This is a genomic window from Eubacteriaceae bacterium Marseille-Q4139, from assembly GCA_018223415.1.
Classification (GTDB): Bacteria; Bacillota; Clostridia; order Lachnospirales; family Lachnospiraceae; genus CABSIM01.
In genome coordinates this window covers 2839365-2954707 of the sequence record JAGTTQ010000001.1, presented here as the reverse complement: position 1 = coordinate 2954707, position 115343 = coordinate 2839365, and the positions used below count along the sequence as shown (strand labels likewise).

The window sequence follows — 115343 nt, the reverse complement described above, 5'->3', positions numbered from 1 at the left end:
CTTCTGCTTTTTCTCAACGGCAGCCTGTGCGGTGCCCAGCGCCTGTTCTGTCTGAGCGATTTGGGCGGTCACATCTTCCAGCCGCTGCTGCTCCTGTGCCACCTTGAACTGGGTCACAGTCAGATGTTCTTCAGTGCTGCCACGCTCTCCACGCTCCACATCGGTATATCCGGCAGCTTTCATATAGTTGAAGAAATCGTCTTGCAGGACACTGTATGATGTCCGCAGGACTTTCTTGCCCTTGGCGGTCAGAAGCGGATTGCCCTGCTCATCCAGAGCTACCTTGGATTCCCACTTTTTGCTTCGGCTGACCTGCATGATCGTTTCCTTGACTGTCCCCACAAGTGACTTATCCTTGCACCGCTTCGACCAGAGAATCTGTTTTTCCACCACCGGGACATAGACCACATGAAGGTGGTAGTGATACACATCCTGCCCCAGAGCTTCCGACATGGCTCGGTTGCGCTCATCGGCGTGCATGACGGCAGAGAGGATATACTGCTCACCGCCCACGATCTCTGCGGCAGCTTTGTATGCGTCGGTGTAGAATTGCTTGGCATATTCATATCCGCCGTGATTGTGAAAGTAAGCGGAGTTCACATCAAAAATCAGTTCCCCGTATTTTACCGCATCGGCTTTCAGACCACGGGTGGAGATGACACCATCGGCAATCATCTGATCGAACATAGCGGCATAGCTGTCGGTGGGAGCCTTGAAGTGGACATTCCGGTAGGTTTGGGTGGTATCAATATCCTGGTTGGAGTAGCTGTCCTTTTCCCGTTCGTTATGCTCCTGCACCTTCGCCACATCATCAAGGGTGGGCAAGTCCTGGTTACGGGCAAAGGTGCGGTCGATTCCGTCGTTTCTGGCCATACAAATCAGCTCCTTTCTGTTGTGCGGCAGACGGCTGGGGGACGGGGATGCACTTCCTGCGGGAAGTGTAATAACCCACTATGACACTTTCATCCCGAAGGGCTGCAAAGTGCCGTGGGCTCTCCGAGGGGGAATTGCGGTCATTGCGATGACCGCTGCTGAACTGCCCGGAAACCGTCTGCATCGCTTCCTGTTGTTCAGCCCGGACAGCCGATGTTTTGCGAAACATCAGCCATCCGGCGGCAGCGAAAAATCGAATGTTTTCGCCACCTGTCCACAGCAATACTGCGGTATTGCCATGGGGACGGGAGATACGGATAACAGGAACGGCGGACATCATTTGTCCCTCTGCTTCTGCCATACGAGGTCATAGCCAAGGGCATCGGCAAGCTGTACCGCCTCTACATACCGCAGAGACTCCCGCTGGAGCTTGTTGGACAGGTTTGAAACGCTGTCGCTCCAGCCGTAATCCTCGGAAAGCCGGTCAACGACTTCCTGCATCGTGTAGCCGGAACGCACAATATACGACTTGATTTCATTTCTCAAATTAGATTTCATAGAAAATACCTCATTCTTTCGTAAAGTTGGTTTGCCGTGGAGCACACACGCTGCACGGTACAGTTAATCTTAATTACTTCTCAAAAATCGTTCAGAACTGCGTTTGTGAAGAACTGTCCGCAACAGCACCCCATCGACTTTGCCATTAGGTGGGCTTGTAAGCGAAACCGTGAAAACAGCCACCTTCCCGCATACCAGCGTCACTGTTTCGCAAATCACCGAATGATGATTTGCATTCTGTTTACAGTAGTGTTTTTCACTGTTTGCACAACCATTGATCGGGAAGTGCGGATTTTAGAGCGCCCTCTGAGCCGAACAATAAAAAATGAACTTCGATTTTTTGCGTTCGTGCGTTCCTTCGTTCCACAGGCTGTACCCGGTCAGGAACGCATGAACGCACGAACAGAAGGTTTTGAAGTTTCATCACAATTCCACAGGTGAGAGCAGAACATAAATGCCCATATATCCTCGGCATCGCTTCCCACCGCCGATGTGCAGGTTATTGACTGGCTCCAAATGGTAGCGTTCTGCGTTCTGGCTGAGCTGGTTTGCGAAGCTCTTTGGGGACAGTGGGTTTTCTGCGTTGTCCTCACACCACCGCTTATAGGCTGCATACAGATTTTTGGTGCTGGCTTCATAATCGGCCTTGAATTCCACATAACCCTCAGAATCGAGAAAATCCAGAATGTTATTGGCCTCCCGAACAGCGGAAGTGATATTGTCCTTGGCTCTCTGGCTGATGGTAAAGTGATAGTGATTGGCGATCAGCCGCCGCAGTCCCTCCAGCATCCAGAGGAAGATTCCCTCTTTTTCGGCAATCAGTTTCTCAGCAAGAAACGGGTCATCGAACCGATCCGCAGGCTTGTCTTTAGTGGTCAGAATGATCTGTCGGCGAAAGAAACCGTCGCTGCGGTCGTGAAGCGCAGTTAATGCCCCGTTGCCGAAGCAGAGAAAACGCACATACAGCTGCCCCTGATAGCTCTGTTCTTTCTTCCGTTCCAAATCCATTCGCAGTTCTGCTGTCACAATGGATTTTACATAGTTGGTTTTGGTTAAGGCGTTCATGTCAAGATCATCGTCCACCATCAGCAGCTTGCCCTCTAAATCGGCTCTGGCGAAACGATTGTTTTCTACCTTCTGGATGGAAGTGGTATTCATGTTGAGCCCGAAAATGGCGTTCATCACCACACCGATGCGGCTTTTGCCTTCGCCGCCCTTGCCGATCAGCATAAGCATTTTCTGTCCTTTGGTGGAGGGAATCAGGCAGTAGCCCAGATACTCCTGCAAGGCAGGAATATCCTCCGGCTCCAGCAGTTCCGAAAGGAAGCACAGCCAGTGTTCCGGTGCAGGAGCATCTGCCCGATAAGACACCGACAGGCGGTTGCTGCAATACTCTTTTTTCTCTGTGAATGTACCGTCCAGAAAACAAGTGCCGTTCGCCACATGGATGCGGTCACATTGCAGGGGCAACGGGTCTGTGTATGCCGCCAGCTTCAACGCTTTGATTATCTGCTCCACTGTCTGTGCGACCTTGTCGTGGAGCCAGGGTGAGATTTCCTCATAAATCGTTCGTTTCAATTTGTTCTCGTCCGGCAGCGGTCCATCCACAGTATAAAAGCGGTCGTTGATACAGCGCATGGGATGCTGGGACAGGAAATCCCGGCAGTATTCCGGTTCGACGATTTTCCCCTTATCATCAATCCAAACAGGGTTATTCATGGTATCGCTCCTCTCTCAGGCGGGTCTGTAATTTGCAGATGTATCCGTTTGCCGTTAGTTCACTCACGACTTCGCCTCGTTCATAGGAATCGCCTTGCAGCAGAATGTCCAGCTGATACTCTGCCCAGGGCAGACGGTGGCAGGCTTCCACAAACCGCTCGTCCAACACATCTTCCGGCGCTTGCGGTGCATATTGCCTTTCCCAATCCAGGAGCAACCGCCGATACTGGTTCAAAACAGAAAAGCACAGCTGCTCGTTCTCACGAAGCTGCTGTGCTTTGGTTTTGTGCTTTAATTTTTGGCGAATTGCTTCCGGCAAGGGCTTGTCCGGCGCAAGGTGAAAGTCCGACGCCAGTTTTCGGGCCGCATCATACAGCCGAAGGTCAAACAGTTTGGCGGTCAGGTCGATCACATCCCCATGCTCCCCACAGGCGAAACAGTGGTAGTGGTCATCCGATACATACAGGCTCGGATGACGGTCATTGTGGAACGGACACAGGGCCATGCCATGGCGGTTAACGTCAATTCCATACGCCTGCGCTGCTTCCCTTGTGTTGATACTGGCTTTCACCACTTCAAACAGATTCATACAGGTTCCCTCCATTTCTTTTTTGATTGGGCAGTTTTCTCACCCCTCTGTATAGGTTATGGGGAAAATCGAAAAAAACAGGCTGATGGCATGACAAGCCGTTTTCAAAAAACATGACAAGAATTTAATTGTGTGCTATTATTAAAATAAAAAAACATGACAGGAGGGAGAAGATGGATCAGATCATCAACCATGCGGTTTTGTCGCTGGATTTCTGGCAGGACACTGTGACCTATGAGGGGTGTACCATGCCAACAGGAACCATTGGCTGCGAGGTGCTGAACATCCCGGACAGTACTATCGAAAAGCTGGATGCCCCCTGCAATGTGTTGAACCAGCTGCTTCAGGGGATGAACACCGGTTCCGTGGATATGGAGCTTCTGCCGCAGGTGCAGCAGGCTGCTGGCGAGATCATCTCCTTTTTACAGGCTACGCCACCGTTCTCCCGCCTGAATCGAAGCTATTTTGAGCAAGAACTTGCAGCCATCTTTTCCGAAGAATATATGGAGGACGCCAAAGCCTATTTGCAGCTTACCCAGCAGGAACAGCTGATTTGTGCTTTAACTGGTCAGCACAGCAAGGCAACCATGCTCGTCCGAATAGCGCAGGTGCTGGGGCATTTGAGTTATTCTCTTGGGCAATACAAGGAGGCCCTGACGAAATTTGCAGAGCGGTTGAATGAGCCAGGCTATGACCGTACCCCGGACGGTTATGCGGCAATGTTCGGACAGTTCTTCAAAGGTGAGCCAACTCTGTCACTGGATAACCCAGCCTGGATGACCCTGACCAATGCTTCGGTGCAGTATGTAGCCGCCACTCGGACCGGAAAGACAGAGCCGCAGCTGGTCAAACGGATGCACTATGTCTCCTTTGTGGGGATGTTCCGATCTGATTTGTTTGAGGGGCTTTGTGTGGGCCATGCGCCCAAGAAATGTCCCATCTGCGGCAGGTGGTTTCTCACCATTGACGCACGGCACACCAAATACTGCGGCGGGCTGGCCCCCGGCGATCAGCGGGGACGGACGTGCCGACAAATCGGCAATCTGAGAGGTCGGGAGCAGCGGGAGCTTGCCGACGATCATCCCATTAAGGCAATTTATACCCGCCGTATGAACACCATCCTACAAAATACCCGCCGGGGAAAGCTGGATGAAGGAACGGCAGCAGCTATGAAAAAGATGGCAAAAGATAAGATGCTTCGTGCGCTTTCAGATCAGCGTTATGCCAGCACTGTCTATGAGCAGGAAATGACCCAAGATGCACTTTTGAAGGCCGTACAAAAGAAATAAGCAGAGAAACATCCGAAAGGTGGTGAGGGAAAATGGATACAGCGTGGACATGGGAGCTATCCGGCTACTGTGCCAAATACAGCTTTCTGACGGAACCCAAGGGCTTGAACATGCGGGAAGTGGAACGCATCTTTCAGCTTGACCCCGAACCGCCTGTCCATGAAAATCTGAATGATTATATCATTAAGGCTGTGCAGAGCCGTGAATTGCGCTGGTTCTCCTTTTTTCTGCACTGCTATGAAAATCGGCTTAATGGTCGTGTTCGCCGGTTCCTGCTGCGGGAGGGGCTGGATCGCTATGACCCGGAACGCTTTTTGGACTACAAAATGGGCTGTGTACTTGCCATGCTGGACTGTCTCTGGGGATACGATCTCGCACAAGGGGCAGATTTTCTGACCTATGCCCACCATTTTATCGGGAACGCCCTTTTGACCTGCCGGATGCAGGAGGAGGCCGGTTCCTTTGAGAATGTGGATGAGTACAAAGCTGTGCGTGGGATTGCTTGGCTCTATAATCAATCCGGTCAGTCTGAACAGGCGGCGATCCAGAAATATGCCCAGAAACATAACTGCTCAAGTGAAACCGCAGCGAAGTTTTTGGCGTTGGCCAAGCAAAACCGAAGCCGTGTTCCGTTTTACCAAACCGTACAGGACGAGGACAGCGAAGAAACCGGCGAGGATGTCAGCCGGGATGATCACTGGGACTATGCGGAGATTCTGTGGAACGGCATCCAGGCTAAAGCTGTCCGAGAAGCGTTTGAAAAGCTGAATTACCGGGATCAGACCCTTTTGGAGAAGCGAAACGCCATCTGTATGACTTGTGGGCGGGTCAGTCCCATCAGCACCCGATTGACCTTTGAAGAACTGGCAATCCTCTTTGAGGGCAGCACAGCCAGCGGCGCAGAACGGGCCTATCGCAAAGCTGTGGAACATTTGGCTTGTCTGCTGACAGAAACCGGGGTGCTTCACATGATTCAGCTGAAACGCAAATCCCAGATCAAACGCAAAAAGAAAGTCGCCGCCGCTGTCTACCTCTACCAGGTGGACAACGACGGCGAGTGGGGCGAGATTTCGTTTGATTTTGAGGCCGGTACAGCAGAAATTGTCCAGTTGGCAGAGTGGGATACTATGGCGAGCGAAAAATTTGCACGAAAAGTTATCCAATACTTTTTGAATAGTTTTTCGAGGGAATATTTGAAAAGTGTACGTCTCTTTGAGACAGATACGCTTGTGCTTACAATATAAGTCAAAATGATTACGAATATGGTTTTTTTGAAAGGAAAGCCAAGATGTCATGATACAATTGTCGCTTTCCTGTTTCATTGAGCAGTTCATGGCGCATACCTTTATAAAGTTTTGCGGAAACATTCTGGTATCCAACCTGCTTGAGGAATGTTTCCAGCTGGAAAAATTTTTTCTCTCCTCGGATCACCGGATCGTCCTCCCCGGCAATCAAAAAGATTGGAAGTTCCGAATTTCTGATAATCCATCCATTGGCATCAAACGCATCTTTTTGAAGTTCAAACAGATTGAGAAAACCGTTGTTGGTGAAAATATAACCACAAAGAGGATCGTATATATACCGTTCAACTTCAGCAGCGTCGCTGGACAGCCAAGCATTTACTGCCCCAAATTTCTTGTTTGCCGGACCAAATACTAATTGATTTAAAAAATGGTTTCTATATAGTTCACCATGTATTTTGCTGGATATTTGAGCCAGTAGAATTGCGAGATGAATGGTTTCATTTTTTGTCGGGGGGCCACACAGAATCACTTTAGACAATTCATGATCGTATCTCTTAAGATAATTTCTTGCCACAAGGGTACCCATACTATGGCTAAACATATAAATCGGGTAACCTGGGTATCGTTTTTGAAGAAATGCAGTTACATCATGCAAATCTTCCACAATGACTTGGGCATTATCCGTATAGAAATAGCCCAAATCGGATACGTCTCGTACACTGCCGCCATGTCCTCTATGGTCATGAATAGCAACCACATAACCGTGTGCGGAAAGGAATTGCATGAAGTCTCTGTATCGTTCTTTATGTTCTGCCATGCCATGTGAAATTTGTATAACACCGTAAATTGGACCAATAGGTTCGATAACTTCTATCGCCAGCGGCAACCCATCCACAATGGATGTTAGTCTTAATTTTTCAAATTCTGTATGAGTATTTCCTTCCATATCATTACCTCATTTAGTTGTTGCGAGCTTTCCCCCAAAAGAACAATGCTACCGTTCCTGGGCCAGTATGCGCTCCAATAATTGTACCGATCTGATAAATCCGAACCCCGCCGGGAATTTTTGGGAAGTTTTGGTTTAGAAGTTCCGCTGCTTGCATAGCAAGCTCTGCACAGCCGGAATGCGCTATAAAACAAGATTCATTATAATTTGGGCCATTGTCGGCCAGTAGGCACATTTTATCGTTCAAAGCAGCAATCGCCCGCTTCGTCCCTCTGATTTTTTCCCGTGGGATTAACCTTCCCTTCACATCCACATCCAGCAAAGGGCAAATTCCCAACATCGTCCCTGCTATTCCAGCCGTTTTGGAAATTCTGCCGCCTCGAATATAGTATTTAAGATCACTGGAAAAGAACCAATGATTAACCCGTAGCTTATTTTCTTGAACCCATTGCCATAATTGCTCTATATCCATTCCTTCGTCTCGCAAGTCAGCTAATTTTTCTACAAGAAGCCCACTGCCAGCCGAGGCGGCTAAAGAGTCTACAAGATAAATTGATCGATCTGGATATTTATCTTCCAACTCGTTTTTTGCCATCTGTGCAGCATTCAATACACCAGTAATCCCGGATGATAAACAGATATGTAACACATCTTTCCCTTGTGAAAGAAAAGTTTCAAAATATTGAGTGAATTCATAAGCGTTAATTTGGGCAGTTTTCGTACTGGCACCTTGTTCCATTTCTCGGTAAAAGTTCTCCAAAGAGAGTGTTTCCCCAAAATCATCTTGGTAAAAACGGCCATTCAATTCATAAGGATAACCGATATAGGCGATGTGTCTTTGCTGAAGGTATGACTTTGTTAAATCTACTGTTGACTCACAGCTAAGTACATATTTGCTCATTTTCCTCACATCTTTCTCTTATCTTTGATTTCCCCAATACACCAGGGCCAGTAGTCCAGGTCCTGTGTGAGCCCCAATAACCGGGCCGACTGATGCGGTATAGCATATTGCATCTGGAAATTGGGAAATAACTGTATCACAGAGTGATTGTACCTGCTCAGGAGCCCCGCTGTATACGATGGCCACAGACTTGGAAATCCGAGGATTCCACTGCTCCCTCATCTTAGTAATTAGCTCCAGCAATGCACGCTTATTCCCACGTGGCTTTCCGGCCACTTCCAATTTCCCCTCATTATTTAATCGTAACAAGGGTTTGATCTGCAAAGCGGTACCAGCGACTACTGACGCCGTGGATACTCGTCCCCCTTGATGCAGATAAGATAGTCCGTCCACCGTAAACCAATGACAGACCTGAAGACGATGTAGTTCAACCCAATCTGCCAGGTCGTCCAGCGAGAATCCCTCTCGTTTCTTTTTGGCTGCCTCCAGAACCAAGAATCCTTCACCCGGTGCAGCGCACAGAGTGTCCACACAGCGTATTTTTCGATGCGGATATTGCTCAGAAAGTATTTCAGCTGTCATTTTGGCATTTTGATACATTCCAGATAAGCCGGATGAAAATCCAAGATATAAAATATCGTAGCCAAGTTCAAGAATTTTTGTAAATTCTATCAGATAGCATGAAGGATTAATTTGAGAGGTGGATGGTTTGTTTCCTTGCTTCAGCAACCTATAGAATTCCTGGCTGCTTAGATTCCCACCGGGCCCATAATTGTAAGAGACTCCTCCAACCATAACTTCCATGGGAAGAACCTGGACTTCAGGATAATCTGCCACCAGGGAATCGGTTAAATCAGATGCGGCATCAGTAAGAATCTTATATTGCAATGAGCAGTTTTCAGACATAACATTATTTCTCCTTGTTTGTATATTCTCGTATCTGCAGCATTCGTTTATCTGTATCTGCAATTATATCGGCACAGTCTCGAAGCGTGTCAACTATTTCCACTTCCTTGGTAGATTTACTCTTGTACTTTATTTGGTGCTCCAGAGTTGCCCAAAAATTCATAGCCACCGTACGAAGCTGAACTTCAACTCGCATATATTCTTTTTTTTGCAGAAAAAATACAGGAACTTCCACTATCATGTGATAACTGCGATATCCGTTCGATTTCGGTTGAGAGATATAGTCTTTTATGGAAACCACTTTGATGTCATCCTGTTGGGCAAGTGACTGAGCAACTATATTTATATCATCTAAAAAAGGACAAATTATTCTTACACCAGCAATATCATTTAACTGCGTGCGTAGTGCCTCAATGCTGGGAGTGATTCCTTTTCGATTCAGTTTATTGATAATGCTGGATGGTGCTTTTAATCGGCAGGTAATAGCCTCAATGCAGGTACGTCCATTTTGAGCCACAAAATCTTCCTGGAGTATCTCCAGTTTTGTAGTAATCTCTTTTGTTGCTGCCTGATATTTTCGCATCAGTTCGTTAAACTGAACAATGTGTGTGAGCAGATCATCTTGATGTGTAGAGAGATACTCCTGTAATTCTGCCGATTCCTGCTTTGTCAAATTAGGATATTCCATGATTCTCCTCCTGATTCGATGTGTGCATTGAGGTATTGGACCTTTCTTTTGTATACAAGCGCAGTCCGATTCTTTCTGTTGCAAACGCACTAAGCAAAAATGGAACAAAATATGTGGAGAGCCGATAGAGAACAAGTACAGAAGATACATCTGCCGCATCCATGTAACAGGAAAACAACAGCAGAAAAGCTGCTTCTACTGAGCCCATTCCAGCAATATTAGGCAGAGCATTGGAAATAACATGTGCCAAAGCAGATAATGTCTGTATTTGAATAAGAGAAAAATAATCAATGCCAATCGCTCTCATGCACAGGTATGGAATTGAATAGAGCCCCATCAACTTGATTGCGTTGATTCCTACCCCAACCAAGATTATATTTGGGGTGTGAAGCAAATCCTTTGCTCCTATATGTAGCGCATCTACTTGTTGTTTCCATTGAATCGCACGATCTGCCCACTTTGAAAGACTTTCTAATCGACAAATTCCTTTGCAGATGAACCGATAGAAATTTTCCAGAGTACATATCAGAATGAGCAATATAATGATAATAATACATATCAGATACCCGAACACGACATATCTGAGCAAATTTCGATGTTGCCTAAAAAGCTTCTGCCCCTCAAGCAGAAGTAGTACGCTACTACACAGCAAAATGGTTGATTTATGGAGCACATATTCCATACTCATGATTCCCGCAGCTTCTCCAGGCTCCATTCCCTTACGATGTAAATAAGCGCTTTGCATGGGGATTGATCCCACAGAAAGGGTAACAACATTTCCAAACACACCCAATAGTGTGACCTCTACCGCCTGTTTGAAAGAAAAAAAGCGAATCGTCCTTCTTACGAATATGAGACAGAGCAAACTATCTAAGAGTTGATAGACAAATCCCATGCAAAGGATCCAAAGCAAGCCTCTTATACTGGCTGTTTGAATGTTTTGAAATATTTCTTTATAGTGGTTTCGGAAAACAAACCAAAGCAAGGTAAACAATGTAAGAAAACTGAGTGTTGCGGAACATACTATTTTTTTCTTTGGGGACAGACTTTTTCTCATAGGGCACCTCGAAAAGTTTATAATGACTATCTCATCCGATTTCATCGCCTTTCGGGGAAGATGGCGTTTAGCAACAGTGTCGCCCCCAAAATAGCAATATGTGGTGTGAATTTTCCATACGGGTCAAATAACAAAAGGAGAGATAAAATCAGACGAATAAGTAGTTCTGCGAGAGCAGATAGGACACCCTGTTTTGCCTGATATGCTTCCCAGAAGTCAACGAAAGCATCTGTCGTCTTCCAAAGCCCCAAGACGGCCCAGATAATTCCTATTGGCACCAGCGCGGTTTTACCTTGAACCAGAAAAGAAAGTCCCAAGATCAATAGAACCAATTTACGAGCAAATATGTCAGGAGCCTGCCGGAATTTTTCCCCAACTGGTTGGATACCAATCAGGCCAATTAGGATCATCATAATGCCCATCAAATATGGTAAAAGAGAGGTGATTTGCTTTGGAAACAAGATACAAACTATTCCAATAAGCCCAAGTGCAATTTGTGTAGCACTTATCATAAAATCTCCCCATAATTTACAAGCCGTCGAAATCTCTGCCGCAAACAGAGATTCCGACGGCTTGCTCTGTCAGAGACAGCCCATTGGCTCAATTCTTATTTCTTTCGTTCCATAAAATGTCCGCTTCCGGGGCCCAACAAGCAGCATAGTTACGGCACTTGTCACACAGATGGTCAGCACTCTCCGGAGACTGAAGATCCGTAGAATGGGCTCCGGACTGATGTACCATCATTTTTAACATGTCAGGATTCTCCAACATGGGGCAGGGACGCAGGTGGTTGCAATTGAAGGGCTGGTGGTTGTGATAGGCCATAAACAGAGGAGATTGGAAAGCTTCCAGCAAGGTTTTTTCTCTGATATTGGAGTCAGAGTAGTGGATAAACGCACAGGGTTCCACATCGCCATTGGCGTTAATATGGAGATAGTTACGGCCTCCTGCGATGCAGCCGCCTACATACTCGCCGTCATTCTGAAAATCAATCGTGAAGATGGGCTTGGTGGAACGGTACTCCCGCACTTTTCGGTACATGAGCTTACGCTGCTCCGGATTGGGCAGCAGGTCGGTCACTGCTTCGTTCCCCACCGGCATGTAGTGGAAGAACCAGGCAAACTTGGCCCCACACTCCACCAGATGATCGATAAAAGCCTCGGAGCTGATGGAGTCCACATTTTTCGAGGTGTAGCAACAGGATGCACCAAAGGGCAATTTGTATTGTTTCAGAATAGCCATAGCCTTCATGATTGCCTGATAGGTGCCCGCCCCCCGTCGAAAATCGGTAGCGTCTTCAAACCCTTCTACACTGATGGCGGGAATAAAGTTTTTCACCCGCAGCATTTCCTTCGCAAACGCATCATCAATCAGAGTAGCATTGGTAAAAGCCAGGAACTGGCAGTCGCTGTGTTCGGTGCACAGCCGGAGGATGTCCTTTTTCCGAACCAGAGGTTCACCGCCAGAGAAGATGTACATATAAGTTCCAAACTCTTTGCCTTGGCGGACAATGTCGCTGAGTTCCTCGTATGTCAGGTTCAGCTTGTTGCCGTATTCAGCAGCCCAGCAGCCAGTACAGTGAAGATTACAGGCAGAGGTAGGATCCATGAGAATCGCCCAAGGAATATTGCAGTTCAACTCCTTACGATAGTGTTCCTGCTTGGGCCAGCCGATTAGACTGGCATTCAGGAAGAAGTTCTCAAAAACCACCTTCAACACATCATTGTCAATGTCCCGGAAAACGCTCATAATGAGCTGGTACATGCTACATTCCGGATCGTTTAAAACATTTCGAAACGCTTTGCGCTGCGCGGGGAAGCTGTTCGGTCCATCTCCTGCCAGCTTATCCACCCAGTCCATCAGTTTGAGCACATTTTCCTCGGGATTTTTTTCAATATATCCCAGCGCTGTGCGCAGGGCTGTTTTTTTAATCTGCATAGAAACGTCCATCTTCTATTTCTCCTTTGTAGTATCTTTCCATTGAGCACTGTTTGCCGCACGGCTATGCACTGCACAGTTTGCAAATATTCTGACTGGAAGAATTGATAAAATACGATATCGCTCTATTCGGTGGAAAAGGTATAAGAAAAGTCAGATGACATGATATTCCTTTAGCAGCTTCTCCACATCCGTACCAGAGATTTTTTTCAGCACTTCCTTCAATGCCATACGCTCTTTTAAGCCCAAATGCATATCTGTGATCTTCCGGCCGTCCCTCAACTGTACCGTTGCATTGAGCAGGTCTCGAACATCGAAGGTACTGCCCCAGACCTCTGGCACTCCCCGGTCGATGTCCAGCAGGGTATATACCGCCTCCATGCCGGTGCGCATGGAGTATTCCGTAGTGAAGATGGTATCTCGGGGGGTCTCGGCGAACTGGCCGATAAAGGCAAAATTGACGGCCCCTTCGGGCACTACAGCCGGCCGGTCTCCCGCCGCCCGGGGCATGAAAAAGGCAGTGATATAGGGCATCATGCAGGGGACGGTGTTGGCGCTGTGCTCGGCCAGATTCTCGATCTCCTCCTCAGGTACGCCCAAGTGGTAGAGCCACTCCATGCAGATCTCTTTACCGGTGCAGTCCCGCATGGGCTTTTTCACATAGTTGCCAGGTTTATCGCTGAACAGGCCGTAGATCCAGCCCACCAGCTGGCCCTTGGGCTGGCTGCGGAACTGTGGCTGGCGGTTGAAGGTCCAGCTCAAAAGCCAGTTGGAATCCTTCACGGTGACGATGCCGCCGGTAACTACCTTGCCGCTGAAAGGGTCCCGCTGACAGATTTTTTGGATATAGGGCGGGATCTTGTCATCCAAGGTGGTGACGGTGGCGCTCATCCAGTTGCTCTTCTCCGGATCTCCGCAGAACTTATCGGGATGGCCGAAGGAAGGATCTTGGGCCGCGATACGCCGCCACATATCCCATCCGCCGCCCTCTTTCAGCTCCGGCTTGTAAGGAGCGGGAGTGTTCTGAGAACCCAGAGCAGAGTTCTCCACGCAGCCACCCGGTGTGATAAAGACCAGATCCTGCTCCATGAGATCGACCTGCTCCTCTCCGCTTTCAAACTGCAAGGTGAGGCGGCGGGCAAGTTTTTGGCCAGCGCGAATGTCAAAGTCCACATCAATGACCTTGGTATTGTAGTGGAACTGTACGCCTGCCTTCTCCAGATAGGCCACCATGGGCAGAATCATAGATTCGTACTGATTGTAACGGGTAAAGCGGAGAGCCTTGAAGTCGGGTAAACCGCCAATGTGATGGATGAAGCGACGGAGGTAGAGCTTCATCTCTAGGGCACTGTGCCAATTTTCGAAAGCGAACATGGTGCGCCAGTAGAGCCAGAAGTTGGAGTTCAGCACCTCGTCACTAAAGTAGTCTGTGATGGGCTTGTCGTAGAGTTCCTCGTCGGGAGTGAAGAACAGCTTCATAATCTCCATGGCCCCGGCGTCGGAAAGGCCGAATTTTCCGTCGGTACGACCGTCCTCCCCGCGGTTCTGGGTGGCCCGCATGAGGGAGTAGTTGGGGTCCCGTTTGTTGAGATAGTAGTACTCGTCCAGCACGCTCAGTTCCGGGTTCTCAATGGAGGGAATGGATCGAAACAGATCCCACATCACCTCGAAGTGGTTGTCCATCTCACGACCGCCCCGCATCACATACCCCAAGCCCGGGTACTCCCAGCCGTCGCAGGCCCCGCCGGGGATAGGATCCTTCTCAAAGATATGGATGCGTTTTCCCGGCATCTGCCCATCTCTCACCAAATAGCAGGCAGCAGTCAAAGCTGCCAGACCGGTTCCAACAATATAGGCAGATTTTCGTTCCACACCCTCCGGTTTGAGTGGCCGAACAAAAGCTTCATAGTTTCCACTGGAATAATACACTCAAATGACCTCCTTCGTCATTTCTTTACCTATATTGTATCTTTACTCCAATATCCAAACAATAAACAAAGCACCCCGGATGATGAAAATTACATCATCCAAGGTGCTTTGTAAAGAGTTTTATCATTCCAGCTCTTTTGATAAAATTGGTGTCTCTGCCATATTCTTAATAGCTAAAAGAAGTTGGCCATGTATCATCTGACTCACCCGACTGACAAATATTTTCGGATCTTCTTTCATTCCACACTTGACCCACTCTAATATGATACCCACAAATCCATGTTTGTAAAAATTGGCGATATACTGCTTATTTTCGAGAGAAATGTAATAGTCCTTGGATAGTTCACATACAACATCAAACAGTAAATCATATACAACTCGGCAAAGATAATTCTCGATTTTTTCTCGCTGGATGGAGTGATACACACCTTCCACAAATGACCTGTTCTCCCTTGTTGCACAGCATAAAGCGAGAAACCCTTCCTGCCAGGTTTTGTAATTTTTTCGCCCTTGTATGGCTTTAGCACCTTCTTCTTGGCATATCCAATCAATGAGATCAAAGATATCTTGGAAATGATAATAAAAAGTCATCCGGTTGATACCGCAATCCTCCGTAATATCTGCGATGGTTATTTTGGACAGCGGTTTTTTTGCCATGATGTGTTTCAGCGACATGGCCAGTGCCCTTTTGGTGGTTTGTGACATGGTTTCCCTCCTTTTTTCGATCTGACTGTAAAGAGAAAGGCCTCCGGGGCCTCTGCTGGCAGCTGATGTCTCGGAGACCTGATTATTATGATATCCCGCCTTCTCAAATCAAACGGTTTTCCGTTAGCAGGTCGTAAATGGTGGTTCCCTCTATTTTTTTCAAAGCCTGTTTCAACGCAAAGCGCTGCGCCATCGGCAGAGACATATCGGTGATCTTTCTACCATCCAGCATATGATGGGTCACACGTAGCAGAATGCGGAGGTCATACTGAGAGGCAAACACCTCCGGAACACCACGATCCAGCTTCAGAAGGGTATAGACGGCCTCCATGCCAGTGCGCACTGCATACTCTGTTGTGAAAACCGTGTCATTCGGTGTTTCCACATGCTCACCGATAAAAGCGAAGTTTTCTGCTCCGTTGACCACCACCAAAGGTCGATCACCGGTACGGCGGGCCATAAAGTAAGAGGTCACATAGGGCATCATGCAGGGAATCGTCACCGCATGGTTCCGCGCCAATTCAGGGATCTCGTCCACAGGGACACCCATGTGATACAGCCATTCCATGCAGATTTCCTCACCAGTACACTCTGCCATCGTCTTTTTTACATAATCGCCCGGCTGATCGGAAAACAGACCATATACCCAGGCTACGATCTCATTGGGCTTTTGAATCGCAAAATGGGGCTGCCTGCTCACTGTCCAGCTCATCAACCAGGAAGAATCCCGGGCTGTAATAGGGCCACCCGTTACAATTCTTCCATTGTAAGGGTCCCGACCGGTAAGCTTTGCGATGTAAGCAGGAATTTTTTCATCAAAGCAAGTGATGGTAGCAGATTCCCAGTTGGAACCCCTTATATCTCCGCAGAATTTCTCCGGATTTCCGAACTCGCTGCTCTGTGCGGCGATATTTTTCCATAGCACCCAGCTTACCCCCAGCCCTTCGGGGACGCTGGCTGGGTGGGTCTGATCGCCAAAGCCACTCTGATCGGTGTTAGAACCCAGAGTAACAAAGACCAAATCTTCCGGCTTTATGGGAATAACACGGTGATCTTCTCCGGTTTTGTACAGGATGCGAACCGCCCGCTTTTTCCCGCCCGCAAAATCAAACTCCACATTGGTCACAGCTGTGTTATATTCAAATCGAACACCGTGCTCTTGCAGATAATGTACCAGGGGAAGAATCAAAGATTCATACTGGTTGTAGGTAGTAAATTTCAGGCAGGAGAGGTCGGTGATGTTGTGCGCATGATGGATGAAGCGTGTCAGGTAGCGGCGCATCTCAATAGCACTGTGCCAGTCTTCGAAGGCAAACATAGTGCGCCAGAACAGCCAGAAATTAGACTCGAAGAAGTCCTTGGTGAATACATCGGTGATTTTTTTATCATCCAGTTCCTTCTCTGGGGTAAGAACCAATCGAGCCAGTTCCATGATAGCCTGATCGGTCAGTCCAAACTTATGCAGTGTGTGGGCATCCTGACCCTGCTTTTCGGTCACACGGATCGGAGAGCTGCTGGGGTCATCCACATTTAGATAATAAAATTCATCAAGCACTGTCTGTCCTGGATTTTTCAGAGAAGGGATGGAGCGATACAGATCCCACAGACATTCAAAATGATCTTCCATCTCTCGCCCGCCACGGATTACATATCCCAGTTTTGCATCCTTAATTCCATCACATCCGCCGCCCGGCAGGTGCAATTCCTCCAGCACAGTGATGTTTTCTCCCGGCATCTGACCGTCCCGGATCAGGAATGCGGCAGCCGACAAGCCCGCCAGACCACCGCCCACAATATAGGCGTGGCGGTTTTCAATATTTTCCGGCTTCCGGGGTTTGCAAAAAGCGGCATAATTTCCATTGGTATAAAACATAAAGAGACCTCCTTTTTTTGATGGCGAATCAAGTTTCTTTAATTATAATTATGCCGTTCTACACGCAAAAACACAATTTACACAGGGGGCGGGCTGTCAAAGCTTGTTTGACAGTCCGCCCCCTGTGTAAAAATTACTGCCTATTCTGCCGGTCAAACCGAATCAGTGCTTTCTGAAAGTCTCCTTCAATCAAAAAGTTTACATTCTCTGCGATTTCCTCCGGCGGCTCCTTCATGCCGTTTCGAATCCATTCCAGCGAAACGGCGTTGATGGCCAGGGTGTAGAAATCTGCGATAAATTCACACTGCTTGGTCGTTACTTGATATGGCCGAGCCTCCTTCTGAACGACTTGTATAATGTATTGATATAGGACACGGTACATGAAAAACTCGATATATTCCCTTTGGATGGAACGATAGGTATTCATCACAAGAGATTTGTTGGCAAGAGTCCACCGCATCATGCGGATATAGCCGATCTGCCAGCTGTCAATATCAGAGTATTCATTCAACGCCCGTTCTGTCTGCTCCAGGAAGATAGACTCCACAACATCGTAAATGTCGTTGAAATAATAGTAGAATGCCTGCCGTGAGATACCGCAGTCCGTTGCGATATCTGTGACTGTAATGCTGTCCAGGGAGGATGATTGCAGTTTAGAGACCAGAGCATTTCTGATGGTGTCTTTCATATTTGTCATATTGCATCACCTCCATCCTCGGATTTTCTCCGTCTATCTTTCGCCGATGCCAAATAGAGCGGAATGGCGGCCAACTGAGCAACCACCGAAACAGCAATCATGGCTGGGATGCTCACGTCATACAGTGTTCCCAGCAGCCAGCTGCCTAAAAACCAGAAAACGCCAAAGGAACATTCAAAGATACCGTAGCCTGTGGCACGGCTGTTTTTCGGCACCATCGTGGTAACAGCGGCCTTCAGGATGGACTCCTGCGCTCCCATGCCCACACCCCAGAGTGCAATGCCTGCCAGCACCACTGGGATGCTTTTTCCCGCAAAGATAAGAATCGGAAACGGAGCAGAAAAGACCGTAGACAACACCAGCACTTTAACCCCCTTTTTATCATAAAGATAGCCGAACACCAAGGCAGCAACTGCATCCACCAGCATAGCACCGGCATATAGCAGGGGCAAAGTGCCTTCCGTTACCAGCGAACCTGTTTCTGCCAACCCAGCAGAAAGGCTAGTGAATGTGCTGGAAATGTGCATCAGCACCAGAGAATAATCAATAAAGCCAAATGCAAACAGACTGATCCCAGCAATATAGAGTAGAAATTCTCGCTTCATACGAAAGGGGATGTACTCCTTGGGCTCTGGCTCAAACTGCTCCGGGTTTGGAAATTTATGTTTGGTCACAAGCAGTAAAATAAGGGTGATTGCGCCGGGGATAGCCAACACAGCAAAGCACAGGGCGTATGCATCAAAGGTGTTGCCCTGTTGACGCAGCAGCATGACCAGATACAGCAGCACCGGGCCAAGAAATGCACCGATCTGATCCAGCAGTTCCTGCAATCCAAAACTTTTTCCCGTCCCCTCTTGAGAGGAAGCGAAAGACATAAGTGTGTCCTTTGCAGGTTTTTTGATTGCTTTTCCCATTCGCTGCACAATGAGCAGGGCGCAGGCAGCCACCCAGCCGTGTTCGCCCACCAAAGCCAAAGCCGGAACAGCAATGATATCCAGCACATAGCCCGCAATGGTCATGGGCCAATATAGTTTCGTCCGGTCTGTCAATCGTCCAAAAACATACCGCATGGAATAACCCACCAGTTCTCCCAGCCCAGAGGCGAAGCCGATGACCCCGGCAGATGCCCCCAGAAGAGAGAGATAGGCACCCCGGATACTGGAAGCGCCTTCATGGGTCATGTCCGAGAAAAGGCTGACAATGCCAAAAAGGACAATGAATGTCATTGCCTGCGACATATGTTTTTTCGCTTTACCCGATTTCATACCCATCACACGCCTCTATTCGCTTTGTTATATTCGAAAAATTGGCTTTACTCTCCGCCTTGCATCGCTGATAGAGGACATCCAGCAAACGAGAAAATTCCGTTAGTTCCTCTTTGCTGAGGGTCTCGGTCAGCCAGGCGTAAAACGCTGTTTCAATCTGCGCTTTGGAATTTTTCAGATTGTTGGCCTTCTCGGTGGGAAAAATCAACTGGCTGCGTTTATCCGTTGGATTTTCCTCGCGGTTCAGGTAGCCCTTGGCCTCCAGATTGGCTATTTGTTTTGCAACAGCGCCCTTATCTGCACCGAGAATGCGACATATTCCCGACTGCGTGATGCCTGGATTTTTTCGGATCAGGTGAATCAAATCAAATTCTGCTGTTCCAACCCCGTCTATCTTTAAAGTACGGGCAGTAAACTTTCCGATTTCTCTTGCAATTTTTGTGATTTTCCGATGTGTTGCATCCAAAGTGTTCCATCACCTCTGCAAAAATAGATGTATCGTCAACCAATCAGATGATAGTACATCTATTTGCAATTGTCAAGAACATACCAAGAAGATCTCATAACTGTGCACAACAAATATTGACTCAAACGAAATAGGCAGATGGGAGGCAATCGTAGCTTGATTAGATGAAATCTGGTGGCGGAAACACTGTCACAGTTCGCAAGTATTCTTCTGGGTCACCATTCAAAATCAATTCCGCATAGGACAGCGGATCGTTGTAGATAAGCCAGTCCAGTTCAGAACGCTGGAAACGGCTATTCGCAACTTCGTTCTCTACAGCGGTGCAGTTAATGCAAATCATGCGACCGTCAGAATATCTTAGTTCAATGTAGCCAGTGTCCATGTTAAATTCACAGGAAAGTAATGGTTTCATAATGCTATCCTCCAATATAGGCGCTGTTAACAAGAAAAACCCCCGCCTAATTCCTGTTAGGAATCAGACGGGGAGTTCGTATGCACCCAAAAACCGTCAGCTAACAGTTGATAAGTAATTTACTTCCTTATCACTGTTAACCCAACGGTTTGCAGGCCGTTGGCAAGAGGCTTTTATCCTAAAAACTGAAAATTTTGATTGCAACGCCGCCCTATTGAGACTATGGGCGGCGTTCTTATATAGAAACTGTAAAGAGGAGGTTTACAATGGCAGACGAAACGAAAATTCCTGGCACCGTGGAAGAACCCGCGCCGCCGGGCGGCCCTCCCGCGCCGGAACAGCCGGAGATCCCGGATGTAGGCAAGGACACCCCCGACCCTGCCGGTGGCAAGGTGATCGACCTGTCCGACGTGCGGGCTGCTGGGTCTGAAAAAAGTGATGCCCGCCAGGAATGGGAAATTCCGATTGCTGAACTGGAGGCGAAGAAGCAAAAGCCCAAGCGTGGCTGCGCTCCCAAGGCCAAAACCGAGGACAAGGCGGAGCTGTCCGGCAAGGCGGACAAGGTCCCCGGCAAAGACAAACGGGCCGCCCCCGGCAGGGGTGCGCCCTCCAGTCCTGCCAAGGCGGGCCGCGTGAAAAAGACCCCGGAGAAGCCTGTCCCGGCCAAGGAAGAAGCTCCGCCGCTTGAACCGCCCCAGCCCCGCGATGCCACCCGCGCCGAGAAAGAGGAGATCGTATATCTTGACCTCTCTGAACTCCACCCGTTCAAGGATCACCCGTTTGGGGTGCGTGACGATGCGGAGATGCGGGGGCTGGTGGAGTCCGTCCGCTCCGGCGGTGTGAACCAGCCCGCCCTGGTGCGTCCCCGTGAGGGTGGGGGCTATGAGATCATCGCGGGGCACCGCCGCCAGCGGGCCAGTGAGCTGGCTGGCTATCGGAATATGCCGTGTATCGTCCGCAACATGACGGATGACGAGGCGATCCTGGCGATGACGGATGACAATCTCCGCCACCGTGAAAAGCTCCTGCCCAGTGAAAAGGCGGCGGCCCTGAAACAGCAGTATGAGGCCATCAAGCACCAGGGGGCGCGTGGCAACGATGAAGAGGCGGGCAAGCTGTCCCTGGAAAGCGTGGGCCAGCGCAACGGCATGAGCGTGAAAACGACTCAGCGGTATCTCTGGCTGAATGATCTGGTGCCGGAATTGAAACAGGCGATGGACGATGGCAAGCTGTCATTCACCCCCGCAGTGGAGATTTCCCGCATCCGGCCCAAGCTCCAGAAGTATATCGCCGTTTCGATTGACGGCCTGGGTTCTCCCTCCCAGGGTCAGGCGAAGCGGATGCGGGAGCTGGATAAGAAAAAGGAATTGAACCCCGATGTGATCGACAGCATCATGGGTGAGGAAAAGAAGAAGGAGGATCGCAACGTGATTATTACTGGCGCTGAGCTGGAGAAGTATTTTGGCCCGGAGGCCACGCCCCGGCAGATGAAGGAGCAGATCGTGGCCCTGCTGGACGAGTGGAAGGAGAAACAGCCCCCGGAGCTGGGCAAGGGGGCCAAAAAGGTGGATATGGAAAAGGCGTGACCTCTGGCCAGTGTGGCCAGAGGCGTTTTTCTGCCCCGCGTCCCCTGATTTGAAAGGCCATGGCGGTTTATATCCCCCGTCGCCGCCTGTTTTCGGGCGCGGGCGGGAGCTGGCGGTCAAGGGGGCGGAACGCCCCGCCGCTTGCGGCGGCCTGCCCTTGACGGCCCGCCCCGGCTGTGCCATTCCTCGCGGCGCGGCGGGGGTATATCCTCCAGAACCGCCCCCTTTCCCTGGAGAGGGAAAGGGCGGGGGGGATAGGGTTGACCTGACACCCGGAGATTTGATTAGAATTGGAGGTTTTGACTATGAAACGACCCCTTGCGTATATTACCGCCGCATGGCGCGGTGACGAAAGCGAGATCACGGAACAGGCGGCCAAGTATTGCCGTGCTGTCTATGAGGCGGGCTTTTCCCCCATCTGCCCCACGCTCTATCTCCCCTTGATCCTGAATGACGCGGTGCCCCAGGAGCACAAGGACGGCACCGACATGGGGCGCGACCTGCTCCGCCGCTCCCGTGTGCTGGTGGTATGCGGGAGTCCCGTCACGGAGGAAATGAAAAACGACATCGCCGTGGCCCAGCGTCTGGGGATCACGGCCACCACTCTGGAGGGCATCCTGACGGTCAAGGGCCAGGGCCGGAGGCGGCGCTGATATGCCCTCCCTGTTTGAAGCCTACGTCACGAACCTGGGCAAATACAACGAGGGGGAGATGGTGGGTGAAAGGCTGAAATTCCCTACCACCGCCGAGGAGGTGCAAGCCCTCTTGAAGCGGATCGGCGTGGACGGGGTGCGGTATGGGGAAATCTTCATTACCAGCTTCGACGGGGATGTGCTGGGGCTGTATGACTATTTGGGCGAGTATGAAAATCTGGACGAGTTGAACCATCTGGCCTGTCTGCTCTCCGAGCTGGATCAGGGGGAGCGGGAAAAGTTTGAAGCGGTCATTGACAGCGGCGAGTACACGTCCAGCGTGGCCGAACTGATCAATCTGGCGCAAAACCTGGACTGCTTTGAGTTTTATCCCGGTGTAAGGGACGATGAAGCCCTGGGCCGCATCTATGTGGAAGAGATGGAGGCCATTGATGTGCCGGAGCACCTGCTGGACTATTTTGACTATGAGGCATACGGGCGGGACATCCGGCTTAACGACAACGGCCATTTCGCGCCCGGAGGCTATGTCCAGAACAACCGCAGTCAGTTTGTGGAGCATTACCACGGGCACGAGGACATCCCGGACGAGCACAAGGTCTTTTCCTTTCCCAAGCTGACGATCCGGGAGCAGATGGCCGCCTATCAGGAAATCATAGACCGCTCATCCCTTGCGGCGGAGCGCCGCCACCCCCAAAGGGGGCATGAGGAGCGATAACAGCCGCTTCTGGCCAGCGTGGCCAGAGGTGCGGCCTGAAAGGAGGCGGTTTGCCTGATCGATGAAGAAGTGTCCCGCAGCACCATCGCCATCACCGTCCGGGCCGGAAAGCTGACGGCGCGGGGCCTCGCCTATGTGCTGGGTGCGGCGGCCCGGAAAATCCGCAAGGCCCAGCGGGCTGGGCAAGCGCCCCAGGGAAAGCAGAGCGCGAGAAAGCTCCTGCGCCACGGCGGGGACACCAGCGGCATGGAACTCCCCGGCGATCCCCGGCAGTTTGACCGGGTGGCCCGGAAGTGGGGCGTTGACTACGCCATCTGCCCTGTGGAAAAAGGAAAATATCTGTTGCTGTTCAAGGCAAAACAGGCGGACGCCATCACAGGCTGTTTTGCGGAATACTCCCGGCGTACGCTGAACCGCTCCAAAGAGCGGTGCGTCCCTGTCCGGGAACAGCTCAAACATGCCCAGGCGCTGGTGCGGCAACAGCCCCAGCGCCACCGGGAACGGGAAAAGGAGGTAACGGCTGAGGACAGATAACGTCCGCAAGTACATTCTTCCCAACGTGCCTTACCTGTTCATTCTGTGGGCGTGTCTGAAAGTGGGCACAGCCTACCGTCTGGCGGCGGGCGCGGACTTCGCCCACAAGCTCATGGGTCTGGGGCAGACCATCGGCCCGGCCTTTGCCGACCTTGCGCCGGGACTTCATCCCTTTGACTGGCTCATTGGCATTGTGGGCGCGGCGGGCTTCCGCCTGCTGATCTACTGCAAAAGCAAAAAGGCAAAGAAATACCGCCACGATGAAGAATATGGATCGGCCCGGTTTGGAACGGAAAAGGACATCAAGCCCTTTATCGATCCCAGGTTTGAGAACAACGTCATTCTCACCGGGACGGAATTTCTCACCATGAACACCCGGCCCAAGAACCCGGCCAACGCCCGGAACCTGAATTGCTGTGTGATCGGCTCGTCCGGCTCCGGCAAAACGCGGTTTTGGCTCACGCCCCAGCTTCTCCAGGCCCATTCTTCCTATGTGGTGGTAGACCCCAAGGGCGGCGTATTATCCCAGGTGGGCTGGTTTCTCCAAAAGAAAAAGGGGTACAGGATCAAGGTTTTCAACAGCATCGACTTTTCCAAGAGTATGCACTATAACCCGCTGGCCTATATCCGCAACGAGGCGGACATCCTGAAATTCGTCAATGCCCTGATCTCCAACACCAAAGGCGAGGGCAAGGAGGGCGATCCATTCTGGACGAAATCGGAAACGCTCTTATACTGCGCCCTGATCGCCTATATCATCTTCGAGGCCCCCGCCGAGGACAGGAATATGAATACCCTGGTTGACCTGATCAGCGGCATGGAGGTCAGAGAGGATGACGATGATTTTATGAACGCGGTGGATTATATGTTCGCCGGACTGGAGAAGCGCAAGCCGGACTGTTTTGCGGTGAAGCAATACCGTAAATACAAATTAGCCAGCGGCAAAACCGCCCGCTCGATCCTGATTTCCTGCGGTGCGCGGCTGGCTCCCTTTGACATCCCCCAGCTCCGGGAGATCATGAGCTATGACGAAATGGAGCTTGACCGCATGGGGGATCGGCGGACAGCCACGTTTTTCGTGATCAGCGACACGGACAGCACTTACAATTTCCTGGTGGCGCTGGCCTTTTCGCAGATGTTCAATCTCCTGTGTGAACGGGCAGACAATATTCACGGGGGCCGTCTGCCCCATCATGTGCGGGTGCTGTGGGACGAGGCGGCCAACACGGGGCAGGTGCCAGACCTGCAAAAGCTGGTGGCTGTGATCCGCTCCCGCGAGGTTTCCCTGGTGCTCCTGTACCAGCAGATGGCCCAATGCAAGGCCATCTATGACAAGCACGCGGAAACGATCTTGGGCAACATGGACAGCGTGATCTTCCTGGGAGGCCGGGAGGCAAGCACCATCAAGGAAATCTCGGAAAACTGGCTGGGCAAGGCCACCATCTCCATGCAGACGGAAAGCCGCTCCCGTGGGCAGTCTGAGAGTTTCAGCCAAAACACCCAGCGGCTGGGCCGGGAGCTGATGACCCCCGCCGAGCTTGCCACCATGCCGGGGGACAAATGCATCTTACAGCTCCGGGGCCTGCCCCCGTTCTACTCCCCCAAGTACGATTTGAAAAAGCACCCCAACTACAAATACACATCCGAGGCGGACAAGCGGCACACCTTTGACCTGGGCCGCCTGATCTGCCGCCGCATGGACAAAATCAATCCCAACGAGGAATACACCGTGTACGAGGTGGACGTGCCGGACGAGCACATGGAAGAGGACGAGGACATCCTCAACTATGATGATCTTGACGACCCGGACACCTTTGTATAACTTCTGGCCATCGTGACCAGAGGATGTAACCTGCCGCCAGAAATGGCGGCTTTTTTCATGGCCGGGGAACACCCGGAGAAATGGAGGCTATATGGCGTTTTTCACTTCTGCTATTGATACGTTGCAGATCCTGGTGGTGGCCCTGGGCGCTGGCCTGGGCGTGTGGGGCGTTGTCAATCTGCTGGAGGGCTACGGTTCGGACAACGCGGCGGCAAAAAGCCAGGGGATCAAACAGCTCATGGCGGGCGGCGGCATCATCCTGCTGGGCACGACGCTGATCCCCCTGCTGTCCACCCTGTTTTAAGGGCGGCGCATGGGTATTCTCACCGACTGGATCACGGAATGGCTCAAAGAGCTGTTAGTTGACGGGATCATGGGGAACCTGAGCGGCCTGTTTGATAACGTCAATGCCCAGGTCGGGGAGATCGCGGTACAGGTGGGGACACCCCCGGCGGCATGGAACGCCGGGGTGTTCTCCCTGATCCGCACACTTTCCGAAACGGTGATCCTGCCCATCGCGGGGCTGGTGCTCACCTTTGTGGCGACCTATGAGCTGATCCAGATGATCCTGGAAAAGAACAATATGCACGAGTTTGATGTGGCGAATATCTACAAGTGGGTATTCAAAACCGCTTGTGCCATCCTGATTCTCTCCAACACATTCAACATCGTTATGGCGGTGTTTGATGTGTCGCAGTCCGCCATCACCCAGGCAGCGGGGCTGATCCAAGACTCCACCGATGTCACCCCGGATATGCTGGCCGAGCTGGAGGCCACCCTGGAGGGGATGGGCCTGGGTGCTCTGCTGGGGCTGTTCATGCAGTCCATTCTGATCAAAGTTACCATGCTGGCCCTGAACATCATTATTTTTGTTCTGGTGTATGGCCGCATGATTGAAATATACCTGCTCACCAGTTTAGCGCCCCTTCCTGTGGCAACCCTCTCCAACCGGGAGCTGGGCGGGACAGGGCAGAACTACCTGAAATCCCTGTTTGCTGTGGCGTTCCAGGGGATGCTCATTCTGGTATGCGTGGCCATCTATGCGGTGCTGATCCGAGGGATCGCCACAAGCGGCGACCCTATCGGGGCCGTTTGGGGAACTATTGGCTACACAGTTTTACTCTGCTTCATGCTGTTCAAAACGGGCGGCATCGCCCAGCGCATCTTCGGCGCTCACTAAAATTCAACTTTGAATAAGATGATTTTTGACTGTTGTTCCTCAATATAAAGCCCATTGTCTGTTCCAATCAGCTTAAAATTCAATTTGCGACCAACAGGTTTCCCGGCACCTTTTTCAATCTTTATTACAAGCGAGGTGACATTATCTCTGATATATAGCTCATAGCGTCTTAGCGTATTGTGAACTCTTTGGCAGTAACGCACAATTTCTTGGCTATGGCCAGTCGACATATAGCCACCACCAGGGGAAAGGTAAGCAATACCTTTGTCAACGAAGATAGCCGTACTAATTCCGCTTTTTCGTAAAGATGCATACTGAGCATCTGTTGGAGGTGTAATACTTTCTGGATATAGTTTTATTCCATCTGGTAATTTCCACTTTGCTATTGTTTGTGGCCAATTATTATGTATGATTTTCAGTAAATCCTGTTTAGTCCAAGGTTGCTGAACATTTTTCCCGTGGCAATATATATTGATGCAATAGACATTCTCATCGTCAATTTTAGCAAATAGAACTGGGCCAGTACGCTTAATACGTCCTGTCTGATTATCAATCGTTTCCCCAAGATGGAAATGGTAAATTCCCCAATCATAAAGTAATCCATCAAATTCGGCCGGTGATGTTGCGCCTTTGCTCAAATGCGGGGAAACATCCTCGCCATTTTCAAACTTTTGCACGAGTAGTTTTAACCCCATGTTTACTTCTGGTGGACAAGTAAATTCTTTTGAGTAAAGAACTGTACGCTTTTGGGGCCTGACAGATTTTTTCTGTAAATTGAAAAAATCATACCATAAATCCTCGCTATCCTTATCAGACTGGATACCTCGACATTTCATCCAGCTTTTTACTAATTCACTGTAATCCATACATAAATCCATATCAATTTCGTACTCCATCAAAATCACCTCTTACTTTAATTTTATCATCAAAAGCTGCAAAAGTACATTAAAAGGAAAGTGATCTATGACAGAGAATCCTACTTCTGGCCAGTGTGACCAGAACTTCGCCCCGGACGGGCGGCCCCTGGCCCCGGACGGTCTGTTTCTCATGGACGGGATCGAGGGGCTTCGCTCTCTGCCCCGTCATTCGGTGGATATGCTCTTGACCGATCCGCCCTATGGCACCACGCGGAACTATTGGGATGTGCCCCTGCCCCTCCCGGAGCTGTGGGAGGCGGTGCGGTGGGCGGTGAAGCCGGATGGCGCGGTGCTCCTGTTCGCGCAGTGTCCCTATGACAAGGTGCTGGGGGCCTCTAACCTCCCCATGCTCCGCTATGAATGGGTATGGTGCAAAAGCCGCTGTACCGGATTTCTCAACGCCCGCCGCGCCCCGTTGAAAAAGACGGAGAACATCCTGGTGTTTTACCGCAAGCTCCCGCTCTACAATCCGCAGTTTGAGCAGGGCAAGCCTTACAAGAAAGTCATGGCGCAGAGCGGAGAAAGTCCCAACTACGGGAAATTCGTCCGTTCCGGCAGTGGCTCGGAGGATGGACTTCGGTTTCCTGGGAACGTGCTGACGTTTCCGGGCGTACAGCGCACCATCCACCCCACGCAGAAGCCGGTGGACTTGTGCGAGTATCTGATCCGCACCTATACCAACGAGGGACAGGTGGTGGCGGACATCTGCGCGGGGAGCGGCACGACAGCGGTGGCCGCCCTGAACACGGGCCGCCGCTTCATCTGCTTTGAAAACGCCCCGGCCTTTTACGGCCCGGCCACCGAGCGCCTGGAACGGGCGCGGGAGGCTGTCTGCCAGGGCGGGAAAGGGGTGTAACCATCGGGAAGTATTCTGTGATCTACGCCGACCCGCCCTGGCGGTATTCCCAAAAGGGTTTGCAGGGGGCGGCGGAACACCATTACCCCACAATGGGGATCGAGGAATTGTGCGCCCTGCCCGTGGCCGATCTGGCGGCCCCGGACTGTGCGCTTTTTTTGTGGGCCACCTTCCCCCAGCTCCCGGAGGCCCTGCGGCTGATCCGGGCCTGGGGCTTCACCTATAAATCCGTGGCTTTCGTCTGGCTGAAAAAGAACAAAAAGGCGGATAGCTGGTTTTATGGCCTGGGCTTCTGGACGCGGGGAAATGCGGAGGTGTGTCTGCTGGCGACCAGGGGACATCCGAAACGACGGGCGGCCAACGTCCATCAGTTCATTATCTCCCCCATCCAGGAGCACAGCCGCAAGCCGGACGAGGCGCGGGACAAGATCGCGGCCCTTATGGGCGACGTGCCCCGCGTGGAGCTGTTCGCCCGCCAGACCCCTCCCAGCTGGGATGTGTGGGGCAACGAGGTGGAGTCCACCCCGGACTTATGGCCATCGTGGCCAGAAGCGGTCAAGGCCGGAAAGGAGGGTGGGGCATGGCCTATGTGAGCATCCCCAACGATCTGTCCAAGATCAAAACCAAAGTTGCGTTCAATCTGACGGGCCGCCAGCTTGTGTGCTTTGGCGGCGCGGCGGCGGTGGGCATCCCCGCCTTTCTGCTGGCCCGGTCTGCCATCGGCAACACCGGGGCCATGTTCCTGATGCTGGTCATCATGCTCCCCGCCTTTTTCATGGCGATGTATGAGCGGGACGGCCTGCCGTTTGAAAAAGTGTTGCGGAACATCGTCCGGGCGCGTTTTCTGCGCCCCGGCGTGAGGCCCTACCGCACCGAGAATATGTACGCCCCCTTTACCGGGCAGGGCGGTTTGGAAAAGGAGGAACCGATTGCAGGGAAAGCAAAAACCAAGATCCGGCCCCGCAAGGGGTAAAGGGCGGGCGGCCCTCTCCGCCCAGCAGACCGTCCCCTATGTGGAAATGCTCAAAGACGGCGTTTGCCGGGTACGGGACGGCTACTACACCAAGACCATCGCCTATGAGGACATCAATTACTCGGTGGCAAGCACCGAGGATCAGACGGCCATCTTCAACGGCTGGTGCTCGTTCCTGAATTATTTTGACAGCGCCCTGCCGTTCCAGCTCTCGTTCGTCAATCACCGCTCCCGTGGCGGGAGCCGCTACAAGGTCAATATCCCTATGGCCCACGATGCCTTTGACAGCATCCGGGCGGAGTATGTGGATATGCTCAAACGGCAGATCGCCCGGAGCAATAACGGGATCGTCCGCTCCAAGTACATCACCTTTGGCGTACCCTGCGCCACGCTGGCCGAGGCCCGGCCCCGGCTGGAGCGCGTGGAGGCGGACATCATGGGCAACTTCAAGAAGCTGGGGGTACAGTCCCACACGCTCAACGGCTGGGAGCGGCTGGAGGCCATCCACGGCCAGCTCCACCCCGGAGGCCGGGAGGCGTTCCGCTTCTCCTGGGCGGATATTCCCCGGACGGGCATGGGGACAAAGGATTTCATCGTCCCGGACAGCTTCGACTTCCGCCCCTCCCGCACGTTCCGGGTGGGCCAATACTGGGGTGCGGCCTTCTACTTGCAGATCATGGCGTCCGAGCTGTCCGACAAGCTCCTTTTGGAACTGCTGGAGCTGGATGCGGAAATGATCGTCACCCTCCACGTCCAGACCGTAGACCAGACCAAGGCCATCAAGACGGTCAAGGGCAAGATCAGCGACATTGACAAAATGAAGGTGGAGGAACAGCGCAAGGCCACCCGGAGCGGCTATGACCCGGATATTCTGCCGCCCGATCTTGTCACCTACTCCAAGGACGCGGCGGCCCTCCTGGCCGATCTCCAGTCCCGCAACGAGCGGATGTTCCTGCTCACGTTCCTGGTGGTGAACATGGCCCCCACGCGGGAGAAGCTGGAAAACGAGGTGTTCACCGTTTCCGGCATCGCCCAAAAGCACAACTGCGCCCTGCGGCGGCTGGACTGGCAACAGGAGCAGGGCTATATGTCCTCCCTCCCCCTGGGGTACAACGGCATCGAGATACAGCGGGGGATGACCACCAGCTCCACGGCCATTTTCATTCCCTTTATGACAAAGGAGCTTCGGATGGACGGTCAAGCCCTCTACTACGGCATGAACGCCCTTTCCGGGAACATCATCATGGCAGACCGCAAGCGGCTGAAAAATCCCAACGGCCTGTTCCTGGGCACCCCCGGAAGCGGCAAGAGCTTTGCCGCCAAGCGTGAGATCGTCAACGTATTTCTGACGTGGCCGGAGGATGATATTGTCATAGCAGACCCGGAGGGGGAATATTACCCCCTTGTCAACCGCCTGGGGGGACAGGTGGTGAAGCTCACCCCCTCGGCCACCTCCGGCACCTACATCAATCCGATGGACATCAACCCGGACTACGCCGACGACGAAGATCCTCTTTCCCTGAAAAGCGACTTTATTTTGTCCCTGTGTGAGCTGATCGTGGGAGGCCGGGGCGGGCTGGCCCCGGTGGAGAAAACCGTCATTGACCGGGCGGTGCGGAACGTCTACCGCCCCTATCTGGCAGACCCGGCCCCGGAGCGGATGCCCATTCTCCAGGACTTGTATGAGGAGCTTTTGCGCCAGCCGGAGCCGGAGGCCCAGCGTGTGGCCTCCGCCCTGGAACTGTACTGCACGGGATCGCTCAACCTCTTTAACCACCGCACCAATGTGGAGGTAAACAGCCGTCTGCTGTGCTACGACATCAAGGCCCTGGGGAAGATGCTGAAAAAGATCGGGCTTCTCATCCTCACGGATCAGGTGTGGGGCCGGGTGACGGCCAACCGGGACAGGCATCGGGCGACCTGGGTGTACCAGGATGAATTTCATGTGCTGTTGTCCGATCCGCAGACGGCGGCATACAGCGTGGAGATATTCCGCCGCTTCCGCAAGTGGGGGGCGATCCCCAGCGGGATCACGCAAAATGTGAAAAGCCTTTTGGAGAGCAGTGAGATCGAGTCCATTTTCGGCAACTGTGATTTTCTCTATCTGCTGTCTCAGGCCGCCGGGGATCGGGAGGTGCTGGCCAGCCACCTGGGAATCAGCCCCCATCAGCTCTCCTACGTCACCCATTCCGGTTCCGGCGAGGGCCTGCTGTTTTACGGCGATACCGCCATCCCCTTTGTGGATCGCTTCCCTAAGGATACCGAGCTATATACCCTGCTGACCACCAAACCGGAGGACAATGCCCATGAGCGGAAAGACGAATGACCCAGCCGGGGACGCTTCTGGCCACACTGGCCAGAGGTCTGAAAAGTCAAAATTCCGGCAGGAGAGCAACCAGGAGCGGGTGAACCGCTCCAAGCTCCGCATGGAAAAGCGGTGGGACAAGCTGGAGGCAGCCCGCGGCAAGCTGGCGAACCAGGAGCCGCCCAAGCGCCCCGGCCCCGTCAAGCGCGTGGGCCGGGTCGCTGGCCAGGGTGTTCACGGCTTTGTGCATGGCAAGCTCTACGAGGTGGAGCAGGAAAACGTAGGCACCGAGGGCGCTCACCGCTCCGAGCTGGCGGGTGAGGTGGTGGGCGGAAAGACTGTCCGCTTTGTCAAGAAGCGCGTCCGCACCCATCCGGCCAGGGCCGCCGCCCGCGCCGAGTCCCGCTACATCAAGGCCCAGGCCGACTATCAGAGCCGCAAGCTGGCCCAGGAGCACCCGGAGGCCATGAAAAACGCCCTCTCCCGCCAATGGCACAAGCACAAGCTGAAACGGCAGTACCAGAAACAGGCGCGGGAGGCCGCCAAGCAGAGTGCCAAGTCCGCCGGGAAAACGGCGGCCAGCGGCGGCAGGGCTGTGTCCGGCTTTGTCCGGCGGCATCCCGTGGGGGTCTTGTTCCTGACCGCCAGTGTCCTGCTCCTGGTGGTGATGCAGTCCTGTATGTCCTCCCTGGTGACGGTGGGCAACGGGACTGTGGGCGGCGTGGCGGCCAGCACCTATCCATGTGAGGACGCGGATATGCTGGGGGCTGAGGCCGACTACTGCGCCCTGGAGGCGGAGCTTCAGGACTACCTGGACAGCTATGAAAGCACCCACGACTATGACGAGTACCACTTTGACCTTGCGGACATCGGGCATGACCCCTATGTGCTGATCTCCACCCTCTGCGCGATCCATGAGGGGGCGTGGACGGTGGACGAGGTGCAGGGCACCCTGCAAATGCTCTTTGACCGCCAGTACATTCTCACCGAGGATGTGGTGGTGGAGGTGCGGTATCGCACGGAGCACCGCACCGACAGCGAGGGCAACTCCTACACGGTGCAGGTGCCCTACAATTACTATATCTGCTATGTCACCCTGAAAGATGAGAACCTGTCCCATTTGCCCGTCTACATCATGGGCGGGGATCAGCTCTCCCGGTACGCCCTCTTTATGGCTACCCTGGGGAACAGGCCCGACCTTTTCCCCGCGTCCGGCTATATCGGCAAGTACATCACCAACCGGCCCGCCGGCCATGAGGTGCCGGAGGCGTATCTGGAAGATGAAGCCTTTGCGGCCCTGCTGGCCGAGGCGGAGAAATACATCGGCTACCCCTATGTGTGGGGCGGTTCCAGTCCGTCCACCTCCTTTGACTGCTCCGGCTACCTTTCCTGGGTGCTCAATCAATGCGGCTGGGACGTGGGGCGGCTGGGAGCGCAGGGCCTTTACAACTACTGCACCCCCACCAGCTCACCCCGGCCCGGCGATCTGGTATTCTTTGTGGGCACTTACGATACGCCGGGGGTCAGCCATTGTGGGCTGTATGTGGGGGATGGCTGGATGCTCCACTGTGGAGATCCCGTCCAATATTCCAACCTGAACAGCAACTACTGGCAATCCCACCTTTACGCCTACGGGCGTTTACCATGACATGAATGGAGGTTATCAATGGCAACGAGCAAAAGCGCAAAAATCCAGGCGGAGATCGACAAGGTCAAGGCCAAGATCAGCGAACAGCAGGCCCGGTTGAAGGAACTGGAACAGAAGCACCGGGAGGCGGAGAATGAGGAGATCGTGGACATCGTGCGGGGCATGAGCGTCCCCCTGGCCGATCTGCCCCTCCTGCTCCAGAAGCTCCGGGGCGCTTCTGGCCAGGGTGGCCAGAAGTCCGGGCCGGAGGAAAGCGGGGTGGCGGAATGAAAAAGGGGCGTGTGCTGGCGGCGGCCCTGTGCGCCGCCGTTCTGATGTGCGGCTTTGCCGTACCCGCCTATGCCTATGCGGACGGCGGGGAAACCACCGGGGGCTATGATCCGGCGGAGCCGGAACCCTCCCCGGAGCCGAACTCCCTGACCCCGGACGGCCAGGGGACGGTGCTGGACAACGCCACCGATGACGAGGGCAAGGAGTTTTTCACCATTACCACGGCGGACGAGGCTGTGTTCTATCTGGTGATCGACAGGCAGAAAAGCACGGAAAATGTGTACTTTCTGAACGCCGTCACCGTGGCCGACCTGATGGCCCTGGCGGAGAATACCGAGGGGGCCGCCACAGTGACCCCTGCCCCGGAGCCGGAGCCTGACCCGGAACCCACACCGGAACCCGACCCGGAGCCGGAGAAAAAGGCCGGGGCCGGGCCGCTTCTGCTGGTGCTGGCCGTGATGGCCGTCGGCGGCGGGGCTGGCTGGTATTTCAAAATTTACCGCCCCAAGCGCCAACAGGCCGCCGCCCCGGAGGAGGACTATGACGAGGCCGCCTATGACGGCCCGGAGGACTATGAGGACAATCCTCCCTGGGACGAGGACGGCGAGGAGCTGGAGGAATGAACCGGGAGCTGACCCGTGAGGAGCGGGCCGCCATCCGCTCCCTGGTGGTGCGGTGGTGCGCCAACTATGACCGGGACTATGGCTGTCTGCCCTTGGACTGTGCGTGTTATATGCTGGGCAAGTGCTACACCGGGGCGCTGTGCCGCTACTTCCGGGAGGCCGTCCTGCCCCTTGATCCGGCGCTGGAGGCGGCCCTTTTGACCGAGGGGCCGCCCCCTTGCTTCAAGAGCTGTCCCGTCTGCGGCAGGCCCGTTCCCCCGGACGGGCGGCTGACCTACTGCTCGGCGGCCTGTTCTAAGGCCGCCCACCGCCGCCAACAGCGGGAGCACATGAGGAGAAAACGGGGCTGGGGCGTTGACAATTAGGCCCCGGAAAACCCGCTTACTGCAAGGCTCTCCGGGGCCGCTTCCGGGGTGGGCCGTATGTTTCTACGGCCCGCCCCGGTTTGCCCTGGATGCTGTCAACATTTTGGAAAGGAGATCGCCTGTGGAGATCAATGCGGATTATGTGATCCGCCGCACGATTTTGTTTGACAACAAATGCGGCTTTGCCCTGGGGGAAAACCCCAAGGCCCCCAACCCCTATGTGACATGGCAATTCAATGAGCAGGATGGACACCGGGACTACTTTTGGGGCCACTACCACAACGAGCCGGATATGGCGGAGCGCGACTTGCACAACCGGGCCGAGGACTACCAGCGGCGCTACCATGTGCGGGAGGTGGAGCAAACCCCGGATCAGGAAGCCTACCAATACTACTCCACCCAGCGGCCCATCGACATCGGCACCTATCCCAAGAGCTACTTCAACCGGCCCATTCACATGGACATCTATGCTGGCCGCCAGCAGGTGCCGGGTGAGGCGTTCCAGGCGTGGGGCGCTATCACCTATGCCCAGCCGCTGACGGAGCAGGAATTGCGGGATTATGAGTTGCGGCCCTCCCGCAGCAATCTGGACATTCGGCGGCAGATGGATGCCCAGGCCCAGGTGGTGGGCAAATGGGAGGATGCTCACCGTGTCCCGGAACAGAAGCGGCTGACGTGGTTTTATTCTGACTTCGGCAGTTATGCGGTGAAAGAGTATGTCACCCCGGAACAACTGGCCGCATCCGCCCGTGGGGTAGAGCTTCAGGTGGCCGCCCGCGCCCGCAGGCAAAAAGGAAAACAGCCGATTGCCGAACAGCTCCAGGCCGCCCAGCGGGAAGCCCAGGAGCACCGGGGGCCGGAGGCCCCAAACAAGAAAGCCCCTGACCGGGGCGAGCGTTAGGAGGTATCAGCATGGAAAAACAGCGCGAGCGTGAGCTTGCCGATCTGGAGGTGCGGCGGCTGTGCGGCGTGTTCGGCGCTCCCCAGCCCCCGGAGGAGGAAAAGCCGCTGGACAAGGTAAAGGAGCCGCCCCGCGCCTGTCGGAGCCGGGAACGGGAGGAGCGGTGAGCAGGAAGCGCGTCCGGGATGTGCCCATCTGTGTGTGGGTGCGCCCCGATGAACTGGCGGCTATCCGGGAGCGCATGGACGAGGCGGGCATCCGCAACATGAGCGCCTATGTCCGCAAGATGGCCTTGAATGGCTATGTGCTCCATGTAGACCTCGCCCCCGTCCGGGAGCTGGTGTCCCTCCAGCGGCGGTGCGCCAACAATCTGAACCAGGTGGCCATCCACGCCAACACCTACGGCGTGTACCCGGAAGAGATCAAGGCCCTGCAAAAAGACTATGCCGAACTGTGGGGGCCGCTCTCCGATCTGTTGAAAAAGCTGGCGCAATTGATAGTGTTATAAAAAGGCGCGGTGAAAATATCTAATGACTTTCACCGCGCTTTATTTCTGAAATATTAAAGGTGCGTGACAATTATAATAATGGCCGACAGTAAAGCCAAAGGAAAATAGAACCACAATTCAGTAACAGATAATATACAATTTCGATAAGTTGTTTTTTCGTCTACAGTATCATCTGCGGAAATATTCATTGAAAAATCAATGTGTTCATTGTCTTTAGAACGAACAAGGTCATATAATTTCCTGTATCGCCGCTCTTGACACAGATAATATGAGTCAAGCCCCCAAAAGATTAGTATAGGGATGTAAGCGACCAAAAAATACCGTTGATCTGTATCATTACTTGATAAAGCAAAAATTCCTGCAATAAGAGTCACAGCCCACCCCTTTAACAAAAAGGAGTTGCCAGCCATTCTACTTATTATGCCTTGTATCATCTGAAGATGTTGTATTTTAGCGTCCACGGAGTCTACTCCCTCCAAATATCTATCTTCCATGCTTTAGGGCGGCCATTTCAATCCATATGCCTAAATTATTATACCCGTTTTGCATAGTATAGTCATAAATTCCATCGCAGACTTCATCAAAATATGCAGGGTGCCCATCAGAATATCGTCCAATAATTGTATGAGTGACGCCTTTAGTGCAAGTTCTTGATGTTAGCATATCCCGGATGTTGTGAATATGCACACCTATTATTCCATTGTTGCGTTGCAAGCTTTGACAAATTTCATACTGGACAAAGGGCCTATTTAATGTATCAGATCCGATTAACACAACAGTTACAGATGTGCCCTCAAGCTGTTTATCAATCCAATTGCGTATAGCCTGATCCCCTTGCCTCTTGACTTTTTCAAATTCAGCCTTATCAATAAAACCCGCCGCTTCTTTCCCTTGAGTAACCCAACTATTTCGAACTGTCATAGAGCGGTTGATGTCGTTATCATAATGGAAACTAAAAAACACTCGCCTTGCCATTTGAAGTCCACCTTTCGGTAATTTTTCAGAAAAACTGTCTACTAAAAATTATATATCCAGGTATAAAAATTGTCCAGCAGAAACGACATTATCTCCACTAAATAAAATTTCTTTCCAATGTACTTACCTCTGGCCAGTGTGGCCAGAAGCGGGCGGCGGCTGTTTGGGCCGCCGCCTTTCTTACAGAAAGGGGGGACACCCACGGCCACAACATGCCTGATTACCCACCACATCAGCAAGGGGGAAACCATCGCGCAGTCCCTCAAAGGCCGCTTTGACTACGGGCAGAACCCGGACAAGACCCAGGGCGGCGAGCTGATCTCCTGCTATGAGTGCGACTACCGCACAGCCGACGCCGAGTTTCTTCTGACAAAGGCCAAGTACAAGGCTGTCACGGGCCGGGAGCAGAAGCGGGATGCGGATGTGCTCTGCTATCAGATCCGCCAGTCCTTTAAGCCGGGGGAGATCACCCCGGAGGAGGCAAACCGGGTGGGCTATGAAACGGCCCTGCGCTGGACAAAGGGCAGACACGCCTTTTTCGTTGCCACCCACACAGACCGCCAGCACATCCACAACCATATTTACTACAATTCCACGGCCCTGGACTGTACCGGGAAATTCCGGGATTTTTTCAGATCGGCGGCGGCCCTGCGGCGGCTCTCCGACCGGGTATGCCTGGAACACGCCCTGTCCGTGATCGAGCATCCCAAGCTCCACAGCAAGGGCCGCTTTCTCCATTATGGCCAGTGGCTGGGCGGGGATCGCCCGCCCTCGCAAAAGGAGCAAGTGCGGCAAGCCATCGATGCGGCCCTCTCGGAGCGGCCCGCCGATCTGGATGATTTTCTCTGCCGCATGGAGGCGGCGGGCGTTCAGGTGGTGCGTGGGCGGGGCGGCGTGATCTCGTTTCGCATCCCCGGCCATGACCGGGCGGCCCGGTTCCGGGCCTCCACCCTGGGGGACGGTTACGGCCCGGAGGACGTGCGGGCCGTCATTGACGGCAAGGCCCCTGTTCGCGCCGCTGATCCTGTGCGGCCCCGTCCGGCCCTCCGCCGTGTCAATCTGCTGATTGACATTCAAGAGAAAATGCGCCAGGGAAAAGGCCCAGCCTATGAGCGGTGGGCCAAGGTCTACAACCTCAAGCAGATGGCCGCCGCCCTCCAATATCTCATGGAGCATGGACTGACCGACTATGACGAGCTGGCCGCGCAGACCGCTGGGGCGGTGGAGCGGTTCCACACGCTGGCCGGGGAAATCCAGGCCACCGAGGCCCAGCTCTCCAGAACCACCGATCTCATGGCCGCCGTGGTGGACTACGCCAGGACGCGGCCCGTGTTTGACGGCTACAAGGCGGCCCGGTACAGCGGGAAGTATCTGGTCGAGCATGAGGCCGAGCTTGTCACCTACCGGGCGGCCAAGGCTTCCATGAGCGACATCCTGGGCGGGGCGAAGCTCCCCAAAATGGACGTGCTCAAAAAATCCCGCCGGGAGCTGGCCGGGAGGAAGAAAGCCCTTTATGCCGAGTACCGGGAAGCCCAGCGGCAGATGCGGGAGCTGGTGGCCGTCAAGGGCAACGTGGATCACCTACTCGGCCTGACGGACGGGCGGGAAAATAAGGCCCAGGAGCGGTAGCGCCGGGGCCGCTGACAAGGGTATCTTCTGGCCAGTGTGGCCAGAAGCGCCAGCGGGTTTGGGGGCACCCCAACAAGCATTTTTGCAACGCAAAAATAGCAAGTGTCAATACACTTGCCCTGCTTGCCGTTTGTGCGCTTCCCCAAAACTCTGCAAAAAAACGGAGGCCGCGCTTTCTTTACGCATCCTCCGTTTCTTTGGCCACTTTCATCGCCTGGATGGTGGCCTCCACGATTTTCAATTCTTTTTCGTCCAGGGAACCCAGCATGGCGTCAATCCGCTTTCTGCACTCACTCCCGTTATTTTTGGACGGATAAAAATACTGATCCACCGATATGTCAAACATTGTCACCATCTGATAAAAGGTGTTGAGGCTGGGGTGCTGGCCGTCATTCTCATTATACATGATAGTGCGTGGAGAACGGTCAACAATATAAGCCAGTTGCTCCTGCGTCATCCCGCTGGCCTCCCGCGCCCGCTTGATGGCGAGCCCTATATCGTGAAAATCAAATCGTCGTTCGTCTCGTTCAAACTTCATAACATCACCCAATGTCATTTTACATTTCGGGTATTAGTATTTGAACGATTGCATATTTCATTCAACTGACTGTTTAACTTCATGTCATCCTTGCGTGAATTTTTATGCCCTGATATAATATAACCCTATACTTTAACACCAGACTTTTTGTTAGAGGTATAGTTAATAATAGGAGGTGATTGGCTTGGAAACATATAGAACAACTGAGATCGCTACTGCTATCGGTATTCACCCCAATACAGTACGTCTTTATGAGAAACTGGGGCTTATTCCAAAACCAGAGCGACAAACAAATGGTTATCGGATTTTTACTACGTTTCATATTCAGCAGTTTATACTTGCCCGAACAGCATTTCAAATTGAAGTGCTCCAAAGCGGGTTGAGAAAGAAAATTGTATCCGTGGTTAAACTCTCTGCAAGCAAAAATTTTGAGCAGGCTATTGCGCTTACGCAGGAATATCTGGATGGGCTTTCGGTCGAGCGCCACAATGCGGAAGAGGCAATCCAAATTGTTCAAGATATTCTTTCCGGGGAAACGGATGTACATCGGTTTTCTATGAAACGGAAAGAAGTATCAGAATATCTGGATATTTCAATGGACACCTTGAGAAATTGGGAAATGAATGGATTGCTCACGGTTAAGCGCAAAGAAAATGGCTACCGTGTTTATACAGATGAAGATATAAAACGATTGAAAATTATCCGTTCTCTCCGCTGTGCCAAATATTCTTTGGAGGCCATTTTGAGGATGCTCCGCCAGCTATCTAAAAATCCAGATGTGGATATTAAAGCCGCATTGAATACACCCCAACAGTCAGAGGATATTATTTCGGTTTGTGACCGGCTAATCATATCTTTGGCGGCGGCGGAATATAACGCAAAGAAAATCATGGGAATGTTACAAGAAATGAAGGAAAATTATTAAAACCCTCCACTTTACCACCAGTCTTTGGGCTGGTGGTATTCTTTTGCTATCAAAATGAAGGAGGTATCGCTATGGAAACAATTATCCAAGTGCGGGGGCTGACAAAAGCCTATGGTCAACTCCCAGCGGTAGATCATGTGAGTCTATCGGTAAAGGCAGGTACGGTGTTCGGCCTGCTGGGGGCAAATGGAGCAGGAAAAAGCACAACGATTGAGTGCATTTTAGGAACAAAGAAAGCTGACAGCGGTGAAATGACTATTCTCTCTCTTGACCCCCAAAAGGACAGACGCCGTCTGTTCCAAAAGGTTGGTGTTCAATTTCAAGAGTGTGATTATCAGCCGGAGATTAAAGTGTCGGAGCTATGCGAAGAAACCGCTTGTCTATATAAGACCCCAGCCGACTGGAAAAAGCTGTGTACGCAGTTCGGACTTGTGAACAAAACAAATTCAGCAGTCAAAAGTCTATCGGGTGGAGAACGCCAGCGGCTTTTTATTGTACTTGCTTTAATCCCCAATCCGCAGGTTGTTTTTCTGGATGAATTGACCACCGGTCTTGACACAAAGGCCCGGCGTGATGTTTGGAAAATCCTCGAAGGACTAAAAAAGCAAGGAATGACAATTTTTCTAACTTCGCACTTTATGGACGAAGTTGAGGCTCTGTGTGACGAGATTTGTATTCTCAAAAAGGGACAAATTGCGTTCTATGGGACGATTATGCAGGCCATAAAAAAGAGCGGTTGCGAAAAATTTGAGGATGCATATTTAGCACTTGCTGGTGAGGAGGTCGATGCGGAATGAGGTCTTTTGCTGTGCTCTTAAAAAATGAGCTGAAGTTGAATATCCGAAACATGAACATGGTAATCTTTGCCGTGATATTACCTTTAATAGTGCTGATTATTCTTGGCTTTCTGTATGGAACAAGACCAGCGACTGAAGGAGCTGAATTTACGTTTTTGGAGCAATCCATCGGTGCGCTCTGTACCATTTCCATCTGCGCTGGCGGGCTGATGGGCCTGCCTTTGGTGGTATCAGAATATCGTGAAAGAAAAATACTGAAACGGTTCAAGGTAACACCAATCAGTCCGGTTATGTTGTTAATTGTGGAATTTTTGATTTATGTTATTTACTCCGTTATTTCCCTCGCCACGATAATTCCTGTGGCTATGCTTTTTTGGAAAGTTGAAGTACATGGATCGTGGCTTACATTTATCGGGAGTTGGTCCTTGACTATGGTTTCCACTTTAAGTATCGGAATGATGGTCGGGGGAATTGCTAAAAATGCCAAAACCGCAAGTGTAATTGCCTGTATCCTATATTTCCCTATGCTTATATTCTCCGGAGCTACCCTGCCTTTTGAAGTAATGCCAAAGGGGATGCAAACTGTTGTGCAGTTTTTCCCGATGACACAGGGTATCCAACTTATGAAAGCTGCCTTTTTAGGAACACCGCTTTCAAATGTGTGGCTCCCTGTTCTCGTTATGCTGGCCGTCACTATCATCTGTTCTGGTGTTGCAATTAAGTGTTTCAAATGGGAGTGAGGTAACGATTAGCGCAATCACAGCGAAACCGTTGTAAAAACGGCAATATCGAGGCCGAAAACGGCGGTTTGAAATAAATAATTCAAGCCGCCGTTTTCTTTTCAAAAAATGAGAATACGGGGGGTGTGATAAAGTCGCCCTTTTTTAAGGATACGGCGGTGTCCGGGAGGTATCGCCGTGTCCTTATTCATTTTCCATCCCCCTAACCTGTCAAAAAAAGCCCGTCCGCTCAAAGGGAACATTCTGGCGGCGCACATGAAATTTGGCAGTATCTAAGTGAATATGTCGTTTCATGCGCTTGTTCGGCTCTGTGCCGCGCAAGCGCATTTTGTTTATCTGGCTTCTGGCCATCGTGGCCAGAGGTGCGGGGCGGCTCCCCTGGGTGCCGATCTCCGCCACTCTCCATTTCGATCCATTCAACCCGTCAACCGTTGAACATCGAAATGGAGGATTTCTCAATGGCGATCATCAATCTGCGGGACGTGTACCCGTTTTATCATTCCGATCTGCTGGTGGAAGTTTCCGAGGACGTGGTGGAGGCTATGAGTGCCGCCGCCCGCCGGGAGGCCAGCGCCCGCCGCCGTATGTACCGCTACAAAGCGCAGTATTCCCTGGATCGGGGGGATTGCATTGAGCACAGCGCGGTGCGCGTTGCTCCGTCCCCCGCTGAACTCTACGAGGAAAAGGAGGAGATCGAGGCCCTGTATGCCGCCCTGGCCTCTCTCCCGGAAAAACAGGGCCGCCGGGTGTATGCCCATTACATACTCGGTATCAGCAAGGCGGAGCTTGCGCGGGCCGAGGGTGTGGCCGAGAGTGCTATCCGGGACAGCATCTGCCGGGGGCTGAATGTGCTCCGGGAAATTTTGAAAAACAGCTTATAAACACCTGCGGTTTACTCCGGAAAAAGTCACGGTTATTAGAAAGAGGTACAAGCCCTTTCTTCTGAACTGTGACAACTGAATAGACAGTATTTCAGGCACAAAACCCGCGTGAATAGCGACGTAAGGTGCGCCGCCAGGACAGCCAGCTTCAGGAGGTGATGGACAAGCTGGCCGAGCGATCAACGCTGACTTTAACCCGGCCCCGGCAAGCTGGGCGCGATGACAGCGCGGGGGATAATGAAACTTGCTCACGCCCTCCCGCAGACTTGAGGGGGAGTCCCTGCCGTATGCGCCGCCCTGATGGGGTGTAACGGTATAGCGGGGCTATGCAGCCGAAGCCATCGGCGGCCTGGAATACTCCCCGCGCCGGGGATGCGTGGCAAATACGGCGCACACGAACACAAAACGCGGGGGACCGCTTGCACCGGGGCCTTTCTGTCTTGCGACAGCTCAAATTAGCCCGGTGGGGCGGCTCCCTGTGTTTGCAGATCGAAATGGAATAGCACCGCCTCCACTTCTGGCCATCCAGGCCAGAGGTGGGGGAAGGTCAAAGGGCGGCGGTCATTCGCCGTCCTTTGACGTTTCCCCACGGGACAGCGGGGACACATGATCGAGTAAGCAATCACGGAAAAGGAGGGTGCCGTGGCAGATACCAAGAAAAGAGAGGAATATATCTATCAGGTGGATAAAATCAAATTTATTGTCACACCTGTTTATAAAGAAAACGGCGAGTCGATGCGGGATATTCTCTTAAAACTCATGCTGGCCGATCTGGAGTCAGCCTAACCGTTCCGAGGCATCCTTAACATGGGCCGTTGGCAGAGGTATAATATAAATAGGATAAAACCTCTTGCTTGACGGCTGGAAAGGAGGACGTTTTGAAACAGTCAAGCAAGAACCACGCAATCGGCACAGCCGCTCTGTATTGCCGCCTGAGCCGAGATGATAACATGGATACGGAGTCCAACAGCATCAGCAATCAGAAGAAGATACTTCAAAAGGCCGCCAAAGAAAAGGGCTATACGGACACGATCTTTTTCGTGGATGATGGGATCACCGGGACTACTATGAAGCGCAAGGACTTCCAGAAAATGCTGACGGCGATTGAGGCCGGGTATATTTCGGCGGTGTTTGTCAAAGACCTCTCCCGGCTGGGCCGGAACTACATAGAGGTCGGCAAGCTCACTGAGGAGTTTTTCCCCCAGCATGATGTGCGGCTGGTAGCTGTGGCGGACGGTGTGGACAGCGACGAGGGTGAAAATGAATTTACCCCATTCCGAAACATTATGAATGAGTGGTATGCAAAGGATATTTCCAAGAAGCGCCGGATCGTCAACAAAATGAAAGGCAATTCCGGCATCCCACTGTCGCCGCCGCCTTATGGCTACATCAAGAACCCGGACGATCCCCGGTTTTGGGTGATTGACCCGGATGCCGCTTCTGTGGTACGCCGAATTTACCAGATGGCGTTGGACGGCTATGGACTGGCGGAAACCGCCGCCGCGCTGGAGCAGGATGGTGTCCTCAATCCCACCTACTACTGGCGGAGCAAGGGAACAAACCGGGGCGGCTCCAAAAGCACCGTGGAACCTACCAAATGGGGCCATACCACCATCAAGAAAATTCTCACCTTGCAGGAATACTGCGGCGATGTGATCAATTTCAAATCCTACTCCAAGTCGTACAAAATGAAACGGCGCATCGAAAACCCGGAGGAAAACCGGGCGATCTTTCTAAACGTCCACGAGGCCATCATTGACCGGGCCACTTGGGAAAAGGTGCAGAGCATGAAAAAGGGCATCCGCCGCAAGCGGCCCACCGTCACTCAGGAACCCAGCCCGTTCTCCGGCTTGCTGAAATGCCCGGAATGTGGCGGCAATCTCAATTTCCACTTTAACCAGAGCAATCACGACATCAAGTTTTTTAGCTGTCAAAACCACAACTCCGGACTTCGCAAATGCTCCAAAACCCACTATATCCGGCTGGATTTTTTGGAGCGGGTGGTGCTGTACGAGATCAACCGTCTGGCCGCTTTTGCCAACGAGTATGAGGGCGATTTTATTAAGGCTATGATGGGCCGCTCCGCAAAGGTCGCGGAAAATGACCGGGCGCGGAAACAGCGGGAGTTGGATGGGCTGCTGGCGCGGGACAAGGAGTTGGATGTGCTTTTTGAACGGCTCTATGAGGACAATGTTGCCGGAAAGATCGATGACGCCCGGTTTTCCAAAATGTCCAAGCGGTACGAGCAGGAGCAGGGTGAGAATACCAAGAAGATCAAAGCCCTGCGGCTGGAGCTAAAAAAGTCGGAGGGCAAGCGGATGGACATTGACCATTTTCTTGAAGCTGTCCGGCGCTACACCAACGCCACGGCAATCACCCAGCGCATGGTGGCGGAGCTGATTGACCACATTGACGTGTATCACGCGGAAAAGCAGGACGGCGTTACCACCCAGCGCGTGGTCATCCACTATAACTGCATCGGCGTGTTTGACGTGCCGGATCGCCGGAAAATCCCGGAGGCCGATATTACCATGCGGACAAGAAAAGGCGTAGCAGTCAGCTACGCCCCAGCGCAAATCGCGGTGTAAGGTGGTGTGGAATATGAGAGTTTATCTTTACTGCCGTGTGGCCCGTGATGACAGCTTTTGTCTGGAGGCCCAGGCTGCCATGCTTCGGCGGTATGCGGAACAGGCCGGATATACCATCATCGGCGCGGCCTGTGAGCATGGAAACGGCCTGACGCTGGAACGTCCGGCGCTTCAAGAAGTGACACAGGCTGTTCTTGCTGGCAAGGTGGATGTGGTGTTAGTCCATAGCCTGACCCGCATAGGCCGCGAATGGGGCATGACGCAACGCTACATTGACTTGCTTGTTGAGCATGGAGCTAAGCTCCTTTGCATACGGGATCGACTTCTGTTCAGCGACAAAGGCGAGGCCCTGATTTCACGCAATAAAAAAGCGGAGTGTCCTTGATAGGATACTCAAATCCTATAAGGACACTCCGCATGCTGTTGGAATTGATGTTTCAAAAGCGAAAAGCACCGTTGCTGTTCTTAACTCAGATGGCAGCATACGTGCCAAACCATTTACTATGTATCATACCCTTTCGGATATGGATGCGATGGTAAAAATTTAAATGACCTTGATGAATCTTTTACTATCCTCATGGAATACACAGGACATTATCATTATCCAGTATTAAAAAAACTTCAACAAGAAGGATTCCCTGTATGTCTCGTAAATCCATATCAAATGAAAAAATATGGAGATGTTGAAATCCATAAGGCAAAAACTGACAAAAAAGACGCCTTGAGAATCGCAAAATACGCTTTGGAGAAGTCTTATATGCTTACGCCATACACTTCCTTAGAGCAAAAATATGAAGACCTCAAATTTCTTTCCCGTCAGTACAATCAACGTATTTCAACGGTAAGCTATACAAAGACACAGCTGACAAATCTTCTTGATGAAACCATGCCTGGAATAACGTCTTTGTTAAAACTGAAAAGCCGCAAGCCGGATGAATGTGCCTTGTTACTTTTCATTAAGAAATACGGTTCTTTCGATTGGATTAAGGCAATGGGCAAATCAAGATTCTTGTCTTCCTATGCAACACTTATGAAAAAAAGCCATGACAGATATGCTCCACAAAAAGGCTTATCTATCTATGAATTAGCCTGTGACAGTATAACCACTCGCGGAGACAATGATTACATAATTTCCGCTCAAAATCAGCTGGTTGATTTATTGGCTGCTGTACAAAACGCTGCTGATGAAGAAATCGCTCAAATGCAAAACATTGCAGAAACAATACCTGAATATAGGATTTTACGTGCAATGAACGGCGTTGGGGACAGGCTGGGCCCCATTATTCTGGCTGAAATCGGAGATATCCGCCGTTTTCACAGTGCAAAGGCTCTCAACTCTTATGCTGGAAACGATGCTCCTCCCTATCAGTCAGGGCAATTTGAAAGCAGGAACCGCCACATATCCAAGCGTGGCAGTTCTGCTCTCAGAAAAGCTTGTTTTGAGGTCATGCAGGCTCTCAAACTGACAAAACCTCAAGATGATCCTGTTTACCTTTTCATACTCAAAAAGGAACAGGAAGGAAAACCTTACAACGTTGCAAAAATGGCTGGCGTTAATAAGTTTCTCCGAATTTACTATGCTCGTGCGATGGAGCTTTATAAGTAAATCATCTTAATTTTATACCGCTTTTTGCAAATCTACAATACAGTAGATTTATTAAGGTTACCCTTTTTTCTTCTGAAAAAATTCAAAAAAGTGTTGACAAACATTAGCAAGATTTTTACAGTAATCCGTTTTAAAGTCTATTCCTTTATAATGCTTTGACCATATTATACCACAGTCCCTTTTAACTAAAAAGTTCTGTTACGCTATAAAAATAACTGCTTTCAACTTCCGTATTCTATATATCATCTCTCTCCAAACAAAAAGCAGAAAGACTTTCATCTCTCTGCTTTTTTGCACTATATATTTGTGTTCAAATACTACTTCAAACTCTCTATCCACGCTACCACATCTTCTTCCGAAACACTTGACCCGAATCTCATTCCTTCCAACCACTCGCCGCTTCCCGCCATTCCAGCCAGCATTTCACCACTTCTACCTAAACCGGAACCGCCCGATGTACAGAACGGAATTACCGTTTTCCCTGTAAAGTCATTTGATTCCACAAAAGAATTTACCGGCCATGCGGGCTCAGACCACCATATGGGGTATCCTACAAAAATATTTTTATACGCACTAAAATCTTCTACGGTCGCGACGACAAGCTCTACATTTCTCAGACTTTTATCTGCATATTCCCTAGAAGTACGGCTGTTGTCATCATTATAATCCAAATCCTCATCCGTATAAGGATCCGCCGGCTCCAGTTTAAATAAATCACCTCCGGTAGCTTCCGCAATCATTTCTGCTACTCTCTCCGTATTCCCAGTTGCAGAGAAATACACAATCAGCGTTTTCCCTTCGTCTCCTTCGATATCCGTTTCTCCAGAATCATCCCCTTCTGAAACCGCTTCCTCTGACACAGGCACACTGTTTTCTAATTCCGGCTCAGTCACTGCACTGGTTTGAACCTCTTGCCCGGTACTGACCTCCTGTTCATTTCCCGAACTGCAACCTGCCAGCACACCCATCATCGCACATATCGCAAGTAATAATAAACCACGCTTTCTCATGGAAACTAACCTCCTATACAATATATCTGTATCCTCAACGCCATACACAAACCTTATCCATTATTGTGTATGCAGTTCTTTTCTCTCTCATAAAATCCACTTAATACACACTATACACAAAGAAAACCATACTCCATTTTAGGATACCCAAAGTAAACCACGTCATATTTCTCAAAATTCTCCACTTCCCCGGAGATAGCAGGACGGGCGTCGCTCGCCTGCTCTTCCTGTGCGATTTCCAGGAGGGCATTGTAATCCTCCGTATAGGGCTCTGCCGGAACAATCTCAAAAAGATCGGCTCCCGTCTGCGCCTGGATCTCCTTTGCCACGGATTCCGTGTTTCCCGACCAGGAGAAATAGACGATCAGCGCATTGGCGCCGTCCGCCGGTGCTTCCGCCTGGGAGGCGTTTTCAGACGGCGCTGGCTCCACCGTCTCGGCTTCCGTTTCCGCCTGGCTGCTGCCTGTCTCCTGATTCTGGGCCTGAACGGCCGCGGCGCTCTCCTTCTGACAGCCGGAAAGCCCCAGCACCATAAATGCGGCCAAGACAGCCGTCATGATTTTTCTTCTCATATCCCATTCTCCTTTCCTGCTTCATGATTTCTTTTTTGTTTTTTCCTCGCTGGCCTTCCGGATCTGATACCGAAGGTAATCCAGACGGTCAAGCTGCTTCTGTTTAAAATGGATCTCATCCAGCGTGCTGTCCCGGTGGCGCCGGAGCATTTCCAACCGCTCCTCCTCCGTATCGCTCCCCTCCAAAAGAAGCCGCATATAGCTTTCCGTCTCCTCGTTGGAAAAACCGACATCGTGCAGAGTCAAAATCATACTCAGTCGCTTTATGTCTTCGTCATCGTACTGCCATGCCCCCATGACCTTTTTTACCACACCGCACAGCCCCCACCGCTCATACTCCCGGAGAACCTCCAGGGGGATGCTGTAACGCTCGCTTGCCTCATAAATTGTCATTTTCTCACCTGGCCTTCCATGAATGCTGTTTTCCTGCTGCATAAAAGAAAGGTGCTCCGTCCTGGAACACCTTTATTGTAACGTGCTTGATTTCATATGTCTAATACTTACATTTTATCTTCAGAAATGCCCTTCAGGCATTGGGATGCAAAATCCAGGAAAGCAGCAGTCGCCGGCGAAAAAACCGAGTCTTTTTTCCAGACAAGGGCCGTCCTGGATTCGACGGCAGGGAAAAGCGGAATGAAACGGAGCCCTTCGTAGCAGCAGTTTAATTGGATGCAGAGCACGGCTCCCATACCATTTTCCACCAGCATGGCCTCATTGTAAAGCAGGTTCCCCGATGCCGCAATCTCCATCTTCTCAAACAGTCCGCCGAACCATCCGGAGAGCTCGCCCTGAAAATCCCTCGAAGCCGTTACTAACGGAATCCCCAGGAGATCCTCGGGCCGTATCTGCTCCTTCTCCGCCAGACTGGAGTCCTCCCTCACCAGAATGCCCCACCGCTCCTTCACCGGCATGGGCAGAAATTCATATTTGCGGATATCCACCGGCTCTCCCATCACCCCGAGATCCAGAAGCCCCCGCTCGATAGAATCCCTGATATTATCGGCATTTCCGCTGTAAATCTGATATTTCACGAGAGGATGCTTTTTCTGGAATTCCACCATGATCCTGGCAAACTCCCTCGTGCTCCGGAATTCACCGCTTCCGATCATGATTTCCCCGGCCAGGCCGGCTTCCTTGTGCAGAAACTCCCGTCTCGTCTTATCTGCCAGGGAAAGAAGTTCCTGAGCGCGGCGCTTTAAAAGCAGGCCGTCCTCTGTCAGTATAATGCTGTGGTTCCCGCGGATGAACAGCCTCACTCCCAGCTCCTCCTCCAGCTGCATCATCTGTCTGGAAAGGGTCGGCTGCGTCAAATGCAGCATCTGGGCTGCCTTTGTGATGTTTTCCTCTCTGGCAACCGCCAGGAAATATTTTAAGACCCGAAGTTCCATAGGCGCCTCCTTTTGTTCTGCTTAAGCCCGTTGGGCTTGTGTACCAAAAAAGACGGGAAAAAGCTTCCGCTCTCTGCCCGTCTTCCTTTATCTTTTGTATCAGATGGAACATGCTGTGCCGGTTCCGATACCCGGCAGCCGGTGTTCTAGTTGGCGATTGGAAGAATCTGGTTGCGCTCCAGGGCTTTGATAATCGTCTCCTGAGCATCCTTCAGCAGGCGGATTTCCCTTTCCTGTCTGCTCTCCCTGCCGATGATCTCCAGCCTGAGATCCACAAATTCGTGGCTCATCTGCTTGATCTTCGCATCCACCGCGTACATCTGGTCTTTCATCTTTCGCATTTCTCTTTCCATCCTGTTGAAGCCTTTTTTCAGGTCGTCCACATCCTTGCGGAGAAACTTCTGTCCGTCCTTCAGGTTCTGGACTTCGCTCCTCATGATTCGAATGTGAGCCGCCATGTTCCGGACTTCGCCCGTCACGTTCTCGACTTTGTCCTTCATCGTCCGAACCTCACCCGTCACGCTCTGGACTTCCTTCCTGGCATCCCTGACTTCGGCTTCCAACGGCTGGATCGCCGTCTTCATGATAGAAGAAATCATCTCAATATCTTTCGTATCCAACATGAGCATTCCTCCTTTCATGGAAAATTATACCGAATTTTGTCGGTTGTGTCAACAGAAATCATGCCTCCCATTCGGAGTCTAAAAAGCCCTCTCCGTACACCTCTCTCGCCTCAGAAACGATCACAAACGCATCACCGTCCACCTCATAAATGATCTTCTTTGCCATGTAAAACTGCTTCCTGTCCACGACGCAGATTAACATCTCCCCCTCCAGCTTCGAGTAGGCACCGCGGCTTTTTAAAAAGGTACAGCCGCGCCCCAAAGCATGCATCAGCCGGTCGGCAATCACGCTGCTTTCCGGCGAGATCACCATCACCATGGTACTCTTGTTCATGCCGTAAAGGATCAGGTCGATCACATACGTGCTGACGACCATGTTAATCATGCCGTAAAGGCCGGATTCCATGTTCCCGAACACAGCCATAGAGGCCGCGATGATGACAAGGTCCGTCGCCATCACGGCATTCCCGGTACGCATGTGGGGCCTGAATTTCTGGAGAAGCTTGGCCGCAATATCGCCTCCGCCGGTCGTAGAGCCCCGCATGAACACAAGCGCCAGACTGGCCCCCACCAGCACGCCGCCGAACAGGCAGGAGACCATTTTATCGCCTGTATAGACGGGAATATACGGCGTGACGATAAAGTCCAGGATTACCGTCAGGATTGCAACCGTCTTTAATGTCTTGACCGTACGCATCTTTCCGAGAAAAAGCCAGGATGCGATCAAAAGCGGGATATTGACCAAAAAGGTCAGGGTACCAATCGGAAGACCTGTGAACCGGTTTGCCAGAATCGCAATACCCGTGGCGCCGCCCGGCGCAATGTCAATGCTGTCGATAAAACAATGGAGCCCGACGGCCTGGAGAAATCCTCCGGCCACATCATACAGGAAATCGAGCCACAGCTCCTTCGCCCTTCCCTTCACACCGCCCATAATTACCCTTCCTTTCTCCGGCGCCAGCGGCTGCCGGCTTGCCCGCGACGTCATACCGGGCAGAAAAAGGCGCCCAGGATCCTGCCTTGGGCATGCCGGCCGGCATACCGTACCTGCGGCAGAATCTTGAACGCCTTTTACTCTCCCACCCGGTGATGGGAGCAGGCATTTCTTTAGTTTTTCTTCGCGTCCACGTACCTCTTAATATTGGATGCATTCACGAATTTTTCAATTTTTCCGTCTTTAATGAGAACCAGCGTCGGCGCCTGCATGATCCCGTACTCATTGGAAAGCTCCGGGTTTTCCTCAGCGTCGATGGCCTCATACTCTTCATCCTTCAAAAATTCCTTTGCAATTTTGCAGTTCGGGCATGTCTTCGTCGTAAACAGGAAGGCCCTGCTGCCCTCAAAGACCGTCTTATTTCCCTTTGCGGCCTCTTCCTTCTGCTCCATTTTTGCCTCGCGCACCTTTTCTCTGGCCTCGCGGATAGCGTCCGAAATCTTCACAGACGCCTCCGGATTCCGCTTCAGTACGGAATGGCCCACATCATAGAGCCTGCGGTCCTTGTATTCCTGCGTCTTTCCATCGTTCCAGTTCTGAACCGGACGGTAGTAGCCTGTGATCCGGCTGTACACCTCTGCCTTCTCGCCGCAGACCGGGCAGGTGAAATGCTCGCCGGTCAGATAGCCGTGCTCCTTGCAGATGGAGTAGGTGGGAGACAGCGTATAATACGGAAGCTTGTAGTTTTCCGCAATAGTACGCACCAGCTTGGCCGCCGCCTTCCAGTCCGGAAGCTTTTCGCCCAGGAACGCATGGAACACGGTTCCCGACGTATAGAGAGTCTGAAGCTCGTCCTGAATGTCCAGGGCGTCAAATACGTCTGCCGTGTAGCCAACCGGGAGATGGGAGCTGTTGGTATAGTAGGGCGTTCCGTCTTTTTCACAGCCTGCCGTGATGATGTCCGGGTACTTCGCCTTGTCATGCTTTGCAAGACGGTAGGTGGTGGACTCGGCCGGCGTCGCCTCCAGGTTGTAGAGATCGCCGTACTCCTCCTGATAGATGATCAGGCGATCCCTCATGTGGTTTAACACATCCTTCGTGAACTTCTGCGCCTCGGGGCTCACCAGATCCTTCCGGATCCATTTTGCGTTGAGGCAGGCCTCGTTCATGCCGATGAGGCCGATGGTGGAGAAGTGGTTTGCGAAGGTGCCCAGGTACCGCTTCGTGTACGGGTACAGCCCGCCGTCCAAAAGCTTTGTGATGACCTCGCGCTTGATCTTTAAGGAACGTGCCGCCACATCCATCATATGATCGAGGCGGTCGTAGAAGTCTTCCTCATCCTTTGCCAGATAAGCAATCCGCGGGATATTGATCGTGACGACGCCCACAGAGCCGGTGCTCTCACCGGAACCGAAGAAGCCGCCGGTCTTCTTTCTTAGTTCACGAAGATCCAGGCGAAGGCGGCAGCACATGCTGCGGACATCGCTGGGCTTCATGTCGCTGTTGATGTAGTTGGAAAAATAAGGCGTCCCGTATTTGGAAGTCATCTCAAACAGGAGCCGGTTGTTCTCCGTGTCGGACCAGTCAAAATCTTCGGTAATCGAATACGTCGGGATCGGGTACTGGAAGCCGCGGCCGTTGGCATCGCCCTCCACCATCGTCTCGATAAACGCCTTGTTGATCATGTCCATCTCTTTTTTGCAGTCGCCGTAGGTGAAGTCCATTTCCTTCCCGCCTACGATGGCCGGCATGTTTGCCATGTCATCCGGCACCGTCCAGTCCAGGGTGATGTTGGAAAACGGTGCCTGCGTCCCCCAGCGGCTCGGCGTGTTGACGCCGTAAATGAAGGATTCGATGCATTTTTTCACTGCCGGGTAATCCAGGCTGTCCGCCTTTACAAACGGGGCAAGGTAGGTGTCGAAGGAAGAAAAGGCCTGGGCACCTGCCCACTCGTTCTGCATGATTCCTAAAAAGTTTACCATCTGGTTGCAGAGGACGGAAAGATGCTTGGCCGGGGACGAAGTAATCTTTCCCGGGATTCCGCCGAGCCCCTCCTGGATTAACTGCTTTAAGGACCAGCCGGCGCAGTAGCCGGTCAGCATGGATAAGTCATGAAGATGGATGTCGCCGCTTCTGTGAGCCTCGGCGATTTCCTGGTCATAAATTTCCGACAGCCAGTAATTGGCCGTGATGGCGCCGGAATTGCTTAAAATCAGGCCGCCCACCGAATATGTGACCGTGGAATTCTCCTTGACACGCCAGTCTTCCACCTTCACATAGCCGTTCACCACATCCTTGTAGTCCAGGATGGTGTTTTTCATGTTGCGGATCCGCTCCCGCTGTTTTCTATATAAAATGTAGGCCTTTGCCACATCGGTATAGCCGGACTCCTCCAGCACATGCTCCGCGCTGTCCTGGATCTGCTCCACGGAAATCTTTCCATCTTCCATCTTTCCCTGGAAATCTGCCGTTACCCGCAGGGAAAGAAGCCCGAGAATTTCGTCGGTGTACTCTTTTTTTGTGGCCTTGAAGGCCTTTTTGATGGCTTCCGTGATCTTTGATAAATTAAATTCCGCGACCTCACCGTCACGTTTTATGACCTGGATCATGACTCTACCCCTTTCTGTTTCTCCAATGTATGTCGGTAAGACTCATTATAGCAGAGTCCAATTAAAAACACAATATCTATGTCATCCTTTTTCCAGGAAACTAGATATTGTGTTATTATATCCCTTAAAATCCCAGTTATGCATCAATACTTTGGGGTTTTCGGGTAATCATTTATACAACTCGCCAAATAGCTCCGCTGGCACATAAGCCTTCACATGGATCCCGTCTTCCCCGTATTCCTCAGAAAGAAGAAGGCCCTTTGCACGGATTTTCTGGATGCGCCCGGCCTCGCTGTACGGGAAAACCTTCTCCAGGTAAACACGGCGGTTTTTTAAGATCGTTTCAAAAGTTTCAAGAAGCTCCGGGATCCCCTCGCCTGTTTTCGCCGAAATCCTCACGCGGTAGTCAGCCTTCATGTCGCGGCAGGAGACATCGGCCCCCTCCCGGTCGATCTTATTAAACACGGTGACGATTTCCTTGTCCTTCACATCAAGCTGGCGCAGCGTCTCGTAGACGGTATGCATCTGCATGTCCATCTGCGGGTTGGAGCAGTCCACCACGTGCAGGATCACGTCGCAGTATTTCGCCTCCTCAAGCGTACTCTTAAACGCCTCGATCAGGTGATGGGGGAGCTTTCTTATAAAGCCGACCGTGTCGGTCAGAAGGACATTCTCCCCGTCGGGCAGGACAAAGGTTCTGGTGGTCGGATCCAGGGTGGCAAAGAGCTTGTCCTCCGCCAGAATCCCTGCTCCCGTGAGCCTGTTTAACAGCGTGGATTTTCCGGCGTTGGTGTAGCCCACGATGGCCGCCGTCAGGACGCCGCTCCCCTCTCTCTTTTTCCTCGCCACCTCCCTGTGGCGCTTCACATCCTCCAGCTCTGCCTTTAGCTGGCCGATCCGCCCGTGGATCAGACGGCGGTCCATCTCAAGCTTTTTCTCACCGGGGCCTCTCGTGCCGATGCCGCCGCCGAGCCTAGAAAGGGAGGCACGAAGCCCCACGAGCCTGGCCGCCCGGTACCGAAGCTGGGCTAACTCCACCTGGATTTTCCCTTCCCGCGTCCTGGCCCTGGCCGCAAAAATGTCCAGGATAACCATGGTGCGGTCCATGACCTTCGTCTCCAGGATGTCCTCCAGATTTTTAAGCTGTGCCGGCGAAAGCTCGTCGTCGCAGATGATGCCGGTGGCCTGGCGCTCCCAGATCATCTCCTTAAGCTCCTCTAGCTTCCCTTTCCCCAGGTATGTCCCCGGATGGATGTTCTCCCGGTTCTGGATCACCGTCCCCACGGTCACGGCCCCCGCCGTGGAAGCCAGCTCCTCCAACTCTTTTAAGGATACGCGCGCTCCGTCCCCGTCTCCGGTCTCAACGGCGGCGAGGATCACCCGCTCCTCCTCTTCCTTCATTTCAAAAAGTTCTGCCATACGGACTCCTTTTTCTATCTTGTCTTTAAGAACGCGATCTCATGGCTCACAGCCTCGCTGCTCCCGAATTCCCTTTCATAGGCCAGGAACAGTTCCAGCGCCGTTTCATACTCACCGAGATATTCCTGGCAGACGGCTTCGCAGAACTTCAGTTCTTTTCTTGCCGGCTCTCCGTCCGCAAGAAGAAGCCCTGCCTCAATGCTCTCCATGGCCCGCTCATATTCCTCTGCTTCCATAGCGGCGCAGGCCATCCGCACGTAATCGGAAGCCGACGCCCGGCCCGATAAAGAAAGCTCCGAGAAGACAGCGTCGGCCTGACCCGTTTCTCCCATGGCGAACCATGCCTTATAGAGGCCAGCCATGGCTTCGGCATACCCCGCGGCCGTGCCTTCTTCATCAAGCTCCCCTGCCGTCCGGATTTCCTCTGCTGCGGCATAGGGATCGCCGCCCTCTGCCAGGCAGAGTCCGCGGAAATAATGGTATTCCGGCACGTTCTCATCCTCGCCGATCAGAATCCCGTAGGTGTGGGCGGCTGCCGCAAAGTCCTTTAACAGAAATTCTGCCTCCGCCCGGTATTTTAATACATCGGTTTCAAATTCCCCGATTTTTTTGCTCTCCGCCACGGCCTCGTCAAACTTCTCCACGGCGCCCGCAAAATCGCCGGACTCCATGGCCAAAATCCCGTCCTCCCGCAGGGCAAGCTGCTCCTTTGACGTCCTCTGACAGCCGGAAAGGAGAAGTATGGCCCCAGCCGCAAGGAGAAAACGCCTGATCCTGTTTTTCATGGTTTCCTCCGCTATTTCGTCGTGCTGCCGAAGCCGCCGTTTCTCACATCCGTCACGTCGTCGTCCACGGTAATGCCGTATTCCACGAAGATTCCCTGGGCAAAGCCTGTGCCGGCCGCCACCTCCATGATCTTCCCCTCCCGGCTGTCGTTGGTAATCTTCGCCTGGATATGGCCCTCGTTGTCGGAACCGTAATAGTCACTGTCGATGATGCCCACCGTATTGTTAAACTGCATCCGGAATTTAAAGCCGAGTCCGCTTCTCGGATACAGCTTTAAGACCCATCCCTCGTCCATCCTTGCACGGATGCCGGTGAGGATTTTTGTCCCCTCTCCCGGTTTCAGAGTAAAGCCTTCCGGCGCGAAAAAGTCATAGCCGGCCGAGCCGGACGTGGCGCGGCGCGGGAGCCTGATGGATTCATAGATTTTCTCAATCTCTGCTTCCGGTCTTTGGGGATCCTGATCTCTCCAGTCCTTTTTAAACTGTTCCAGGCTTACTTTTTCAAATTTTGCGATTCTCTGCATGATATTCTCCTTCGTCTTCTGGCTTACAAAACGCCCATGGCGCCGTATCTAACACTATAACAAGCGATAGCAATTATTGCAACTGGAAATGGAGAAGAAATTTTCCGCTTCCGCGTCTACAAAATCTCCCGCAGCCGGTCGAGGAAGCTGTGTTCCCCAAAGGTGTTGACTTTCCAGAGCATCCCCTGGCTGCCGCCGGCTGAGACAGCCGACAAAAAGACGTCGCCGCCATTCTGGAACAGCGTCACCGACAGGCTCAGCCTGTTCCCTCCCATGAAGCTGTACCGTTCGAAAACGCGGACGCTGCATCTGGCCTCCCCGTCCGAAAAGTCGCTGGCCGCCTCCAGGGTCGCGGTCATGCTGCCATTCAAAATCCCGTTTTCAATCCGGGTCAAAAGCTCATCAAAATTTTCTGAAAGCTGCCTCTCAAGCTTTGCCATAGACATCTCCTCTCAAATTCTCCGGCAGGTATCATTTTCCGCGGCGGGCGCAGAAACCGGCATGCGCAGGTATAATGCCTGCTACGCGGTCATTATACCATGTCCGCTCCGCGGCCATGGTGCCTCCGGCGGAACTTAGCGCCTGGATTTCTGCGGCGGGCGCAGAAACCAGAATGCGCAGGTATAATGCCCGCTTTGCGGTCATTATACCATGCCCACATCCAAAAAGCCATATGCGGGAGGCGAATCCTGCATATGGCTTTTTTGTCTCTTCTTCAATTAGACCGTGCGCGTATAAAGTCCCGTGTGCTTCGTATTCACAGCCTCACAGATACGCTTAAGCCCCTCCAGGAGCGTGGCCTTCGGGCACGCCAGGTTCAGGCGGATGAAGCAGTCGGAATTCTGCACGAACATGTTGCCGCCCTCCAACAGGACGCCGGCCTCATAGGCGAAAAATAACGGCAGGCTCTCTTCCGGCTTAAAATACTCCTTAAGATCCACCCACGCCAGGTAAGTTGCCTCGGAGACCCGGTATTTGGCCTTTGGCAGATGCTCCTTTAAATACTCGCCTGTCACCCGGAAATTTTCATCCAGGTAGGCCTTAAGCTCCTTAAGCCACTGCCCGCCCTTTTCATAGGCAGCCTGGGCCGCGGCGATACTTAACGGATTGTCGAAATTGTAATGCCTGGAAAGCCATGTCTTCCTGAGTTCTTCGTCCCGGATCATGACGTTGGAAATCATGAGTCCGGCCATGTTGAAGGTCTTGCTCGGCGCCATGCAGGTAATCAGCCTTCCATACTCCGGCATCACCTTTCCCATGGGAATATGCGTCTTCCCCGTCCGCAGCAGGTCACAGTGAATCTCATCGGAGATGACCCAGAGCCCGTGCCGCTCCGCGATTTCCGCCATTTTTTTCAGTTCCTCTTCTGTCCAGACGCGCCCGCTGGGATTGTGGGGATTGCAGAGAATGAAAAGCGTCGTCTTTTCATCGGCCGCCTTTTTCTCAAAATCCTCGAAATCAATCGTATAATACCCGTCCTCGTTCTTTAAATCGCAGCAGACATAATCCCTCTTATTAAAGTCGGCCGCATATTTAAAGTAGGCATAGGACGGCGTCAGAAACAGCACCTTTTCATCCGGCGCGCAGATATACTCCACCAGTTCATAAAGCGCCGGGATGATGCCGTTTGACATTACAAGCTCCTTCTTCTCAAAGCTCCAGCCGTACCGCTCCCTGCACCAGCCGGAAAACGCCTCATAGTAGCTGTCCTCAAACACCCTCGTGTAGCCGAAAATCCGCCTGGAAAGCCGTTCTTTGATCCCGTCTATGACGACGTCCGGCGTCGCAAACTCCATGTCTGCCACCCACATTCGGATGAATTCCTCATCCTTATAGGGGAACGTCATGGTCTCGTCCGCATGGAAAATGTAGTCACGGAAGCCGTCCGTGTTCATGGCATTTGTATGCCGCCTGTCGATGATCTCATCAAAATTATACATGCTGTTTTCCTCCTTCGTCCTGCGTTTCCCCTATTTTACCAGCTTCTTTCCCTCCAGGTCAAAGGAGCTTCTGTTTCGCCACAGTGGAAAAATTTTCAAATTTGCCTCATCTGAGTTGATTTCCTGCCGGAAAAAAGGTAAAATTCTTCCATAATCCCAAAAAAAGATTCGCCTTTCGTCTCTTTTTGTATTTATAAGAAACTTCCAGGAGGGAGGAACGCCATGAGTGAAATCAGCACAGAGGTGGGAAAACGGATCCGCACATTCCGGAAGATGCGGCACATGACATTGGAGGAACTGGCAGCCGCCGTCTGCAAAAGCAAATCCACCGTCTCCAAATACGAAAAAGGGGAAATCGCCGTCGATATTGAGACGCTGTATGAGCTGGCGGCTGCCCTCCATGTCCGGGCGGAACAGCTTCTCCTTTTCCGGCCGGAACCAGACGAAGGCGCTTCCGGCGGAAGCTGCCCGGCCTTTTCCAGGGCATTACCAGGTTTTACTCCTATATTTACGACGGCAGGACAGGCCGCCTTCTCCGCTGCGCCTTCGACGTCATGGCCGGGACAGACGGCGGGCGCCAGAATGTCCTCCTGTACATGAATTTTTCCGACTATGACAGCTATCAGGACTGTGAAAACACCTACCTGGGCCATATGGAACATTTCGATGCCGTCACCAACTTAGACCTTATCAACCAGAACATGCCCATGGAACGGGCCAGCATCCAGATTCTGGCCTCCAGCCTGGACTCTGCCACCAAGTGGGGCCTGTGGAACGGCCTTTCTTCCCGCCCCATGATGCCCATCGCCATGAAAATGCTGTTTTCCAGGACGCCCTTAAAAGAGGACGAAGCGCTCTTGAAACAGCTTAAGGTCTCCAAAGAGGATATCCGTTTTCTAAAGCTTTACAATATGCTGGCAGTGACGTAAAACAGCCACCCGAAGGAAACACTTCTCCTTCGGACGGCTGTCCGTTTTAGCTCTCATGAAGCACAACGCTCCCGCTCTCAAGCGTCTTTTTCACATCAATGACCCGCTGGTTTGCGCTCCCCTTCCAGTGAAGCGTGGAATCCTTTAATTCCTCCACGAACGGCCCGTCCACGACGACGGTAAGGAGCGGAAGGAACGGAAGGTCTGAAATTTCCTCCCAGGTATAGCCCGTGTAGAGCCAGATGGTCTTTTCCGGGAACTTTTCCCTGATTTCCCTTACAAGCGCCCCGATCTCCTCCCGGTTCTTTGGATGGAGTGGATCGCCGCCGCTTAAAGTCACGCCGGAAATGTACGGCTTTTCAAGCTCCAAAAAAAGCTCCTCCTTTGCCGCTTCATCGAAGGGCAGGCCGCCGCAGATGTCCCAGGTGATCGGATTATGGCAGCCCTTGCAGCCATGGCTGCATCCGGCCACCCAGAGGACAGCCCGCAGGCCGTCCCCGTTTAACATGTCGTCTTTCGTGATATTATGGTAACGCATTTTACGCTCCTTACATGCTCTTTCTCTCAGCGATCTCGGCCATCTTGGCATCGTTGAGCCTCGTATCGCCCTTCACGCGGGAATAGCTTAAATATCCGTTCATACGGTCGATCTTCGTCAGGTTTTTGCTTCCGCAGACCGGGCAGACGTCCATGTTGAGCTCCTCGTGGCCGCAGTTGTCGCAGTAAGATAAGGACAGGTTCACACCTTCATAAAAGCCCATCTTCATGGCGCGGCGCACCAGAGACTTGATCGCTTCTTTATTGTAATCAATGGGATACTTCACATACTGGATTTTCCCGCCGTTGGACAGCTCCCAGAACCGGTATTCCAGATCCTGCTTCTCAATGGGCGTGATATCCTCGGTCACATGGCAGTGGAAGCCGTTGCTCACATACTCCCTGTCCGACACGTTTTCCACAATCCCGTATTTCTTGCGGAACTGCTTTACCTGGAGGCCGCAGAGGTTCTCCGCCGGCGTCGCATAGATGGCGTAAAGGTTCCCGTCGGCCTTCTTAAACTCATTGACCTTGTCGTTGATATGGCGCAGCACCTCTAAGGCAAACTGGCCGTCCTCCACCAGAGACTTGCCGTTATAAAGCTCCTGAAGCTCGTTGAAAGCCGTAATGCCGAAGGACGCCGTGGCCGTCTTAAGGAGCGGCTTGATCTTATCATGAAGGCCGAGATGGCCGCCGTAGAAGCCGCCCTCACAGTAGGCAAGCGGATTCGTGGACGCCTTCATCTCGCCCAGGTACGCATACGTCCGGATATGGATTTTCCGGATCAGCTCCAGATAGTAGTCGAGAACCTCGTAGAAGTCCCGGCTCTCCTGCCTTGCCTTCGCAAGGATCATCGGCAGGTGCAGGCTCACGACGCCGATGTTGAAGCGTCCCACAAACACCGGCTCGTCGTTCTCATCGGCCGGCTCCATGCCGCCGCGGACGTACCACGGGGACAAAAAGGCACGGCAGCCCATGGGGCTTATAATCTTCCCATATTTTTTATACATGCTGGCAATATAGCCCTCGCCCGTCAAAGAAAGCCAGTCCGGATACATGGTCTTGGATGAACAGTCGATGCCCGCCTCAAACACGTCTTCCAGCTCACCGCCCGGCCCGTGAAGCTTCTCGTCATAGAGGAACACCAGCTTCGGGAACAGCACCGGCTTTTTATGGCCTTCCTTTCCCTGCCCCTTTTTCCTCACGTTTAACATGGTGATGGTCGCCATCTTCGCAAAGCGGCTCGTCCCGGTGCCGGCCGTCATGGTAATAAACGGATAGTCGCCGCGGCTGGAAGAAACGGAGTTGAACTTATACTCCCATCCCTGGAAGCCCTGCTCCATCTCCCGCTCCACGTCGTGCCATGCCACGTCCTTCGCCTGCTCCTCGGAGAGGCCGAGCCCCATATATTTGTCGATGTATTTCGCGTAGGATTTTTCCGCATAGGGTGCCAGGATGTTCTCGACGCTCGGCACCGTGAAGCCGCCGTACTGCTGGCTGGCGGCGCTCAGCACGATATCGCCGATGACGTCAAAGGCCACGTCCAGGGTCTTCGGCTCGTTGTACCAGAGATTTCCCATCTCGAAGCCGCCGGTTAAAACCGTGTTTACGTCAAACAGGCAGCAGTTCATGGTATCGCGCCTTGCCGACATGTCGTGGATATAGAGGTATCCGTCGCGGCAGGCCTGAAGCTCCTCGACGGTCATGAAAAACTTCTGGTACAGGGATTTATTCAGTTCATTGAAAATCAGGCTCCGCTTCGTGGACACCAGCGCGCTGTCGGTGTTGCTGTTCTCCTTGTCGCCGATGTACATGATGGACTGGCTCTTTTTATAGACCTCATCGAGCATCTGGACGAAATCCTGCTTGTAGTTCCGATAGTCCCGGTAGCTCTTTGCCACCTGGGGATTGACCCGCTCAAGGGCCCCCTCAACGATGTTGTGCATCTGGGCGATGGGGATCTCCAGTACATCCATCTCCTCTGCCTTCTCCTCGACAAACTGGCAGATAAAATTCGTCTCTGCTTTGGAAAATGTAATCATGGCCCGGTTGGCCGATTTATTGACTGCAACGACGACCTTCTGGACGTTAAAATCTTCCCTGGTGCCGTCTTTTTTAATCACCTTGATGTCTTCACATTTCATACCGTCTCTGCTCCTTCTCCTGCCGGTGCGGCCCCTGCATCTTCTGCCGCGTTCCCGGTGCTTCTGTTCTCCATTTCCGTTTCCGACGCTGCGGCGGCCTCGTCCTCCGCCATGAAACGTCCTTCTTCATCCAGTTTCAGGTTCAGCTCTTCTTCTACTTCGGTGCGGATTTCCTCCCGCTTTTCAAGATCCATTTCCGGCAGATCCTCTGTGGAACCGACGCCGAACCGACGCAAAAACTCCTCCGTCGTCGCAAAAAGCGCAGGCCGGCCCGGCGCGTCCAGCCTTCCGGCCTCGTAAACCAGGTCATATTCGATCAGGCGGTTCACCGCGTGATCCGACTTCACGCCGCGGATTTTCTCAATATCTGCCTTCGTCACCGGCTGCTTGTAGGCGATGATCGCAAGGGTTTCCAGCACCACATCCGTCAAAACCTGCTTTTTCGGCGCGGCAGCCACACGGATCAGGTTTCCGTAATATTCCGCCCGCGTCCCCATCTGGTAGCTGTCCCCGAGCCGCAGGATCTGCATGCCGCTTTTCTCCTTGTCATACCGCTCCTTAAGCCGTTCCGCAGCAGTCTCCGCTTCCTTTTCGCCGGTCTCAAGCGCAGCCGCAAGCTGCCTGATCTCCACGGACTGCCCCATGGCAAACAGCACGGCCTCCACGGCAGATTCCTGTTTCTTTAAAATTTCTGCATCCATCAGATTTCCTCCACGTCCACGGAAATTTCTTCCTCCTCGCCCTCCGGCTCCAGCGTCTCAATCTGCATGTCCTCAAAGGGCGCATCCTGGGTCAGGCGGATTTTCCCGATTTTCATAAGCTCCAAAAGGGCCAGGAAGGTGACAACCACCTCGATGCGCCCGGCCTGGCGCTCTAACATGCCGCGGAAGCTGAACTTGCGGTGCTTCCTGGCATAGCCCATGACCGAGGAAATCTTCTCTTCCAGGCTCACCGGCTCCTTTTTGATGGTTCCGAAGGAGCTGCGAACCGGGTCGATCTTATCCCGCTGCCGCTTCATGACCGAATCAAAAACCTGCTTAAGCTTCACGAGCGTCAGCCCGTCAAGGAGCTTGTCGAGATCCACCGGCTCCTCATACTGCTTTACCTCGCCGGGAATCGTCGGCGCCTTATAAAAAACCTTTTCTGCGTCCAGCTCCATGTCCTTTAATTCCATGGACATGTACTTATACGTCTTGTATTCCAGAAGGCGCGCCACCAGCTCTGCCCTCGGGTCTTCCTCCTCGCCGTCCTCGTTTACTTCCTTTGGAAGCAGCATCTTCGCCTTAATATCAAGGAGCGTCGCCGCCATCACGAGAAATTCGCTGACAACGTCTAAGGACTCCTCCTCCATATGGCTCACATACTCCAGATACTGATCGGTAATCTCTGCGATTGGGATGTCATAAATGCTGACCTTATTCTTTTCAATCAGATGGAGAAGCAGGTCCAAAGGCCCCTCAAAAGTCTCCAGCTTATACGAAAGTTCCATAGCCGTACCTCGTCCAAAGGCAGTTTTTATTTCATGCAGGTATAATCCCGTTTTCCGGGCTTGTGCAATCGCGTCGGGGAAAGTCCCCGCCTCGATGCGCGCACACGCACATTCCGCACTGTCGTGCTCCATGTTCTTGCGCCCGGCAAATGGCGTTTCATGCGAGCATAACGCCGTTTTCCGGGCTTGTGCAGCAAAAAAGAGGCCGCGGCCTCTTTCCTGCATCCGCTGCTAAAGTATAGCAGACTTTTTTTCTTCTGTAAATAGATAAAACAAAATATAGATTATTTTCTAAGCTTCACCACTACAACTTGTGGTTTATTCCACAGGCGCACATTGACAGAATGGGTGCCTAGACCGCGGCTCACAATCATCTGTCTTCCGTCCCTCTCAAACTGCCCGGCGCACCAGGGATAGAAAAACTGGTACTGGGGCGTCATGACGCCGCCCACCACGGGCAGGCGGATGGTGCCGCCGTGAAAATGGCCGGAAAGGGACAAATCTGCGCCCCATGCGGCGTACTCCTTAAAAAACATCGGCGAATGAGCCAGAAGGATGGAAAATTTCCCGGGGTCCGGCTTTCCAAGCTGCCGCTCTAAAAAGCCCCCCGCCATCCTTGGGTACCCCGGCCGGTACAGGGGCTTCGGAAGCGCCAGACCGTAAATCTCCGCTTCGTTTCCAAAAGAAATGTGCGCGTCGGAAAGCCAGATAACGCCAAGGCGCCTTACTTCCTCCCTGTACCGTTCATAGAGATCCCCGTAGGTCTCCCGCTCCCATTTCATCCGGCTTTCATGGTTTCCCTCCCCGTAATAAACCGGGGCGATCTGCGAAAGCTCCTTAAGAAGCCTTAACGGGACAGCCACATCGGCTCCGCCTTTGCTTATCATCATGTCTCCGCCGATTAAGACGGCATCCGGCTCTGCCCTGCGGACTGCCTGCAAAAGCCGGCGGTTTTCCTCTCCGAATTCCTTATTGTGAAGATCCGACAGAAACACAAAGGTTTTTTCCGGCCCGGAAAGCTTTTCCGAACGGATAAAAAACGTCTCGGCGGAAAGCTGGTTTTTTTCGTATTCTGAACGGAGCAGGCAGGCTCCGGCCGCCAGTGCCGTTCCTGCCGCAAATCCCTGGAAAATACTCAAGTCCCGTTCCTCCTGCCTATTCCTTCGTAAGCTCTGCCAGGCCTTTCTGTACAAGGACGCCCATGAGCCCGGAATAATCCTTGTATTCCGGATGCTTCTTTAAAATGCCGTCCAGCATTTTCTGGAACTCGCCGCTTACCATCACGGTACAGCCCACGGCCTTTTCTCCTGTCTTTCTGTTTTCATATAAATTCTGCATAACCTGAAATGCTGCGCTCATAATCTGTCTCCTTTTTCCTTAGCTTTGCTGGACCCAGACACCGTCTGCGCCCACATAATACTGGCCGTCAATCACGGCATTTTTCACCATGGCCCCGTCGCTTCCCAGATAAAACCATTTATCCTGATCCTGCCGCCAGCCGTTTACGGCCATGGCGCCGCTTGTCTCCAGATAATACCAGGCGCCATTTAAATTCTGCCAGCCGGTCAGCATGTTCCCGGACACATCGAATACATAATCGTTCCCGTCGATGGTATAGCGGCCGTTCTTAAGCCTTGTCCCGTCGGCAAGCTCAAAATGCCAGACAGCGCCGTCCTGGATCCAGCGGTGATAGCCGGTTCCCGTCACAAGGGCGCCTGCCGCATTTAAGGCATAGCCGTAGTCGAGGACAGCCTTGGTATCGGTATAATGGCTGCTGCTCGCCTTCATGACAACGGCAATCAGCCGCACGCCGTCCTTTTCCACGCACGTCACAAGCGTATTGCCTGCAAGAGAAGTATATCCCGTCTTCCCGCCGACGATTCCGGCATAATAGCGGGAGTCGTTCGGATACAGCATCTTGTGCCCCGGCGTCAGCGTCCTGGTCTGGCTCACCTTTTTCGTGGCCGGGAACGTGTAGCTCATCGTAGAACTGATCTCGCAGAGCGTCTGATTTTCAAAGGCCGCCTTGGCAATCTTTGCCATGTCGCGGCAGGTGGTGTAATGGTTCGGATTGTTGAGCCCGTTGGGGTTCACAAAGTTGGTATTGGTGCAGCCAAGCGCCTTCGCTTTCGCATTCATCAGCTCCGCAAATTTTTCAACGCTCCCCGATACATGCTCGGCAAGGCCGTTGGCCACCTCGTTGGCAGATTTTAAAAGCAGGCCGTAGAGGCAGTCCTTCACGGAAATCTGGTCGCCTGCCGCAACCTTTAATGTGACGGCGCCGGATTCCAGATTCGTGACGGCACCCTCAGAGAAGGTCACGGTTCCGTCGAGGCTGCTGTTTTCCAGTACCAAAAGAGCCGTCATCAGCTTCGTGATGCTGGCGGGGTACAGCTTTTCATCGGCATTTTTCTCATATATCACGCGGTCATGGGTCGCGTCATAGAGAATGGCCGCCTCGGCCGCTACCACCGGCTCTGCGATCTGGGTCACGGCTGCGTTCTGGGATGTGCCTGCCGCCTGCTGTGCCGTGGTGCTGTATGTGCCCATGGAAACAAGGCCGGTTGTTCCCGGCTGATTCGTCCCCGTATTTCCGGCCTGGCCTGTCCCCGGCTGGGTTCCGGTATTTCCAGGCTCTGCGGTCTGGTAGCCCGGCTCTGTGTTCTGGTAGCCCGGCTCTAAGAGCGTTCCGCCAGTCTGGCCGGAATTCCCTGTCTGAAGGCCGCCGGCTCCCGGCTGATTCATTCCCGCGTTCCCGGTCTGGCCGGTTCCCGTCTGCGTCCCGGAATTTCCAGGTTCACCAGGCGCCTCTAACGATACGTCAGGCTGGCCGGACGTGCCGGTCTGAAGGCCTGTGTTCGTCTGGAGGCTGCCGGCTCCGGTCTGGCCGGTTCCTGTCTGTATTCCGGTATTCCCTGGCTGGCCGGTTCCCGTCTGCGTTCCTGCGCTTCCCGGCTCGCCTTGCAACGCCGTACTGTTCTGGCTGTCCCCTTCATTTCCCGGGCCGCCCTGGGAAAACTCCGTGACAGCGCCCTGGATCCCATAGACCCCCTCCCGGGCCGTACCCTGGCTTAATGGGGTAATATATGCAGCCTGGGCCGTCTGTGCAAACAGCAGGGACAAGCCGAGGCCAAAGGTTAGGATTCTTTTGTTTTTCATATTTCCTGTCTCCGTTTTTGATCTGGTGGTCTGCGGCACGGACGTTCCCGGCCGCCGCGTTCTGTACTGCCCATTTTACCACAAATCGCCATAAAAAGTTTTTACTTTTTTATGACAATTTTTCTCTATTCTTCCAGCATCGCCAAAATATCTTCCCGTGTCAGCGTCCCAAGGGAAACCATCCCCTCCGTGACAACCGTATCGGCCAGATGTTTTTTCTGCTCCTGAAGCTTTAAAATATTTTCCTCAACCGTATGCTTGGTAATAAGCTTAAACACCGTCACCTGCTTTTCCTGGCCGATCCGGTGGGCCCGGTCGGTGGCCTGGTTCTGGGCGGCGGCGTTCCACCACGGGTCGTAGTGGATCACGATATCGGCAGCCGCCAGATTAAGCCCCGTCCCGCCGGCCTTTAAAGAAATCAGAAAGACCTTCACGTCATCCTTCTGGAACGAAGCGGCAAGCTGCATCCGCTCTCTTTTAGGTGTCGCGCCCGTCAGCATGTAATAGGGGATTTTCTCCTTTTTTAACTGCTTTGCAATGATTTCCAGCATGGACGTAAACTGGGAAAACAAAAGGATTTTATGCCCGGCCGCCGTGCCGTTTTCCAGTAGCTCCATGCACGTCTTAAGCTTTGCCGAGCCGCTCCGATATCCCGAATAACAGAGCGACGGCTCACAGCAGATCTGCCTAAGCCGCATGAGCTCGGCAAGGATTTCCATCCGTTCTTCGGAAAAGCCCTTTCCGTCCTCCGCCGCCAGCCGCTCCTTTAGCCGCGCCGCGTTGGCCGCATAAAGCCGTTTCTGCTCGCCTTCCATGGCCGAGTAAAGCACCGTCTCCAGCTTGTCCGGCAGCTCCTTTAACACATCCTTTTTTAACCGTCTGAGCAAGAACGGCCCCGTCATGCGGCGAAGCTGATTTAGAGCCTCCTCATCGCCGTCCCGCACAATCGGCGTCTCAAACCTCTTTTTAAAGGCCGATGCCGTAAACAGGAAGCCAGGCATCAAAAAGTCAAAGATACTCCACAATTCGCCCAGATGGTTTTCCATGGGCGTGCCGGTCAGGGCGAACCTGGTGCGGGCGTCAACGAGCTTCACGGCCTTCGCCGCCTGGGTCGACGCATTTTTTATATACTGCGCTTCATCGACAATCTGGAAGCGGAAGGAAAGCTCTTTATACAGCAAAATGTCCCGCTTTAAAAGCTCAAACGACGTAATAAGCACATCGGCGCCGCTTTCCGCAAGCCCCGAAAAGAGCTGCTCCCGCTCCGCCTGCGTTCCGGCCATCACCACAGCCTTTAAAGACGGGGCGAACACGGAAATCTCATTCTCCCAGTTATACACCAGGGACGACGGGCAGACGATTAACGACAGCGCATGCTTCTTTACCCTCTCTTTTTCATCCAGAAGAAGGGCGATGACCTGGATCGTCTTCCCAAGTCCCATCTCATCGGCCAGGATTCCGCCGAAGCCGTAAAAATCCAGTGTCCGCATCCAGCGAAAGCCCACCTTCTGATACTCCCTCAAGGTTCCGGAAAGTCCTGCGGGAACCTCAAAATCGCTGTCCTCCACATCCTTCATCCCGCGCACAATTGCCTTAAAAAGCTGGTCCCGATAACAGGCGATGCTCTTATCCTCTTTTAACAGCGCATCGAGAAAGACAGCCCTGTATCTGGGGATCCGCAGAGGCCCGTCCTTTTCCAGGTCTTTTTCCAGATCCAGGCTCTTCGCCAGCTTCGCAATCGTCAAAAGCCCGCCGTCCCCCAGAGTCAGGAAGTCGCCGTTTTTCATCCGGTAAAATTTCTTTTTCTTCCCGTATTCCTTTAAAACCTCGGAAAGTTCTTCCCTGGAAAGCCCGCCGGCATCCACCTCCAGCTCGAGCCATCCCTCTGCTGCCGTGGCCCTTACGGAGACGTTAGCAGGCGGCAGAAGGCGCACCTTCTTAAATTCCTCTGAGACATACACGTTCCCAAGCTCCTGAAACGCCGCCATCCCTTCGGAAAGCAGCCGCCAGACGGCCTCGTCGTCGTCCCGGATCAAAAGCTTTCCCGTGCCGTCTTCAGCGTAGCGGAAATACTTCGTAATCACCTGGCTTACGCGGAACTCGCCGGGCACGTCGCGGCAGACATCCCGCGGCACGTTTTCATCTTCCATCGGGTGAAAGGAAAAATCCCCGTAGGAAAGCTCCGGCGTCATGGAAATCTCCCCTGGCCCCGCGCTGTCAAAATAGAAGCCGGCCTTAAGCTCCTCCGGCCGGTAGGAATCCAGGTCGACGCCGTCAGCGCGGATCAGCTTTAAAACCTCTAACCGCTTTAACACCCGCTCATAAAAAAGCGGCATGTCCCGGTCGTTCACTAGCACCTCATGGTCGGAATCCGGCCCCATCACCATGTTTTCCATGAACACGGAAAGCGCCTCCGTGTACTCCTCATCACAGCGGCAGATGTCCGTCTCGCCGGCGAGGAACAGCCGGTGCTCTCCCATGAACGCCATCAGATTTTTATCCACGGAAACACGGACGCCGTCGCGCCCCTCCCGTCTTACGAGAATCTCCAATGACGGCCGTCCCTCGCGCACCGTTAAAAGGCGCGCCCTCTTTTTATAGTCCTCGCATTCGAGCGTCTGCCCGATGGTGAGGCCGAAAAACCGCTCGATTCCGGCTTTCCCAAGGGTCAGTTCCTTCATATTCGGCTCTGTTTCCAGGGCGCTGCGCCGCAGCTCCTTAAAATGCTCCCGGTAAATCCCAGAGGCCTCCATGACAAACAGAACCATCGGCCGGCATTCCGGCAGGAAGGACTGGAGACTGTGGTAAAAGGAAAGGCCTTTTCCATAGTCCACCGTCCGCTCAAACTCCACTGCCTGAGAAAATGTCACCAGATCCTTGACCTCATAAAGCTTCTGGATGCCCACAAAAAAGCGGACACGGATCCGCTCCCTGCCAAAAAAGAGTCGGGGAACAAGGCGCACTCTGCCCTCTTCCCCGGCTCCTGTAATCCGGCCCACGGCCCGGTTCGTGTATTCTCTTATCATAAAGCGGACCCTCTGGGACGTGGAGACCGGCCTTAAGCCGCCGCTTTCCCTGCTCTTTAAGTACGCCTCAAGAACCGCCTGCCCGTGTGGGCACATGGCGATCCCATTTTCTCCCGGCGTGCAGGAGACGGAACAGAAGCCGGCCGGCTGGCCGTTTTTTCCCATGCGGGAACAAGAGTAGTCGAACACGCGGCTGCCCTTATAAAGGATACGGACGCGATAGGTTTCTTCCCCATCCGCGGCCGTGCCTCTGATTTCCGTTTCCCCTTTCCAAAAGGTGTCCCACGAAAGTCCGCTTACCTGCATGAATTCCTCCGTTTACATGCGCTCCGGAGCTTCAAAGCCCAGAAGGTCGATGCTGGTGCATAAAACATCCTTCGTCAGCGTCACAAGCCCGATGTAGCCGTCCCGCTTCTCTTCCTTTTCCTCCGAAAGGATCTTCGTCTCATGGTAGAAATGGTTGAGCGCATTGGAAAGCTCGTAAATATAGGCGCAGATCTTATGGGGCGCCAGCTCCTCAAAGCTTGTCTCCATAACCTCGCTGAACCGTCCGAGCACGAGCATTAAGGTCTTTTCCGGCTCTCCCTCCGGCGCAAGGATCGCAACGTCCGTCTTCGCCCCAAAGGTGCTCTCATACTTTTTCAGGATGGATTTGATCCTGGCGATGGTGTATAAAATGTACGGCCCGGTGTTCCCCTCAAAGGAGGTGAACCGGTCGATGTCAAACACATAATCCTTGGTGGCCTGGTTGGAAAGGTCGCCGTATTTTAACGCCGCAAGGCCGACGATCTTTGCCGTGTCCTTGGCCTCATCCTCGGAAACCGTGCGGTTTTCCATGATTCTCGCGTACGCCGCATCGCTGATCTGGGCGATCAGGTCTTCCAGACGCATGACGCCGCCCTCTCTCGTCTTAAAGGGCTTTCCGTCCTTGCCGTTCATGGTGCCGAAGCCGACAAAATCCATGCGGCAGTCCGGGCGCACGATGCCGGCCTTTTTCGCCACGCGGAACACCTGGGTGAAGTGGAGATCCTGGCGCTTGTCCACCACGTAAATGTAGTGATCCGGCTTAAAATCCTTTTCCCGCTCCACGATGGTCGCCAGATCCGAGGTGGCATAGAGGGCCGCACCGTCGGATTTGCGGATGATGCAGGGCGGAAGCTCCTTGGAATCCGTCTCCTCGGCGATGTCCACCACGAGGGCCCCCTGGCTCTCGTATGCCAGGCCTTTCTCAATCAGGCTGTCGATCATGTCCGGAATGTACGGCTGCGCGTCGCTCTCGCCTTTCCAGAGATCAAACTCCACGTTGAGGTTCGCATAATTCTTTTTTAAATCCGCCAGCGATACGTTCATGATATGGCGCCAGATGGCACGGTAAGGCGCATAGCCGCTCTGGAGCTTAAAAGTCGCCTCCTGGGCGCGGGCCTTGAACGCCTCGTCCACCTTGGACTTCGCGCTGGCCGCCGGATAAATTTCCTCCAGCTCGGAAATCGTAAAAGGCGCCTCGGACGGATACTCACCGGAATAGCTCTCGTCAAAATACGGAAGCTCCGGCTGGCGCTCCTTTAATTCCTCGATAATCAAGCCCATCTGAAGGCCCCAGTCGCCGAGATGGACGTCACCGATGACCTTATGGCCCACGAAACGGCCCATCCGCTTGATGGCCTCGCCGATGACAGCCGCCCTGAGATGTCCCACATGGAGGGGCTTTGCCACGTTGGCCCCGCCGTAATCCACAATTACGGTCTTCGGCTCTTTCACCTCGTCAAGGCCCAGCTTTTCTCCTGTCCGCATGCCGTTCATGTAATCGGAAAGGAAGGCGCCGGAAAGCTTCAGATTGATAAAGCCCGGCATCACCGCCGTCACTTCCTCGAAATAACGGCTCTCCTTTAACCGCTCCACCACATCGTTTGCGATGTCGATGGGCTTCTTTTTATAGGCCTTGGCCGCAGCCATGGCCCCGTTGCACTGGTACTCGCAGAGATCCGGCCGGTTGGACAGCGTCACCTTCGCATAGCCGGCGTCATAGCCGCCCTCCGTGAAGGCGGCCTGCATCTCGTTTGTGATAATATCCAATAATTTTTCCATTCGTTTCCGTTCTCCTTGGGGTATATTCGTCCTCATTCGCTTCATTATAGCGCATCCGCTGGAAAAAATCCAGCGGATAATGGCTTACTTTCATTTTCCGTCCCCTCCCATGAGCTCCGTCATCTCTTCGATCCGCTCCAACGGGAACGGCGGCAGGGACAGCGGCCGCATGGCAATGGACATTAGCTTCATGGGGTTGTCGTCGGCCGCCACACGGTTGGAGTGGAAAACACCGCACTGCTTACAGCGGTGGATGATGGCCCATTCGCCGTTTTTCCTGACCCAGACGGCCACCGGCTCCATTAAGCCGCCGCAGTCCGATTCCCTGTCACCTGGCTCATTGTCCACATGCATGCTGTGAAGGCAGTTGGGACAGTGGTTCCTGTGATCGCTCCCGGCGCCTGCGGATACCACCAGGCGGCCGCAGTTTCGGCAGAAGAAGCTGTCTGTGCACGGATGATTTTTATAGTAGCCTTTTTCATATTTTCTTTTCTTATTTTCCCGATTCATGTTTTTACCTCTTGATTTTTTGTTTTTGTGTCGTTTTTCATCAGGACAATAAAAAAAGACAACTTTTCCATGGAAAGTCATCCTGTCTGTGTTATGCGCTGTTTCAAATACAAAAAGCTCCCGGCGCCGGACATCCGTTCCCGGCACCCAAAGAGCAGGCCACAATAAAAAAGAAGCGGCCGGCACAGCAATACATAAATAAGCACAACAAAAAAACCATCCATTTGCATGAAAGGAATATCCAACTTTATTGTCCTGTTATTTACGTACTGCCGGCATGAGCCACCTCCTTTCCCGTTTATTTCCGCCGCATCTTTTAAAGATGCATGGCAAATTCAATTTCATGCCTTAACGGGATATTGTTATCACCGATGGCAGGCACTGTGGGCTTTAATTTCCTGACATAATCCATGGAGTTCCGATAGAGCATTTCCATATCGAAACCGATTTTCTGATAAAAGGCGATTGCACCGATGTTGTCATTGGTTGTCACCACGGTAATCGTATCGGCCCCCTTTTCTCTCGCCGCTTTTATCACTTCCTGCACCAGACGGGTTCCGATCCCGCACTGCTGTTTTGCCGTATGCAGCAGGGTGATTTCACAGATGTTATTTTTCATCCTGTATGTGACGACGGCCTCCACGCTTTGCCCGTCAAGGATGCAGAACCCATCTTCTTCTGAGATATCGACCTGCTCTCCTTTTATGACCATCATAATATCATGCCAGTTTTCTTTGATAAACGGAATCAGAAGCTTCCTGTTTTCCTCCGTAATGCATTCTATTTTCACCCGGAACATCTGCCTCCTTTTTCCGTCTTTCTGCCAGGGCCATCGAGATTTGTAAATATTATAATTGCTCCCAGCAAAAAATTATGCTATACTTCCCATATGGGAAACCAGAGAGCCAAAGGGCGGCTTACCCTCCTGTTTTCGGAGGGGCAACCCTCCAGACCAAAACGGAAAGGAGGGCGCTGTCGATGAATCTTACATATCCTGACTTAATTCAGTTTTGTACGTTCATTGTAGCCCTCGTGGGATTGTGTTACACAATCTTTCGAGAGAAAAAATAGCCGCCACTACTCCCAATAGTGACGGCCAGCCGTTTTACAACGGCATAGTGTAGTCATCAACAAGGGTAGGCCGCCTCTCTGGCTTTCCCTTCTGTTATCACTATACCACATCCGCTCAAATGTTTCAAGATTTTTCTCCCCGCGTCCATCAGATTTCCCAGATATCATACGGCGTCACCTGGTACACATAGAAGTTCAGCCAGTTGGTATAGAGCGTGTTTGCCATGTTCCTCCACACAAGCGGTGGCACGGAAAACGGGTCGTCATGCTCATAGTAGTTGTACGGAAGCTTCGGATCCAGCCCTTTGTTGAGATCCCGATGGTATTCATTGTTTAAGGTCATCCTGTCATACTCCGGGTGCCCCTGGAGGAAAATCTGGCGGCCGTCCCGGCTCATGACGAGAAACACGCCGGCCTTTTCAGATTTTGCCAGAATCACAAGCTCCTGATGCTTTTTGATATCTTCCTCCCGCACCTCCGTATAGCGGGAATGAGGGCAGTTGAAATAATCGTCAAAGCTTCTGACGAGCGGCACCCGCTTATCAAGGACACGGTGGCGGTAGATGCCCGAAAGCTTTTCCGCCATCCGGTGCTTCGGGATCCCGTAATGATAGTAGAGCCCCGCCTGGGCGCCCCAGCAAAGGTGCATGGTCGACGTCACATGGGTCTTGCTCCACTCCATGACAGAAGTGAGCTCCTCCCAGTAGTTGACCTCCTCATACTCCATATTTTCCACCGGCGCGCCGGTAATAATCATGCCGTCGAAGCGGCGGTCCCTCACGTCGTCAAAGGTGTTGTAAAACTTGTTCAGGTGGCTGGCAGACGTGTGGGTGGACTCATGGCTCGACATGAGCATGAACGTGCATTCCACCTGGAGCGGCGTGTTGGAAAGGGCTCTGAGGAGCTGCGTCTCCGTGTCCTCTTTTAAGGGCATCAGGTTCAAAATCAAAATTTCCAGCGGGCGGATGTCCTGGCTTAAGGCCCGGGACTCGTCCATGATAAACACGTTTTCACTTTCCAGTATGGCCCTCGCAGGCAGATCGTTCTGTATCTTAATCGGCATATGTTTCTCCTGTCATCTTTAGAAAATCGTCTTCGGAAAGGATCGGGATCCCTAACTCCTTTGCCTTCTTATTTTTCGAGGAAGACGAGGTCACGTCGTTGTTGATGAGGTAATCCGTCTTTTTCGTGACGGAGCCGACGGCCTTCCCGCCCCGGGCCTCGATGTATTCCTGGAGCTCCTTACGGTTGGCAAACCGCTCCACGGAACCGGTAATCACAAAGGTTTTCCCGGCCAAAGTCTGTTCCTTTGTCTCCGCTTCCTCCGGCTCAAAGGTCAGATCTTTAAGGAGATGATCCACAGTCTCATTATTTTTATCCAGCGCAAAATATCCCACCCAGGCGTCGGCCAGGACGCCGCCGATGCCGTCGATGGACACCAGCTCTTCCTTTTCGGCGCGGCGCATGGCATCGAAATCATAGCGGAAGTGCCGGCAGATCATTTTTGCGTTTGCAAGGCCGATCCCGGCAATCCCCAGTCCAAACACAAGCCTTGGAAGCGTCGTGTGGGAGGCTTCCCTGGCCGCGGCAATCAGGTTTTCATAAGACTTTTCCCTAAAGCCCTCCATGGCGATGATGGCATCCCGGTGGCGCTCCAGATGGAAAATATCGTCAAATTCCTTGATGAATCCGGCCGCGATGAACTTTTCCAGTGTCATCTCCGAAAGACCGTCGATATTTAAGGCGTCGCGGCTCACGAACAGACCGAAGCTCTTGATTTTTTTCGCCTGGCAGTCAGGATTCGTGCAGTACAGGGACTTTACGTCGTTCACCTTGCGGATCTCCGTCTCCCCGCCGCAGACCGGACAGATTTTCGGGATGTCCCGGACACCGCTCCTCGTCAGATTTTCAGCGATCTGGGGGATAATCATGTTGGCTTTATAAACCGTGATCCTGTCACTGGCGCCGAGCTCTAACCCCTCCATGATGCTGATGTTGTGGACGCTGGCGCGGCTCACCGTCGTGCCCTCCAGCTCCACCGGCTCGAATACGGCCACGGGGTTAATAAGCCCCGTCCTCGAGGCGCTCCACTCAATATAGGAAAGCGTCGTCTCCTGGAGTTCGTCAGCCCACTTAAAGGCGATGGAATCCCTTGGGAACTTGGCCGTGCGGCCGAGGGATTCCCCATAGGCGATGTCATCATAAAGGAGCACAAGCCCGTCGGAGGGCACGTCGTAATGCTCGATTTTTTCTGCAAAGCCATGAACGGCCGCTTCCACGTTTTCTGCCGTCACTTCCTTAAATTCCACGGTTTCAAAGCCCAGGCTTTTCAGCCACAGGAACTGTTCCCGCCTGGAATTGTGGAAGTCCACGCCGTCGGCCTTCACAAGGGCAAAGGCCATGAAGCGGACGCTCCGCCCGGCCGTGATTTTGCTGTTTAACTGGCGGACGGAGCCGCTGCAAAGATTCCTCGGGTTCTTGTATTTTGCATCCACGTCCTCAATAGTCTCGTTGATCCGCGCAAAATCCGAGTAGGTAATGACAGCCTCGCCGCGCAAGATCAGCTCGCCCCCATACGGGATGGCCGTCGGAAGGTTTACAAAGGTCTTCGCGTTTGCCGTGATGACCTCGCCGATTTCGCCGTTTCCGCGGGTCACTGCCTTCGCAAGCTTCCCGTCCTGGTACGTCAAAACGACGGTGAGCCCGTCCATTTTCCAGGACAAAAGCCCTGTCTGATCCCCAAGCCATTCCTTTAACTCTTCGACGCTCTTCGTCTTGTTGAGCGACAGCATGGGCCTGTCGTGGCGCTCCTTGGGAAGCTCGCTTAAAATCTCATAGCCTACCTTTTGGGTCGGGCTTCCGGAAAACACCGTGCCCGTCTCTTTTTCCAGGCTTAAAAGCTCGTCGTAAAGCTTATCGTATTCCAGATTGCTCATGATCTCCCGGCTTTCCTGGTAGTACGCCCGGGATGCGCCGGAAAGCAGCGTCACAAGCTCCTTCATCCGTCTCATTTTTTCTTCCATACTGCCTGCTCCTTACTTTGCCGTTCTAGTTCCTGCCTCTTTCATGGGAAGGTTCGTGGAGTCCTTCACCGCCTCCATAAGCCCGGAAAGCTCTTCCTTTGTCAGCTCCCGGTACTCCCCTCTCTTTAGGTTTCCCAGTTTGATGTCCATAATCCGCACACGCTTTAAATTCATCACATGGAAATCCAGGGCGCGGCACATGCGCCGGATCTGGCGGTTTAAGCCCTGGGTCAAAACGATGTGAAACGTGTGGGGGCCAGTCTTCCATGCGCGGCAGGGCTTCGTTAAAACGGCCAGGTCGTCAAGCCAGACGCCCTCCTGCATCTTCTTTAGAAATTCTTCCGTCACCGGCCGGTTCACGGCCACGGCGTATTCCTTTTCATGGGCATTCCCGGCGCGCAGGATCTTATTTACAATATCCCCCTGGTTCGTGAGGAGAAGAAGCCCCTCCGAGTCCTTGTCCAGGCGCCCCACCGGGTAGACCCTGACGGGATACTTTAAAAACTCGATGATGTTTTCGGCGCGGTCTTTGTCGGAGGTGGTGCAGACAATCCCCTTCGGCTTATTGACTGCAAGGAAAACCGGCCTGTCCTTTCCCTTCACGGCTTTTCCGTCGCAGACAATCTTCTGGGACGGGCGCACTCGCATGCCCATTTCTGCCACAGCGCCGTCCACAAGCACCTTCCCGGCCTCGATGAGCCTGTCTGCCTCCCTTCTGGAGCAGACTCCAGCGTCGCTTAAGTATTTATTCAGACGAACTGTTTCTTCCAAAATTCCGATTCCTTTCCGGGACATGGCCCGCTTTTCAAAAAACGGGCGGTGCTGAGAGCCCCCAACACCGCCCTGGCGTCTTTGTATCCTTTGTCTTCCGCGGCCTTTTGGCGCGGAACTTCTTACTTATTATAGTGTCTTGCTGCCGGAAAGTCAACCGGATTTCCGGCCGGAAAATGCGGAAGGCGCCGCCTGCCTCTCAGGCGTTGTGGAGATGTTCCATCACAAGCTTTAAGTTTTCCAGCAGGTACCGCTTCTCGTGTTCCCCGCAGATGCTGAGAAGCTTAAAAATCTCCTGCGTCGTCTCGTCGCTCAAGTCGGGCATCGTCTTCACATAGTCGCAGAAAATGGATTCGATTCCGATGTCCAGCACCGCAGCAATTTTTAAAATCCGCTCCACGCTTAACATGCTCTGCCCTGTCTCAAAACGGCTGATGGCACTCCACGAAATCCCCGTGTACTCTGCAAGCTGTTCCTGTGTAATCCCTTTTTTCTTCCTCTCCCTCTGCACATATTTTCCAATGTTATTCCCTGTCTGAGACATTTCGATCATCCCTTTCCTGATATTTTGTCCTAGTTTATCAACCAGATATCAGGATGTGAAATAATCGAAACGCCTATTCACTTTTCTAATATGCAAGTTTGGCAATCATAAAAAATCCCCTGCACAGCCACTCTGAACTGCTTCCCGTCAAGTAGACAATCAAAAAAATATAATTTTTTTCTGCCAGTAGGTATCACCTGCTGGCAGATTTTTACGCTGCCTGTAAATATTTTTCGTGTTTCTCCATTGGTGTTACTATACCAAGCTTCCTCTGCAAACGTCTGTTGTTATAGTAATTGATATATTTCTCTATCATGACCACCAGTGATTCTCTGTCCATAAATCGTTTACCATAATAACGCTCCCGTTTTAGAATTCCCCAGAATCCTTCCATTGGTCCATTATCGATACACTTTGCTACTCTGGACATGCTCTGCATCATCCCTGCTGCTTCAAGTTTTGCATGAAAGGCTCTATTGGTGTATTGAAAGCCTCTGTCACTGTGAAACATTGGATGTGCATCAGGATTATCTTTGACTGCATCATCAAAGGTATCAAACACTAATGCATTACTATTACTGTCTCCAATACGGTAGGATACGATTCTTCGGTCATACAGGTCAAGAATTGCACTTAAATATACCTTGTGCTTTTCATTTCCGATATAGTAATGAAATTCCGTTACATCGGTCAACCACTTTTCATTCGGAGCTTCTGCCGTAAATTCACGATTCAGGATATTTTCGGCTATGTACTGTGGATTTGCAGCCTGTCTTGTACAGCTATCGTTTGCATATTTAATGGTGGATTTGATACCAAGTTTCCGGCAGATGCGCAAAACACGTTTATCATTTACATCAATGTCATGGTAACGCTCCAACTCATCACGGATTCTGCGATAACCCTTATCAGGTGATTCTATGTGGATTTTTTCTATCAGTTCCGCAATTTTTCGGTTTTCCTGTTCATTCTCTGACATTTCATGGTTCAGCCATTTGTAATAAGCCGCCCTTGAAACACCGCCAATCTTACAAAGCTCCTGTATCGGATAATCGTGTTCTTTCTGTTCTTCTTTGACAGCCTGATAGATATGCTCGTGGCGGATCAGGCTCAGCCCCGCCTCCTTTCGATTTCCTCTAATTTTTTTAAGAATGATAACTCCATTTCTGCACGTTGCCGTTTGGCTTTTTCCAGTTTCAACTCCGCTTGAAGCTTTTCCACCTCTGTAAGAGAATCTTCCGATTTTCTTTTGCCGCGGTTATCCTGTAATGCAGGAACTCCGCCTGTTTCGTATTTGATAGTGTAATTTCGTGCCTGCTGATAGGACACCTTAAAGTTTTCTGATGTTTCAGCATAGTTATGGCCATGGGAAATGCAGTAGGATGCAATTTCCACTCTTTCTTCAAACGTTGTTTTTCTTCCTTTGGTCATAAGACTACATCCTCCTGTTCTGGAAGCCTTCAGTTCCTTATGACCATTATACAGCGCAATCCATTGCCTGAGTGTACGAGTACTGGAAATTTTATATTTTTTACAAATATCACGTAGTGAACCAAGACCAGAAAGATACTCTTGTACGGCAATCTCTTTCTCGGCAGAAGTTCTTTTGGTCCATCCTTTGTTGTAAAAGGTTTCTGAACCCATAGACTGATAATTACGAATCCATTCTTCTAAAGTAGTAGGATGAATTCCTTCGCCTGTTGATACAGATGTAATACTATGTTTAGCTTCCAAAATAAGCTTTACCATTCGTAATTTATCTTCAGCAGAATATTTACGCATAAGAAATGCTCCCTCCTTGATAAACAGTTTTATTATTTCAACTGTCTACCTAGAAGGGAGCATATCACTCTGTGATATGCCGTCCAGGGGATTTCTTCCTTATTTAATCCAGTTCGTCCTCGCTCACCAGCTCGTCGTACTCCTCCGTATCCAGAAGCTCGTCAAAGGCATCAGCCACGATCTCGTACTCCTCGTCGCTCACGATGTTCTCCAAATCGGGATTTCCCTCAGCGTCCTCCACGTAGCGGTACAAGTACACTTCGCCGTCCTCGGCTTCTCTTCCGTCTAACGGGAGAAGGGCGATGTACTCCCGGTCGCCTGCTTCAAAAATCGTAAGGACGACGCATTCCAGCTCGGTTCCGTCCTCCAGGGTCAGAGTGACCGTCATTTCCTCGGCATTCTCTTCTGCCTGATTTCCCAGGCCGCCGTTTTTCTTCTCGTTTTCCATACAAAATCCTCTCTTAAATAGTATCCCGCCTCTAAAAAGCCGGGCCGCCCAGGCAGCTTCTGCCTGCTTTGTTCTAGCATATCAATAAACACGCGAAAAATCAATACTCAATTCCCGGCCTTGCAGGGATTCCCGCATCGAAGGGGTGGCGCACCTTGCAAATCTCCGACACATAGTCGGCCGCCGCAAGAAGCGTTTCCGACGGATCCCGCCCCGTGAGCACTACTTCAAGCCCCTCCGGCTTTTTCTCTAAAAAGGAAAGAAGTTCTTCCTCCAAAACCATGCCGTAACGGACAGCCGCCATAATCTCATCAAGGATCAAAAGCCCTGCGTCCTCCGAAAGGCGCACGGCCTCACAGAAAAGCTCCCTGTTATAGGCCGCCGCTTCCCGCTTTTCCGCCTCATTCATGGAAAATACGAAGCCAAAGCTTTTCCTGCACGGGATCACATGGATTCTCGGGATCTGCCGCAGAACGGCCACCTCACCGGAGTCCTCGGTCTTTAAAAATCTGGCGATCACCACCTGCTTCCCGCGCCCGGCAGCCCTCACCGCAAGGCCCACGGCGGCGCTCGTCTTTCCCTTTCCGTCTCCGCAGTAGATGTGAATCAGGCCGCGCGCCTGCTCGTTCCTTTTTTCCATAAAATGTCTCCTTTTCTCCTGTCACGGCTTTCCGCCAGGGCATTCGCCCGCAATGTCACAGCCTCCTGCCAGGGCATTCCCCCCACAAACGCCATGACTTCCCGCCAGGCCATTCGCCCCACAAACGTCACATCTTCCCGCCAGGCTGCCCGTCCCCGCAAATATCACATCTTCCCGCCAAGGCACTCACCCACGAACCGCGACACCTCCTGCGCCCGGTGGTACCGCTCCCTGACTGCCAAAATGTGGAGCCGCTCCTTCGCCCGCGTCAAAGCCACATAAAAGAGCCGCCGCTCCTCCTCGATATCTGCTGGCAGGGAGGCCTTGTGGTGGGGGACGATCCCCTCATTGGCGTCGGCCACGAACACCACCCGGTACTCAAGCCCCTTGGCGCTGTGCATCGTGGACAGGGTGACGCCCTCCTTGGCCGCCTGTTCCCTTGCTCCGCTCTGGCGCTTTAATTCTTCCTCGTAGGCCCTCGCATGTTCCATCCATTCGGCAGCCGTCTGAAATCCCTCGGCGCTCTCCGAAAGCTGGTCGGCCACGGCGGTGAGTTCCGTTACGTCCATGCGCCTGAAATCCGCATAGCTTTTCAGGTATTCGTCGTATCCGACGGTCTTTCGTATGTACTGGATTGCCGCCGACGGCTTTAAGCGGCCGATGGTTCTTAAATCTGCGTCAAAATCCTCAATCCGATCCTCCATCCATTCCCTGTCCTGATAAAAGGAGCGGACGGCATCCAAAGAAACCTCCGGGCTTTCAAAGGCATCGCGGCTGAAATACCGGTTGGGCCGGTTCATGATGCGGAAAAAATCACTCCGCTTCCTGCTCCCGGCGCCGATGGAAAGATAGGCAAAAAAGTCTTTTGCAATCCAGTGGCTGTAAAGGCTTGGAACCACATCCCGCATCTGGAACGGCACGTTGTATTCCATGAGCTTTTCCGCCAAAAGCCCCATGGAAAGGCCGGTGCGGAACAAAACAGCCATGTCTTCATAGGCATAGCCCGCCTGCCTGTAAAGTCTGAGCTCTCTGGCGGCCGCCTCCATCTCCCGGACAGGATTTTCATAGATGCGAAGATCTGCCGGCCGCCCGGCGCCGTGGGACGGCTTAAGCTCCTTGGGGAACCGGACTTTATTATGGCCGATAAGACGCAGGGACGCCGAAACAATCTCTCTTGTCGACCTGTAATTATAGGAAAGCAGCACCCGGGCCGCATCCGGATAGTCCTTTTCAAAGCCCAGCATGATCTCCGGCTTCGCCCCGCGGAAGCGGTAGATGGACTGGTCGTCGTCGCCGACGATAAACAGGTTGTTTTCCGGCAGCGCCAGCATCCGCACAATCTCGTACTGGAGCCGGTTGATATCCTGGAACTCGTCCACCAGGATGTAGCGGTACTTTCTCTGCCACGCCGCAAGGATGTCCTTCCGCTTTGAAAACAGGTCATAGCACATGACGAGCATGTCGTCAAAATCCAGCTTTCCCGTCCGGTGCAGCATCTCCTCGTAGCCCCGGTACAGCTTTTTGAACCACTCTTCCGGGCAGTTCTGGGAGTAATAATAGCGCAGATCCAGCCGCTCCTCCTTCACATGGCTGATTTCACTGATGACAGAGCTTATAAACTCGCCCTCGTCCTCCACCTCCAGGCTGGACTTTGCCAGGAATTCCTTAAAAAAGCCGCGCTTTTCCTCCTCGCCGATCACGCTCCCGGCGGGAAAGCCGTAAGCCAGCCGGAGAATCTGATAAAAAACAGAGTGGAAGGTTCCAAAGCTCACCCTTCCACTTTCCTCTTTTTTCATGGCGGCCCCGGAAGCGAGGGAAAGGAACCTCTCCTTCATCTCCACGGCCGCCGCTTTTGTAAACGTAATGACAAGAATGCCGGAGGGGCTTACGCCCTGCTCCAGCAGTCTCATGATCCTGTGTGTGATGACGGTGGTTTTTCCCGAACCCGGCCCGGCCAGAACCATCATGGGGCCGTCCTTATGGGAAACCGCCGTCTCCTGTTCCTTGTTGAAATTCATTGTATTCCTTTTATGAACGGTTGAAAAGCTGTACCCAGTGATATCCGTATGAGCTGTCCGGATCGTAATAGCATCCGATGGCGCCCTCCGTAAACTGCTCATTTAAGATATTTGCCTTGTGTCCCGAGGAATTCATCCAGCTATTCACGGCTGCTGCCGGTGTCCTCTGGCCAGCGGCAATATTTTCACCCATGGCGCGTCCATCGACGCCCACTTCGTCAAAGACCGTAAAGCAGGAGGAGCCGTCCGGCCTCGTGTGGGAGAACTTCTCCACAATCTCCTCGGCGCGGATATCCACAGCCTCCTGGATCTCATCCCTGTACTCCAGCGGTTCGATGCCGCGCTTAATCCGTTCCTCGTTAATCAGGTCAAAGCATTCCATGGCAAGGTCGTGGTTGATACCCGATTCCAGCGCGCTCTCCTGATCCGGGTAGCGGATCCCGCTCACATCGTTCTTCTCCTCATCCGAGATATCCGAGATTTCCACATATTCCCGGTCTGCCTCTCTGCGGTATTCCGGCCAGTCTTCCTCGTCCACCACGTCAATCACATAATGCTCTTCCTTGTCGATCACATAGTAAACGCCGTCCGACTCCGAATAAACCGTCTTCTCCGCCAGCTCGCCGTCCGAATAGAAATAGTATTCGCCGCCGTCCACGGACTGAAGGCCGGACGCCATGTATCCGTCCTCAAAGAAATAGTATCTCTTGCCGTCAATCCGCTTCCAGCCGGTCACATAGTTTCCTTTGGAATCCGAATATCTCCGGCCGTATTCGTCGTCGTGCCATCCGGCCGCCTGTTTCGTGTCTGCGGCCTGTCCGGAAACCTGCTTCGTCATGACCGCCCCGTTTTCCACCCAGGCGCCGTTTTCGTTGACGGCATAGCCATCCACCGTCGTAGATGCATACATCCAGCCGTTTTCATCGAAGCGGTAGCTTTCTGCCGTCCCATCTCCGTTTCCGTCCAGCCATTCCCAGCCGCCGGCCGGATACGTGCCGTCGTCCCTCTGGTACCACCAGTTCGTCCTGCCGTTTTCGTTGGCCGGCCGGGACGGATCTTCAACCCACTGTCCCGCAAAAGCCGTCTGGCACCACAGTGCCGTAAGAATAGCTGCTGCCGCTGTCACATAAACCCTTTTTTTCATTTGTATGTTCCCCCTTTTTGCCGAAAGGCAGCCCTATGCCAGGGCCGCCTCCAAAAGTGCAATCCCCTTATGGATCCGTGCCAGGGATTCTTCCTTTCCAATCACTTCCATGATCTCCGTGGCGCCGGCCGGCGTCATCTGCTTTCCGGAAACCGCCGTGCGGATCGGCCACATGACGAAACCGGTCTTTACGCCTTCTGCCGTCACATATGCCGACAGCGCCGCGTAAAGGGCATCGTTGGAGAAGTCCTCCTGTGCCTCTAAGATCGGGAGCACATCCTTTAATACTTTAAGGGACGTCTCCTTCGTGGATTTCATCTTCTTGTGGTTATACATCTCCGTATCGTATTCCGGCAGCGTCTCAAAGAAGTCAATCTGCCCCTCGATATCCGGGAATACCTCGATTCTCGTCTTCACCATGGCCGCAATCTTCTTAAGATCCATGGGCTTCGTGATGACCTTTTTCAGATACGGCTCTGCCATCTCATAGAACTTGTCAAAGTCCATGGCCTTCATGTACTCGCTGTTCATCCAGCGAAGCTTCGTCATGTCAAAGACAGCCGGGGACTTGCTCATGTGATGGTAGTCAAACTCCTTTACCAGCTCCTCCAGGGAGAAGATTTCCCGGTTGTCCTCCGGCGACCAGCCGAGAAGCGCCACGTAGTTGACAATGGCCTCGGAAATAAAGCCCTGATCCAGAAGATCCTCGTAGGAGGAATGGCCGCTTCTCTTGCTGAGCTTTTTATGTTCCTCGTTGGTAATGAGCGGGCAGTGGACGTAAACCGGAACCTCCCAGCCGAAGGCATCGTAAAGCCTGTTGTACTTGGGCGAGGAAGACAGGTACTCGTTTCCGCGAACCACATGGGTAATTCCCATCAGGTGATCGTCCACGACGTTTGCAAAGTTGTAGGTGGGATAGCCGTCGGACTTAATGAGCACCATGTCGTCCAGCTCCGCGTTGTCCACGGTGATGTCGCCGTAGATGTCGTCGTGGAACGTAGTCGTCCCCTCCTTCGGGTTGTTCTGGCGGATGACAAAGGGCATGCCGGCCTTTAAGTTGGCCTCCACCTCTTCCTTGGAAAGCCCAAGGCAGTGCTTGTCATAAACCATGATCTCCTCACCGTTTACGGTCTTCTTTAAGGAATCCAGGCGCTCCTGGGTACAGAAGCAGTAATAGGCCTCGCCCTTTTCCACCAGCATCTTGGCGTACTCCATATAAATACCGGCTTTGTGGCGTTCGCTCTGGACATAGGGGCCCACGCCGCCGTCCTTGTCGGGGCCTTCGTCATGGATCAGTCCGGTCTTTGCAAGAGTTCTGTAAATGATCTCCTCGGCGCCCTCAAGCTGGCGCTCCTGATCCGTATCCTCGATGCGAAGAAGGAAATCGCCCCCCTCATGCTTTGCGATCAGGTACGCATACAATGCCGTCCTCAAATTTCCCACATGCATCCTGCCGGTGGGACTCGGCGCAAATCTCGTCCTAACTTTTCCCATACTGTAATTCCTGCCTCTCTGTTTCTCCGGCGCCTGGCCGGTAATTTTTCTTCTATAAATAATAAGAATCGTCTGCTACATGGACGTCATTCCCAAAAGGGTGGTCGCCAGGGTGAAATATACCATTAAACTCAGTGTATCCACAATCGTCGTAATCAGCGGTGCAGCCATGATCGCCGGATCCAGCCGGCACACCTTCGCCCCGATGGGCAGCAGACAGCCGATGGTCTTTGCCATGATGACCGTACAGAAGATGCTTAAAACAACCGTCAGACAGATCATGGTCTGGCCTGGGAACCGAAGCATAAGCTGAAGGAAATTGAAACAGGCCAGCACAACGCCCACCAGGACGCCGACGCGGATTTCCTTCCATAAAACCTTAAGCACATCCATCGGATGAATTTCCCCGACAGCCATACCGCGGATAATCATGGTGCTGCTCTGGCTTCCGGCGTTTCCGCCCGTATCCATGAGCATCGGGATGAATGTCACAAGAAGCGGGATCACCGCGAACGCCGCTTCGTATTTTGCCAGGATATGCCCCGTCACCATGCTGGAAATCATCAGGATCAAAAGCCACGGGATCCTGTTTTTTGCAAGCTGGAGCACGCTCGTCTTTAAATACGGCTTTTCGCTGGGGAGCATGGCCGCCATCTTCTCAAAGTCCTCGGTGGCCTCCTCCTCGATGACCTCCATCACGTCGTCTACGGTAATGATGCCGACGAGACGGTCTTCGCTGTCCACGACGGGAAGGCTCAAAAGCCCGTATTTTCCAAGTGTCTCCGCCGCTTCCTCCTGGTCGTCAGTGGTGACGGCCCGGATGACGTGGTCGTCCATGATATCCTCGATCCGCGTCTCGTAAGGGTTCATCAAAAGATCCTTGACCGTCACGACGCCCTCCAGGCGACGCTTTTCATCCATCACATAGCAGGTGTAGATGGTCTCGGAATCAATGCCGTTTTTGCGGATGTAGGCGAAGGACTGCTCCACCGTCATGTTCTTTTTTAAGCCGATGTACTCGGCCGTCATGATACTTCCGGCGCTGTTTTCCGGATAGTTTAAAAACTGGTTGATTAAATTCCTTGTCTCCGGCCTGGTGTTTTTTAAGACACGCTTCACCACTGTGGCCGGCAGCTCTTCCATCATATCCACGGCATCATCGAGGAACAGATCCTCTACGATCTCAGAAATCTCCTGATCCGTGATGCTGTTGATAATATGGGTCTGGGTCTCCACCGGCAGCTCCGCGAAGACATCGGTCGCCACCTCTTTCGGAAGCATCCGGAACACGACGACGGTCCGTTCTGAATCCAGCTCCTCAATCAGGGCGGCAATATCCACCTCATTGTACTCCAGGAGCTCTTCTTTCAGCTGACGGTACTTTTTTTCGTCAGCCAGCATAAGAAGCCTCTCCAGGTCGTTTCTCTCCATAACTTCGTTGGACATCGTTAATCTCCTCCATTCCTGTTTGATTTTTGGGCATGGAGGCAGAGTGAAACGGGAAAGCCCGTTTAAACTTCCCACTTTTCCCCTCTATGGGGCGATTCTGTTTTAAATGCGATACACATAATGGGTGCCCGTTATGTGTATCTTTGCAGGTTCAGGGTGGGCATCTGCCTCCGTCTTACGACTTCGACCTTCCATTACGCGTTCACATCCTTTCATCTTTGAGGTCTACACCACATTATAAAAAAATTTTACTCAAATGGCAACCTGTTCTTTCATTTTTTGCGAAAAATGGCGCTGGAACCGGAAACAGGCGTCCAAAATTCCGAAGGGGACTGCGCCCTTTACGGACAGCAGCCCCCTTTCCAACCATTTTTCTCTTCCCCGCGCCTTACGGAATTTCCGGAAGCTCATACACGATGTTGCAGTGATAATCTCCATTATACTCGCCCAGCAGGGCCTCCGTAAGATCCGTAGGGGGATTTTTTAAATTCCATCCAAAGGACAGAAGCCTGGCATCCCCCAAAGCCTCCCGGTCTGCCGTAATCGCCGCATCTTCTCCTGCCGCGATGACATTCGTCCAGACCTCAAACGTCTCCTTGCAGTGGTTTATGCTGTACTCACTTGCGTCTTCCTCCAGGGCATAGACGAAGCTTCCGTCTGATTTCAGCCCGGCCACATAATCATTTCCCCGGATCACATGCACAATATCCGTCCAGGAAAGAATCTCCTCCGGATAGGACGGCTCTCCCACAAGGGCCTTCGCCGTAATGGTTCCGTCCTTTTTAAGTCCGATGATTTCTGTATAATCGTCCCGCGACCCGTCCACATAAACCATGGCAATGTCGCTCCAGTCCTCCAGCTCGATTCTGTCGTCGCCGGAAATAAAGACAACGGTTCCGTCCTCCCGGACTGCCGCAATATCATCCCAGAAGACATCGACATATTTGACATTTTCCAGTCCCTCGATTTCTTCCGGCTTGCCGTCCATACTCATGGCCGAGCGATATACCACCGTCCCTTCCTCCGTCACGCCGGCGACAAGCTGTTCATATCCGGCGTTTGTCACATAGAAGCTGTCAAAGTACCGGATGTTATATCTGTCAAAAAAGGACTCGCCGCCGTACCACAGCTTCCCTTCCGAATCCAGGATCAGCTCTGTCTCCGGGTAATGCGCAAGCTGGATCTGCCGGATTTCACTTCCCGCAGTTCCTTCTGCCGCCAGCTTTGCATACCGCCAGAAGCCGTCATTCGCCACATTGGGCGCCGCATAGAGGGTCGTGCCTTCCGCGTAAAACGAATAGTACCCCTTATTGCTTACGGAAGAAAAACGCATCTGGTTTGCGATGGACTCCTCAATGGTCAGGCTGACCGTCCCGGCCTTTTCCTTTTCAGTGGCTTCTGTTTCCTTTTCCTCGGTCTCCCCGTCTCCTGCCGTTTCTCCTTTCGTCTCTGTGCTGGTGTTTCCCTGTGTGCTGTCACTGGCACTCGACGAGCAGGCCGAAAGCGCCAGAGATGCCGCAAGAAACGTCATGAGTACACATGCTCTCTTTTTCATATTCCTTTCTCCTGTCACCGATATGTCTGAAAATGTCCCGCATCCGAAAGGATTTGTCCGCCGCTCACGTCGGCATTCCGGATGGTAATCGTACCGCCGTTATCGTTTCTGTAAATTGCGAAGTCGGCCTCTCTCCTCTCAAGCGTCCAGCGGACGTTCCCGTCGGAATACATGAGGTTGGGGAGCGCGTCAATGCCTTTCTTGCCATCTCCATCCTGACGGACTTCTTTTGGGGAACCGCCCTCGTTTAAGGATGAGAACCAGAAGTAGGCAATCACCAGGCCGATGATCGCCGCAATCAGGTAGACGATCTTGTTTAAAATCCAGCTCACGGCGCCGAAGAACAAAAGGCCGGCAAGCCAGATCGCTCCGTGGATACCCAGGGCGATGCCGAGGCGCTTTTTATCCGCATACTTTCCGCCCTGGCGGCTGATTGTCATGAGCACGCCAATGACCGTGAGGATAACGCCGATCACCGTAAAGAGCGTCACGCCTCCGTCCTTCGAGCTTATGACATTCACGTACCACTGGCGGAGAAACATACCAATTGATGTCAAAACATAAGGCAGCATTTCCTATCTTCCTCCTTTGTCTTACCGGAAGAACCCGAACAGGCCCTTTTTCTTCTTTTCCGGCTCCTTTGCGGCCGCCGCCTGCACCGGCGCCCCGTTCCTTAAGCCGTTTGCAAAGTCCATAAACGATTTGCAGGCTTCCACGGCAGGAGCCTGTCCCTGGGGATAGTCCTCGGAAAGATTCGGGAACTCACCGGCCCTCAGGCGGTTTTCCATGATTTTCCCGTACTTTTTCTCCATCTTCCCGTACTCCTCCCGCACATCGGCAAAGTCTTCGGGATAAGATTTTTTCTGATCGGCGTTAAGCCCGGCGCTTAACTCCCTCGCCCGATCCATATGCCATTTTGCGTTCACAAACATGGCCTGGTTTTTCTTTCCGCAGTCGGCGAGACACATGGACGCCCGGAAATACTCGGCCATGGCGCCGTATCCCGCCTGCTCCATCCGGCCGTAAATCCGCGCCGCCTGGAGCCGCCAGAGCTGCTGCGCCGCAGTATCCCTTTTGCCGGACATCACGGAAAGGCCCAGGTTCAGGAAATTCTGCTCATCCGGATCCTTTGTGTTTATCTTTTTCACCTCGCCGTTTAAGCTCATGGCGTACATCATATCCGCCGCCCGGCCGAAGCTCTGCCAGTCCGCATCGTCTAAAGCGTCCGGCGCTTCTATCGCCGTCTTTTCGTAGAGCGCCATGGCCGCGATATACAGGGAAACGGCCTGGTTATTGTTCTCGCCGTATGCCTTAACATTTAAGGTACCTGCCGCCTCGTTCCGGAAGCCGTCGGCCAAAAGCTTATAGCTTCCCGCAAGGGACGCGGTTCCGCTCCAGTTCCCCATGTCGGATGCCTTTAAAAAGGCCTTCGCCGCCTCCGTCTCATTTCCGTTCAGGCGGAGAAGATAGCCGTACTGGAGCCAGCCCTCCGAATCATCCGGCACACGGCGCACATACTTCTCAATCCGCTTTAACGCCTCTTTCCGATCCTCGCCCACACATTCGCCGAGGAAATAGAAGAGACTCATGTAATAACCGGCGGCGTCCTTATCGAGCTTTTCCAGCTCCAGCGTCTTTTCGTACGCTTCCTTCGTCCTGTCGGCGTCCATCAACGCCCCGATTTCCGCCGCCCGGCGCTTCCTTTCTTCCTCATCCATCTTCGGTTTCCCAAAAAACATAATCTTTTTCCTCCTTATCTATGTTTCTAAATTAGCTCTCCCATTCAAAAACCGGATACCCGTCCGGCCCGGCCTTCCAGGAATCCAGGGTCAGCCCGTATTTTTCCGCACAGTCCTCCGGCAGACCGGAAAAGCTTTCCGCAAAGGCGTTTAACTTCTCAAGGACTTCGCCGCCGGTGAGCGCCTCCTTCGAGACGGAATGCGTGGTGTCCTGCTCTCCGCCCTTCCTGCTGAAATAATATCCCACAGCCGTATCCTCCTGATAAAACACAGACTCCATCTCGGCCATGTCCTTCCAGTAGCTTAAGCCGCCGGCATTCTCCGATAACGCGCCGGCCGAGTAGCAGTTATACATCCTCTGCTCGCATTCCCCATAGGTGACGGCAGTCCCTGCAATACCGGCCGCTCCCGACATTCCGTTGTTCTGGCTGGAAACGGTTCCCAGGTTATAGCAGTTTATGGTCACGCAGTTCATGCCCAGGTCGATGCCCATGGCATTGCTGCCCGCCGAAACACTCCCGCGGTTAAAGCAGTTGACGGCCACGCTCTTTTTCTTCACATCGCCTTCGACCCTCGCCACACCGACTGCCATGTTTTCTCCGGTTATGGTTCCCGTGTTGTAACAGCGGTCCATGACAGCCTCGACTACGCCGTTCGAAACGCCGGACGCAATACCGTCGCTTGTCACGGTTCCCGTATTGTAGCAGCCCGTCATGACGGCGTCCGACCGAACCCCGCCGATGACTCCCGTCGCCTCAAAGACTGCCGTCACGGTTCCCGTGTTGTAGCAGTCCGTGATGGTACCGTCAGAGATTCCGAGGGCAACGCCGTATGCTCTTCCCTGTTTTCCTTCCGCCAGGACTTCTCCCTCGTTGTAACAGCCGGAAATTTCTCCGCCGTAACAGTCTCCAACCACGCCGCATGCGTGGTTTTCGCCCTGTACGGTTCCCCGGTTATAGCAGTTTTTCACAACGCTTTCCTCCGTGCAGGTGCCGATCAGGCCGTAGGCATCTCTTCCTTTTACAGATGTTTCCGAGGCATAGCAGTTTTCGATGATGCCTCCGTTTTCAAGCACTAAAACCGCCGCCTGATCGTTGGAATCCAAAAAGGCGTCCTCGATCCCCAGATCCTTTATGATTCCCGTATAGCCAAGCTTTAAGAACAATGCCGCGTAGTCCGCGCCCTCTCCTTCCATATAAAGCCCGCGGATCACATGGCCGGCGCCGTCAAAGACGCCGTTATAGGAGCCGCCGAAATGTCCGTCCTCCGATGCGATGGGAACCCAGTTCCCGATGCCCTCGCCGCAGACCGAAGAGAGGTCGATGTCAGCCGTCAGAACGGCGTCAATCGCCTGTTCCCCGGCGTTTACCCGGTCGCGGAATTCGGAAAGCTCCTCTGCCGTCCCGATTTCAATAACCGCCTGGTTATCACCCTTCATGGGGTCTTCGTCTTCCTTCCCCTGTAAGGCCGCCGCCAGCTCGGATACGCCGCTTTTTTCTGTTTCCTTTGCCTCCCTCTGCTCGGTGTCCGTCGTCTTCCCGCCGCATGCAGAAAGAGAGAGGACTGCCGCCGTAGCTGCCGCAGCCATGCAGAGCTTCATCACACTTTTTTTCATCATTTTCCCTTTTCCTCCTTCGGCCGCGCTACTGAGCAAGAAGTGCGTCTAACTCCGCCGCCTGGTCGTAGGTATATTCCTTTCCTTTATATGTAAAGACCGCGTCCTTGTTCATGGCAAAGATGTAATCCTCCGTGGTCTCTCCCTTGTAGTATTTCACGCCGTCCGGCAGGGAAACCCGCTTCAGATTGCAGAATCCGAAGGCCGTAGAGCCAAGCTCCTGAAGGGAATCCGGAAGGTCAATCTCCTCCAGGCTCTCGCACCCGTTAAAGGCGCTCTGGCCGATGGTTTCAAGCCCGTTTCCGAACTCCACCTTTTCAAGCTCATAGCATGCGCCGAAGGCCAACCGTTCAATCTCCTTTACGCTGTCCGGTATTTTTACGCTTTTTATGGTCTGGATATATTCAAAGGCATTGCTTGCAATAATTTCCGTCCCCTCACGCACGGTTACGTCCGCCTCCAGAGCACCGGCCAGCCCGAACATGGCCGTATTGGGCGAATAGCTGCTGCAAAAATCGACGGTATAGACGATCCCCGCCTCTTCTTCCAGGACGCCGTTTCCTTCCGCAATCTCAAACTCCGCCAGGGACGGGCAGTTTAAAAACGAGTTGCTCTCGATCCACCCCAGGTTTTCCGGAAGCTTTACCGTCTTGAGGTTCGTACAGTCCGCAAAGGCGCACTGGCCGATGTTTCCTATCTGCGTGCCGGAAAGATCCACGGTTTCAAGATTCATACAGCCGCGGAAGGCGTCCGTGGCAATCCTGCCTTGCAGGTTCTCCCCGAACACCACCTCGGTGAGGGAGACGCAGTCTATGAATGCCCCGGCGTCCATATCCCCGCCAATACCGCTTATGGTACCTGCAAGCTCCGCCCGGCGGAGCGCCGTACAGTTTTTAAACATCGACTTATCGAGAGAGGCAAGGTTCGCCCCCACATAGACCTCCTCAAGCGCCTTGCAGTTTCTGAAGGAGCCGGATTCCATGCGAACCACCGTCTCCGGGATATACAGATACGTGATCGTTTCATTTCCGTTAAACACATCCTTGCCGATGGCAATCGACTTCGAACCGCCAAGGCTCTCCGGGATCTTTACCTGTCCGCCGCTTCCCTGATAGCCGGTAATGGTGGCAATGGTATCCGTGAGTTCATAAATAAAATCCTCTTCCGCACTCTCTGCCACGGATGCCGGATCTACCGGCACGTATTCCGGGAGCTTTTCTTCCTCTGCCTTTGTTTCGCTTTCTTCTTCGCCGGCTTCTGCGGCACCGCCGCTTTTTTCCTCTCCGGCCTTTTGATCGGAAGAAGTGTTCCCGGCCTCCGCCGCTGTTCCCTCTGTTCCGCCGGAACAGCCCGTCACGGCTCCCGCCGCCAGCATTACTGCAAGGCCTGCTGCCGCCATTTGCTTTCTTCCGCCATACAACCAACTTTTCCTCATACTTTTCGTCCGCCTTTCCTGCAAAAATTCCGTATTGTGGATGATTTGCCAATAATTCGCATTACTAATACGATAAATTATACACCTTATAATGGGTTCAAGTCAACACCACCATTACTTAAACTACTGTTAGGAGGTGGAGTCAAATTGCAGGAGAAAAAAGAAATCAACATCGAAATCGGCGCAAGAATCAAAGCAGAACGTGAAAAAGCCGGCCTGACCCAGGAGCGCTTTTCCGAGCTGATCGGCCTCGGAACCAAGAGCGTCTCTGCGTTTGAGAGGGGGACCGTCGGGATTTCCTTTGCAACCTTAAAGAAAATCTGCCAGGTTCTGTCGGTTTCCAGCGACGCAATTCTGTTCGGCAAGAAAAACGAGGAACAGAACCAGGCGTCGGATCTGGCCGCCCGCTTAGAACGGCTTTCTCCCGAGGAATATGAAATCGCAAAGGATGTCATTTTTAAGCTGTTTGAGGCGTTTTCCTTAAATAAATAATGCCGGTTAGACGGCCCCATCTGATGCTGAACCTAAAAAAACGGCCGTCAGGCGAAGCCTGTTTTTCCGCCCGCCTGACAGCCGTCATTTCCTTATTGTTTTTTCTTCCATTTTTCTATGTAGCGTTCCCGGATTTGTTCTAATTCTTTCATCACCTCCTTTTCCGTTTTCCCTTCTTCTGTCGCCAGCCGGTACTCCTGACTGGCCAGCAGGTTCTCCAAAAGCTCCGAAAACAGCTCCTTCGGAGTCCTGCACAGGGCCGCTTCAAAGCTGCTGTCGTATGGTTCCTCATAAAACAGCCGCACATACCCCCACCTCGTCTTGACGATTTCAATACAGGATTCCTGTTCCAGATACTCCCGGAAAATTTCCATTACCTGTGCCCCTGTAAGCATCATAATACCTCCTTCCAGTTCCGGTGTGACTCCATTTTATCCCGATTCCGACAGCTTTTGCAAGGTCAGGGCGCCCTTCCCCTTGCATCTTATTTTTTATTCCGCTAAAGTTTACAAAAGAGCGCAAAAAATGCGAGGAATAAAAATGCTCCATGTATTAAGATGGCTTTTGAGGAGGGAATCATATGGAATGGCTTAAAAATCTGAACAATGCCGTGGCCTACATTGAACGCAGCCTTGACAAAGAGATCTCCTGGGAGGAGGCGGCCCGCGCCGCGTGCTGCTCCCCGTCCTATTTTCAGCGCATGTTTTCCTATGCGGCCGGCGTTTCCTTATCCGAATACATCCGCCGGCGCAGGATGTCCCAGGCCGCCTTCGAGCTCCAGCGGACGGACGCCAGGGTGCTGGACATCGCCTTAAAGTACGGCTACGCTTCTCCAACTGCCTTCAACAGGGCTTTTCAGAGTGTCCACGGCATCAGCCCCGCTGCCGCAAGAAGCTCCGGCTGCACGCTGTGCGCCTATCCGCCGTTTAAATTTTCCGTAACCATCACCGGCGGCTGTCCCATGGCTTATCACATAGAAGAAAAGGACGCCATGCGCTTTGTGGGAATCCGCACGAACCTGGCCGGAAACATGAAAGAAAACCAGCAGATCATCCCCGCCTTCTGGAAACAGGCACAAGAAGGTACACAGCTTTCCGCCGTCCGGCGCCTGGCTTCCGGCAGGCCGGAGGGGCTCTTCGGCATAAGCGTCTGTGAAAGCCCCGGCTCTCCGTTTTATCTCATTGCTGCCGCCTCCGGCCAAAATCCGCCTGGGGGCATGGAGGCGGTTGAAATCCCTGCGGCCTCCTGGGCTGTCTTTGAGCTGGACGGTATGTTTAAGGAAGCTGTCCAGGACATTTTCCGGCGTTTTTTCACGGAATGGCTGCCCTTTTCCGGCTACGAATACGCAGGCCTGCCGGATCTGGAGATATATCCGCTCGAAAGGCCCGAACCGCCCTGCGGCCGTTCCGAGGTGTGGTTTGCCGTCCGAAATGGAAAGGAGATGACATAAGACATGGATGCCATACTGGCAGAAAATGTGAACAAAAAGTATAAAAACGGAACCCAGGCGCTCTCCGGCCTGAGCCTTTCCGTTCAAAGCGGGGAAATCTTTTCCCTGCTCGGGCCGAACGGGGCCGGGAAATCCACGCTGATCCGCATCCTGACAACATACCTGCGTCCGGATTCCGGGGACATCACCATGCTTGGAAAGGATTTAAAAAGCAGCGGAAGGGAAATCCGCGCCCAGATCGCCTGCGCCGCACAGCAGCCGTCCATCGACAGCCACATGTCACTGGAAGAGAACATGCTTTTCCAGGCACGGCTGTACGGCGTCCCAAAAGCCGATGCGGCCGGCCGCATGGAACGCCTGACTGCGGAATTCGGCCTGGCTCCATACAGGAAAAAGCCCGTGTCCGCCTTCTCCGGCGGCGTAAAAAGGCGGCTGGATATCGCCCTCAGCCTGATATCCGGCCCTAAACTCCTCTTTTTAGACGAGCCCACGGCCGGCATGGATCCGCCCTCCCGCGCGGCAATGTGGGATATGCTGAAGAAAATACGCGCTGACCTGGGGACGACTATCTTTCTTACGACCCACTATTTAGAGGAAGCCGATCATTTAAGCGACCATATCTGCATCATGGACAAGGGAAAAGAGCTTGTCTCGGGAACTGCCGCATCTCTCCGCTCCCTGCTCCGCCAGGATACGGTTTCCGTCCGCTTCCCCTCTCCCGCCGGTGCCGCCGCCTGCCTTCCTCTGCTTAAAGCACGCCTGCCGGAAAGGCACGTGGCCCAATGCGGCGCCTCCATCTCCGTCCGCACCGAAACCCCGCAGGCCGATCTGGAAATGATGGCTGCCTTTCTGTCCGGCAGCCGCATCCCCTTCCATGGCATCGAGCTGGTGCAGCCTGGCCTGGAGGATATCTTTTTCATGCTCACAAAGCCGAAAGGAGGGATTTCCGTATGAGCCTGTTTCCCCTTCTCAGGCGGAACATCAAATGGCGGTTCTGCAATGCCTTTACCATTGTCATCACCGTCCTTCAGCCCCTTCTCTGGCTGGTTCTTTACGGCCTCGCCGCCGGCCGGATCATGGGGCGCGCCGGAATTTCCGACTACACGGCCTTTCTCCTGCCTGGGCTTGCCATGCTTGTGAGCTTTTCTGCCTCCAGCAGCAGCGGGATCATGAATTACATGATGCGGGCTGACGGGAGCTTTTACCGGATCCTGATTTCCCCGGTAAGCCGGAGCGCCATTGTGCTCGGACAGCTTTTGGAAGCCGTGCTCTGCACCTTCTTTGAAGTCGGGATTCTCGCCATTGCCGGGCTTCTCCTCTCGGTACGGCCGGCCTTTCACGCAGGCGGATTTTTCCTGGTGCTTCTCCTTTTGTTTCTGATGTCGTTTTTTGCTGCCGGCCTTTCCTACGGCTTCAGTCTCCTGCTTCCCGACGCGGCCGTCTACGAGATCGTCATGAATGCCGTTGTGCTGCCCGTTTTTTTCCTGAGCTCCGCCCTGTTTCCGGCTGAGGACGCAGCCGGGATCCCAGGCTTTTTCATTCGGCTGAATCCCTTCACCCGCGTCATCGACGTGCTCCGCTCCCTGATGCTGTCCGGCACCGCAGAGCCGTCTGCGCTTCTCTCCGTCCTCGTTCTCTTTGCCGTTTTATGCGGGGCCGCCTTTTTATGGGCCGTGTCCCGCCTGAAAAAAATGGCCGGGCCCTGATATTTCTCAGGACCCGGCTTTTCCATTTTTGGTTTAACGGTTCAGAATTTCCATGAATTCCTCTCCGGTAATCGTTTCCTTTTCCAGAAGGTATGCCGCCAGCTCATTTAGCTTCGCCGCATTGTCCTTCAAAATCCCCATGGCCTTTTCGTACTGGGCCTTAATAATCCGCACCACCTCATCGTCGATGGCCTTGGCCGTCTCCGGCGAACATGCTAAGGACGCGTCGCCGCCGAGATACTGGTTGTTCACGGTCTCAAGCGCCACCATGCCGAACTGATCGCTCATGCCGTATCTGGTAATCATGGCGCGGGCTAACTTTGTGGCCTGCTCGATGTCGTTGGAGGCACCCGTCGTGATGGAATGGAACATGAATTCCTCGGCCGCCCGGCCGCCGGTTAAGGTGGCGATCTTATTTAACGCCTCTTCCTTGCTCATTAAGAACCGCTCCCCGGACTCCACCTGCATCGTGTATCCAAGGGCGCCTGACGTCCTGGGGATAATCGTAATTTTATGGACAGGGGCCGAATGGCTCTGGCAGGCGGCCACCAGCGCATGGCCGATTTCATGGTAGGCCACAATCCGCTTCTCATTCTCGGAAACGGCCGCATCCTTTCTCTGGTACCCGGCGATAACCGTCTCGACGCTTTCCTCCAGGTCTGCCTGGCAGACGACGCGCCTTCCAAAACGCACGGCACGGAGAGCCGCCTCGTTTACAATGTTTGCCAGCTCTGCGCCGCTGGCGCCGGAGGTGGCGCGGGCGATGGCGTTAAAGTTCACCGTATCGTCCATTTTCACGTTTCTTGCATGTACCTTCAAAATCGCCTCGCGGCCCTTTAAATCCGGGAGCTCCACCGGGATCCGCCTGTCAAACCGGCCGGGACGAAGGAGCGCCTGGTCGAGAGATTCCGGCCGGTTGGTGGCTGCCAGAATCACGACTCCCTTTTTCCCGTCGAAGCCGTCCATCTCCGTCAGAAGCTGGTTTAAGGTCTGTTCCCTCTCGTCGTTTCCGCTCATGCCGCTGCCGTCGCGCTTCTTTCCGATGGTATCAATCTCGTCGATGAACACGATGCACGGCGCCTTTTCCGTGGCCTGCTTAAACAGGTCTCTGACCTTCGCGGCGCCCATTCCCACGAACATCTCCACAAACTCCGAGCCGGAGATGGAAAAGAACGGGACATGCGCCTCACCGGCCACAGCCCTTGCAAGCAGGGTCTTGCCGGTTCCGGGCGGGCCCACAAGCAGGGCGCCCTTCGGCAGCGTCGCGCCGATGTCGGCATATTTTTTCGGGTCATGGAGGAAGTCCACGATCTCCTTTAACGCCTCCTTGGCCTCTTCCTGCCCGGCCACGTCGGCAAAGGTCTTTCCAGTCTCATTTTCCGCATAAATTTTCGCATTGGATTTCCCAAAGGTCATGGCGTTCCCGCCCATGCGCTTCGACATCATTCTGGCAAAAATCTGGCCGATGGCAACCATGATAATAATCGGAAGGATCCACTGGGTGATGATCGTCATGATGGCGGATTCCTCCCGCGGAATCACCTTTCCGAACTGCACGCCAGCATCGTAAAGCCGGCTCGTCAGTCCCTCGTCCTCCCAGAGGCCTGTCTTGTAAACCTGATCACGGCCCTGTTCATCCTTTACAAGGAAGAGGTACTCATCATCGTCCTTCTGCACCATTGCCACTTTCCCGGCATCCACCATGGAGAGGAAATCGTTGTAGCCCACTTCCGTCACCTGGGTCCTCATCATGGACGGGAAGACCATCCCGTTTAAAATCAGGGTAATGAGGAAAATCCCGATCATATAATAGAGAAGTGGTTTAAAGCTGTTGTTGTTTTCCGGCTGCTTTCCGCCGTTTTTTGTTCCCATACTGATTCTCCTTTTTTGTCTGCGGCCGCCGCAGGTCAGGAAGCTGGCTCCCAAAAGGCCCTTTCACCTCCCGTTTCCTGCTGTGCCTCCGTATGGTGACACCCTGTCACCTCACGTAGCATATGGTATCGCGGTTCCTGCGGAAAGTCAAGGAACTTTATGGAAGTTTCTCAAATTTTCTTTTTATTTTATACATTTCACAGTATGGACAAAAACTGCCAAAACATCCCTGTGCGAAAAAAATCCTTGACAAATTATCTCCCCCGTATTAAGATGACATTACAATTTCATAGAAAACCGATGAGAAAGAGGAGTACATTTTCATGGCTGTCTTTCCAGAGAGCCGCAGGCGGTGGGATTGCGGTAGGGCACGGAAAATGGAATGGACTTTCGAGGGCAGTCCTGAAAGGATGCGAGTATGGACTGACGGCAACCGCAGCCGTTATCTTCGCGGCATATATGTTGGTATATGGAAAGAGGACTGAAAATGTCAATTTGAGTGGCACCGCGGATGAAAATTCGTCTCAAGCATAAACTGGAAACAGGAATGCTTGGGACTTTTTATTTTGTAAAAACCGCGTAAGTCCCCCTCTTCCTCCAAATCCGGCAGAAAAATTTAAAACCACAGGAGGAACAAAACATGAAAAAATCGATCAAAGCTCTCGTACTCACGACACTCGCCGCAGCCATCTTAGCAGGCTGTTCATCCAAAGAGGCTTCCGAGCCCACAACGGCCGCTTCCATCGTGACCGCGCCGGAATCCGACGCAGAAAAGACGGCGGAAACAGAGGCCGAAACCGCCTCTCAGGCGGAAACGGAAGGCAAAGAAACTGCCGAAGCCGTCTCCGGCTCCTACACCATCGGAATCGGCCAGTACGCCGAACACGGTTCCCTCGACAACTGCCGTGAGGGATTCATCGCAGGCCTGGCAGAGGAAGGCTTCATAGAAGGGGAAAACTTAACAATCCTGGAAGAAAATGCCCAGGCTGACTCCGGCCTTGCCGCCCAGATCGTCAACAACTTTGCAGGGCAGAACGCCGACATGATCTGCGCCATCGCAACGCCCATCGCCCAGAGCGCATACAGCGTCGGCCGCAAATATGACATCCCGGTCATCTACACGGCCGTCACCGATCCCGTCGCCGCAGAGCTTGCAAATGCAGACGGCAGTCCGGTCGGCGAGGTGACAGGAACCAGCGACAAGCTTCCGGTAGAACAGCAGTTGGAAATGATCCGAAAAATTCTTTCCGATGCAACAAAAATCGGCATTATGTACACCACCAACGAAGTAAACTCCGCCTCCACCCTGGCGGAATACAAGGAGCTGGCTCCGGAATACGGCTTTGAGATCGTCGAAGGCGGCGTCTCCTCCGCAGCCGACATCCCCCTTGCCACTGACAGCATCCTCGAAGAGGTGGACTGCTTAAACAACTTAACCGACAACAACGTCGTCTCCTCCCTGCCGCTCATCCTCTCCAAGGCTAACGCCAAAGGGATCCCGGTGTTCGGAAGCGAAATCGAGCAGGTACGGATCGGCTGTCTGGCATCTATGGGACTTGACTATGTGGAGCTTGGAAAGCAGACGGGACACATGGCCGCAAAGGTCTTAAAAGGTGAGGCGAAAGCCAGCGAAATGAACTACGAAGTCATCACGGAAGCCGCCTTCTACGGCAACACGGCAGCCGCCGAAGCCCTCGGCATCACCCTTCCTGAAGAACTGACCGGCAAAGCGGCAGAGCTCTTCACCGAGCTTCCGTAAGTCTTTGGAACGAAATCAACTGTTTGGAGGCACATCATGGCAATCATTTTAGGAATTTTTGAAGAAGGCCTGATCTATGCGATCATGGTGCTCGGCGTCTACATCACGTACCGGATCCTGGATTTCCCGGATCTGTCGGTGGACGGCACCTTCCCCCTCGGGGCAGCCATCACGGCAAGCCTGATCGCAGGCGGGCTTCATCCGGCCGCCGCCCTGCCGGTCTCCTTTCTGGCAGGCGTCTTCGCCGGCTGCGTCACAGGCCTGATCCATGTAAAATGCAGAGTCCGGGACTTGTTTTCCGGCATCATCGTCATGACGGCGCTATACTCCATCAATTTAAGGATCGCGGGGATGAAAGCCAATCTCCCGATCCTTTCCAAGGACACGATTTTTGACAACGAATTTTTCCGGGAAAACCTTCCCGCCGGGCTCCGCCCCTACACGGTGGTGATCGTCACGGCCGTCATCGCCATCGCCTGCAAGCTCCTTTTGGACTGGTATCTGAACACGAAATCCGGGTACCTGCTCCGGGCTGCCGGCGACAATGACGCTCTCGTCACGGCTCTCGCAAAAGACAAAGGCACCGTGAAAATCATCGGCCTTGCCATTGCCAACGGGCTTGCCGCCCTCTCCGGCGGAATCCTCTGCCAGAAACAGGGCTTTTTTGAAATCTCCATCGGCACGGGAACCATGGTGCTTGGCCTTGCAAGCGTCATCCTCGGCACACAGCTTTTCAAAAGCTTCGGGAAACTGAAGGCCACCACGGCCGTCATCGCGGGCACAATCCTCTATAAAGCATGCATCGCCCTCGTCATCTCCCGCCGCTTCGTAAAAGCCACCGACCAGAAGTTAATCACAGCCGCCATTCTTCTCGCTGCCCTTATCATCAGCACGATCCTGAAACAAAGGGGGCGCCGTCATGCTTGAATTAAAAGCCATCAATAAATACTACAATGCAGGGACTGTCAATGAGATGTGCCTGTTTGAAAATTTTGACCTGAATATTGAAGAAGGGGAGTTCGTCTCCATCGTCGGAAGCAACGGCTCCGGAAAGACCTCCCTGTTAAACCTGATCTGCGGAAGCATTCCCCTGGACTCCGGTTCTATCCTCATCAACGGGGAAAACATCACGAAAATGCCGGAGCACCGGCGTCAGAGGCGCATCGGCCGCGTGTTCCAGAACCCGGCCATGGGCACCTGCCCCAACATGACAATCCTGGAAAACATGGCCATGGCCGACAACAAGGGAAAATCCTGGGGCCTGCTCCCCGGCACCAACAAAGCCAGGATCAGCTATTATAGAGAACAGCTAAAAACCCTGGGACTTGGCCTCGAGGATAAACTCCATGTAAAGGTGGGCGTCCTCTCCGGCGGGCAGCGTCAGGCCATGGCGCTCCTCATGTCCACCATGACGCCCATCGAGTTTTTAATCCTGGACGAACACACGGCGGCCCTCGACCCGAAGACCGCCGAAACCATCATGGAGCTGACCGGCAAAATCGTAAAAGAAAAGCATCTGACGACCATGATGGTGACCCACAACCTGCGGTATGCCGTGGAATACGGGAACCGCCTGCTGATGATGCACCAGGGACAGGTGGTTCTGGATAAGAAAGCCGAAGAAAAAGCTTCGGTGCAGGTCGAGGATCTCCTCACCATGTTCAACCAGATCAGCATCGAATGCGGGAATTAACCGCAGCTAAATCTGGATCTTCATCCACTTCCCGCTCTTAAACCGCCATGTGGTGAGGCAGAGCCGGCAGAACTGATCCATCAAAACGCCCAGCCAGATTCCCGGAAGCCCCAGGCCTGCCGCAAAGCCGAGAAGATAAGAGAAAATCGGCCGCACGAAGGTGATGCTGATGGTGGAGGCCACCGTCGTAAACATGACGTCACCGGCGCCGCGAAGGCATCCCATGTAGATGACCTGGGCAATCTGGAGAAGCACGATCACGGCCAGAAGCTTTGTGATAATCGCTCCCATGGCAATCAGGTGGGCTTCCTCAAAGAACAGATGATAGAGCCACGAGCCGAACAGCAGATAAATCACCGCCAGGACGAGGGAAATCATGTTCCCGATCCGCTGGCAGATGGTTCCGTACATCTTTGCAAGCTCCGGCTTCTTTTCCCCGAGGCTCCGCCCGCAGAGGGCCACGGCCGCCACCTGCATGCCGTCTCCGAAGGAAAACGACAGGTTCATGATATTCATTCCCACCTGGTGAGCAGCAAAGGCGTCGGTTCCCAGCTTTGCCACCATGAGAGCTACCGTCATGAAGCCGATCCGCATGAAAATCTGCTCCAGGAACACGCTGGAAGCGATTTTCGCCATGTTTTTAGCCGGTTCCAGGGTGATCCGGACTTTTTCCTTAATGATATAAGGGATGCTTACAAAATTGTCCCTCGGACGCAGGGACAGAATGCTCATGATGCAGGCCACGAACGTACCAAATACGGTAGCAATGGCCGCGCCCGCAATTCCAAGCTCAGGGAAGCCGCAGTTTCCCTGAATCAGGAAGTAATTTCCAATCATATTCACCACGTTGGACGTCACATTTGTCCGCATGGCGATCTTCGTATTTCCCGCCCCTCTCTGGGACGCATTGATTACCATCGAAATAATATTGAACATCATACCGCCCATGATGATCCGAAAGTACAGCGCGGCACTGTCCTGGGTATCCTCATTGGCGCCGCAGAGCCGGATGATCGGGTCAGCAAAGGCCACACAGATGATGCTGACAAGAGCCCCGACAATTAACGTAAAGGTCACGGCCATCAAAAGCACCTGGTTGGCGCCCTGCCTGTCCTGTTCCCCGCGCCGTCTGGCGACGAGGGCCGACACTGACACGTTCGTAGCGATAAAGATGCAGAGGCCGATGAATTTCGGCTGCGTCGTCAGGCCGACGGCGGCCACGGCGTATGCCCCCATGGAGCTCACCATCAGCGAGTCTACCATGCCTGCCAGGGCAATAAAAAAAGATTCCATCACCGCAGGCCATGCCATATGGAATGCAGTCTGGTATCCTTTCTTTCCTCCGCCCAGAAATTTTTCCGCTCTCTTCTGCAAGTTTCCTTCCATAAATATCCCCTTCCCTTATGTATCAAATAAAATACAATTTCATTATATTACCGAATCGTCAGAAAAGCAAGAATAAGAGCACGTAAATTCCGAGTTGTAAACGATTCGGCATCATGCTACAATAATCGTATCCAATACGGGGAGGATTGTTTATCATGAAACGGAAAGAAGGCGCATGTCTCATATGCGGAAAGCCGTTAATCTACTTTGAAACGGCAAAAGAACTGGAATGTCAGATCTGCCATCAGAAATTCAAGACCTATGCAAGCTGCGAGGACGGCCATTTTGTCTGCGATGCCTGCCATGAAGAGCGCGGCGTCCAGGTCATCTTATCCCACTGCGAAAAAAGTGAAAAGAAAGACCCCATCGCCATCATGATGGAAATCATGGAGGATCCCTATATCTACATGCACGGGCCGGAGCACCACATTTTAGTCGGCGCCGCCCTGCTCACCGCATACAAAAACTGCGGCGGAGAGCTGGATTTTCCGGCGGCGCTCGCGGAAATGAAGGAACGGGGCAGCCGGTACCCCGGCGGCTCCTGCGGCCTCTGGGGCTGCTGCGGAGCGGCCGTCAGCACCGGCATGTATATGAGTATTCTTACAAAAGCGACGCCCCTCACAGGAAAATCCTGGGGTCTCGCCAATGCCGTGACAGCGCAGGCATTAAAAGAAATCGCAGCCCTCGGCGGCCCGCGGTGCTGCAAGCGCAACTCCTTTACGGCGGCAAAGGCGGCTGCCCTCTTTACAAAGGAACACCTTGGAATCGCCATGGAGCTCCCGGAAACCATCCGCTGCGGCTTTTCTCCGGAAAACAAGCAGTGCCTTAAGCACCACTGTCCCTATCATCCGAGCAGACGCTAGTGCGCGCATCCGCGCGCACTTTTTATTTCCCGCCGTCCAGCTCGTAAAGGCGGCTGTTTTCCAGCACGTCCCGTCTTCCGAACCGCTCCATCATCGCAAAAAACGCCGTCTCGGCATCCTTTAAAATCTTTGCCTCATCCGCAAGCATCAGCTTCCTGTTTTCCATCACGATTTTTCCGTCAATGATGGACGTATCCACGTCCTGTCCCATGGCATGATAGACGAGACGCTGGACCGGCATGATCCCGAAAGGCGCCAGATGAGGCTGATGGACGTTCACAACAATCACGTCCGCCTTCTTTCCCGGCTCCAGGGAACCCACCTGATCCCAGATTCCAAGCGCCTTCGCCGGTTCTTTTGTCACTAATTCCAGCACCTTCCCGCAGGGCAGGATGTCCGTATCGCTTTCGCTTGTCCTCTGGAGAAGCTGGACATTTTTCATGTCGCGCCAGATATCAAAGCTCCTGTCCGGCGCCGTCCCGTCTGTCACGACGGCCACATGGACGCCCCGCTTCATCATCTTATAAACCGGGCAGAACTTCCGTATGGCGGAACGCGTCGTCGGCCCATGGAAAACGTAGGCGCCCGTCTCCGCCAGGATGTCAAGCTCCCTGTCGCTGTAACCGGTGCTGTGGGTCAGGGACAGCGTCTCCCGCAAAACCTCCGGCGTCGTGTCATAGAGGAACTGCACGTCGCCGCCAAACGCATGGGTATGGAGCGGCGTGCCGTATTCCATGGCAATTTCATGCATGGTGCGGTTGTGGCGGATGTTGGCCTCGTCGCTTTCGCCGGGGCGCCTGCCCATGCGGCCGGGAGCCACGATGCAGGAGGCGGCCGGGTATTTTCCGTTTAACTCCCTTACGGCCCGTCTCGTCGTCTCGTAAGCCATGTCCGGCGTGACGTCATACTCTTTCACCGTGCCGTCCTTTAAAAACCGCCTGGCATGCTTCGGCCACGGCCCGTTGGCGCAGCCGATGCCGCTTAGCTGGCGGATCCCCACCGAGGACGACGCCTCCAGGTTTGCCGCTAACGGCTCCAGCATATCAATCTGCGGCGTGTTGCCGATCATGGAAACGCCTGTCGTGATGCCGAATTTCACCCGCTCTGCGGCCGCCAGGGCGCCTTCCGCGTACCAGAAAGCTTCATCCGTACAGCGGTAGTAAATCTCCTCGGCCATGGGCTCCCAGGCCGAATCCAGATGCTCGCCCATGGTTTTTACAAGGCAGTGCCCGGCATGCCCGTGGCCGTCCACAAGCCCCGGGAGCACCGCGTTCCCCGCTGCGTCCAGGATGCGTTTTGCCTCCGGAAGCACAGAAAGCTCCCGCATGTCCCCGACCGCAGCGATGGTATCGCCCGTGATGGCAACGTAGCCGTCCTGGTAAATGCGGTGCTCTTCGTCCATGGGAATCACAACTCCGTGGATCATCAGAATGTCAAACATTGCTCCGCCTCCTTTTTCTACCGGCCTGTCCCCCGGAAGCCCAGGTTCTTTGCCAGCTCTTTTTTAAATTCCAGCACGTCCCTTTCCAGCTCCTTCATCCGTTCCCCCGTCATCCGTCCCACCGGAGCCGAAATGCTTAAGGCATAAACCGGCTCCTTGTGGTAATCCCGGATGCTGACCGCGATGCAGCGGACGCCTTCCTCGTTTTCCTCGTCGTCCACCGCGAAACCGTTTTTCCGCACCTCGCCGACACGCTCCATGAGCTCGTCTAAGGACGTGATCGTATAGGGCGTCAGACGGCGGATCCTGGAGGCCTCCCATATGGCGCGGATCTCCTCGTCGGAAAGCTCCGCCAAAAGCGCCTTGCCGACACCGGAGCAGTAAAGGGGGATCCGGCTCCCCACGCGCGATACCATGCGGATGGAGCTGGCGCTGGATTCCACCTTGTCGATGTAGACGGCCTCCGTCCCCTCTCTCTGGACGAGATGAACCGTCTCCCCGGTCTGCTCCGACAGCTTTTTAAGCGACGGATGGATCAGGGCGGCCATGTTGGTCTGCTCCAATATCTTTCCGCCGATCTCTAAAAATTTCAGGGACAGCGAATATTTTAAGGACTCCTCGTCCTGGCGGATGTATCCCAGGCAGACGAGGGAATTCACCAGGCGGTGGGTCGTGCTTTTATGGTACCCCAGGCTGCTGCTGAGCTCCATGATCCCCATGGGCCCGTTTTCCGCCAGGGTCTCGATCACAAGAAAAATCTTTTCCGCAACCTGAATCGGATTTTTTGACGCTTCTTCCTTCATGTTTCCTGCCTCCGGCTTAGAAGAACCTCATTTTTTTCGCCATATCCACAAACTCGCGGTTGGACCGCGTCCTGGCAAACAGATCCAGGATCTTTTCCACGGCCTCGTCGGCCTTCATGGAATTCGTCGCCTTGCGGATGTTGTCCACGGCCTCGGCCTCCTCGCGGGAAAGCAGCAAATCGTCGCGTCTGGTGCCGGACTTTAAGATGTCGATGGCCGGGAAAATCCTCTTTTCCGAGAGCTTCCGGTCTAACACCAGCTCCATGTTGCCGGTTCCCTTGAATTCCTCGTAAATCACATCGTCCATACGGCTTCCCGTGTCCACAAGAGCCGTGGCGAGAATCGTAAGGCTGCCGCCTTCCCTCATGTTTCTGGCGGCGCCGAAGAACCGCTTCGGCATATGGAGGGCCGCCGGGTCGAGACCGCCGGAAAGGGTACGGCCGCTGGGCGGCACAACCAGGTTGTAGGCGCGAGCAAGGCGGGTGATGCTGTCCAAAAGGATCATCACGTCGCGGCCGTGTTCCACAAGCCTCTTGGCCCGCTCGATTACCATCTCAGATACCCGTTTATGGCGGTCAGGCAGCTCATCGAAGGTGGAATAGATGACCTCCACGTTCGGCCCTACCACGGATTCCTTGATGTCCGTAACCTCCTCGGGACGCTCGTCAATTAAAAGGATAATTAAGTGCATGTCCGGAAAATTGGTGGTCACAGCCTTTGCCACCTGTTTTAAAAGCGTCGTCTTTCCTGCCTTCGGCGGGGAGACGATCATGCCTCGCTGGCCCTTACCGATGGGCGCCAGAAGATCCATGACGCGCATGGCCGTCGTGTTGCGGCCGTTCCGCACCTCCAGGCTTAACCGCTGGTTGGGGAAAATCGGCGTCAGATCCTCAAAGTTGGGCCGCCGCTCCGCCTGGTTTACCGGATAGCCGTTGATGGAGGTCACATACAAAAGGGCAGCGAATTTTTCCGTCGCCGTACGGACTCTCCTGCTGCCGCGGATGATATCGCCGGTCTTCATGTTGAAGCGGCGGATCTGGGACGGCGCCACATAGACGTCGTTCTCCCCCGGCAGATAGTTTTCACAGCGGATGAAGCCGAAGCCGTCCGGCATCACCTCCAGGATGCCGTTGGCCTCGATGCCGCTGTCCAGCTCCTGAAGCTCCACCTTGGGATCCGAGGCCGGGGCGCTCACGCTGTTTTCCTGAAGGCCGCCGTTCTGGCGCATCTCCTGGCGGATTTCTGTCCCCTGGCCGTTCTGGCTCTGGCGCACAGGCCGCTCCGGATGGCTGTATGCCTGGCGCCTCCTGGCGGGATCTGCCGCCTGCGGTGCAGCCACCGGCGCAGCCTGGGAATGCACTTCGGCCGGTGCTTCCGCCGGCTCTGCCTGGGACGCCTCCCTCTCCTGTTTTTCCTGTTCTTCTTTTTCTGCCAGCTCGCACAGCCTGTCGATCAGCTCTGACTTCCTGAGCCCGCTGACGTTTTTGATTCCCTGGCCCTTCGCCAGTTCACGAAGCTGCGCCAATGGCAGTGTTGCTAATTTTTCACGCATATATTATCTCCTCATTAAAATTTGGTTTGTTATCATTGGGGATTTTTGAAAGATAAAAAGACTGATAGATTCTATACTGCGGACTTTCAAATCTGTCCTTTGCTCTCTGTCCTGCTGATGACTTCATTATATAACAATTTATTGGGGTTGAAAAGTTAAATTTTTCTAACAAAATACCTCTTGAGGTCTTCTCTAAAACCGGCTTTCCGGGAACGGGAATATGTTGACGGAGAATTTCTTTTATGTTTAAAAAGACAGCCCCGGATTCGTCCGGTGCTGTCTTCTGTCTGCTTTCTATTTTTCTTTTTTCTCCAAAACCTTCATTACCTCTGCCCTCTCCGGCATCACCTTCAAGGCCCCGCGCCTTGTGGTAATTAACGCCGCCGCCGCATTGGCAAAGGTCATCATCTGAACTAACGCCTCATCGGTAAGGTTTTCCATGCCCGTATCGAGAAGCCCGTTCAGGATACAGCCGGTAAACGTGTCTCCAGCGCCTGTCGTTTCAATGGTGTTCTCCTGGGGGAACGGCGCCGCCTCTATCTTCCGGCCTTTATAATAAGCACGGCTCCCGTCTTTTCCCATGGTCAGGAAAATCAAAGGGATTCCGTATGTTTCCTGAAGGAGGGAAACTCCCCTGTCATAGTCTTCTTCGCCCGTCATGAACACCACCTCGTTGTCCGAAATCTTCAAAACATCGCACTGTTCCATGCCGTAGGCGATGGCTGCTTTGGCGTCCTCAAGGCTCTTCCACAATGGCTCACGAAGATTCGGGTCAAAGCTCACAAGGACGCCGGCCTCCTTCGCTGTCTGAATTGCGAAACACACAGCTTCCCTGGACTCCTTATGGGTAAAGGAAAGGCTCCCGAAATGGAAAATCCTGGAGGCCTCAATCCGCTCCTTCTGCACCTCTTCCTTCCTGAGCATCACATCAGCGCCGGGGTTCCGGTAAAAGGAAAAATCCCTGTCCCCGTCCGGGAATGTATGGACAAACGCTAACGTCGTGTGGATTTCGCCGTCAAACACCAGATTTCCCGAATCAATCCCTGTGCTTTCGATGGCTTCCTTTAACATCTTTCCAAACTGATCGTCTCCCACCTTGCCAATAAAGGACGTCTTCCGTCCCAGCTTCTGAAGCATCGCCAACACATTGCAGGGCGCCCCGCCGGGATTGGCCTCCAAAAGCGGGTTCCCCTGGCTGCTTAAGCCGTTCTCCGTAAAGTCAATCAGCAGCTCGCCGAGCGCCGTTACGTCATATCGTTTCTCCATTTCCATTTCCTCCTATATCACGTCATTCAGACCTTTCATCAAATCGACCAGATACCGGGCGGGACGCCGCACCGCATAAGAAGCGTCAAACGCAGCCACAAAATCCCACTCAGGAGTCTCATCCCCAAAGGAAAACACGAGAATTTCCTTTGCATTGGCATGTTCCTCCAGCTTAAAGCCGCAGGCAAACGCCACGCCATACTGCTGCCCCACAAGAGCCAGGGCCGTATCGATGGAATTTAACTCCATAATCTCCGGCGTCATCCCATATTCGGAAAGCACTTTTTCCGAAAACTGGCCCAGGCGCATATTGTTTTTAAGAAGCAGGAACGTCTCGTTTTTTAAAAGCTTAAGGTCAATCCACGGATATTTCCGGCCCTGTTTCGGGCTCCCTAAAAGCCCGTACTTTTCGGTTTTTGCCGTACAGAGCACGATTTCCTCCCTGGAAATCCGCTCATAATGCAGATTCCCATTTTTCTCCCCATCTGAAAGCATGGTGAAAAAAGCAATCTCGATGGTTCCGTCCCTTAAGCTCCGCTCCAGCTGCCCGATGTCTCCCTCGCAGATTCTCAGCTCGCAGCCGGGAAACGCCTCGCGGAACAGCGGCAGGATCTTCGGAAGAATCGTCCTTCCGCGGCCCGGCGTAATGCCGAACGATATGCTCCCTCCGTTTTCCTCCGTAAGCTTTTTGATCTGCCGGTCGAACTCATGCTTTTTATTTAAAACTGTACGGGCCATGTCGAGATACAGCTCCCCTGCATACGTCGGGATGTACTGCCGGTTTTTCCTGAAAAAGAGGCTGACACCCAGGCGGTCTTCCACCTTTAGAAGCGCACGACTCAAAGCAGGCTGAGAGACATAAAGCCTCTCAGCCGCTTTGGAAATGTTCTTCTCCTGTGCGATGACAAGAATATATTCAAGCTCTTTAAAATCCATGTCTGCCTCCGCCGGCTGTCCTCTTTTTCGTCCATTATACCGAAAACCGGAGGCCATGTCCAGCCTATAACTGAGGAATTATATGACGGATGACCGCCCGCAGGATATCCTTTTCCCTCTCCGTTTCCATGGAATTGACGGCGATTACCGCCTGCTTTTTCGGGATCACAATGCAGTACTGCCCATACTTTCCATCGGCCCGGTACATACCGTCCGGCATAATCCAGATCAGGTATCCGTACCTGTGCCCGATTTCCTCGTCCCCCTCGGATTCAATAAAGCCGGCCGCTGCCTCCAGGAACCATTCTTCGGGAAGAAGGCGTTCCCCGTTCCATACGCCCTTCTGAAGGCAGAAAAGGCCAAATCTAGCAAGCTCCGAAACATTGATGACAAGCCCGCCGGCCCCGAACGTATTTCCCAAAGGATCGTTTTCACACTCCGGCATCGGAATTCCCAGAGGCTCAAAAAGCCGCGGCATCAAATACTCCACAAGAGAGCAGCCGGCCTTTCTCTGGATCAGAATCCCCAAAAGATACGGCCCTGCATTGTTATACTGGAACACCGTTCCCGGCTTATGAACCGTGTTTGCCCGCAGTACAAACTTGACCCAGTCCTTTTCCGTCATCTTCGGCCGCATGATTCCCATAAGCATCGGCTCCTCAAAGCCCATGGACATGGTAATCAGATGCTTAAGCTTCATCTCCTTTAAAAACTCCGACGGCTTTTCCGGCGCATCGTCTGTAAAGTGATCCAGCACAGAATCCTCCAGGGAAAACAACCCTTCCTTCACCGCAAAAGCCACAGCCGCAGCAGTAAAGCTCTTCGTCACCGAATACTGGTTCTGGCGCGCTTCCGGCACTCTGCTGTAATGAAGAAGCTCTTCCCCGTTCTGGTAAATCACCATTCCCCTGACGGCCAGCTCCTGTGTGGCCGCCTCAAATGCATCCATCTGGATTTTCTTCATAATAACCTCCTAAAACGGCACAATACCGGTTATGACAACAAAGGCCAGCATCGCAAGCGCCAGAATAAACGCATACTTATAGGCAAAAGCAATGTGATCCTTTAACTCCACCTCTGCAAGGCCAAGGCCCATGTAAGTGGCTGCCGTCATCGGCATAATATAGATGGCCGGGCCAAACGTGATGAGGAACGCCGCGCCGACGGCTGCTGCCGGGACACCGTATGCAGAGACAATCTGGTTCACAATCGGCACAATTCCGTATGTCAGGGCATCGCCGTGAATCACCATGCTGAGAGGGCTGTTGACCGTTGCAAACAGCACATGCAGGTGCGGTGCCATGGACTCCGGCATGAACGAAAGGACGATCTCAGTCATGGCATCTAACATCGGGCTCTTTCCCATGATACCGATGAGCACACCGGAGGCCAGCGCTGTAAACGCCATAGTGAGCGCATCCGTGGCATGGGCCTTTACCCGCTCGCTCTGCTCCTTTTGAGACGGATAATTGACGATGAGGCCGACTGCAAGAGCGATCATAAAGGTCACATGGGTCGGGATTTTCGTGAGCGTCAGCATCAGTACAACGCAGGCAATCAGGACAATGTTGAACCAAAAGCATTTCGGTCTCGCAAGCGGGTTCTCTGCGAGGGCCGTGCCAGCGCCTTCCGCTTCACCAGGCACAAGGCCTGCACCGTGCTTTTTCTCCATTTTAGCAAACCAGAAGCACATCACGGCAATGCATACGATGCCGAATACCTGCGCCGGGATGCAGTAAGCCCAGATTTCATTCGGCGAAACCTCAAGAGCTGCTGCCGTCCTCCCGCATGGGCCGCCCCACGGTACAATGTTCATGACGCCCATGGTAAGGCAGGTAATACCCAGAAGAACGATTGGCCGCACATGAAGCTTCTTATAAAATGGAAGAAGCGGCGGGATTGTAATCAGAAGCGTCGTTGCTCCCGAGCCGTCCAGATGGCCGATGATGGCAATAAGGATCGTTGCAAACATCAGAAGCAGGATATTGCTCCCGACATATTTCACCACCTTGCCGACAATCCGGTCAAACACACCGGCATCCGACATGACGCCGAAAAACATGACTGCAAAAATAAACAGAATCGCAGTTTCTGAAACGCTGGACACGCCGTCTTTTATGTAGCCGCTCATCTCCTCCGGCGTAAATCCCACCACAAAGCCGACAATAATCGGAAGGGCAATGAATACGACTGCCGGAATTGTCTTCCCTTTCAAGAGCAGAGCCACCATGATAAACATCAGGATAAAGCCTGCAATGCCTAAAAATGACATCTTTTGTTTCCCCCTTATTTTCTTTGTATCTCCGCGGAAATCTTATACTGCTATTTTAAAGAAAAAGTGCGGGGAAATCCAATGCTTATGCAGTCGGTTTTGTATGTTCTTTCTGCATACTTTGGCCGTGGGTTGTGCAGGTTGAACAACTTCTGTCTACAAAATACAAAATTTCTGCAAAACAAAAAAGCTGAAGCCCCTCGAAAATTCAAGGAATTTCAGCCAACAAAAAAGCACGAGACGGGATTCGAACCCGCGACCCTCGCCTTGGCAAGGCGATACTCCACCACTGAGCCACTCGTGCATTTTCAAACTATTTATTTTAGAAGGCACATACCTTCAAAACCACATATTGAACACATCCATCCACACACAAACCTTCTGGTTAAGCCCTCGACCGATTAGTAACAGTCAGCTCCATACATTACTGTACTTCCACCTCTGCCCTATCTACCTCGTCGTCTTCAAGGGGTCTTACTTCTTTCGAATGGGATATCTCATCTTGAGGGGGGCTTCACGCTTAGATGCCTTCAGCGTTTATCCCTTCCAGACTTGGCTACCCGGCCATGAGCTTAGTAACTCAACCGGTACACCAGCGGTCCGTCCATCCCGGTCCTCTCGTACTAAGGACAGCTCCTCTCAAATATCCTCCGCCTGCGCCGGATAGGGACCGAACTGTCTCACGACGTTCTGAACCCAGCTCGCGTACCGCTTTAATGGGCGAACAGCCCAACCCTTGGGACCTACTTCAGCCCCAGGATGCGATGAGCCGACATCGAGGTGCCAAACCACTCCGTCGATGTGAACTCTTGGGAGTGATAAGCCTGTTATCCCCAGGGTAGCTTTTATCCGTTGAGCGATGGCAATCCCACTTTCATACCACCGGATCACTAAGTCCTAGTTTCCTACCTGCTCGACCCGTCGGTCTCGCAGTCAAGCTCCCTTCTGCCTTTGCACTCTTCGAATGGTTTCCAACCATTCTGAGGGAACCTTTGAGCGCCTCCGATCCCCTTTCGGAGGCGACCGCCCCAGTCAAACTCCCCACCTGACATTGTCCCCTCACCAGGTCATGGTGACAGGTTAGAAACCCAGTGACGCAAGGGTGGTATCCCAACAGCGGCTCTGCTTAGACCGGAGTCCAAGCTTCACAGCCTCCCACCTATCCTGTGCATGCATCACCGAATCCCAGTATCAAGCTGGAGTAAAGCTCCATGGGGTCTTTCCGTCCTGGCGCAGGTAACCAGCATCTTCACTGGTACTTCAATTTCACCGGGTGCATTGTCGAGACAGCGCTCAAATCATTACGCCTTTCGTGCGGGTCGGAACTTACCCGACAAGGAATTTCGCTACCTTAGGACCGTTATAGTTACGGCCGCCGTTTACTGGGGCTTAAATTCAAAGCTTCGCTTTCGCTAACCTCTCCTCTTAACCTTCCAGCACCGGGCAGGCGTCAGCCCATATACCTCACCTTACGGTTTCGCATAGACCTGTGTTTTTGCTAAACAGTTGCTTGAGCCTATTCTCTGCGGCCAGGTCTCCCTGGCACCCCTTCTCCCGAAGTTACGGGGTCATTTTGCCGAGTTCCTTAACAATGCTTCTCCCGCCGGCCTTAGGATTCTCTCCTCATCCACCTGTGTCGGTTTACGGTACGGGCACATGGTACGCAATAGCGGCTTTTCTCGGCAGCCGGAATCAGATGCTTCCCTACTTTTGTTCGGTCCGCGTCACGTCTTCGGATTGTATGGCGGATTTGCCAACCATACTCCTACCCCGCTTGCCCGGAGATTCTGTTCCCCGGTCATCCTATCCTTCTGCGTCCCCACAGTTCTGATACCATGTGGTACAGGAATCTAAACCTGTTGTCCATCGGCTACGCTTCTCAGCCTCGCCTTAGGCCCCGACTTACCCAGGGCAGATCAGCTTTACCCTGGAACCCTTAGATATTCGGCCTGGAGGATTCCCACCTCCATCTCGCTACTCATTCCGGCATTCTCTCTTCTTAAACGTCCACAGCTCCTTATCGGTACTGCTTCGCCCATTTAAGAATGCTCCTCTACCAATGATTAAAAATCATTCCTAGGCTTCGGTGTCGTGTTTTAGCCCCGGACATTTTCGGCGCAGGACCTCTCGACTAGTGAGCTATTACGCACTCTTTGAATGTGTGGCTGCTTCTGAGCCAACATCCTAGTTGTCTTTGAAATCCCACATCCTTTTCCACTTAACACGCACTTGGGGACCTTAGCCGTAGGTCTGGGCTCTTTCCCTTTTGACTGCCCAACTTATCTCGTGCAGTCTGACTCCCGTACATCATCTGGATGCCATTCGGAGTTTGATATTCTTCGGTAGGCTTTGACGCCCCCTAGGAAATTCAGTGCTCTACCTGCATCAGACTAATACGAGGCTAGCCCTAAAGCTATTTCGAGGAGAACCAGCTATCTCCGGGTTCGATTGGAATTTCTCCCCTATCCACACCTCATCGCCACCCTTTTCAACGGATGTGCGTTCGGTCCTCCACGAAATTTTACTTTCGCTTCAACCTGGACATGGATAGATCACCCGGTTTCGGGTCTGCACATACTGACTTTACGCCCTCTTAAGACTTGCTCTCGCTTCGGCTCCGGGCCTTAAGCCCTTAACCTTGCCAGTATCCGCAACTCGCCGGACCGTTCTACAAAAAGTACGCGGTTGCACCTTAACGTGCTTCCACAGCTTGTAAACACAGGGTTTCAGGTTCTCTTTCACTCCCCTCCCGGGGTTCTTTTCACCTTTCCTTCACAGTACTATGCGCTATCGGTCACTAAGGAGTATTTAGCCTTGGGGGGTGGTCCCCCCGACTTCCTGCAAGGTTCCA

Annotated in this window: 107 protein-coding genes, 1 tRNA gene, 1 rRNA gene, 3 pseudogenes and 1 other annotated feature (2 of these 113 cut by a window edge); of the genes and pseudogenes, 38 read left to right on the top strand and 74 right to left on the bottom strand. The window is 53.1% G+C overall.

The features are described 5' to 3' along the window. From KE531_13990 to KE531_13975, 4 genes are all read right to left on the bottom strand, one after another. Positions 1–873, bottom strand: the 5' portion of a protein-coding gene (locus tag KE531_13990) for a plasmid recombination protein (protein ID MBR9954700.1). The gene continues 414 nt to the left of window position 1, outside the view; only the first 873 of its 1287 coding nucleotides appear in the window; its start codon is at positions 871–873; its stop codon lies beyond the left edge, outside the window. A gap of 336 nt (positions 874–1209) precedes the next feature. Further along, positions 1210–1431 (bottom strand): LLM class flavin-dependent oxidoreductase, encoded by a 222-nt coding sequence (locus tag KE531_13985; protein MBR9954699.1) that lies wholly within the window; start codon positions 1429–1431, stop codon positions 1210–1212. Between the two features lie 423 nt (positions 1432–1854). Then, complete coding sequence (locus KE531_13980; protein MBR9954698.1) at positions 1855–3150, bottom strand: DNA primase; 1296 nt, start codon at positions 3148–3150, stop codon at positions 1855–1857. Then, a complete protein-coding gene (locus KE531_13975; GenBank protein MBR9954697.1) occupies positions 3143–3739 on the bottom strand; it encodes a DNA primase in 597 nt (198 codons plus the stop codon). The genes KE531_13980 and KE531_13975 overlap by 8 nt, the downstream gene beginning before the upstream one ends. Positions 3740–3912: 173 nt before the next feature. Between KE531_13975 and KE531_13970 the strand changes: the two genes are divergently transcribed. Continuing rightward, positions 3913–5028, top strand: coding sequence for a hypothetical protein (locus KE531_13970; GenBank protein MBR9954696.1), 1116 nt, complete (start codon positions 3913–3915; stop codon positions 5026–5028). Between the two features lie 32 nt (positions 5029–5060). Next, positions 5061–6188 (top strand): annotated as a pseudogene (locus KE531_13965) (hypothetical protein). Positions 6189–6282: 94 nt separating this feature from the next. Here KE531_13965 and KE531_13960 read toward each other — a convergent pair. The 14 genes from KE531_13960 to KE531_13895 form a co-directional block, all read right to left on the bottom strand. Continuing rightward, complete coding sequence (locus tag KE531_13960) at positions 6283–7218, bottom strand: lysophospholipase (protein ID MBR9954695.1); 936 nt, start codon at positions 7216–7218, stop codon at positions 6283–6285. Positions 7219–7231: 13 nt separating this feature from the next. Beyond that, positions 7232–8119, bottom strand: coding sequence for a DegV family protein (locus KE531_13955; protein MBR9954694.1), 888 nt, complete (start codon positions 8117–8119; stop codon positions 7232–7234). An 18-nt stretch (positions 8120–8137) separates the two neighbouring features. Then, positions 8138–9025: a DegV family protein gene (locus KE531_13950; GenBank protein MBR9954693.1), complete on the bottom strand. Its 888-nt coding sequence runs from the start codon at positions 9023–9025 to the stop codon at positions 8138–8140. 4 nt (positions 9026–9029) lie between these two features. Next, a complete protein-coding gene (locus KE531_13945; GenBank protein MBR9954692.1) occupies positions 9030–9713 on the bottom strand; it encodes a GTP pyrophosphokinase family protein in 684 nt (227 codons plus the stop codon). Further along, the gene (locus tag KE531_13940) at positions 9700–10770 is read right to left on the bottom strand and encodes a flippase-like domain-containing protein (protein ID MBR9954691.1); all 1071 of its coding nucleotides are present in this window, start codon (positions 10768–10770) and stop codon (positions 9700–9702) included. The genes KE531_13945 and KE531_13940 overlap by 14 nt, the downstream gene beginning before the upstream one ends. 41 nt (positions 10771–10811) lie before the next feature. Further along, on the bottom strand, positions 10812–11282 hold the full coding sequence (locus tag KE531_13935) for a hypothetical protein (protein ID MBR9954690.1): 471 nt from the start codon (positions 11280–11282) through the stop codon (positions 10812–10814). 88 nt (positions 11283–11370) lie between these two features. Next, on the bottom strand, positions 11371–12720 hold the full coding sequence (locus tag KE531_13930; protein ID MBR9954689.1) for a radical SAM protein: 1350 nt from the start codon (positions 12718–12720) through the stop codon (positions 11371–11373). Positions 12721–12861: 141 nt separating this feature from the next. Next, on the bottom strand, positions 12862–14637 hold the full coding sequence (locus tag KE531_13925) for an oleate hydratase (protein MBR9954688.1): 1776 nt from the start codon (positions 14635–14637) through the stop codon (positions 12862–12864). 123 nt (positions 14638–14760) lie between these two features. Further along, positions 14761–15342, bottom strand: a complete 582-nt coding sequence (locus KE531_13920; GenBank protein ID MBR9954687.1) for a TetR family transcriptional regulator C-terminal domain-containing protein — start codon at positions 15340–15342, stop codon at positions 14761–14763. A gap of 103 nt (positions 15343–15445) precedes the next feature. After that, positions 15446–17215, bottom strand: coding sequence for an oleate hydratase (locus KE531_13915; protein MBR9954686.1), 1770 nt, complete (start codon positions 17213–17215; stop codon positions 15446–15448). Positions 17216–17348: 133 nt separating this feature from the next. Further along, positions 17349–17912, bottom strand: coding sequence for a TetR/AcrR family transcriptional regulator C-terminal domain-containing protein (locus KE531_13910; GenBank protein MBR9954685.1), 564 nt, complete (start codon positions 17910–17912; stop codon positions 17349–17351). Continuing rightward, on the bottom strand, positions 17909–19177 hold the full coding sequence (locus KE531_13905) for an MFS transporter (GenBank protein ID MBR9954684.1): 1269 nt from the start codon (positions 19175–19177) through the stop codon (positions 17909–17911). Before KE531_13905 ends, KE531_13910 begins: the two co-directional genes overlap by 4 nt. Continuing rightward, on the bottom strand, positions 19164–19643 hold the full coding sequence (locus KE531_13900) for a MarR family transcriptional regulator (protein ID MBR9954683.1): 480 nt from the start codon (positions 19641–19643) through the stop codon (positions 19164–19166). The genes KE531_13905 and KE531_13900 overlap by 14 nt, the downstream gene beginning before the upstream one ends. 160 nt (positions 19644–19803) lie before the next feature. Then, complete coding sequence (locus KE531_13895; protein MBR9954682.1) at positions 19804–20055, bottom strand: hypothetical protein; 252 nt, start codon at positions 20053–20055, stop codon at positions 19804–19806. 266 nt (positions 20056–20321) lie between these two features. On the opposite strand from KE531_13895, the gene KE531_13890 reads away from it, so the two are divergent. The 7 genes from KE531_13890 (at position 20322) to KE531_13860 (ending at position 26545) form a co-directional block, all read left to right on the top strand. Beyond that, on the top strand, positions 20322–21641 hold the full coding sequence (locus tag KE531_13890; GenBank protein ID MBR9954681.1) for a ParB/RepB/Spo0J family partition protein: 1320 nt from the start codon (positions 20322–20324) through the stop codon (positions 21639–21641). Positions 21642–21946: 305 nt separating this feature from the next. After that, complete coding sequence (locus KE531_13885) at positions 21947–22294, top strand: hypothetical protein (protein ID MBR9954680.1); 348 nt, start codon at positions 21947–21949, stop codon at positions 22292–22294. A 1-nt stretch (position 22295) separates the two neighbouring features. Beyond that, a complete protein-coding gene (locus KE531_13880) occupies positions 22296–23009 on the top strand; it encodes an antirestriction protein ArdA (protein ID MBR9954679.1) in 714 nt (237 codons plus the stop codon). 135 nt (positions 23010–23144) lie between these two features. Further along, on the top strand, positions 23145–23543 hold the full coding sequence (locus KE531_13875) for a PcfB family protein (GenBank protein ID MBR9954678.1): 399 nt from the start codon (positions 23145–23147) through the stop codon (positions 23541–23543). Continuing rightward, positions 23530–25365 carry a type IV secretory system conjugative DNA transfer family protein gene (locus KE531_13870; protein ID MBR9954677.1) on the top strand — a complete coding sequence of 612 codons (1836 nt, stop codon included), beginning with the start codon at positions 23530–23532 and terminating at the stop codon, positions 25363–25365. The genes KE531_13875 and KE531_13870 overlap by 14 nt, the downstream gene beginning before the upstream one ends. A gap of 91 nt (positions 25366–25456) precedes the next feature. Next, the gene (locus KE531_13865; GenBank protein MBR9954676.1) at positions 25457–25669 is read left to right on the top strand and encodes a Maff2 family protein; all 213 of its coding nucleotides are present in this window, start codon (positions 25457–25459) and stop codon (positions 25667–25669) included. Between the two features lie 9 nt (positions 25670–25678). Further along, entirely contained in the window at positions 25679–26545 is an 867-nt protein-coding gene (locus KE531_13860) for a hypothetical protein (GenBank protein ID MBR9954675.1), read from the top strand. Here KE531_13860 and KE531_13855 read toward each other — a convergent pair. Further along, positions 26542–27441 (bottom strand): hypothetical protein, encoded by a 900-nt coding sequence (locus KE531_13855; GenBank protein ID MBR9954674.1) that lies wholly within the window; start codon positions 27439–27441, stop codon positions 26542–26544. The genes KE531_13860 and KE531_13855 overlap by 4 nt on opposite strands. Positions 27442–27508: 67 nt before the next feature. On the opposite strand from KE531_13855, the gene KE531_13850 reads away from it, so the two are divergent. The 11 genes from KE531_13850 to mobC all read left to right on the top strand — a co-directional run bounded on the left by KE531_13850 (position 27509) and on the right by mobC (position 35911). Continuing rightward, positions 27509–28318 (top strand): site-specific DNA-methyltransferase, encoded by an 810-nt coding sequence (locus KE531_13850; protein ID MBR9954673.1) that lies wholly within the window; start codon positions 27509–27511, stop codon positions 28316–28318. Positions 28319–28335: 17 nt separating this feature from the next. Next, positions 28336–28911, top strand: coding sequence for a DNA methyltransferase (locus tag KE531_13845; GenBank protein MBR9954672.1), 576 nt, complete (start codon positions 28336–28338; stop codon positions 28909–28911). After that, entirely contained in the window at positions 28899–29291 is a 393-nt protein-coding gene (locus KE531_13840; GenBank protein ID MBR9954671.1) for a PrgI family protein, read from the top strand. Before KE531_13845 ends, KE531_13840 begins: the two co-directional genes overlap by 13 nt. Next, positions 29248–31617 (top strand): conjugal transfer protein TraE, encoded by a 2370-nt coding sequence (locus KE531_13835; protein ID MBR9954670.1) that lies wholly within the window; start codon positions 29248–29250, stop codon positions 31615–31617. Before KE531_13840 ends, KE531_13835 begins: the two co-directional genes overlap by 44 nt. After that, positions 31598–33244 (top strand): C40 family peptidase, encoded by a 1647-nt coding sequence (locus KE531_13830; GenBank protein ID MBR9954669.1) that lies wholly within the window; start codon positions 31598–31600, stop codon positions 33242–33244. The genes KE531_13835 and KE531_13830 overlap by 20 nt, the downstream gene beginning before the upstream one ends. Before the next feature lie 18 nt (positions 33245–33262). After that, complete coding sequence (locus KE531_13825; GenBank protein MBR9954668.1) at positions 33263–33514, top strand: DUF4315 family protein; 252 nt, start codon at positions 33263–33265, stop codon at positions 33512–33514. Then, entirely contained in the window at positions 33511–34137 is a 627-nt protein-coding gene (locus KE531_13820) for a DUF4366 domain-containing protein (GenBank protein ID MBR9954667.1), read from the top strand. Before KE531_13825 ends, KE531_13820 begins: the two co-directional genes overlap by 4 nt. Continuing rightward, positions 34134–34502: a cysteine-rich VLP protein gene (locus tag KE531_13815; GenBank protein MBR9954666.1), complete on the top strand. Its 369-nt coding sequence runs from the start codon at positions 34134–34136 to the stop codon at positions 34500–34502. The genes KE531_13820 and KE531_13815 overlap by 4 nt, the downstream gene beginning before the upstream one ends. A gap of 142 nt (positions 34503–34644) precedes the next feature. Next, positions 34645–35403 carry a hypothetical protein gene (locus KE531_13810; GenBank protein ID MBR9954665.1) on the top strand — a complete coding sequence of 253 codons (759 nt, stop codon included), beginning with the start codon at positions 34645–34647 and terminating at the stop codon, positions 35401–35403. 11 nt (positions 35404–35414) lie between these two features. Then, a complete protein-coding gene (locus KE531_13805; protein MBR9954664.1) occupies positions 35415–35570 on the top strand; it encodes a hypothetical protein in 156 nt (51 codons plus the stop codon). Continuing rightward, complete coding sequence (gene mobC / locus KE531_13800) at positions 35567–35911, top strand: plasmid mobilization relaxosome protein MobC (GenBank protein ID MBR9954663.1); 345 nt, start codon at positions 35567–35569, stop codon at positions 35909–35911. The genes KE531_13805 and mobC overlap by 4 nt, the downstream gene beginning before the upstream one ends. Before the next feature lie 53 nt (positions 35912–35964). Here mobC and KE531_13795 read toward each other — a convergent pair whose 3' ends face one another. Further along, positions 35965–36372 (bottom strand): hypothetical protein, encoded by a 408-nt coding sequence (locus KE531_13795; protein ID MBR9954662.1) that lies wholly within the window; start codon positions 36370–36372, stop codon positions 35965–35967. A gap of 22 nt (positions 36373–36394) precedes the next feature. Beyond that, positions 36395–36886: a TIR domain-containing protein gene (locus KE531_13790; protein ID MBR9954661.1), complete on the bottom strand. Its 492-nt coding sequence runs from the start codon at positions 36884–36886 to the stop codon at positions 36395–36397. A 117-nt stretch (positions 36887–37003) separates the two neighbouring features. On the opposite strand from KE531_13790, the gene KE531_13785 reads away from it, so the two are divergent. Further along, positions 37004–38515, top strand: a complete 1512-nt coding sequence (locus KE531_13785) for a relaxase/mobilization nuclease domain-containing protein (protein ID MBR9954660.1) — start codon at positions 37004–37006, stop codon at positions 38513–38515. 178 nt (positions 38516–38693) lie between these two features. On the opposite strand, the gene KE531_13780 is transcribed toward KE531_13785, so the two are convergent. Continuing rightward, positions 38694–39053, bottom strand: a complete 360-nt coding sequence (locus KE531_13780; GenBank protein MBR9954659.1) for an XRE family transcriptional regulator — start codon at positions 39051–39053, stop codon at positions 38694–38696. 184 nt (positions 39054–39237) lie between these two features. On the opposite strand from KE531_13780, the gene KE531_13775 reads away from it, so the two are divergent. The 8 genes and pseudogenes from KE531_13775 (at position 39238) to KE531_13740 (ending at position 46590) form a co-directional block, all read left to right on the top strand. Then, positions 39238–39978, top strand: a complete 741-nt coding sequence (locus tag KE531_13775; protein MBR9954658.1) for a MerR family transcriptional regulator — start codon at positions 39238–39240, stop codon at positions 39976–39978. A 71-nt stretch (positions 39979–40049) separates the two neighbouring features. Beyond that, on the top strand, positions 40050–40775 hold the full coding sequence (locus tag KE531_13770; protein MBR9954657.1) for an ABC transporter ATP-binding protein: 726 nt from the start codon (positions 40050–40052) through the stop codon (positions 40773–40775). After that, positions 40772–41515: an ABC transporter permease gene (locus tag KE531_13765; protein ID MBR9954656.1), complete on the top strand. Its 744-nt coding sequence runs from the start codon at positions 40772–40774 to the stop codon at positions 41513–41515. Before KE531_13770 ends, KE531_13765 begins: the two co-directional genes overlap by 4 nt. A gap of 458 nt (positions 41516–41973) precedes the next feature. Next, a complete protein-coding gene (locus KE531_13760; protein MBR9954655.1) occupies positions 41974–42396 on the top strand; it encodes a sigma-70 family RNA polymerase sigma factor in 423 nt (140 codons plus the stop codon). A gap of 642 nt (positions 42397–43038) precedes the next feature. Next, positions 43039–43182: a hypothetical protein gene (locus tag KE531_13755; protein ID MBR9954654.1), complete on the top strand. Its 144-nt coding sequence runs from the start codon at positions 43039–43041 to the stop codon at positions 43180–43182. Positions 43183–43274: 92 nt separating this feature from the next. Beyond that, positions 43275–44984 (top strand): recombinase family protein, encoded by a 1710-nt coding sequence (locus tag KE531_13750; protein MBR9954653.1) that lies wholly within the window; start codon positions 43275–43277, stop codon positions 44982–44984. A 13-nt stretch (positions 44985–44997) separates the two neighbouring features. Next, the gene (locus tag KE531_13745) at positions 44998–45369 is read left to right on the top strand and encodes a recombinase family protein (GenBank protein MBR9954652.1); all 372 of its coding nucleotides are present in this window, start codon (positions 44998–45000) and stop codon (positions 45367–45369) included. A gap of 4 nt (positions 45370–45373) precedes the next feature. Continuing rightward, positions 45374–46590, top strand: a pseudogene (locus tag KE531_13740) (IS110 family transposase). Positions 46591–46907: 317 nt separating this feature from the next. Here the strand turns inward: KE531_13740 and KE531_13735 are convergent. From KE531_13735 to KE531_13680, 12 genes are all read right to left on the bottom strand, one after another. After that, on the bottom strand, positions 46908–47600 hold the full coding sequence (locus KE531_13735) for a flavodoxin (GenBank protein MBR9954651.1): 693 nt from the start codon (positions 47598–47600) through the stop codon (positions 46908–46910). 110 nt (positions 47601–47710) lie between these two features. Further along, a complete protein-coding gene (locus KE531_13730; protein ID MBR9954650.1) occupies positions 47711–48172 on the bottom strand; it encodes a hypothetical protein in 462 nt (153 codons plus the stop codon). Positions 48173–48193: 21 nt separating this feature from the next. Then, entirely contained in the window at positions 48194–48565 is a 372-nt protein-coding gene (locus KE531_13725) for a MerR family transcriptional regulator (GenBank protein MBR9954649.1), read from the bottom strand. Positions 48566–48672: 107 nt separating this feature from the next. Then, positions 48673–49560: a LysR family transcriptional regulator gene (locus KE531_13720; GenBank protein ID MBR9954648.1), complete on the bottom strand. Its 888-nt coding sequence runs from the start codon at positions 49558–49560 to the stop codon at positions 48673–48675. 146 nt (positions 49561–49706) lie between these two features. Then, positions 49707–50183, bottom strand: coding sequence for a hypothetical protein (locus tag KE531_13715; protein ID MBR9954647.1), 477 nt, complete (start codon positions 50181–50183; stop codon positions 49707–49709). 58 nt (positions 50184–50241) lie between these two features. After that, entirely contained in the window at positions 50242–51117 is an 876-nt protein-coding gene (locus KE531_13710; protein MBR9954646.1) for a YitT family protein, read from the bottom strand. A 173-nt stretch (positions 51118–51290) separates the two neighbouring features. Beyond that, a complete protein-coding gene (locus KE531_13705; protein MBR9954645.1) occupies positions 51291–53726 on the bottom strand; it encodes a ribonucleoside triphosphate reductase in 2436 nt (811 codons plus the stop codon). A gap of 168 nt (positions 53727–53894) precedes the next feature. Next, positions 53895–55145 (bottom strand): GTPase HflX, encoded by a 1251-nt coding sequence (hflX, locus tag KE531_13700; protein ID MBR9954644.1) that lies wholly within the window; start codon positions 55143–55145, stop codon positions 53895–53897. Between the two features lie 14 nt (positions 55146–55159). Then, positions 55160–55930: a tetratricopeptide repeat protein gene (locus KE531_13695; protein MBR9954643.1), complete on the bottom strand. Its 771-nt coding sequence runs from the start codon at positions 55928–55930 to the stop codon at positions 55160–55162. Between the two features lie 11 nt (positions 55931–55941). Beyond that, positions 55942–56454 carry a deoxyuridine 5'-triphosphate nucleotidohydrolase gene (locus KE531_13690; protein ID MBR9954642.1) on the bottom strand — a complete coding sequence of 171 codons (513 nt, stop codon included), beginning with the start codon at positions 56452–56454 and terminating at the stop codon, positions 55942–55944. A 116-nt stretch (positions 56455–56570) separates the two neighbouring features. Further along, entirely contained in the window at positions 56571–56894 is a 324-nt protein-coding gene (locus KE531_13685) for a hypothetical protein (GenBank protein ID MBR9954641.1), read from the bottom strand. 279 nt (positions 56895–57173) lie between these two features. Beyond that, positions 57174–58394 (bottom strand): pyridoxal phosphate-dependent aminotransferase, encoded by a 1221-nt coding sequence (locus KE531_13680; protein ID MBR9954640.1) that lies wholly within the window; start codon positions 58392–58394, stop codon positions 57174–57176. A 222-nt stretch (positions 58395–58616) separates the two neighbouring features. On the opposite strand from KE531_13680, the pseudogene KE531_13675 reads away from it, so the two are divergent. Beyond that, a pseudogene (locus KE531_13675) lies at positions 58617–59323 on the top strand (helix-turn-helix transcriptional regulator). Between the two features lie 46 nt (positions 59324–59369). Here the strand turns inward: KE531_13675 and nrdG are convergent. From nrdG to KE531_13535, 28 genes are all read right to left on the bottom strand, one after another. Then, positions 59370–59861: an anaerobic ribonucleoside-triphosphate reductase activating protein gene (nrdG, locus tag KE531_13670; protein ID MBR9954639.1), complete on the bottom strand. Its 492-nt coding sequence runs from the start codon at positions 59859–59861 to the stop codon at positions 59370–59372. A 10-nt stretch (positions 59862–59871) separates the two neighbouring features. Next, entirely contained in the window at positions 59872–62004 is a 2133-nt protein-coding gene (nrdD, locus tag KE531_13665) for an anaerobic ribonucleoside-triphosphate reductase (GenBank protein ID MBR9954638.1), read from the bottom strand. After that, entirely contained in the window at positions 62001–62705 is a 705-nt protein-coding gene (gene scpB, locus KE531_13660) for an SMC-Scp complex subunit ScpB (protein MBR9954637.1), read from the bottom strand. The genes nrdD and scpB overlap by 4 nt, the downstream gene beginning before the upstream one ends. Then, the gene (locus KE531_13655; protein ID MBR9954636.1) at positions 62705–63493 is read right to left on the bottom strand and encodes a segregation/condensation protein A; all 789 of its coding nucleotides are present in this window, start codon (positions 63491–63493) and stop codon (positions 62705–62707) included. The genes scpB and KE531_13655 overlap by 1 nt, the downstream gene beginning before the upstream one ends. A 284-nt stretch (positions 63494–63777) precedes the next feature. Continuing rightward, on the bottom strand, positions 63778–64632 hold the full coding sequence (locus tag KE531_13650) for a metallophosphoesterase (GenBank protein ID MBR9954635.1): 855 nt from the start codon (positions 64630–64632) through the stop codon (positions 63778–63780). 16 nt (positions 64633–64648) lie between these two features. Further along, positions 64649–64852, bottom strand: a complete 204-nt coding sequence (locus KE531_13645; protein ID MBR9954634.1) for a hypothetical protein — start codon at positions 64850–64852, stop codon at positions 64649–64651. 18 nt (positions 64853–64870) lie between these two features. Beyond that, positions 64871–66238 (bottom strand): serine hydrolase, encoded by a 1368-nt coding sequence (locus tag KE531_13640; protein ID MBR9954633.1) that lies wholly within the window; start codon positions 66236–66238, stop codon positions 64871–64873. A gap of 539 nt (positions 66239–66777) precedes the next feature. Next, complete coding sequence (locus tag KE531_13635) at positions 66778–69984, bottom strand: DEAD/DEAH box helicase (protein MBR9954632.1); 3207 nt, start codon at positions 69982–69984, stop codon at positions 66778–66780. Between the two features lie 12 nt (positions 69985–69996). After that, positions 69997–71763, bottom strand: coding sequence for an arginine--tRNA ligase (argS, locus tag KE531_13630; protein MBR9954631.1), 1767 nt, complete (start codon positions 71761–71763; stop codon positions 69997–69999). Positions 71764–71853: 90 nt separating this feature from the next. After that, entirely contained in the window at positions 71854–72273 is a 420-nt protein-coding gene (locus KE531_13625) for an RNHCP domain-containing protein (protein MBR9954630.1), read from the bottom strand. A 316-nt stretch (positions 72274–72589) separates the two neighbouring features. Then, a complete protein-coding gene (locus tag KE531_13620) occupies positions 72590–73063 on the bottom strand; it encodes a GNAT family N-acetyltransferase (protein MBR9954629.1) in 474 nt (157 codons plus the stop codon). 429 nt (positions 73064–73492) lie between these two features. Further along, positions 73493–74407 (bottom strand): homoserine O-succinyltransferase, encoded by a 915-nt coding sequence (metA, locus tag KE531_13615; GenBank protein MBR9954628.1) that lies wholly within the window; start codon positions 74405–74407, stop codon positions 73493–73495. After that, positions 74397–76367 carry an NAD-dependent DNA ligase LigA gene (ligA, locus tag KE531_13610; protein MBR9954627.1) on the bottom strand — a complete coding sequence of 657 codons (1971 nt, stop codon included), beginning with the start codon at positions 76365–76367 and terminating at the stop codon, positions 74397–74399. Before ligA ends, metA begins: the two co-directional genes overlap by 11 nt. A 12-nt stretch (positions 76368–76379) precedes the next feature. Next, positions 76380–77162 (bottom strand): pseudouridine synthase, encoded by a 783-nt coding sequence (locus tag KE531_13605; GenBank protein ID MBR9954626.1) that lies wholly within the window; start codon positions 77160–77162, stop codon positions 76380–76382. A gap of 175 nt (positions 77163–77337) precedes the next feature. Then, positions 77338–77682 (bottom strand): helix-turn-helix transcriptional regulator, encoded by a 345-nt coding sequence (locus KE531_13600; protein ID MBR9954625.1) that lies wholly within the window; start codon positions 77680–77682, stop codon positions 77338–77340. Positions 77683–77893: 211 nt separating this feature from the next. Then, a complete protein-coding gene (locus KE531_13595) occupies positions 77894–78823 on the bottom strand; it encodes an IS3 family transposase (protein MBR9954624.1) in 930 nt (309 codons plus the stop codon). Next, positions 78793–79464 carry a transposase gene (locus KE531_13590; GenBank protein MBR9954623.1) on the bottom strand — a complete coding sequence of 224 codons (672 nt, stop codon included), beginning with the start codon at positions 79462–79464 and terminating at the stop codon, positions 78793–78795. Before KE531_13590 ends, KE531_13595 begins: the two co-directional genes overlap by 31 nt. A gap of 103 nt (positions 79465–79567) precedes the next feature. Further along, a complete protein-coding gene (locus tag KE531_13585) occupies positions 79568–79912 on the bottom strand; it encodes a DUF1292 domain-containing protein (protein ID MBR9954622.1) in 345 nt (114 codons plus the stop codon). A 100-nt stretch (positions 79913–80012) separates the two neighbouring features. Further along, entirely contained in the window at positions 80013–80552 is a 540-nt protein-coding gene (locus KE531_13580) for a cob(I)yrinic acid a,c-diamide adenosyltransferase (GenBank protein MBR9954621.1), read from the bottom strand. A 164-nt stretch (positions 80553–80716) separates the two neighbouring features. Further along, positions 80717–82570, bottom strand: coding sequence for an ATP-dependent helicase (locus KE531_13575; GenBank protein ID MBR9954620.1), 1854 nt, complete (start codon positions 82568–82570; stop codon positions 80717–80719). 10 nt (positions 82571–82580) lie between these two features. Further along, complete coding sequence (locus KE531_13570) at positions 82581–83714, bottom strand: hypothetical protein (GenBank protein ID MBR9954619.1); 1134 nt, start codon at positions 83712–83714, stop codon at positions 82581–82583. Between the two features lie 33 nt (positions 83715–83747). Then, the gene (locus tag KE531_13565) at positions 83748–85208 is read right to left on the bottom strand and encodes a glutamate--tRNA ligase (GenBank protein ID MBR9954618.1); all 1461 of its coding nucleotides are present in this window, start codon (positions 85206–85208) and stop codon (positions 83748–83750) included. A 75-nt stretch (positions 85209–85283) separates the two neighbouring features. Next, entirely contained in the window at positions 85284–86639 is a 1356-nt protein-coding gene (gene mgtE / locus KE531_13560) for a magnesium transporter (GenBank protein MBR9954617.1), read from the bottom strand. A gap of 406 nt (positions 86640–87045) precedes the next feature. Further along, the gene (locus KE531_13555; GenBank protein ID MBR9954616.1) at positions 87046–88212 is read right to left on the bottom strand and encodes a hypothetical protein; all 1167 of its coding nucleotides are present in this window, start codon (positions 88210–88212) and stop codon (positions 87046–87048) included. A gap of 14 nt (positions 88213–88226) precedes the next feature. Next, positions 88227–88784 (bottom strand): hypothetical protein, encoded by a 558-nt coding sequence (locus tag KE531_13550; protein ID MBR9954615.1) that lies wholly within the window; start codon positions 88782–88784, stop codon positions 88227–88229. A 21-nt stretch (positions 88785–88805) separates the two neighbouring features. Further along, positions 88806–89951: a hypothetical protein gene (locus KE531_13545; protein ID MBR9954614.1), complete on the bottom strand. Its 1146-nt coding sequence runs from the start codon at positions 89949–89951 to the stop codon at positions 88806–88808. A gap of 31 nt (positions 89952–89982) precedes the next feature. Beyond that, entirely contained in the window at positions 89983–91569 is a 1587-nt protein-coding gene (locus KE531_13540; protein ID MBR9954613.1) for a hypothetical protein, read from the bottom strand. Positions 91570–91594: 25 nt separating this feature from the next. Continuing rightward, positions 91595–93001, bottom strand: coding sequence for a leucine-rich repeat domain-containing protein (locus KE531_13535; protein MBR9954612.1), 1407 nt, complete (start codon positions 92999–93001; stop codon positions 91595–91597). Between the two features lie 147 nt (positions 93002–93148). Here KE531_13535 and KE531_13530 point away from each other — a divergent pair, with 147 nt between their 5' ends. After that, entirely contained in the window at positions 93149–93493 is a 345-nt protein-coding gene (locus tag KE531_13530) for a helix-turn-helix transcriptional regulator (GenBank protein MBR9954611.1), read from the top strand. Between the two features lie 92 nt (positions 93494–93585). On the opposite strand, the gene KE531_13525 is transcribed toward KE531_13530, so the two are convergent. Continuing rightward, positions 93586–93891, bottom strand: a complete 306-nt coding sequence (locus KE531_13525; GenBank protein ID MBR9954610.1) for a hypothetical protein — start codon at positions 93889–93891, stop codon at positions 93586–93588. 182 nt (positions 93892–94073) lie between these two features. Here KE531_13525 and KE531_13520 point away from each other — a divergent pair, with 182 nt between their 5' ends. Genes KE531_13520 through KE531_13510 form a run of 3 tightly spaced genes read left to right on the top strand, consistent with a single transcriptional unit; the run spans position 94074 to position 96649 of the window. Then, the gene (locus tag KE531_13520; protein MBR9954609.1) at positions 94074–94943 is read left to right on the top strand and encodes an AraC family transcriptional regulator; all 870 of its coding nucleotides are present in this window, start codon (positions 94074–94076) and stop codon (positions 94941–94943) included. Between the two features lie 3 nt (positions 94944–94946). Beyond that, complete coding sequence (locus tag KE531_13515) at positions 94947–95897, top strand: ABC transporter ATP-binding protein (protein MBR9954608.1); 951 nt, start codon at positions 94947–94949, stop codon at positions 95895–95897. Continuing rightward, positions 95894–96649: an ABC transporter permease gene (locus tag KE531_13510; protein MBR9954607.1), complete on the top strand. Its 756-nt coding sequence runs from the start codon at positions 95894–95896 to the stop codon at positions 96647–96649. The genes KE531_13515 and KE531_13510 overlap by 4 nt, the downstream gene beginning before the upstream one ends. A gap of 33 nt (positions 96650–96682) precedes the next feature. On the opposite strand, the gene ftsH is transcribed toward KE531_13510, so the two are convergent. Further along, entirely contained in the window at positions 96683–98521 is a 1839-nt protein-coding gene (ftsH, locus tag KE531_13505) for an ATP-dependent zinc metalloprotease FtsH (protein ID MBR9954606.1), read from the bottom strand. Between the two features lie 291 nt (positions 98522–98812). Next, positions 98813–99051: a binding site (T-box leader), on the top strand. Between the two features lie 110 nt (positions 99052–99161). Here ftsH and KE531_13500 point away from each other — a divergent pair. Genes KE531_13500 through KE531_13490 form a run of 3 tightly spaced genes read left to right on the top strand, consistent with a single transcriptional unit; the run spans position 99162 to position 101973 of the window. Continuing rightward, a complete protein-coding gene (locus tag KE531_13500; GenBank protein MBR9954605.1) occupies positions 99162–100280 on the top strand; it encodes an ABC transporter substrate-binding protein in 1119 nt (372 codons plus the stop codon). Positions 100281–100313: 33 nt separating this feature from the next. Further along, a complete protein-coding gene (locus KE531_13495; GenBank protein ID MBR9954604.1) occupies positions 100314–101207 on the top strand; it encodes an ABC transporter permease in 894 nt (297 codons plus the stop codon). Further along, on the top strand, positions 101200–101973 hold the full coding sequence (locus KE531_13490) for an ATP-binding cassette domain-containing protein (protein ID MBR9954603.1): 774 nt from the start codon (positions 101200–101202) through the stop codon (positions 101971–101973). The genes KE531_13495 and KE531_13490 overlap by 8 nt, the downstream gene beginning before the upstream one ends. A gap of 6 nt (positions 101974–101979) precedes the next feature. Here the strand turns inward: KE531_13490 and KE531_13485 are convergent, their stop codons facing one another. Then, entirely contained in the window at positions 101980–103359 is a 1380-nt protein-coding gene (locus tag KE531_13485; protein ID MBR9954602.1) for an MATE family efflux transporter, read from the bottom strand. A 155-nt stretch (positions 103360–103514) separates the two neighbouring features. Here KE531_13485 and KE531_13480 point away from each other — a divergent pair, with 155 nt between their 5' ends. Beyond that, on the top strand, positions 103515–104222 hold the full coding sequence (locus KE531_13480) for an SAM-dependent methyltransferase (protein MBR9954601.1): 708 nt from the start codon (positions 103515–103517) through the stop codon (positions 104220–104222). Positions 104223–104244: 22 nt separating this feature from the next. On the opposite strand, the gene KE531_13475 is transcribed toward KE531_13480, so the two are convergent. From KE531_13475 to KE531_13435, 9 genes are all read right to left on the bottom strand, one after another. Beyond that, complete coding sequence (locus KE531_13475) at positions 104245–105663, bottom strand: amidohydrolase family protein (protein MBR9954600.1); 1419 nt, start codon at positions 105661–105663, stop codon at positions 104245–104247. Between the two features lie 17 nt (positions 105664–105680). After that, on the bottom strand, positions 105681–106466 hold the full coding sequence (locus KE531_13470) for an IclR family transcriptional regulator (protein ID MBR9954599.1): 786 nt from the start codon (positions 106464–106466) through the stop codon (positions 105681–105683). A 16-nt stretch (positions 106467–106482) separates the two neighbouring features. Next, positions 106483–108018: a transcription termination factor Rho gene (gene rho, locus KE531_13465; protein MBR9954598.1), complete on the bottom strand. Its 1536-nt coding sequence runs from the start codon at positions 108016–108018 to the stop codon at positions 106483–106485. Positions 108019–108312: 294 nt separating this feature from the next. Then, positions 108313–109284, bottom strand: a complete 972-nt coding sequence (locus KE531_13460; GenBank protein MBR9954597.1) for a carbohydrate kinase — start codon at positions 109282–109284, stop codon at positions 108313–108315. A 12-nt stretch (positions 109285–109296) separates the two neighbouring features. Next, positions 109297–110220, bottom strand: coding sequence for a LysR family transcriptional regulator (locus tag KE531_13455; protein MBR9954596.1), 924 nt, complete (start codon positions 110218–110220; stop codon positions 109297–109299). A gap of 64 nt (positions 110221–110284) precedes the next feature. Beyond that, positions 110285–111184 carry a beta-lactamase family protein gene (locus KE531_13450; GenBank protein ID MBR9954595.1) on the bottom strand — a complete coding sequence of 300 codons (900 nt, stop codon included), beginning with the start codon at positions 111182–111184 and terminating at the stop codon, positions 110285–110287. Positions 111185–111193: 9 nt separating this feature from the next. Then, positions 111194–112492, bottom strand: coding sequence for a citrate:proton symporter (locus tag KE531_13445; protein ID MBR9954594.1), 1299 nt, complete (start codon positions 112490–112492; stop codon positions 111194–111196). A 232-nt stretch (positions 112493–112724) separates the two neighbouring features. Then, positions 112725–112796, bottom strand: a tRNA-Gly gene (locus KE531_13440). Positions 112797–112873: 77 nt separating this feature from the next. Then, positions 112874–115343: ribosomal RNA gene (locus KE531_13435) — 23S ribosomal RNA — on the bottom strand (it continues 420 nt past the right edge of the window).

Bases quoted from the DNA above. Each gene is read 5' to 3' on its own strand.
- KE531_13985 (MBR9954699.1), bottom strand. From the start codon at position 1,431: ATGAAATCTAATTTGAGAAATGAAATCAAGTCGTATATTGTGCGTTCC.
- KE531_13980 (MBR9954698.1), bottom strand. From the start codon at position 3,150: ATGAATAACCCTGTTTGGATTGATGATAAGGGGAAAATCGTCGAACCG.
- KE531_13975 (MBR9954697.1), bottom strand. From the start codon at position 3,739: ATGAATCTGTTTGAAGTGGTGAAAGCCAGTATCAACACAAGGGAAGCA.
- KE531_13970 (MBR9954696.1), top strand. From the start codon at position 3,913: ATGGATCAGATCATCAACCATGCGGTTTTGTCGCTGGATTTCTGGCAG.
- KE531_13960 (MBR9954695.1), bottom strand. From the start codon at position 7,218: ATGGAAGGAAATACTCATACAGAATTTGAAAAATTAAGACTAACATCC.
- KE531_13955 (MBR9954694.1), bottom strand. From the start codon at position 8,119: ATGAGCAAATATGTACTTAGCTGTGAGTCAACAGTAGATTTAACAAAG.
- KE531_13950 (MBR9954693.1), bottom strand. From the start codon at position 9,025: ATGTCTGAAAACTGCTCATTGCAATATAAGATTCTTACTGATGCCGCA.
- KE531_13945 (MBR9954692.1), bottom strand. From the start codon at position 9,713: ATGGAATATCCTAATTTGACAAAGCAGGAATCGGCAGAATTACAGGAG.
- KE531_13940 (MBR9954691.1), bottom strand. From the start codon at position 10,770: ATGAGAAAAAGTCTGTCCCCAAAGAAAAAAATAGTATGTTCCGCAACA.
- KE531_13935 (MBR9954690.1), bottom strand. From the start codon at position 11,282: ATGATAAGTGCTACACAAATTGCACTTGGGCTTATTGGAATAGTTTGT.
- KE531_13930 (MBR9954689.1), bottom strand. From the start codon at position 12,720: ATGGACGTTTCTATGCAGATTAAAAAAACAGCCCTGCGCACAGCGCTG.
- KE531_13920 (MBR9954687.1), bottom strand. From the start codon at position 15,342: ATGTCACAAACCACCAAAAGGGCACTGGCCATGTCGCTGAAACACATC.
- KE531_13915 (MBR9954686.1), bottom strand. From the start codon at position 17,215: ATGTTTTATACCAATGGAAATTATGCCGCTTTTTGCAAACCCCGGAAG.
- KE531_13910 (MBR9954685.1), bottom strand. From the start codon at position 17,912: ATGACAAATATGAAAGACACCATCAGAAATGCTCTGGTCTCTAAACTG.
- KE531_13905 (MBR9954684.1), bottom strand. From the start codon at position 19,177: ATGAAATCGGGTAAAGCGAAAAAACATATGTCGCAGGCAATGACATTC.
- KE531_13895 (MBR9954682.1), bottom strand. From the start codon at position 20,055: ATGAAACCATTACTTTCCTGTGAATTTAACATGGACACTGGCTACATT.
- KE531_13890 (MBR9954681.1), top strand. From the start codon at position 20,322: ATGGCAGACGAAACGAAAATTCCTGGCACCGTGGAAGAACCCGCGCCG.
- KE531_13885 (MBR9954680.1), top strand. From the start codon at position 21,947: ATGAAACGACCCCTTGCGTATATTACCGCCGCATGGCGCGGTGACGAA.
- KE531_13880 (MBR9954679.1), top strand. From the start codon at position 22,296: ATGCCCTCCCTGTTTGAAGCCTACGTCACGAACCTGGGCAAATACAAC.
- KE531_13865 (MBR9954676.1), top strand. From the start codon at position 25,457: ATGGCGTTTTTCACTTCTGCTATTGATACGTTGCAGATCCTGGTGGTG.
- KE531_13860 (MBR9954675.1), top strand. From the start codon at position 25,679: ATGGGTATTCTCACCGACTGGATCACGGAATGGCTCAAAGAGCTGTTA.
- KE531_13855 (MBR9954674.1), bottom strand. From the start codon at position 27,441: ATGGAGTACGAAATTGATATGGATTTATGTATGGATTACAGTGAATTA.
- KE531_13850 (MBR9954673.1), top strand. From the start codon at position 27,509: ATGACAGAGAATCCTACTTCTGGCCAGTGTGACCAGAACTTCGCCCCG.
- KE531_13840 (MBR9954671.1), top strand. From the start codon at position 28,899: ATGGCCTATGTGAGCATCCCCAACGATCTGTCCAAGATCAAAACCAAA.
- KE531_13830 (MBR9954669.1), top strand. From the start codon at position 31,598: ATGAGCGGAAAGACGAATGACCCAGCCGGGGACGCTTCTGGCCACACT.
- KE531_13825 (MBR9954668.1), top strand. From the start codon at position 33,263: ATGGCAACGAGCAAAAGCGCAAAAATCCAGGCGGAGATCGACAAGGTC.
- KE531_13820 (MBR9954667.1), top strand. From the start codon at position 33,511: ATGAAAAAGGGGCGTGTGCTGGCGGCGGCCCTGTGCGCCGCCGTTCTG.
- KE531_13815 (MBR9954666.1), top strand. From the start codon at position 34,134: ATGAACCGGGAGCTGACCCGTGAGGAGCGGGCCGCCATCCGCTCCCTG.
- KE531_13805 (MBR9954664.1), top strand. From the start codon at position 35,415: ATGGAAAAACAGCGCGAGCGTGAGCTTGCCGATCTGGAGGTGCGGCGG.
- KE531_13790 (MBR9954661.1), bottom strand. From the start codon at position 36,886: ATGGCAAGGCGAGTGTTTTTTAGTTTCCATTATGATAACGACATCAAC.
- KE531_13785 (MBR9954660.1), top strand. From the start codon at position 37,004: ATGTACTTACCTCTGGCCAGTGTGGCCAGAAGCGGGCGGCGGCTGTTT.
- KE531_13780 (MBR9954659.1), bottom strand. From the start codon at position 39,053: ATGAAGTTTGAACGAGACGAACGACGATTTGATTTTCACGATATAGGG.
- KE531_13770 (MBR9954657.1), top strand. From the start codon at position 40,050: ATGGAAACAATTATCCAAGTGCGGGGGCTGACAAAAGCCTATGGTCAA.
- KE531_13765 (MBR9954656.1), top strand. From the start codon at position 40,772: ATGAGGTCTTTTGCTGTGCTCTTAAAAAATGAGCTGAAGTTGAATATC.
- KE531_13760 (MBR9954655.1), top strand. From the start codon at position 41,974: ATGGCGATCATCAATCTGCGGGACGTGTACCCGTTTTATCATTCCGAT.
- KE531_13745 (MBR9954652.1), top strand. From the start codon at position 44,998: ATGAGAGTTTATCTTTACTGCCGTGTGGCCCGTGATGACAGCTTTTGT.
- KE531_13735 (MBR9954651.1), bottom strand. From the start codon at position 47,600: ATGAGAAAGCGTGGTTTATTATTACTTGCGATATGTGCGATGATGGGT.
- KE531_13730 (MBR9954650.1), bottom strand. From the start codon at position 48,172: ATGAGAAGAAAAATCATGACGGCTGTCTTGGCCGCATTTATGGTGCTG.
- KE531_13725 (MBR9954649.1), bottom strand. From the start codon at position 48,565: ATGACAATTTATGAGGCAAGCGAGCGTTACAGCATCCCCCTGGAGGTT.
- KE531_13720 (MBR9954648.1), bottom strand. From the start codon at position 49,560: ATGGAACTTCGGGTCTTAAAATATTTCCTGGCGGTTGCCAGAGAGGAA.
- KE531_13715 (MBR9954647.1), bottom strand. From the start codon at position 50,183: ATGTTGGATACGAAAGATATTGAGATGATTTCTTCTATCATGAAGACG.
- KE531_13710 (MBR9954646.1), bottom strand. From the start codon at position 51,117: ATGGGCGGTGTGAAGGGAAGGGCGAAGGAGCTGTGGCTCGATTTCCTG.
- KE531_13705 (MBR9954645.1), bottom strand. From the start codon at position 53,726: ATGATCCAGGTCATAAAACGTGACGGTGAGGTCGCGGAATTTAATTTA.
- hflX (MBR9954644.1), bottom strand. From the start codon at position 55,145: ATGGCAGAACTTTTTGAAATGAAGGAAGAGGAGGAGCGGGTGATCCTC.
- KE531_13695 (MBR9954643.1), bottom strand. From the start codon at position 55,930: ATGAAAAACAGGATCAGGCGTTTTCTCCTTGCGGCTGGGGCCATACTT.
- KE531_13690 (MBR9954642.1), bottom strand. From the start codon at position 56,454: ATGCAGAGAATCGCAAAATTTGAAAAAGTAAGCCTGGAACAGTTTAAA.
- KE531_13685 (MBR9954641.1), bottom strand. From the start codon at position 56,894: ATGGCAAAGCTTGAGAGGCAGCTTTCAGAAAATTTTGATGAGCTTTTG.
- KE531_13680 (MBR9954640.1), bottom strand. From the start codon at position 58,394: ATGTATAATTTTGATGAGATCATCGACAGGCGGCATACAAATGCCATG.
- nrdG (MBR9954639.1), bottom strand. From the start codon at position 59,861: ATGCGTTACCATAATATCACGAAAGACGACATGTTAAACGGGGACGGC.
- nrdD (MBR9954638.1), bottom strand. From the start codon at position 62,004: ATGAAATGTGAAGACATCAAGGTGATTAAAAAAGACGGCACCAGGGAA.
- scpB (MBR9954637.1), bottom strand. From the start codon at position 62,705: ATGGATGCAGAAATTTTAAAGAAACAGGAATCTGCCGTGGAGGCCGTG.
- KE531_13655 (MBR9954636.1), bottom strand. From the start codon at position 63,493: ATGGAACTTTCGTATAAGCTGGAGACTTTTGAGGGGCCTTTGGACCTG.
- KE531_13645 (MBR9954634.1), bottom strand. From the start codon at position 64,852: ATGAGCGCAGCATTTCAGGTTATGCAGAATTTATATGAAAACAGAAAG.
- KE531_13640 (MBR9954633.1), bottom strand. From the start codon at position 66,238: ATGAATCAGCCGGGAGCCGGCGGCCTTCAGACAGGGAATTCCGGCCAG.
- KE531_13635 (MBR9954632.1), bottom strand. From the start codon at position 69,984: ATGCAGGTAAGCGGACTTTCGTGGGACACCTTTTGGAAAGGGGAAACG.
- argS (MBR9954631.1), bottom strand. From the start codon at position 71,763: ATGGAAAAATTATTGGATATTATCACAAACGAGATGCAGGCCGCCTTC.
- KE531_13625 (MBR9954630.1), bottom strand. From the start codon at position 72,273: ATGAATCGGGAAAATAAGAAAAGAAAATATGAAAAAGGCTACTATAAA.
- metA (MBR9954628.1), bottom strand. From the start codon at position 74,407: ATGCCGATTAAGATACAGAACGATCTGCCTGCGAGGGCCATACTGGAA.
- ligA (MBR9954627.1), bottom strand. From the start codon at position 76,367: ATGGAAGAAAAAATGAGACGGATGAAGGAGCTTGTGACGCTGCTTTCC.
- KE531_13605 (MBR9954626.1), bottom strand. From the start codon at position 77,162: ATGTCCCGGAAAGGAATCGGAATTTTGGAAGAAACAGTTCGTCTGAAT.
- KE531_13600 (MBR9954625.1), bottom strand. From the start codon at position 77,682: ATGTCTCAGACAGGGAATAACATTGGAAAATATGTGCAGAGGGAGAGG.
- KE531_13590 (MBR9954623.1), bottom strand. From the start codon at position 79,464: ATGCGTAAATATTCTGCTGAAGATAAATTACGAATGGTAAAGCTTATT.
- KE531_13585 (MBR9954622.1), bottom strand. From the start codon at position 79,912: ATGGAAAACGAGAAGAAAAACGGCGGCCTGGGAAATCAGGCAGAAGAG.
- KE531_13580 (MBR9954621.1), bottom strand. From the start codon at position 80,552: ATGGAAAAAAGGAACGAGCAGGCGCGCGGCCTGATTCACATCTACTGC.
- KE531_13575 (MBR9954620.1), bottom strand. From the start codon at position 82,570: ATGAATTTCAACAAGGAACAGGAGACGGCGGTTTCCCATAAGGACGGC.
- KE531_13570 (MBR9954619.1), bottom strand. From the start codon at position 83,714: ATGAAAAAAAGGGTTTATGTGACAGCGGCAGCAGCTATTCTTACGGCA.
- KE531_13565 (MBR9954618.1), bottom strand. From the start codon at position 85,208: ATGGGAAAAGTTAGGACGAGATTTGCGCCGAGTCCCACCGGCAGGATG.
- mgtE (MBR9954617.1), bottom strand. From the start codon at position 86,639: ATGGAGAGAAACGACCTGGAGAGGCTTCTTATGCTGGCTGACGAAAAA.
- KE531_13555 (MBR9954616.1), bottom strand. From the start codon at position 88,212: ATGAAAAAGAGAGCATGTGTACTCATGACGTTTCTTGCGGCATCTCTG.
- KE531_13550 (MBR9954615.1), bottom strand. From the start codon at position 88,784: ATGCTGCCTTATGTTTTGACATCAATTGGTATGTTTCTCCGCCAGTGG.
- KE531_13545 (MBR9954614.1), bottom strand. From the start codon at position 89,951: ATGTTTTTTGGGAAACCGAAGATGGATGAGGAAGAAAGGAAGCGCCGG.
- KE531_13540 (MBR9954613.1), bottom strand. From the start codon at position 91,569: ATGATGAAAAAAAGTGTGATGAAGCTCTGCATGGCTGCGGCAGCTACG.
- KE531_13535 (MBR9954612.1), bottom strand. From the start codon at position 93,001: ATGAGGAAAAGTTGGTTGTATGGCGGAAGAAAGCAAATGGCGGCAGCA.
- KE531_13525 (MBR9954610.1), bottom strand. From the start codon at position 93,891: ATGATGCTTACAGGGGCACAGGTAATGGAAATTTTCCGGGAGTATCTG.
- KE531_13520 (MBR9954609.1), top strand. From the start codon at position 94,074: ATGGAATGGCTTAAAAATCTGAACAATGCCGTGGCCTACATTGAACGC.
- KE531_13515 (MBR9954608.1), top strand. From the start codon at position 94,947: ATGGATGCCATACTGGCAGAAAATGTGAACAAAAAGTATAAAAACGGA.
- KE531_13510 (MBR9954607.1), top strand. From the start codon at position 95,894: ATGAGCCTGTTTCCCCTTCTCAGGCGGAACATCAAATGGCGGTTCTGC.
- ftsH (MBR9954606.1), bottom strand. From the start codon at position 98,521: ATGGGAACAAAAAACGGCGGAAAGCAGCCGGAAAACAACAACAGCTTT.
- KE531_13500 (MBR9954605.1), top strand. From the start codon at position 99,162: ATGAAAAAATCGATCAAAGCTCTCGTACTCACGACACTCGCCGCAGCC.
- KE531_13490 (MBR9954603.1), top strand. From the start codon at position 101,200: ATGCTTGAATTAAAAGCCATCAATAAATACTACAATGCAGGGACTGTC.
- KE531_13485 (MBR9954602.1), bottom strand. From the start codon at position 103,359: ATGGAAGGAAACTTGCAGAAGAGAGCGGAAAAATTTCTGGGCGGAGGA.
- KE531_13480 (MBR9954601.1), top strand. From the start codon at position 103,515: ATGAAACGGAAAGAAGGCGCATGTCTCATATGCGGAAAGCCGTTAATC.
- KE531_13475 (MBR9954600.1), bottom strand. From the start codon at position 105,663: ATGTTTGACATTCTGATGATCCACGGAGTTGTGATTCCCATGGACGAA.
- KE531_13470 (MBR9954599.1), bottom strand. From the start codon at position 106,466: ATGAAGGAAGAAGCGTCAAAAAATCCGATTCAGGTTGCGGAAAAGATT.
- rho (MBR9954598.1), bottom strand. From the start codon at position 108,018: ATGCGTGAAAAATTAGCAACACTGCCATTGGCGCAGCTTCGTGAACTG.
- KE531_13460 (MBR9954597.1), bottom strand. From the start codon at position 109,284: ATGGAGAAACGATATGACGTAACGGCGCTCGGCGAGCTGCTGATTGAC.
- KE531_13455 (MBR9954596.1), bottom strand. From the start codon at position 110,220: ATGGATTTTAAAGAGCTTGAATATATTCTTGTCATCGCACAGGAGAAG.
- KE531_13450 (MBR9954595.1), bottom strand. From the start codon at position 111,184: ATGAAGAAAATCCAGATGGATGCATTTGAGGCGGCCACACAGGAGCTG.
- KE531_13445 (MBR9954594.1), bottom strand. From the start codon at position 112,492: ATGTCATTTTTAGGCATTGCAGGCTTTATCCTGATGTTTATCATGGTG.